The 115343-nt window shown below is 63.3% G+C and carries 100 protein-coding genes and 2 pseudogenes (2 of these 102 cut by a window edge); 65 read left to right on the forward strand and 37 right to left on the reverse strand.

The window, feature by feature from the left end:
• On the forward strand, positions 1–1150 hold the 3' portion of the coding sequence (locus ACW4LP_RS04370) for an Mbeg1-like protein (protein WP_417757961.1). The gene continues 212 nt to the left of window position 1, outside the view; only the last 1150 of its 1362 coding nucleotides appear in the window; its start codon lies off the left edge, out of view; its stop codon occupies positions 1148–1150.
• 96 nt (positions 1151–1246) lie between these two features.
• On the opposite strand, the gene ACW4LP_RS04375 is transcribed toward ACW4LP_RS04370, so the two are convergent.
• Entirely contained in the window at positions 1247–1747 is a 501-nt protein-coding gene (locus ACW4LP_RS04375; RefSeq protein WP_161127717.1) for a nitroreductase family protein, read from the reverse strand.
• 215 nt (positions 1748–1962) lie between these two features.
• On the reverse strand, positions 1963–3318 hold the full coding sequence (gene lysA / locus ACW4LP_RS04380; protein WP_451916993.1) for a diaminopimelate decarboxylase: 1356 nt from the start codon (positions 3316–3318) through the stop codon (positions 1963–1965).
• 241 nt (positions 3319–3559) lie between these two features.
• Here lysA and ACW4LP_RS04385 point away from each other — a divergent pair, with 241 nt between their 5' ends.
• From ACW4LP_RS04385 to ACW4LP_RS04405, 5 genes are all read left to right on the forward strand, one after another.
• The gene (locus ACW4LP_RS04385; RefSeq protein WP_237974203.1) at positions 3560–3955 is read left to right on the forward strand and encodes a molybdenum cofactor biosynthesis protein MoaE; all 396 of its coding nucleotides are present in this window, start codon (positions 3560–3562) and stop codon (positions 3953–3955) included.
• A gap of 283 nt (positions 3956–4238) precedes the next feature.
• A complete protein-coding gene (locus ACW4LP_RS04390; RefSeq protein ID WP_455803492.1) occupies positions 4239–5522 on the forward strand; it encodes a homoserine dehydrogenase in 1284 nt (427 codons plus the stop codon).
• Positions 5523–6185, forward strand: a complete 663-nt coding sequence (locus tag ACW4LP_RS04395) for an HAD family hydrolase (RefSeq protein ID WP_114549180.1) — start codon at positions 5523–5525, stop codon at positions 6183–6185. It begins immediately after the preceding gene.
• Positions 6186–6283: 98 nt separating this feature from the next.
• Positions 6284–6418, forward strand: coding sequence for a hypothetical protein (locus ACW4LP_RS04400; protein WP_269434840.1), 135 nt, complete (start codon positions 6284–6286; stop codon positions 6416–6418).
• A gap of 174 nt (positions 6419–6592) precedes the next feature.
• A complete protein-coding gene (locus tag ACW4LP_RS04405) occupies positions 6593–7339 on the forward strand; it encodes a helix-turn-helix domain-containing protein (protein WP_173114620.1) in 747 nt (248 codons plus the stop codon).
• A gap of 235 nt (positions 7340–7574) precedes the next feature.
• On the opposite strand, the gene ACW4LP_RS04410 is transcribed toward ACW4LP_RS04405, so the two are convergent.
• Positions 7575–7886, reverse strand: coding sequence for a hypothetical protein (locus ACW4LP_RS04410; RefSeq protein WP_173114617.1), 312 nt, complete (start codon positions 7884–7886; stop codon positions 7575–7577).
• 167 nt (positions 7887–8053) lie between these two features.
• Between ACW4LP_RS04410 and ACW4LP_RS04415 the strand changes: the two genes are divergently transcribed.
• On the forward strand, positions 8054–8857 hold the full coding sequence (locus ACW4LP_RS04415; protein WP_455803493.1) for a spermidine synthase: 804 nt from the start codon (positions 8054–8056) through the stop codon (positions 8855–8857).
• Positions 8858–9064: 207 nt separating this feature from the next.
• On the opposite strand, the gene ACW4LP_RS04420 is transcribed toward ACW4LP_RS04415, so the two are convergent.
• Positions 9065–9367: a response regulator transcription factor gene (locus ACW4LP_RS04420; RefSeq protein WP_114540437.1), complete on the reverse strand. Its 303-nt coding sequence runs from the start codon at positions 9365–9367 to the stop codon at positions 9065–9067.
• A gap of 85 nt (positions 9368–9452) precedes the next feature.
• Here ACW4LP_RS04420 and ACW4LP_RS04425 point away from each other — a divergent pair, with 85 nt between their 5' ends.
• The 3 genes from ACW4LP_RS04425 (at position 9453) to ACW4LP_RS04435 (ending at position 11724) form a co-directional block, all read left to right on the forward strand.
• Complete coding sequence (locus ACW4LP_RS04425) at positions 9453–9749, forward strand: hypothetical protein (RefSeq protein WP_114549177.1); 297 nt, start codon at positions 9453–9455, stop codon at positions 9747–9749.
• A 110-nt stretch (positions 9750–9859) separates the two neighbouring features.
• Positions 9860–10018, forward strand: a complete 159-nt coding sequence (locus tag ACW4LP_RS04430) for a hypothetical protein (protein ID WP_022741004.1) — start codon at positions 9860–9862, stop codon at positions 10016–10018.
• Positions 10019–10161: 143 nt separating this feature from the next.
• The gene (locus ACW4LP_RS04435; RefSeq protein ID WP_455803494.1) at positions 10162–11724 is read left to right on the forward strand and encodes a putative ABC transporter permease; all 1563 of its coding nucleotides are present in this window, start codon (positions 10162–10164) and stop codon (positions 11722–11724) included.
• 137 nt (positions 11725–11861) lie between these two features.
• Here the strand turns inward: ACW4LP_RS04435 and ACW4LP_RS04440 are convergent, their stop codons facing one another.
• Positions 11862–13604, reverse strand: coding sequence for an FAD-dependent oxidoreductase (locus ACW4LP_RS04440; protein ID WP_455803495.1), 1743 nt, complete (start codon positions 13602–13604; stop codon positions 11862–11864).
• 220 nt (positions 13605–13824) lie between these two features.
• On the opposite strand from ACW4LP_RS04440, the gene ACW4LP_RS04445 reads away from it, so the two are divergent.
• Positions 13825–15498: a response regulator transcription factor gene (locus ACW4LP_RS04445; protein WP_455803496.1), complete on the forward strand. Its 1674-nt coding sequence runs from the start codon at positions 13825–13827 to the stop codon at positions 15496–15498.
• A 15-nt stretch (positions 15499–15513) separates the two neighbouring features.
• Here the strand turns inward: ACW4LP_RS04445 and ACW4LP_RS04450 are convergent, their stop codons facing one another.
• Both ACW4LP_RS04450 and ACW4LP_RS04455 read right to left on the reverse strand, forming a co-directional pair.
• Complete coding sequence (locus ACW4LP_RS04450; RefSeq protein WP_455803497.1) at positions 15514–15963, reverse strand: type II toxin-antitoxin system HicB family antitoxin; 450 nt, start codon at positions 15961–15963, stop codon at positions 15514–15516.
• A gap of 29 nt (positions 15964–15992) precedes the next feature.
• Positions 15993–16178: a type II toxin-antitoxin system HicA family toxin gene (locus ACW4LP_RS04455; protein WP_041714692.1), complete on the reverse strand. Its 186-nt coding sequence runs from the start codon at positions 16176–16178 to the stop codon at positions 15993–15995.
• Positions 16179–16435: 257 nt separating this feature from the next.
• Here ACW4LP_RS04455 and ACW4LP_RS04460 point away from each other — a divergent pair, with 257 nt between their 5' ends.
• The 3 genes from ACW4LP_RS04460 to ACW4LP_RS04470 all read left to right on the forward strand — a co-directional run bounded on the left by ACW4LP_RS04460 (position 16436) and on the right by ACW4LP_RS04470 (position 19125).
• Entirely contained in the window at positions 16436–17719 is a 1284-nt protein-coding gene (locus tag ACW4LP_RS04460; RefSeq protein ID WP_256156183.1) for an O-acetylhomoserine aminocarboxypropyltransferase/cysteine synthase family protein, read from the forward strand.
• A gap of 8 nt (positions 17720–17727) precedes the next feature.
• The gene (metA, locus tag ACW4LP_RS04465) at positions 17728–18654 is read left to right on the forward strand and encodes a homoserine O-acetyltransferase MetA (protein WP_256156184.1); all 927 of its coding nucleotides are present in this window, start codon (positions 17728–17730) and stop codon (positions 18652–18654) included.
• 243 nt (positions 18655–18897) lie between these two features.
• Complete coding sequence (locus ACW4LP_RS04470) at positions 18898–19125, forward strand: hypothetical protein (RefSeq protein ID WP_256156185.1); 228 nt, start codon at positions 18898–18900, stop codon at positions 19123–19125.
• Positions 19126–19218: 93 nt separating this feature from the next.
• On the opposite strand, the gene ACW4LP_RS04475 is transcribed toward ACW4LP_RS04470, so the two are convergent.
• The 3 genes from ACW4LP_RS04475 to ACW4LP_RS04485 are packed head-to-tail and all read right to left on the reverse strand — an operon-like array spanning position 19219 to position 22741.
• The gene (locus ACW4LP_RS04475; RefSeq protein WP_455803498.1) at positions 19219–19941 is read right to left on the reverse strand and encodes a GltB/FmdC/FwdC-like GXGXG domain-containing protein; all 723 of its coding nucleotides are present in this window, start codon (positions 19939–19941) and stop codon (positions 19219–19221) included.
• A gap of 4 nt (positions 19942–19945) precedes the next feature.
• Complete coding sequence (locus tag ACW4LP_RS04480; RefSeq protein ID WP_455803499.1) at positions 19946–21451, reverse strand: glutamate synthase-related protein; 1506 nt, start codon at positions 21449–21451, stop codon at positions 19946–19948.
• Positions 21452–21454: 3 nt separating this feature from the next.
• Complete coding sequence (locus ACW4LP_RS04485; protein ID WP_288219484.1) at positions 21455–22741, reverse strand: class II glutamine amidotransferase; 1287 nt, start codon at positions 22739–22741, stop codon at positions 21455–21457.
• A gap of 274 nt (positions 22742–23015) precedes the next feature.
• Here ACW4LP_RS04485 and ACW4LP_RS04490 point away from each other — a divergent pair, with 274 nt between their 5' ends.
• On the forward strand, positions 23016–23324 hold the full coding sequence (locus ACW4LP_RS04490; RefSeq protein WP_114540435.1) for a hypothetical protein: 309 nt from the start codon (positions 23016–23018) through the stop codon (positions 23322–23324).
• A gap of 454 nt (positions 23325–23778) precedes the next feature.
• Here the strand turns inward: ACW4LP_RS04490 and ACW4LP_RS04495 are convergent, their stop codons facing one another.
• Positions 23779–24645 (reverse strand): ZIP family metal transporter, encoded by an 867-nt coding sequence (locus ACW4LP_RS04495; RefSeq protein WP_173114591.1) that lies wholly within the window; start codon positions 24643–24645, stop codon positions 23779–23781.
• Positions 24646–24785: 140 nt separating this feature from the next.
• A complete protein-coding gene (locus tag ACW4LP_RS04500) occupies positions 24786–25025 on the reverse strand; it encodes a hypothetical protein (protein WP_147272720.1) in 240 nt (79 codons plus the stop codon).
• A gap of 219 nt (positions 25026–25244) precedes the next feature.
• Between ACW4LP_RS04500 and ACW4LP_RS04505 the strand changes: the two genes are divergently transcribed.
• From ACW4LP_RS04505 to ACW4LP_RS04565, 13 genes are all read left to right on the forward strand, one after another.
• Positions 25245–25730, forward strand: a complete 486-nt coding sequence (locus ACW4LP_RS04505) for an RNA polymerase sigma factor (RefSeq protein WP_198161077.1) — start codon at positions 25245–25247, stop codon at positions 25728–25730.
• Entirely contained in the window at positions 25727–26629 is a 903-nt protein-coding gene (locus ACW4LP_RS04510; RefSeq protein ID WP_114540436.1) for a hypothetical protein, read from the forward strand. The genes ACW4LP_RS04505 and ACW4LP_RS04510 overlap by 4 nt, the downstream gene beginning before the upstream one ends.
• A 638-nt stretch (positions 26630–27267) precedes the next feature.
• Positions 27268–27702, forward strand: a complete 435-nt coding sequence (rplM, locus tag ACW4LP_RS04515) for a 50S ribosomal protein L13 (protein ID WP_022740957.1) — start codon at positions 27268–27270, stop codon at positions 27700–27702.
• A gap of 2 nt (positions 27703–27704) precedes the next feature.
• Entirely contained in the window at positions 27705–28097 is a 393-nt protein-coding gene (gene rpsI / locus ACW4LP_RS04520) for a 30S ribosomal protein S9 (protein ID WP_022740956.1), read from the forward strand.
• A 398-nt stretch (positions 28098–28495) separates the two neighbouring features.
• The gene (locus ACW4LP_RS04525; RefSeq protein ID WP_418385203.1) at positions 28496–29989 is read left to right on the forward strand and encodes a hypothetical protein; all 1494 of its coding nucleotides are present in this window, start codon (positions 28496–28498) and stop codon (positions 29987–29989) included.
• A gap of 121 nt (positions 29990–30110) precedes the next feature.
• The gene (locus ACW4LP_RS04530) at positions 30111–31772 is read left to right on the forward strand and encodes a molybdopterin-dependent oxidoreductase (RefSeq protein WP_418133620.1); all 1662 of its coding nucleotides are present in this window, start codon (positions 30111–30113) and stop codon (positions 31770–31772) included.
• A 9-nt stretch (positions 31773–31781) separates the two neighbouring features.
• Entirely contained in the window at positions 31782–32591 is an 810-nt protein-coding gene (locus ACW4LP_RS04535; RefSeq protein ID WP_117284478.1) for a molybdopterin-dependent oxidoreductase, read from the forward strand.
• 7 nt (positions 32592–32598) lie between these two features.
• Complete coding sequence (locus ACW4LP_RS04540; protein ID WP_278982162.1) at positions 32599–32889, forward strand: molybdopterin-binding protein; 291 nt, start codon at positions 32599–32601, stop codon at positions 32887–32889.
• A 309-nt stretch (positions 32890–33198) separates the two neighbouring features.
• Positions 33199–34713, forward strand: a complete 1515-nt coding sequence (locus tag ACW4LP_RS04545; protein ID WP_418133619.1) for a rhamnulokinase — start codon at positions 33199–33201, stop codon at positions 34711–34713.
• A gap of 68 nt (positions 34714–34781) precedes the next feature.
• Positions 34782–36035: an L-rhamnose isomerase gene (locus ACW4LP_RS04550; protein ID WP_455803500.1), complete on the forward strand. Its 1254-nt coding sequence runs from the start codon at positions 34782–34784 to the stop codon at positions 36033–36035.
• Positions 36036–36044: 9 nt separating this feature from the next.
• Positions 36045–36977 carry a rhamnulose-1-phosphate aldolase gene (rhaD, locus tag ACW4LP_RS04555; protein WP_455803501.1) on the forward strand — a complete coding sequence of 311 codons (933 nt, stop codon included), beginning with the start codon at positions 36045–36047 and terminating at the stop codon, positions 36975–36977.
• Between the two features lie 26 nt (positions 36978–37003).
• Positions 37004–38365, forward strand: a complete 1362-nt coding sequence (locus ACW4LP_RS04560) for an MFS transporter (protein WP_455803502.1) — start codon at positions 37004–37006, stop codon at positions 38363–38365.
• A 269-nt stretch (positions 38366–38634) separates the two neighbouring features.
• A complete protein-coding gene (locus ACW4LP_RS04565) occupies positions 38635–40728 on the forward strand; it encodes a glutamine synthetase III family protein (RefSeq protein ID WP_455803503.1) in 2094 nt (697 codons plus the stop codon).
• A gap of 402 nt (positions 40729–41130) precedes the next feature.
• On the opposite strand, the gene ACW4LP_RS04570 is transcribed toward ACW4LP_RS04565, so the two are convergent.
• Positions 41131–43188, reverse strand: a complete 2058-nt coding sequence (locus tag ACW4LP_RS04570) for a tetratricopeptide repeat protein (RefSeq protein ID WP_455803504.1) — start codon at positions 43186–43188, stop codon at positions 41131–41133.
• 223 nt (positions 43189–43411) lie between these two features.
• Entirely contained in the window at positions 43412–44188 is a 777-nt protein-coding gene (locus ACW4LP_RS04575) for a response regulator transcription factor (RefSeq protein WP_452040362.1), read from the reverse strand.
• 118 nt (positions 44189–44306) lie between these two features.
• Between ACW4LP_RS04575 and ACW4LP_RS04580 the strand changes: the two genes are divergently transcribed.
• The 3 genes from ACW4LP_RS04580 to ACW4LP_RS04590 all read left to right on the forward strand — a co-directional run bounded on the left by ACW4LP_RS04580 (position 44307) and on the right by ACW4LP_RS04590 (position 47409).
• Positions 44307–45251, forward strand: a complete 945-nt coding sequence (locus ACW4LP_RS04580) for an ATP-binding cassette domain-containing protein (protein ID WP_455803505.1) — start codon at positions 44307–44309, stop codon at positions 45249–45251.
• Positions 45244–46383, forward strand: a complete 1140-nt coding sequence (locus ACW4LP_RS04585) for a hypothetical protein (RefSeq protein ID WP_455803506.1) — start codon at positions 45244–45246, stop codon at positions 46381–46383. Before ACW4LP_RS04580 ends, ACW4LP_RS04585 begins: the two co-directional genes overlap by 8 nt.
• 135 nt (positions 46384–46518) lie before the next feature.
• Positions 46519–47409, forward strand: coding sequence for a sensor histidine kinase (locus tag ACW4LP_RS04590; RefSeq protein WP_302683095.1), 891 nt, complete (start codon positions 46519–46521; stop codon positions 47407–47409).
• A gap of 130 nt (positions 47410–47539) precedes the next feature.
• Here ACW4LP_RS04590 and ACW4LP_RS04595 read toward each other — a convergent pair whose 3' ends face one another.
• Positions 47540–48064: a hypothetical protein gene (locus ACW4LP_RS04595; RefSeq protein WP_022740922.1), complete on the reverse strand. Its 525-nt coding sequence runs from the start codon at positions 48062–48064 to the stop codon at positions 47540–47542.
• Positions 48065–48294: 230 nt separating this feature from the next.
• On the opposite strand from ACW4LP_RS04595, the gene ACW4LP_RS04600 reads away from it, so the two are divergent.
• A complete protein-coding gene (locus tag ACW4LP_RS04600; protein WP_455803507.1) occupies positions 48295–49851 on the forward strand; it encodes an RNA-binding domain-containing protein in 1557 nt (518 codons plus the stop codon).
• Positions 49852–50079: 228 nt separating this feature from the next.
• Here ACW4LP_RS04600 and ACW4LP_RS04605 read toward each other — a convergent pair whose 3' ends face one another.
• On the reverse strand, positions 50080–51960 hold the full coding sequence (locus tag ACW4LP_RS04605; RefSeq protein ID WP_455803508.1) for a response regulator transcription factor: 1881 nt from the start codon (positions 51958–51960) through the stop codon (positions 50080–50082).
• A gap of 232 nt (positions 51961–52192) precedes the next feature.
• The gene (locus ACW4LP_RS04610; RefSeq protein WP_114549336.1) at positions 52193–52708 is read right to left on the reverse strand and encodes a hypothetical protein; all 516 of its coding nucleotides are present in this window, start codon (positions 52706–52708) and stop codon (positions 52193–52195) included.
• A gap of 331 nt (positions 52709–53039) precedes the next feature.
• On the opposite strand from ACW4LP_RS04610, the gene ACW4LP_RS04615 reads away from it, so the two are divergent.
• Positions 53040–53876, forward strand: a complete 837-nt coding sequence (locus ACW4LP_RS04615; protein WP_157012893.1) for a PD-(D/E)XK nuclease family protein — start codon at positions 53040–53042, stop codon at positions 53874–53876.
• Positions 53877–53880: 4 nt separating this feature from the next.
• Entirely contained in the window at positions 53881–54591 is a 711-nt protein-coding gene (locus ACW4LP_RS04620) for a TorD/DmsD family molecular chaperone (RefSeq protein WP_302383379.1), read from the forward strand.
• A 343-nt stretch (positions 54592–54934) separates the two neighbouring features.
• Here the strand turns inward: ACW4LP_RS04620 and ACW4LP_RS04625 are convergent, their stop codons facing one another.
• Both ACW4LP_RS04625 and ACW4LP_RS04630 read right to left on the reverse strand, forming a co-directional pair.
• Positions 54935–56887 (reverse strand): UvrD-helicase domain-containing protein, encoded by a 1953-nt coding sequence (locus ACW4LP_RS04625; protein WP_232325776.1) that lies wholly within the window; start codon positions 56885–56887, stop codon positions 54935–54937.
• A gap of 9 nt (positions 56888–56896) precedes the next feature.
• Positions 56897–57850: a hypothetical protein gene (locus ACW4LP_RS04630; RefSeq protein WP_157012894.1), complete on the reverse strand. Its 954-nt coding sequence runs from the start codon at positions 57848–57850 to the stop codon at positions 56897–56899.
• A 295-nt stretch (positions 57851–58145) separates the two neighbouring features.
• Here ACW4LP_RS04630 and ACW4LP_RS04635 point away from each other — a divergent pair, with 295 nt between their 5' ends.
• From ACW4LP_RS04635 to ACW4LP_RS04660, 6 genes are all read left to right on the forward strand, one after another.
• Positions 58146–61790 (forward strand): molybdopterin dinucleotide binding domain-containing protein, encoded by a 3645-nt coding sequence (locus ACW4LP_RS04635; RefSeq protein ID WP_455803509.1) that lies wholly within the window; start codon positions 58146–58148, stop codon positions 61788–61790.
• A 15-nt stretch (positions 61791–61805) separates the two neighbouring features.
• A complete protein-coding gene (locus tag ACW4LP_RS04640) occupies positions 61806–62465 on the forward strand; it encodes a 4Fe-4S dicluster domain-containing protein (protein WP_302383976.1) in 660 nt (219 codons plus the stop codon).
• Between the two features lie 6 nt (positions 62466–62471).
• The gene (locus ACW4LP_RS04645; protein WP_455803510.1) at positions 62472–63386 is read left to right on the forward strand and encodes a dimethyl sulfoxide reductase anchor subunit family protein; all 915 of its coding nucleotides are present in this window, start codon (positions 62472–62474) and stop codon (positions 63384–63386) included.
• A 267-nt stretch (positions 63387–63653) separates the two neighbouring features.
• Positions 63654–64343 carry a 4Fe-4S dicluster domain-containing protein gene (locus ACW4LP_RS04650; protein WP_227069483.1) on the forward strand — a complete coding sequence of 230 codons (690 nt, stop codon included), beginning with the start codon at positions 63654–63656 and terminating at the stop codon, positions 64341–64343.
• 12 nt (positions 64344–64355) lie between these two features.
• Positions 64356–65426, forward strand: coding sequence for a 4Fe-4S binding protein (locus ACW4LP_RS04655; protein WP_455803511.1), 1071 nt, complete (start codon positions 64356–64358; stop codon positions 65424–65426).
• 288 nt (positions 65427–65714) lie between these two features.
• Complete coding sequence (locus ACW4LP_RS04660) at positions 65715–66914, forward strand: 4Fe-4S binding protein (protein ID WP_455803512.1); 1200 nt, start codon at positions 65715–65717, stop codon at positions 66912–66914.
• A 250-nt stretch (positions 66915–67164) separates the two neighbouring features.
• Here the strand turns inward: ACW4LP_RS04660 and ACW4LP_RS04665 are convergent, their stop codons facing one another.
• Entirely contained in the window at positions 67165–68784 is a 1620-nt protein-coding gene (locus ACW4LP_RS04665) for a sensor histidine kinase (protein WP_455803513.1), read from the reverse strand.
• A gap of 6 nt (positions 68785–68790) precedes the next feature.
• The gene (locus ACW4LP_RS04670; protein WP_302222455.1) at positions 68791–69465 is read right to left on the reverse strand and encodes a response regulator transcription factor; all 675 of its coding nucleotides are present in this window, start codon (positions 69463–69465) and stop codon (positions 68791–68793) included.
• Positions 69466–69739: 274 nt separating this feature from the next.
• Between ACW4LP_RS04670 and ACW4LP_RS04675 the strand changes: the two genes are divergently transcribed.
• The 3 genes from ACW4LP_RS04675 (at position 69740) to ACW4LP_RS04685 (ending at position 74200) form a co-directional block, all read left to right on the forward strand.
• Entirely contained in the window at positions 69740–70813 is a 1074-nt protein-coding gene (locus tag ACW4LP_RS04675; protein ID WP_455803514.1) for a VTC domain-containing protein, read from the forward strand.
• Between the two features lie 252 nt (positions 70814–71065).
• Entirely contained in the window at positions 71066–71761 is a 696-nt protein-coding gene (locus ACW4LP_RS04680) for a DUF4956 domain-containing protein (protein ID WP_455803515.1), read from the forward strand.
• 279 nt (positions 71762–72040) lie between these two features.
• Positions 72041–74200, forward strand: coding sequence for a carbohydrate-binding domain-containing protein (locus tag ACW4LP_RS04685; protein ID WP_455803516.1), 2160 nt, complete (start codon positions 72041–72043; stop codon positions 74198–74200).
• A gap of 4 nt (positions 74201–74204) precedes the next feature.
• Here ACW4LP_RS04685 and ACW4LP_RS04690 read toward each other — a convergent pair whose 3' ends face one another.
• Entirely contained in the window at positions 74205–75005 is an 801-nt protein-coding gene (locus ACW4LP_RS04690) for a LuxR C-terminal-related transcriptional regulator (RefSeq protein WP_451918025.1), read from the reverse strand.
• A 165-nt stretch (positions 75006–75170) separates the two neighbouring features.
• Here ACW4LP_RS04690 and ACW4LP_RS04695 point away from each other — a divergent pair, with 165 nt between their 5' ends.
• The 5 genes and pseudogenes from ACW4LP_RS04695 (at position 75171) to ACW4LP_RS04715 (ending at position 77842) form a co-directional block, all read left to right on the forward strand.
• A complete protein-coding gene (locus ACW4LP_RS04695; RefSeq protein WP_173114531.1) occupies positions 75171–75377 on the forward strand; it encodes a hypothetical protein in 207 nt (68 codons plus the stop codon).
• A gap of 86 nt (positions 75378–75463) precedes the next feature.
• Positions 75464–75667, forward strand: a complete 204-nt coding sequence (locus tag ACW4LP_RS04700; protein WP_451918023.1) for a solute carrier family 23 protein — start codon at positions 75464–75466, stop codon at positions 75665–75667.
• Positions 75668–75675: 8 nt separating this feature from the next.
• Complete coding sequence (locus ACW4LP_RS04705; protein WP_417179791.1) at positions 75676–75804, forward strand: solute carrier family 23 protein; 129 nt, start codon at positions 75676–75678, stop codon at positions 75802–75804.
• Positions 75805–75819: 15 nt separating this feature from the next.
• Positions 75820–76740: pseudogene (locus tag ACW4LP_RS04710) on the forward strand (MFS transporter); the annotation flags it as partial.
• 181 nt (positions 76741–76921) lie between these two features.
• Positions 76922–77842 (forward strand): carbon-nitrogen hydrolase family protein, encoded by a 921-nt coding sequence (locus ACW4LP_RS04715; RefSeq protein ID WP_455803517.1) that lies wholly within the window; start codon positions 76922–76924, stop codon positions 77840–77842.
• Between the two features lie 193 nt (positions 77843–78035).
• Here the strand turns inward: ACW4LP_RS04715 and ACW4LP_RS04720 are convergent, their stop codons facing one another.
• The 7 genes from ACW4LP_RS04720 to ACW4LP_RS04750 all read right to left on the reverse strand — a co-directional run bounded on the left by ACW4LP_RS04720 (position 78036) and on the right by ACW4LP_RS04750 (position 85592).
• Positions 78036–78716, reverse strand: a complete 681-nt coding sequence (locus ACW4LP_RS04720) for a TorD/DmsD family molecular chaperone (protein ID WP_455803518.1) — start codon at positions 78714–78716, stop codon at positions 78036–78038.
• A gap of 112 nt (positions 78717–78828) precedes the next feature.
• On the reverse strand, positions 78829–79698 hold the full coding sequence (locus ACW4LP_RS04725; RefSeq protein ID WP_455803519.1) for a DmsC/YnfH family molybdoenzyme membrane anchor subunit: 870 nt from the start codon (positions 79696–79698) through the stop codon (positions 78829–78831).
• Between the two features lie 2 nt (positions 79699–79700).
• Positions 79701–80288: a 4Fe-4S dicluster domain-containing protein gene (locus ACW4LP_RS04730; protein ID WP_451917335.1), complete on the reverse strand. Its 588-nt coding sequence runs from the start codon at positions 80286–80288 to the stop codon at positions 79701–79703.
• Complete coding sequence (locus ACW4LP_RS04735) at positions 80289–83177, reverse strand: molybdopterin-containing oxidoreductase family protein (protein ID WP_455803520.1); 2889 nt, start codon at positions 83175–83177, stop codon at positions 80289–80291.
• A gap of 40 nt (positions 83178–83217) precedes the next feature.
• Entirely contained in the window at positions 83218–83955 is a 738-nt protein-coding gene (locus ACW4LP_RS04740) for a hypothetical protein (protein WP_157012915.1), read from the reverse strand.
• Positions 83942–84934, reverse strand: a complete 993-nt coding sequence (locus ACW4LP_RS04745; protein WP_455803521.1) for a 4Fe-4S binding protein — start codon at positions 84932–84934, stop codon at positions 83942–83944. The genes ACW4LP_RS04740 and ACW4LP_RS04745 overlap by 14 nt, the downstream gene beginning before the upstream one ends.
• Positions 84927–85592, reverse strand: a complete 666-nt coding sequence (locus tag ACW4LP_RS04750; protein ID WP_016309639.1) for a 4Fe-4S dicluster domain-containing protein — start codon at positions 85590–85592, stop codon at positions 84927–84929. Before ACW4LP_RS04750 ends, ACW4LP_RS04745 begins: the two co-directional genes overlap by 8 nt.
• Before the next feature lie 220 nt (positions 85593–85812).
• Here ACW4LP_RS04750 and ACW4LP_RS04755 point away from each other — a divergent pair, with 220 nt between their 5' ends.
• Positions 85813–87375, forward strand: a complete 1563-nt coding sequence (locus ACW4LP_RS04755; RefSeq protein ID WP_455803522.1) for a helix-turn-helix transcriptional regulator — start codon at positions 85813–85815, stop codon at positions 87373–87375.
• A 12-nt stretch (positions 87376–87387) separates the two neighbouring features.
• Here the strand turns inward: ACW4LP_RS04755 and ACW4LP_RS04760 are convergent, their stop codons facing one another.
• A complete protein-coding gene (locus ACW4LP_RS04760; RefSeq protein ID WP_455803523.1) occupies positions 87388–88827 on the reverse strand; it encodes a LuxR C-terminal-related transcriptional regulator in 1440 nt (479 codons plus the stop codon).
• A 234-nt stretch (positions 88828–89061) separates the two neighbouring features.
• On the opposite strand from ACW4LP_RS04760, the gene ACW4LP_RS04765 reads away from it, so the two are divergent.
• The 8 genes from ACW4LP_RS04765 to ACW4LP_RS04800 all read left to right on the forward strand — a co-directional run bounded on the left by ACW4LP_RS04765 (position 89062) and on the right by ACW4LP_RS04800 (position 99180).
• On the forward strand, positions 89062–89742 hold the full coding sequence (locus ACW4LP_RS04765; protein WP_455803524.1) for a hypothetical protein: 681 nt from the start codon (positions 89062–89064) through the stop codon (positions 89740–89742).
• Positions 89742–92600 carry a molybdopterin-containing oxidoreductase family protein gene (locus ACW4LP_RS04770; RefSeq protein ID WP_455803525.1) on the forward strand — a complete coding sequence of 953 codons (2859 nt, stop codon included), beginning with the start codon at positions 89742–89744 and terminating at the stop codon, positions 92598–92600. The genes ACW4LP_RS04765 and ACW4LP_RS04770 overlap by 1 nt, the downstream gene beginning before the upstream one ends.
• The gene (locus ACW4LP_RS04775; protein ID WP_173114490.1) at positions 92593–93183 is read left to right on the forward strand and encodes a 4Fe-4S dicluster domain-containing protein; all 591 of its coding nucleotides are present in this window, start codon (positions 92593–92595) and stop codon (positions 93181–93183) included. The genes ACW4LP_RS04770 and ACW4LP_RS04775 overlap by 8 nt, the downstream gene beginning before the upstream one ends.
• Positions 93184–94044, forward strand: a complete 861-nt coding sequence (locus ACW4LP_RS04780) for a dimethyl sulfoxide reductase anchor subunit family protein (protein WP_455803526.1) — start codon at positions 93184–93186, stop codon at positions 94042–94044.
• 63 nt (positions 94045–94107) lie between these two features.
• Complete coding sequence (locus tag ACW4LP_RS04785) at positions 94108–95031, forward strand: molecular chaperone TorD family protein (protein WP_455803527.1); 924 nt, start codon at positions 94108–94110, stop codon at positions 95029–95031.
• A gap of 128 nt (positions 95032–95159) precedes the next feature.
• Positions 95160–96491: a uracil-xanthine permease family protein gene (locus tag ACW4LP_RS04790; protein WP_288219440.1), complete on the forward strand. Its 1332-nt coding sequence runs from the start codon at positions 95160–95162 to the stop codon at positions 96489–96491.
• A gap of 96 nt (positions 96492–96587) precedes the next feature.
• Positions 96588–97928 carry a uracil-xanthine permease family protein gene (locus ACW4LP_RS04795; RefSeq protein ID WP_455803528.1) on the forward strand — a complete coding sequence of 447 codons (1341 nt, stop codon included), beginning with the start codon at positions 96588–96590 and terminating at the stop codon, positions 97926–97928.
• A 22-nt stretch (positions 97929–97950) separates the two neighbouring features.
• Positions 97951–99180, forward strand: a complete 1230-nt coding sequence (locus tag ACW4LP_RS04800; protein ID WP_302683107.1) for an MFS transporter — start codon at positions 97951–97953, stop codon at positions 99178–99180.
• Positions 99181–99232: 52 nt separating this feature from the next.
• Here ACW4LP_RS04800 and ACW4LP_RS04805 read toward each other — a convergent pair whose 3' ends face one another.
• Together ACW4LP_RS04805 and ACW4LP_RS04810 are read right to left on the reverse strand one after the other, a co-directional pair.
• Positions 99233–99655 (reverse strand): hypothetical protein, encoded by a 423-nt coding sequence (locus ACW4LP_RS04805; RefSeq protein WP_114540358.1) that lies wholly within the window; start codon positions 99653–99655, stop codon positions 99233–99235.
• Positions 99648–100280 carry a DUF3990 domain-containing protein gene (locus ACW4LP_RS04810; RefSeq protein ID WP_455803529.1) on the reverse strand — a complete coding sequence of 211 codons (633 nt, stop codon included), beginning with the start codon at positions 100278–100280 and terminating at the stop codon, positions 99648–99650. Before ACW4LP_RS04810 ends, ACW4LP_RS04805 begins: the two co-directional genes overlap by 8 nt.
• Before the next feature lie 155 nt (positions 100281–100435).
• Here ACW4LP_RS04810 and ACW4LP_RS04815 point away from each other — a divergent pair, with 155 nt between their 5' ends.
• On the forward strand, positions 100436–101215 hold the full coding sequence (locus ACW4LP_RS04815; RefSeq protein ID WP_114540340.1) for an ATP-binding protein: 780 nt from the start codon (positions 100436–100438) through the stop codon (positions 101213–101215).
• A gap of 361 nt (positions 101216–101576) precedes the next feature.
• On the opposite strand, the gene ACW4LP_RS04820 is transcribed toward ACW4LP_RS04815, so the two are convergent.
• Entirely contained in the window at positions 101577–102902 is a 1326-nt protein-coding gene (locus ACW4LP_RS04820; protein ID WP_173114464.1) for an ATP-binding protein, read from the reverse strand.
• A gap of 300 nt (positions 102903–103202) precedes the next feature.
• Between ACW4LP_RS04820 and ACW4LP_RS04825 the strand changes: the two genes are divergently transcribed.
• The 4 genes and pseudogenes from ACW4LP_RS04825 to ACW4LP_RS04840 form a co-directional block, all read left to right on the forward strand.
• Positions 103203–104135, forward strand: a complete 933-nt coding sequence (locus tag ACW4LP_RS04825; protein WP_256156214.1) for a branched-chain amino acid transaminase — start codon at positions 103203–103205, stop codon at positions 104133–104135.
• Entirely contained in the window at positions 104135–104425 is a 291-nt protein-coding gene (locus ACW4LP_RS04830) for a YerC/YecD family TrpR-related protein (RefSeq protein ID WP_114540336.1), read from the forward strand. Before ACW4LP_RS04825 ends, ACW4LP_RS04830 begins: the two co-directional genes overlap by 1 nt.
• Positions 104426–105448: 1023 nt before the next feature.
• Complete coding sequence (locus tag ACW4LP_RS04835) at positions 105449–106276, forward strand: hypothetical protein (protein WP_455803530.1); 828 nt, start codon at positions 105449–105451, stop codon at positions 106274–106276.
• Between the two features lie 167 nt (positions 106277–106443).
• Positions 106444–106716 (forward strand): annotated as a pseudogene (locus ACW4LP_RS04840) (amino acid kinase family protein); the annotation flags it as partial.
• 164 nt (positions 106717–106880) lie between these two features.
• Here the strand turns inward: ACW4LP_RS04840 and ACW4LP_RS04845 are convergent.
• The 3 genes from ACW4LP_RS04845 to ACW4LP_RS04855 all read right to left on the reverse strand — a co-directional run bounded on the left by ACW4LP_RS04845 (position 106881) and on the right by ACW4LP_RS04855 (position 110091).
• Positions 106881–107573 carry an ATP-binding protein gene (locus tag ACW4LP_RS04845; RefSeq protein WP_114540334.1) on the reverse strand — a complete coding sequence of 231 codons (693 nt, stop codon included), beginning with the start codon at positions 107571–107573 and terminating at the stop codon, positions 106881–106883.
• A 90-nt stretch (positions 107574–107663) separates the two neighbouring features.
• On the reverse strand, positions 107664–108080 hold the full coding sequence (locus ACW4LP_RS04850; RefSeq protein WP_114540333.1) for an AAA family ATPase: 417 nt from the start codon (positions 108078–108080) through the stop codon (positions 107664–107666).
• 205 nt (positions 108081–108285) lie between these two features.
• Positions 108286–110091, reverse strand: a complete 1806-nt coding sequence (locus ACW4LP_RS04855; protein WP_114540332.1) for an amidohydrolase — start codon at positions 110089–110091, stop codon at positions 108286–108288.
• A gap of 857 nt (positions 110092–110948) precedes the next feature.
• Here ACW4LP_RS04855 and ACW4LP_RS04860 point away from each other — a divergent pair.
• Positions 110949–111245: a response regulator transcription factor gene (locus tag ACW4LP_RS04860; RefSeq protein ID WP_455803531.1), complete on the forward strand. Its 297-nt coding sequence runs from the start codon at positions 110949–110951 to the stop codon at positions 111243–111245.
• A gap of 88 nt (positions 111246–111333) precedes the next feature.
• Here ACW4LP_RS04860 and ACW4LP_RS04865 read toward each other — a convergent pair whose 3' ends face one another.
• On the reverse strand, positions 111334–112302 hold the full coding sequence (locus ACW4LP_RS04865; protein ID WP_331879645.1) for a helix-turn-helix domain-containing protein: 969 nt from the start codon (positions 112300–112302) through the stop codon (positions 111334–111336).
• A gap of 412 nt (positions 112303–112714) precedes the next feature.
• Here ACW4LP_RS04865 and ptcA point away from each other — a divergent pair, with 412 nt between their 5' ends.
• Both ptcA and ACW4LP_RS04875 read left to right on the forward strand, forming a co-directional pair.
• Positions 112715–113785, forward strand: a complete 1071-nt coding sequence (gene ptcA, locus ACW4LP_RS04870) for a putrescine carbamoyltransferase (RefSeq protein ID WP_114540329.1) — start codon at positions 112715–112717, stop codon at positions 113783–113785.
• Positions 113786–113848: 63 nt separating this feature from the next.
• A protein-coding gene (locus ACW4LP_RS04875) for an APC family permease (RefSeq protein ID WP_455803532.1) crosses the window boundary here: on the forward strand, positions 113849–115343 show its 5' portion. The gene runs 23 nt beyond the window's last position; 1495 of the gene's 1518 nt are visible here — the first part of the coding sequence; its start codon is at positions 113849–113851; the stop codon falls past the right edge of the window.

Genomic DNA, 115343 nt, shown 5'->3' on the forward strand with positions numbered 1-115343 from the left:
CGAGCGTGCTGCGGAGCCTTCTGCGGCAGCCGAGCGCGATCGGGCGGAAGTGGCGCAGGATGCGAAGGCCCCCGTGGCTCCCGTACGGTTCGTCGATCTCATGCGAGCCGAGTTGTTTCCTGCGATGTTTTCCGGTATGCACGCAGCGCAGATGAAGCAGCAGCTGTTCTGGATGGCCGCGAGTCCGCGTTTTCGGGACGTGCTCATCTACGATCATGCGGCCGCATTCGACGAGGTGCGTGATTTGCAGTTCGCCGCCACAACCTACGTGTGCCCCGGGCGCTTCGCTTACGTGGGCTTTCGCGGCACCGACACGACGCTCACCGGGTGGCGCGAGGACTTCAACATGGCCTATCAGGCGCCGGTCGAGGCCCAGGCGCTGGCGGCCCGCTATCTGGCGGCGGTGGCCGCTGATCCGCGACTGCCCGAGGCCCTCATTTTGGGCGGCCATTCCAAGGGCGGCAACCTGGCCGAGTACGCGGCGCTCGCGGCGGCGCCGGAGGTGCAAGGCCGCATTGCTCACCTGTACAACCACGACGGCCCCGGATTCAAGGCCGGTTTGTTCACGGCGACCGACTACGCGCCGCTTGCGGGCCGCATGACCAAGCAGGTGCCGGCCGATTCCATGGTGGGCATCCTCATGGAATCGGCGATGCCGACAAACGTGGTGCAGGCCACGGGCCGCGGCTTCGAGCAGCACTCGGTGTTCCACTGGGTCGTGGAAGGCGCGGATGGGGCGCCGGGGCCACGCGATGCAGAACGTGCGCGCGATGCGGGCGAGGTGCGGGATGCAGACGGGATGCGCGAGGCACCAAGGGCCTTCGCCACGCTCCCCGAGCTTCCCGAGCGCACGCAGCGTCGCGCCGAGGCGCTGGATCGCTGGCTCGCCTCGCTGGATGGCAGCGAGCGCGAGGCCATGGTGAACGCGCTGTTCGCCGCTTTGAAGGCGGCCGGCATCACTGATGCCTCCCAACTCTTCGAGGGCGGCCGCGAGTGGGCGATTTTGCGCGACGGCGTGATGGGAACGCCTGCGGAGGACCGCACGATCATGCTGAATGCCCTGCGCGGGCTCACGCGCGCCTTCAGCGACGTCACCGCCGAGCGCAACAGCGCCCGTCGTGCCGAGCAGCGCCGCGCCAAGGGCGCCTGACCGATGCTCCTGCGGCGCCGTGTCCTGCCGAGTCTGTCAACGCTTCCGTAGGGGCGGACTTTAGTCCGCCCTCATCGGCTGAGATGACGGTGCATTCTAAATCCAATGCACGCGCGTCTCGTCGTAGCGCGTGGGGCCTTTGGGCTCCGGTTTGTGCTCGGGATGGCCCACGGCGATGAGCGCGAAGGGCGTAACGCCGCGCGGGCTTCCCAGAGCCACATCAACGGCGGCCATGCGATCCTTCTCCGGCGCGATGCCGAGCCACACGGCGCCTAGGCCCAGGTTGGCGGCCTCGATGAGGATGTTCTCCACGGAAGCGCTCATGTCGTAGGAGGCGTCTTGCGGCGCGCGCAGGCCCTCGGTGCGCTGGCACGCCACAATGACGCAGGGGGCGAGTTTGGCCGGCGTGCCGTAGGGGCTTGAAGCGGCCAGAGCCAGACGCGTGGTCTCGTCCCGCGCGATGTAGAATTCCCAGGGCTGCTGGTTCACGGCGGAGGGGGCGGCCATGGCGGCACGCATCAGCTTCTCGATATCTCGGATGTCCACCGGCTCGTCGGTGTACTGACGGACGCTGCTGCGCAGGTAAATGGCATTCATAGGGCTTGGCCTCGATCCTGAACGTGCGGCGCAAGGCCTCGCGTCAACGGCGAGCCCCAGAGCCTCAAGGGACGAGCGGAAATGGGCATGAGGGTGGGTGCCGCTTCCCGCGATTGCCTTCACCTTAGCAAGCTGGTTTCGTTGCCAGGGTGTGAACAGTTCCTTATTACGGTTCCGCCAACCCGCCGCAATAAAACCGACAAGAAGCCGGTGCCCTACAGGTCGCGCTGGTAGAGGTCCTCGTAGGTCTCGCGGCGGGTGACCACGCGCGATGCGCCGTCGCGCACGAACACCACGGCCGGGCGGGGCTGTCCGTTGTAGTTGCTGGCCATGGTCATGTTGTAGGCACCGGTGCCGAACATGCACACGATGTCGCCGAGGTCGGCCTTCTGCAGGGGCATGTCGATGACCACGGCGTCGCCGCTCTCGCAGTGCTTGCCGCACAGCGTGACGATTTCCTCGCGGGGTTGCCCGGCTTTGTTGGCGATGGTGGGCTCGTAGTCGGCGTGGTAGAGCGCCGTGCGGATATTGTCGGACATGCCGCCGTCGATGGCCACGTACTTGCGGATGCCCGGCAGCGTCTTCAAGATGCCCACGGTGTACAGCGTGACGCCGGCCGGGGCCACCAGCGAGCGGCCCGGCTCCACCAGAAGGCGCGGCAACGGCAGGTTGTGCAGCGCGCACAAATCGCGCACCGCCGAGCAGGTGACCTCGGCGAAGTCGTCGATGGAAGAGGGCTGATGCTCGGCCAAATACGCGATGCCCAAGCCGCCGCCCAAGTCCAGCTCGGTGATCTCGTGGCCGTAGGTGTCGCGGATGCGGGCCATGAACTCCACCATGACCGCCGCCGCCTCGCGGAAGGAGTGCAGCGCGAAGATCTGCGAGCCGATGTGGCAGTGCAGGCCCACCAGGCGCACGTTCTCGGCGGCCAGCACGTCGCCGACGCACTTGAAGGCGAAGTCCTCGCGCATGGTGAAGCCGAACTTCGAGTCCTCGCAACCGGTGCGGATGTACTCGTGGGTGTCGGCCTCTACGCCGGGGGTGATGCGCATGTACACGTCCTGCACCACGCCGAGGCGCCCGGCGATCTCGTTCACGCGGGCCAGCTCGATGCGGCTGTCCAGCACGATGCGTCCCACACCGGCGGAGATGGCCTCTTCCAGTTCGCGGGGCGTCTTGTTGTTGCCGTGGACGAACACGCGCTCCATGGGGAAGTCCACCGAGCGGGCGCAGGCCAGCTCGCCGCCGCCGGACACATCCAGGCACAGCCCCTCGGCCTCGGCGATGCGCAGCACTTCCTTGTTCAGAAACGCCTTCGACGCGTAGATGATGTCGGAGTTCTCGTAGCGGCTGCGGAAGGCCTCGCGGTAAGTTTCCATGCGGTGGCGCAGGTCGGCCTCGTCGAACACGTAGAGCGCGGTGCCCTCCTTGCGAGCCAGCTCCACCATGTCGACGCCGCCGATGAACAGGTGGTCGTCGCGCACCTCGGCGGTCTCGGGCAGCACGGCGCCCAGCTCCATGGTGGTGCGCATATCGGGCTTCTTCGTCAGGTCTGAGGCGGGCAAGCTCATGGCCGTGTCCTTTCTCGGCGTGTTGCAGCGCCGCGTTGCGGCGGCGCAGGTCTCTCATGGTCTGGCGCCTATGGTAACAAGGCTCTGTTTCAAGCGCTTAAAATCGGCGGCCTTCCGTGTGATAATTGGGAGGGAATGGCGGCGTGCGGCCGAGGTTCCAGCTCCTGTGGTATATTCTCGGCGACAGATAATGTCGAGCGAAATGCTCTACTTTGGAAAGCTCCGAACGAAAGGACGCGAGATGGCTAAGACCGAACCTTCCGTTGATCAGTGGCTGCGCGAGGCTAAGGCTGATCCGGCGGCGGCCCAGTGCGGCATGTTCCTCACCCACAACGGCGTGGTGCGTATCACCCCGAAGGCCCAGGTGCGCGAAGGCGTGGAAGGCTTGGGCGAGGTGGTGGCCGTCGAGTTCTCCTATGATGCGGAGGGTCTGGCCGCCGCCGAGGCCGAGGCGCTCACCTGGCCCGGCGTCTACTATGTGCGCACCTGGCTGAACGAGGGGCGCTGCGAGGTGGGCGATTCGCTCATGTACGTGCTCATCGGCGCCGATATCCGCCCCAACTGCATCGACGCGCTGCAGAAGCTCGTGGGGCATATCAAGAATGACCTGGTGGTTGAGAAAGAGATCTTCGCGTAGAAGCTGATGGTGGAGCGGGGAGAGGGCGGTTTCCCAGCCCGCTGCGCGCTTTATCCCCTTCCGAATGCGGCAAAAGAAACAGCGAAAGGAACGCACATAAGTCGGTATTATCCCGACATCGTTGCTGCTGACGTGGAAGCTGTTTCTTAATGGCCGCGTTCTTCAGGGGGCGCGCAGAGGTCTGGGAAACCGCCCTCTCCCCGCTCTGATGCACGACTTCCTTCGCGGTGCTTGTATAATCGTCCGATCACAGAGAACTTTCGCGCTCGGGAGAGGACGTAACATGGCAGTGAAAATCGGCTTGGTGGGCACCGGCACCGTTGGCGGTGGGTGCATCGACATCATCCAGAAGCACAAGGACGACTTCCTGCGCCACTTCGGCGTGGATATCGAACTGGCGCGCGTGTGCTCGCTGTCGCCGGCCGAGGCCGAGGCCCACGGGGTCGGCCACCTGTTCACCGACAACTTCAACAACATCATCAACGATCCCGAGATCGATATCGTGGTGGAGCTCATCGGTGGCACCACCATCGCCCGCACGGTCGTGCTGAACGCACTCGCTGCCGGCAAGAACGTGGTTACGGCCAACAAGGCACTCATGGCCACCCACGGCAAGGAGGTTATGGAAGCCGCCGAGGCTGCTGGCAAGGAACTGGCCTTCGAAGCGTCCGTGGGCGGCGGCATCCCCATCATTGATCCGCTGAAGCACTCGCTCATCGCCAACGAAATCACCTCGGTCATGGGCATTGTGAACGGCACCACCAACTACATGCTCACCCGCATGGCCGACAACGGCCTGTCCTACGAGGATGCCCTGCATGAGGCGCAGCAGAAGGGCTTCGCCGAGGCCGACCCCACGGCGGACGTGGGCGGGTTCGACGCGGCGGCGAAGATCGCCATCTTGGCTTCCATCGCCTTCAACTCGCGCGTGACCTTGGACGATGTCTTTACCGACGGCATCACGAATATCTCGCCGGTGGATATCGAGGCTGCTCGCGACATGGGCTACGTCATCAAGCTTCTGGCCATCGCCCATCGCCGCGAGGATGGGGTCGATGTACGCGTGCATCCCACCATGATCCCGACGAACCACCAGCTGGCCACCGTGAACGGCGTGTTCAACGCCATTTACGTGGTGGGCGACTTTGTGGGCGAGACCATGTTCTTCGGCGAGGGCGCCGGCGCGGGTGCCGCGGCTAGTGCCGTCATGGGCGACGTGCTGGAAGTTGCGCGCCACATTCAGCAGGGCGTGGCTCCCATTGTGGGCTGCGCCTGCACCGATGACCTGCCCATCCTGCCCATGGACGAGCTGGTCATGCGCTATTACCTGCGTTTCTCGGTGACCGACCGTCCGGGCGTTCTGGAAACCATGGCCGGTGTGTTCGCGCGTCACAACATCTCGGTGAAGTCCATCGTGCAGCGCGGCCGCTCCGGCGCCGAGCGCGTCGACCAGGTAGTGGTCACCCACCGCTGCCGCGAGCGCGACATCCGCGAGGCTCTGGAAGAGGCCCTGGCCCTGGACAACGTGGTGCTGGACACGCCTTCCGTCATCCGCGTGGAGGAATAAGTGATCGGCACCATTTTCGATTGCGATGGGACGCTGGTGGATTCCATGGGAGCGTGGCATGAGGTGGATCGCACCCTGGCGGCCGAGGCCGGCATCACGCTGACCGAGGCCGACGCCGAAGCCATCACCACCATGTCGCTGCCCGAGGCCAGCGCCTATTTACATGAGCAATGCGGTCTCGGCGAGAGCAACGAGGCGGTGCTCGAGATGATCTTCGACCGCATGCGCGCCTTCTACGCCAACGAAGTGGAGGCTCGTCCGGGCGCGCTGGCCTTCGTGCAGGCCCTGCACGAGCGTGGCGTGCCCATGGCGGTAGCCTCGTCCACGCCGGCCGACATGCTGGCCACGTGCGTGGAACGCTGTGGGTTCGCCCCCTACATGAAGACCGTCGTGTCTGTGGACGACCTGCAGACGAGCAAACGCGAACCGGCTGTTTACGACCACGCCCGCAGCTTCCTCGGCACTGATCGCGCCCACACCTGGGCTTTCGAAGATGCCGCCTACGCCCTGGACACCCTGCGCGCGGCCGGCTACCGCACTGGCGCCATCTACGACAACGACATCTCCGGCACCCGCGACCAGCTCTTCGAGCGCGCCGACTTCCTCATCGCCTCATGGGAGGATCTCGACCCCGACATCTTTCTCGCCAAGGCCGGCGCTTAAACGGCAAAACCGTAAGATACGCGCAACGGCAGCGTAAGTGGATGCTGCCATGATGGAACCATCGAAATTGGGGGATGCGGAACCGCCGAAAGGCTCAATTGGGAGCACATCGCCCAGCCCGTGTCCCGCCCGAGCGAAAGGAGCCCATCATGATCACCACGCTCTGCGCCGTCGCCCTGCTCGCCGTCGCCGTCTTCGTCCTCGCCGGCTGCATTGCCACCGCGGCTTTGTAGAACCAGCTTGCTTTCTTGGCTTGCGGCGAACTCCGTGCCGGAGGATGGTTCCTCCGGCACGCCGGTCTATGAAGTACCAGTTCAGCGATCCTTTGTTAAGCATCGTTGCTTGCGCATGCGGAGCTTTCTTGTTACGGTGAAGCGGTGAGAACGTTTCCGAGAAGGGCTGGCGCCATGCTGAAGGACACCATCAAGAAGCTGCGCACTGAGCAGGGATTGAGTCAGGACGAGTTGGCCGAGCGCATCCACGTGGTGCGCCAGACCGTCTCGAAGTGGGAGCGTGGCACCTCGGTTCCCGACGCCGATTCGCTTGTGGCCCTGGCCCGCGCCCTCGGAGTGAGCGCCGCTGAACTGCTGGGGGAGAGTGCGATGGCGGAGAAAAAGCCGGACGACCTTGCGTGGGAGACCTCTCTTCTTGATGAGCGCATTACCAGTGAGTCGCAACGGCTCGATCGCCTCGTGCGCTCCCTCAAATGGGTGTTCGTCGGCGCGGCGGCTATGGCGCTGGCCTTCGGACTTTTCGTCTGGCTGCCAAACCAGCAGTTCTCATACGTGATATGGTGGGACAGCGTGGCCGACGACCCGGATTACTGCAAGATCGTTTATCGCCTCGATGGCGAGGAGAAGTCGATGCGACTTTTCCTGGATCCCGAGGATCATGAGTGTGTTATTGGCTGCGCTGGGGAGCCGGGTATGGCGGAGGCCATGGATGCAGCGGAGCTTCTCAAGAAGCCGGGCGGCCTGGATGCGCTGTCCGAACGCGCGAATCAAGCCATAGAGGCGATGGGCGGCACCGTGCTTCGCCACGAGCTATGGCTCCCCGCCGCCAGTCGCGAAGACGATGATCCTACCAATGACGATGTGCCTTACTCAGTTTGCTTCTACGCCGATTCCGACGACCAAGATATCCCATGGCTATGATCTGGGCTTTTGCAGTTTCCGAAGTTGAAGGTGCATTGCGCTACAGACAACGGCACCCCGCGAAATCGTGACAGGTGCTGACGCCGTCGAATGAGGAATCGTAGCTGCGGGCTGGTGGTACCAGGTGCTGTCGAGGACAATGGGAAGGCTGAGGCTAGGTGCTCTGCTAGATGAGTTTCCAGGGGGCTGGCCGAACGAGTCCCCGAGATTCGCTGATATGCCGTTAATAATCTAGCTAAGACTCCGAGATCGTCTCTACGGAGGTGACGGTGCCGCCGTGGTCTTCTATGTAGGCGCAGACGGCCTCTTCGAATTCGCTGGCGCTGCCTGGGATGTTGTAGAACTGCTGGGCGTTCACGGCGCCGGCTATGGCGGGGGAGCCGGTGCAGCCGATGGCTGTCGTGGGGTCGTAGGCGTCTAGGTCGATGACGAACTGGCTTGCCTGGCCGTTGAGCTCGTAGTCTATGATAGTACGGTTGATCGCCGCTTCTTGGATCGCTATGGAACCCGAGAGCCCTGGTATGGCGTAGAAGGCGACGGCCAGCACAAGGCCCTCCTTGTCGCCGATGATCTCATTCTCCTTTCAACCGTAGCGATTGCCGCCCGATCAGGCAAGCAACTGAAACTAACACGGCGGTTTCTGTGCGATACTGTGGCACAGAGTGCGATAAGGTTCGGCCGTGGTCGCAGTTGCAGGCTCGGAAAGGGGCGATGGTGCTGGCGGATTGGTGGGACAGGGTCGCCGGGCGCGCGGGGAAGCGCGAGGTGTTTCCTTCTCGGTTCGGGGAGGCGGCGGTGTATGCGATGCCGGCGGAGGACGGATCGCTTGTGCGCATGTTGAACGTGGGCGGGGTGCTGCAGTCGGCGACCTATCTGGACGAGCGTTGGGCGACGTGCCCCTTTGCGTACCTGCGATCCTTCGACCACCTCTTCGAGGCGGCGCTTTCCGAGGCGCCGGATCCGCTGGTCGTAAACCGCGTGCTCATGCTCGGCGGCGCTGGGTTCGCCTATCCCAAGCAGCTGCTGCTGGAGCATCCGGGCGTTGCGCTGGACGTGGTGGAAATCGATCCGGCCATGGTGCAAATCGCCCGGGAACGTTTCTTCCTTGATCGTCTGGAGATGCAGCTGGCTGCCGAGGGCCGCGCCGACGATCTGCGCATCTTCGTGGAAGACGGCGAGGCGTTCCTGCGGCGGTCGGACGGCGCCCCCTACGATGCCATCATCAACGACGTTTTCGTCGGGCGCGAGGCGGTGCCGTTCTTCGCCAGCGACGAGGGCATTGCTTGCGCCCGCGCGCACTTGACGCCGGGCGGCCTACTCATGGCTAACTGTGTCGTGGAATACACTGGCGACGCCATGTACCGCCTCTTCTCCCAGGTGGAGCGCCTGCGCGGTCACTTCGCCAACGTGTACGTCATCGACGCCTCTGACGACGAGTTCGGCGGCGCCGACAACTACCTCCTCATAGCCACCGACGGTTCCTACCCCTTCACGGGCGTCATCCCCTACGGGGATTAGGGGGCATTGCGCGATGGCGCTGCGAACTGTCGCAAATTTTGCGATAGTTGATTTCGGCGAGTCTTCCAGCTTTTTCTTAAGTGTGTTGACTATGGGCTACCGACAGTCTTGACGTCGCAGTCGAAAGGAAGGACATCTACGAGCGGTCTCTCTTAAAGTTAGAGCTTGGATAATGTCAGCGCGTGCTATTTCTAGCAAGGATCGCTTTTAGCTTTCGAGGCGGCAGGCGAGGTCGGCGCGGCGGTTGATGCCGAGCTTTCGATAGAGGTTGCGCACGTGGGTTTTCACGGTGTTGGGCGAGACGACGAGCTCCTCGGCGATTTGCGGTGCCGTGCGCCCTTCAACGAGGAGGCGCAGCACATCCTCTTCGCGGCGGGTGAGGTCGTAGGTGCGGGCGGCCTTGGCGCAGAGGGCTTCGATATCAGGCTCTTGCGGCACCTCCGGGTCGGCCAGCTGCGAGTCAGCGTAGCCGCTTTTCGCCAGTTGCAAACGCTCTGCTTCGCGCTTCATGGCGGCTTCGCGCCAGTAACGACTTAGGAAAAAGGAGGCCAGTGCGGTTGCTGCCAGCAGCGCCGCTGAGGCGATCGCGGCCGTTTTGGATGCTCAAGCAGCGCTGTATCCTCTTGGTGGCGATGACTTCATAGTGGGCCTTGCCGGCGGGTATGACACGCTGATGCCGGGTGAGACGCGCGTAATCCGCTACGCCTTCGTCATTTACCGTAACAGCTTCGCCGAGCAGGACGGCATCGATAATGCCGATCTTTCGGCCATGGAAGTTGCGTATCTCGATTGCAGCCCGTGGCGCGTTATCGCCCTGAAGCTGGCGAACGCTCGCGATGCCGCCCAAGTGCACCCGCGCAACGCCTACACCGACGGGATCCTCGGGCGCTAGATTGGCGAGGCGCCTGGTCGACGTTCTTGTCCCGCGCGTTTCTTCGTAGCCCTCTTTCGCGGTCGAGGCGTTCTCTGGTTCGTGCTGCTTTTGTGGAAGGTGGGTGGGGCGTGCAACAAAGCGGGCTTCCCAAACGTCTAGTAGATAGAGAATCAGAGCAGAACGAGCGCGAGGAGGCTGACGTGCACAAGTTGAGCGACATTATGGCCGTTATGGGGCTGGCCGTCGTGTTCGTGGGCATTGCGATGTTCATCGCCTGCTGGGGGTAGGCCGCCGGCCGCTTGTTTCCCGTAACCGCTGCATAACGAGGGCTTATCGGGTTGGCAGACGTTGCGTCAGCTGGTCATGGTTTCACAGAGCGCCCCTTTACACTGGATGCCGAGACATGCGTTCAGGGAAAAGGAGGCCGGCCATGGGAGATGAAAAACGCCATGTAGATCACCTGGAAGAGGCCGCGCACAAGGCCGAGGCCGACCTGCGGGACGACCTTGAGAAGGCCGTGGAATTCGAGAAGGCCGACGTGGCTGAAACTCATCGCGAGTGGCACGACCAGCTACATAACGATCATGCCGAGCTGGTGGCCGACGTTGCTCGCGACAAAGAAGAGATCCGCGAGGCCTTAGACGACGCGCGCCACCCCGAGCGCATCGTGCATGCGGCCGAGGAAAAGCTCGCCCACGCCGCCGACGAGGCCCGCGATGTCGTGCGCGCCGTGGAGCACCCGAGCGTCATTGTCGATGACGCTAAGGAGGCTCTGGCCGAGAAAAAGCACGCCCTTGATGAGACCGCGGCCACTATCGCTGCCGAATTCGCCAGCCCCGCCGACAAGAAGCGTCTGCCAGTGGTGCTGCGCGTGTTCGGCGTGCTGCTCATTATCGGCTCGGGCGTCGCGCTGCCGGTCATCGCGAAGACCATGTATCAAGCTGTGACCATGTTCGACTCTGCGGCTATGCGCGGCGAGGGCATCTCCACCATCGTGGTTACCTTCGTGAATCTGGCCGTGCTGGTGGCCCTCGCCGTCACGCTCATTGTGTTCGGCGTGCGCCTCATCCGCAACCAGCGGCGCTGGGCGGCGCTGCTCTCCTACGGGTTGTACGTGCTTCTTCTGGCCGGGGCTCTGTGCTCCATCATGCTGGCCGGCATTGGCTACGAGCTTATTCCCTACGGCGTCGGTTTCGCAGTCACGGTGGCGCTGCAGAGCTACCTTGACCCCTCGCTGCTCGAAGAACGTCGCGCCCATCGCAAGGCCCGCGAGGCCGAGGAGCACGCGGAGGGGGAGGCCGGGACGCTCGGTCGCGACCCCTCGGGCAAGGGCTACATCACGCTGAACTTCTTCAACCTGTTCTGGATCTTCGTCGTGGCCAGCGTGCTGGGGCTGCTCATGGAGGAGATCGTCCACTTTCTGTTCGTGGTGCCAGGCCAATGGCAAGACCGCGCGGGGCTGCTGTTCGGCCCGTTCTCGCCTATCTATGGCTGCGGCGCGGTACTTATGACCATCTTCCTCAACCGCTTCCACAAAAGCAATTGGCTCGTCATCTTTCTGGTGGCGGCGGTCATCGGTGGTGCCTTCGAGGCGTTCGTGAGCCTGTTCATGCAGTACGCGTTTGGCGCGGTGGCCTGGGATTACTCCAACATGCCCGGATCGTTGTTCGGCGGCCGCACGTGCCTGCCGTTCATGGCCTGCTGGGGGCTGCTCGGCGTGGTGTGGATAAAGCTGCTGTTGCCGTTCATGCTGCGGCTCGTGAATTTCATTCCGTGGAACTGGCGTTATATGCTTACCACTGTGGCCGCCTGCTTCATGTTGGTGGATGCCGTCATGACCCTGCAGGCCCTCGACTGCTGGTATATGCGCCTGTCCCACGACCCGGTGGACACGCCTCTCCAGCAGTTCTACGATCACGAGTTCGGCGACGCCTACATGGCCGATCGCTTCCAATCGATGACTATCGTGCCCTCGGACGCGGTGCGCGGGTAGAAGGGGGACGATGCGGGGCCGGTTGTGCATCGGCCGCGACAACGAAGCGGGCGGCACGCGCTTGGCGGCCGCCCGTTTCGTTTGCAGGGCGCAGGGAGGGAAGGCGCCCTATCGAGATAGGTGAGTGCGAGGGTTCGCTACTGCTTGGCGCCCAGCACCTGGCCGATGGTGTAGCCCATCAGGCAGTTGCGCGTGTGCGAGAGGCAGTTCAGGTGGTGCGGATAGGTGTTGTAGAACATGCCGCCGGACACGATGCCTGCCGCGAACAGGCCCTCGATGGGCTGGCGATCCTTGTCGAGCACGCGGCACTCGGTGTCGACGATGAGACCGCCCGTGGTGCACAGGCCGTCGGCGTACTCCTTGGTGGCGTAGAAGGGCGGCTGGTCGATGGTCATCATCATGGTGCCGGGCATGTCGAAGTCGGTATCGGCGCCGGCGGCGCACATCTCGTTCCAGTGGTTGATGGTCTCCACGAAGGTGTCGGCGGGCACTTCCATGAGCTCGGCCAGCTCTTCCAGGGTGTCGGCCTTGAAGGCGTTCTCGCTCTGGGCAGCAGCTACCCACTGCTCCTTGGGCCCGTAGCAGGAAGAACTTGGCGTCCAAATCTTGTCGATCTTGGTATCCAGGGCGCTGTCGACGATGTAGAAGTCGTAGGTGCCGGGCTGGTACTGGATGGCCATGGCCAGCTGGCCGTAGGGGTCGTACTCGGGAGTGAACCTCTTACCGAGTTTGTTCACTCGCACGAAGGGCATGAGCTGCTCGGGATCGAGCATGATGGACTGCGGGAACTCATCCTCGGCAGCGCCGACGGCCACGCCCATCTGAAGGCCGTCGCCGGTGTTGCCGAAGGCGCCAGTGAGCCAGCGGCCCGGCACGCCACGGGGGCGGCAGCGCTCTTTCAGCATCTGCTGGTTGAACTCGTAGCCGCCGGTGGCCAGCACGACGCCCTTGGCACAGTTGTACTGCTCGTACCCATCGGCGCTCTTCACGATGACGCCGGTCACGGAGCCCGCATCATCGGTCACCAGCTGGCAGGCCGGGGTCTCGTAGCGGATCTCGACGCCGGCCTCGGTGAGAATGCCGGCGAGGGTATCGGCCAGCTCACCGGGAGGATAAGGGAGATTCAGCGAGGTGTTCCACGAGCGGCTGAGCGCCGTGGAGTCGTACTGCTCGCGGAAGTCGGGGAAGTCGCCGGCGGCGAAGGTGAGGGGGTAGTCGTTGAAGTCTTGGTTGTCGAAGTGGCTGATGTACCAGTTCACGGCTTCGCCGTTCTTTTCGAGGTAGTGTTGGTACAGCGTCATGTCCGCCTGGAACGAGCAGCCGATCATGGCGTCGGACATCCACTCGGTGGTGTCGTACTCCATGCCCCAGAACTTGTGCAGCTCGGAGTTGGTGCCGCCGATGGTGGCCGAGTTGTAGTTGCCGCGATTCTGCTTCTCTACGGCCACGGTTTTCAAGCCCTGCTCGGCGCAGGCCAAAGCGGCGGCGTCGCCGGCCGGTCCCAGGCCGCAGACGACGACGTCCACGTCGTGGGTGGCGACGATCTCATCGGTGGCGATGGGCTCCGCCACAAAAGCGACCACTCCCTCGCCAGCCGAGCCCACTTCCACTTCCTCCACCACGGGCCAGACGGCCTTGGCGGGATCGGTGGTCTGCATGGCGCCGCCGGTCGCCGCATCGTCGGCGGCGATGGTCTCGCCCGCGACTTCGGCCTGGGTCTTGGGCGCGCAGCCCGCAAGGCCTGCGAGGGCGGCGGCCCCGGCGGCGATGGCCGCGCCGGAGAGGAAGCCGCGCCGGCTCACGAAAGGCGCCGCGGCGGGGTTCGAGCTGCCCGTGGGGTACGGGGCGGACGGGGTGCTGGGTTGGGTGCATTCGGTCATGATGTTCCCTCCATCGTGTCTCTCGGCGTCGGGTGCCGGCCCTTTGCCGGAGCCTCAACGCGGTGGCCCTATCTTTGCTCGCCAGGTGCGCTAACCCCATCTACCGAAACGGTAGATATTTGAGAAAACGCAGGTCAAAGCCATGTCGTCTCCCGTGGTTGTTCGTGATGGCCGCGCTGATCTGTGCGATACTTACTCCAGTTCAAGAGAGGAGCGTGTGGTGGCTGGGGCTGTGCTAAATGAACGAGAAGGTGCCGAGGCGGTGCGGGGCGCCCGCCGCGTGGGCTGGGGCCGGGCGGTGTTCGGCTCGGCCTGCCTGTGGGCTTGGGGGTTTCTGGCGTATCTGAGCCCTGTGCTCATTCCCGCCGAGCGACCGGTCGGCGGCGTCGGCATCGAAGTCGGTTTCTTCGTCTCCCAAGGTGCGGTGGTGGTTGCCGCTGTGGCCATCGTCCTCGCTTTGCGGAAGCGCTCCGTTGCGGTGGGGCGCGGCGTGCTGCTGGTGTGCGCCTCGCTGCTCGCGCTGGCGAGCGCGCTGCTTCCGCTGACGGTGGCGATCGACGCGCCATGGCCCCTCGTCGGCTGCGGGGCGATATGCGGGGTTGCGGGAACGCTGCTCGGCTGCGCCTGGGGCGCCCGCTACTCCTTGGAGTCAAGGGATGTGTCGGCAGTCGTCATGGTCTCGTTCCTCTTGGCCTATGGGATCTATTTCGCAATTCTCTTGCTTTACGTCGCAACGCCCTTTGTCGTGGCGGCCCAGGTCGTTGTTGTCTTTCTGCCCATAGCTTCCTGGGGCCTCTGGTTCTGGGATGCCTCGGCACGTTCGGGACTTGCTCCCGAGGTGTTCCCCTCCTCTGCTCTCTCCACCGACATAGCGGGTTTGCCGGGTTCCTCGGGGAAGGCTCCCGGCGAGGTGACGGCCGGTTCGCGCGAGCTGCATGCGCTCCCGTGGCGCTCGCTGGGGGTGATTGCCGTGGCGGCCCTTGTGGGCAACGTGATGGCCTCGGTCATCATGGGCACTTCCTACGAGGGGGCCGACAGCCTTTACCCGGGCGGCATCGCTCTTTGCGCCTGCATCGCCACCATGGCGCTCGTGCCCCTGACGGCTGAGCGGGCGGCCTTCTCCGTAGCGCAGCTGTATCGCATCACCGTCACCTTCAGCGTCGTGGGTCTTGTGGCCATTCTGGTGCTCGGCGCGGCGGCGGTGCCGGTCGGAGGGGCGCTCGTTCAGGGCTGCACGCTGTTCTTCCAGCCGCTCGTCTATGTGGTGGTGACGCGCAGCACCCGTCTTCAGGGCCTGTCCCCCTTGGTGGCCTTCGGTGTGGGCCAAGCGCTGATCAGCGCCGTGGTGCTCGCGGGGAACCTCGTCGGCAAGCTGCTGTTTCAGATGGCGGGAGAGACGCCCTTGCTACTGTCTGCCGTATGCGGCGCCGGTGTGCTCGCGCTGTTCTTCATGGTGGTGGCCCGAGCCGCGCAGGTGGGGGAAGAGGGGAACGAGGAGAAAGACGGCGGTACGGAAGAAATGGAAGCCGAAACGAGAGGCGCCGATCGGGTTAATGATGCTGCTGCCGGACGCGGCTCTTCTGGTGTTGCGGCAGGAGAACGGCTCTTTGAGGACGGCGGCACCACCGAGGCTGCAACGCTGCCGAATGGTGATTTTGCCGCTGGCGTCGGAGCGCAGGGAGAAGATTCCGCCGCTGTTTTTGCACGGGCTGCAGGACTAACGGCCCGCGAGACGGAGATCCTGGCACTTCTGGTGCGCGGTCGCACCCTTCCTTACATCGCCAACGAGCTGTTCGTGACCACGGGCACCGTGAAGACCCACGTGCGCCACATCTACGAGAAGGCCCTGGTCAACAACCGACAGGAACTCCTCGACAAGGTGGAGGCCCGCTAGACACATCTCCCGAAATCAGGCGGTCGCGACCTTCTTTGGGCGGCCAGCGGTTCGGGGGCTATTGAAATAGTCTATGACATCGTCGGCTGACACAAGGCGGGCGCTGCCAACTTTCTCGGTTCTCAGAATGCCGTCGCGAATCATGGCGTGTATGCGCGAGGTGCTGACATCGAGGATATCCGCCGCTTCTTTGACGGTCATGGTGGTGAGGGAAGGCGTGTCGGCATCGCATTCCACGGCAACGGCGATGGCCTTGCCGTTTGCGGGGGCGGGATGGTCCATCCGCGGCTCCGGCAAGGGCCGTCCTTCGCGAAGCGCTTGGGAGATCCAGAGGGTCAGCAGATCTTGCGCCATGAAAGCCGCATCGAACAGAGTGTCCCCCTGGGTGCAGATACCCAGGTCGGGAAACTCAGCTTCCCACCCGCCGCTCCACGGGGTGAGGATGGCTTCGTAGAGAAACTTCATAGGTCGCTTCCTCTCTATTGGGTGAAGTATTAGAGAAGCCCTAGCTTTTCTTTGATGGCTCGCTCGACCCCTGGCGAAAGATCTCCGGGATGCCGGGGGATAGGGAACTCTTCGCCAGCCGCGTTCGCGAAAATGTCGTGTCTCGCTCCGTGCCTGACGAAGCGTCCGCCCATTTTCTTGGTAAGTCGTATCGCTTCTCTAGCTGTCATGGGCATGTCTCTCGACCTCCTGCATGGCACAATTTATTGTAACAATTAGTAACAATAAATGCAAGCACTGCCGTCTTCTCAAAGCGAATTATAGCAAACAAATGTTCTTAGAACAATAGTTCATTTCAGGATAATCGAGGGGGTCTCGGCAGAAGGCTCTCGGATTTTCCGATGGCGTTTGCTGGGGACTTCCTATAACGGGGGTGCTCCGGGTGCTTCTATAATAGGCGAGCGAAAAAATGCGAGACCAAAAGGAGCCCTGAATGAGCGAGCGGATTGGAACGACCTGCGTGCAAGGCGGGTGGCGGCCCGGCGACGGCGAGCCGCGCCAAGTGCCCATCTACCAGAACACCACCTGGAAGTACGACACGAGCGAGCATATGGGGCGCCTGTTCGATCTGGAGGAGTCCGGCTACTTCTACACGCGCCTGGCGAACCCCACCAACGATGCGGTGGCGGCGAAGATCGCGGAGTTGGAAGGCGGATGTGCGGCCATGCTCACCTCATCGGGCCAGGCGGCGAACTTCTTCGCGGTGTTCAACATCGCCGGGGCGGGCGATCACGTGGTGGCCTCCTCGGCCATCTACGGGGGCACCTACAACCTGCTCGCCCACACCATGGGCCGCATGGGGCTTGAATGCACGTTCGTCGATCCGCACTGCACCGACGAGGAGCTTAAAGCCGCTTTCCGGCCCAACACGAAGTGCGTCTTCGGCGAGACCATCGCAAACCCGGCGCTGGCCGTGCTCGACATCGAGCGCTTCGCGGCGGCGGCCCACGGCCACGGGGTGCCGCTCATCGTGGACAACACCTTCCCCACGCCGGTGCTGTGCCGGCCCATCGAGTGGGGCGCCGACATTGTGACCCACTCCACTACCAAGTACATGGACGGCCACGGCGCTTCCGTCGGAGGCGTCATCGTGGATGCGGGCCGCTTTAATTGGAACGCCCACGCCGACAAGTTCCCGGGGCTCACGACGCCCGATGAGAGCTACCACGGCGTGGTGTATACCGAGCGCTTCGGCTTGGAGGGCGCCTACATCACCAAGGCGACGGCCCAGCTCATGCGCGATCTGGGCTCCATCCAGTCACCGCAGAACGCCTTCCTCATCAACCTGGGGCTGGAGAGTCTGCATCTGCGCATGGCCCGGCACGCTGAGAACGGGCGCGTGGTGGCCGAGCACTTGGCGGCCCACCCGAAGGTGGCCTGGGTGCGCCATCCCTCGCTTGCGGGCGACTCCGAGGCGGCGCTGGCGGCGAAGTACCTGCCGGACGGATCTTGCGGCGTGGTGAGCTTCGGTGTGGCCGGGGGACGCGCGGCGGCCGAGACGTTCATGAAGAACCTGCGCCTGGCCCAAATTGCCACCCATGTGGCGGACGCCCGCACCTGCGTGCTGCACCCGGCCAACGCCACGCACCGGCAGATGAACGACGCGGAGCTTGAAGCGGCCGGCATCAGCGCCGACCTCATCCGCCTGTCCTGCGGCATTGAAGATGCCGCCGACCTCATCGCCGACATCGACCAGGCCCTGGCTGCCGTGGAATAGGAGGACGCATGCCCATTCGCATTCCCGACGCGCTGCCGGCCACAGCGGCGCTGGAAGAGGAGAACATCTTCGTCATGACGGAACATCGCGCCATGCACCAGGACATCCGTCCTCTGCGCGTGCTGCTCTTGAACCTCATGCCCACGAAGATCACCACGGAGACGCAGATTCTGCGCAAGCTTTCGAACACCCCCATCCAGGTGGAAGTGGAGCTGCTGCAAACGGCGAGCCACGACTCGAAGAACACGGCCGCCGAGCATCTGGAGGCCTTCTACACCACCTTCGACGCGGTGCGCGACGAGCACTTCGACGGCCTTATCATCACTGGGGCGCCGGTGGAGCGGCTGGAATTCGAAGAAGTGGACTACTGGCCGGAACTCTGCGAGATCATGGAGTGGTCGAAGACCCACGTGCACTCCACGCTGCACATCTGCTGGGGCGCCCAAGCCGGCATCTACTATCACTACGGCGTGCCCAAGCACGAGCTGCCCGAGAAGATGTTCGGCGTGTTCCCCCACGAGGTGGTCAAGCGCACCTCGCCTTTGGTGCGCGGGTTCGACGATAGGTTCTTCGCGCCCCATTCGCGCTTCACCGAGGTGCGGGCGGCCGACATCGAGGCGCATCCCGCGCTCGAGCTGATCGCGGTGTCCGACGAGGCTGGGGTGTACGTGGCGAAGTCCACCGACTCGCAGAACTTCTTCGTGTTCGGTCACCCCGAGTACGACCGCGAGACGCTGAAAGCGGAATACGACCGCGACATCGCCAAGGGGATGAGCATCGCCGTGCCGGCCCATTACTTCCCCGATGACGATCCGACGCGCGAGCCGGTTTCCACGTGGTTCTCCTGCGCCCAGTTGCTCTACACCAACTGGCTGAACTACTATGTGTACCAAACGACCCCCTACGACATCACCCGCGCCGGCGATAGGGAATAGGGGAGATGGGCGTTCGGGCAGCTTCCGTCTGCGCGAAATGAGCAAACGAGGGTACTTCTCGTAGTTTTCTGCAGGGCGATTTCTGTTGCTGGTGCTATTTCATCTGGTGGGGGATTAGCTGTAGAGTGATTTCGCTATCGGCGACTACGAGAAGTAGGCCATTTTGCCCATTTCGAAGGACTCGGGCTTTTCGGTTGTCCGAAAAGGTAGGCAGCGAGACGCGTTTTTGAAAGGTGGAAATCTGTGGCAATCGATCCAAAGAACGACCCCCATGCTCGTATCGTGGTGAAGCCGCTGCCGAGTCAGCAGGTGAAAATACGCGACGCGGCTGCTGGATCGGTTCACCTGCGTCCCGCGGCTCCCGACGACCCCTTCGTTCGCGCGGAGAAAGAGGACGACGACGGCTACGACCCTTATTCCGATCGTCCTGCCGAACGAGAGCCCTTGTTCTCGGAAGACCCCTGGAATTAGCGAAGGCGCCCTGGTTTTCGAACCGAGGCGCCCTCTGCATTTGTGCGCTGTCGCATGGTCGCGCTGTGAAACGGTCCGAGCGTCGAACGACCGCTAGCTCGCGTACATGGCCGCGTAAGGCCGGCTGGAAGCGGGGCGCAGCGCGACGAACTCGTCTACGCTCGCCTGCTCGTGGGGCTCGGTGCCGAAGCAGGCGTCGTAGCGGGCGAGCAGCGCGCCGAGAGTCGCCGAGTCATCGTCGGTCAGCCCTCCCACATCCAGCCCGTCGGGCACCACGGCCGGCGCGTTGTTACGGCGCAGATAGATGACCCCGCCGTGCATGCCGGAGGCCAAATGATCGCCGGCGCGGCCCATAAGCACGATGATGCCGCCGGCCATGTACTCGCCGAGGAAGTTGCCCGCGTCCCCGCCGATGACGATGACCGGGCACTTCCCGCCGTACTGCTTCATGTTGATGCCGCCGCGCCAGCCGCAGCCGTCGCGCACGATGAGCTCGCCGCCGCGCATGGCGTAGCCGGCCGCATCGCCCACGCGCCCGTGCACCACTACGGTGCCGGCGTTCATGGTGTTGGCGGTCTGGTCCTGGGCGCTTCCGAACACCTCTACCTCGCCGCCGTCCATATAGCAGGCTAGATCGTTGCCCGGGGTTCCGTGAACTTCCAAGCGCTTGCCCGCGGGCAGGGTGCAGCCCAGGTAGCGCTGGGCGTAGGCCTCCACGATGCAGACGGTGTCGGCCTCGGTGAGCGCCGCGCGTACGGCGGCATTGGCCTCTTGGAAGTGCTTCGTTCCCAATTCCACGATGATGGTTTCAGCCATGCGATCACTCTCCCGCGTACTTTACGCCGAGGATTTCCAGTTCCTTCTCGTTGAGCCCCACGCCGCGCAGCATGAGCCGGTTGCCGCGCAGGGAGTCGATGGCGTTGATGCCCATGCCGCCCATCATCTCCTGAATCTCGTGGTTCCAGCCGGACACGAGGTTCACCACGCGCTCGGCGGCGGCCTCGGGGTTCAGGCGGGCCACCAGGTCGGCCCGCTGGGTGGCGATGCCCCAGTTGCAGCGGCCGCTTGCGCAGTCGCCGCACTGGTGGCAGCCCATGGCGATGAGCGCCGCCGCCCCGATGGAGACGGCGTCGGCGCCGAGGGCCACGGCCCGCACCACGTCGGCGGCGTTGCGCAGGGTGCCCGAGGCCACGAGGCTCACCGTGGAGCGGATGCCCTCCTGGCGCAGCCGCTCGTCCACGGCGGCCAGGGCCAGCTCGATGGGGATGCCCACGTTGTCGCGGATGCGCTTGGGCGCCGCGCCCGTGCCGCCGCGGAAGCCGTCCAGCACGATGATGTCGGCGCCGGCCCGGGCCATGCCGGAGGCGATGGCTGCCACGTTGTGCACGGCGGCCACCTTCACGGCCACGGGCTTGGCGTAGCCGGTGGCCTCCTTCAGCGAGAAGATGAGCTGGCGCAAGTCCTCGATGGAGTAGATGTCGTGGTGCGGCGCCGGCGAGATGGCGTCGGTGCCCTCGGGGATCATGCGGGTGCGCGACACCTCCTCGTCGATCTTCTCGCCGGGCAGGTGCCCTCCAATGCCGGGCTTGGCGCCCTGGCCGATCTTGATCTCGATGGCCGCGCCGGCGTTCAGGTAGTGCGGGTCCACGCCGAAGCGCCCGCTGGCCACCTGCACGATGGCGCGGTCGGCGTAGGGCTCCAGGTCGCGGTGCAGGCCGCCCTCGCCGCAGTTGAAGTAGGTGCCGAGCTCGCGTGCGGCTAGGGCCAGCGCCTTCTGGGTGTTAAGCGACACCGAGCCGAAGCTCATGGCCGAGAACATGACGGGCACGTCGCACGACAGCTGGGGCGGCAGGGGAGAGACGACGGTGCGGGTGCGCTCGTTCACGCGCAGCTTGCTCGGGCGGCTGCCCAGCACCACGCGGGTCTCCATGGGCTCGCGCAGCGGATCGATGGAGGGGTTCGTCACCTGGCTCGCGTTCAGCAGCAGATGCTCCCAGTAGATGTGGTAGCTCTTCGGGTTGCCCATGGAAGCGAGCAAAACGCCGCCGGTCTGGGCCTGGGCGGTGATGTCGTCCATGGCGCTCTCGGTCCACACGGCGCTTCCGGCGTCCACCTGGGGCCACCGGGTGATGGCGAGAGCCCGGGTGGGGCACAGAAGCGTGCAGCGCTGGCAGTTCACGCACTTCATGGAATCGGCGCGAAGGGCGCCAGTTTTCTTGTCGCGGTAGTGCGCCTCGTTGGCGCATTGGCGCACGCACAGGTCGCATTTGATGCACTCCTCGCGGTCGCGCAGCACTTTGTAGCGGGGGTTGCGGAAGTCGCGCATGATTTAAGCCTCCTTCCGGCGGGGCAGCACGCCGACCTCGTGGGCCAACGGCGCGTTGTGCGGATCGTTCTCGGCGTCGGCATCGGCGGCAGCCTTGGCGGCGACCACGGAATCAAGCTGCACCACGAAGGGCTCGCCGCCCCCGATGGCGCGCATGTTCTCCGCGTCGGGGCACACCAGCTCGATGGCCGCCTGCTCGCTGGCCATGTACACCATGGAGCCCTTCTCGGCGGCCATGAGGGCTCGCAGCTTCAGCCGGTCGTTGATGGCGAGCAGCCCCTCGCTCGAGCCCAGAATCACCGAGAAGGGCCCGTTCACGAGAGCGCTCGCGTAGGTGGTGCGCAGGGCAGTTTCGAAGGCGGCGTCGGCCGCATCCATGGCGTCAATCTCATCCCACGCCGGCGCGGTCATGATGTGAGCGGCCAGCTCCGGCGACAGCCCGTGGCGGCGGCTCAGCAAATCGAACAAGTAGGTGATGACCTCGGTGTCGGTCTGCAGCTCGCAGTCGTAGCCGAACTGCTCCACGTAGCGGCGGTTCGCGTCGTAGCTGGAAATCTCACCGTTGTGCACCACCGACCAGTTCAGCAGCGTGAACGGATGCGCGCCGCCCCACCAGCCGGGGGTGTTGGTGGGGAAGCGTCCGTGGGCCGTCCAGGCCCAGGCGTCGTAGTCGCAGATGCGGTAGAACGCGCCGATGTCCTCGGGGTAGCCCACGCCCTTGAAGGCGCCCATGTTCTTGCCCGACGAGGCGACGAAGGCCCCGTCGATCTTCCCGTTGATGTGGAAGACGTGGGCCATGGTGTACTCGGCCTCGTCCAGGCCGCTGGCCGCCAGGCGCATGGGGTGGGGCGCGGCGAAGTAGCGCCAGATGTCCGGCGGGTTCTTGATGGAGGCCACCGGCTCGGTGGGGATGCGCTCCTGCTTCTCGCTCATAAAGTAGGTGTCCAGGTAGGCCTCGGTCTCACGCCGGGCCTCGTCGGACTCGTACATGATGTGGAAGGCGTACAGCTCCTCGTACTCCGGGTAGATGCCGTAGGCCGCAAACCCGCCGCCCAGGCCGTTCCCGCGGTCGTGCATGAGCGCGATGGAGCGCAGGATGTCGCTTCCGTCGTGGCGCGCGCCGCTTCGGTCCATGATAGCCGCGATGGCGCACCCAGCGGGAATGCGCACATCGCCCTCGCGGGGCGCGCGCGGGTGCCGGTCGCAGGGCGCAAGGCGCGCGGAGCCGGCGACGACCCCAGTGCCGGCGGCGTCGGGACGCGCGGTGCGCGGTCGGTCGAAATCGTACATGGCGTTCTCCTTGTGCATTGTGCGGAATGCTGTATCGTCAGCATAGGAGAGCAATGTTTCGCGAAACCGACTCCGGTGTTTCGCCTTTGTTAAGCCTTGGGGTGAAGGTTAGGAGGCGCGCGTTCTTGCGCGATGTCTTTTGGAGGAAGATCTTGAGCATACCCAGTGTGGAGGTGCTATGACGATCCAGTTACGGGAGAGCTGCTGGCAACAGCTATGGTGTTCGGAATAAACTGATTTGGAAAGAATGTCGAGCAATGAGGGTTGGTTGACCATGGGCGATAAGACGCCGGAGCGCAAGGGGCTTCTGTGGTGGATCGAGCACGAAAACACTAACGAGGCTTGGACAATGAAGAACCCCTGGGCCGTCGGTGCGATTGTCCTGACGATCCTCATTGTGCTGTGCATGTTGGCGACGTTTTTCTGGGGGCTGCCCCGTCCGGTGGCCAATGTGATCGTGAATGTCGCCTTCTACGGTTATTGGGGCGTTCTTCTTGCCTTTGAGATTAAAGCCAAGCACCGCGTCGCTGCCGCGGGCACCGCGTTCACGATGGTATTCTTCGCCTTCTTATGGTGGCTATGAGCTATCTCTTCTCGCGCGCTCTCGTAGGTTTATGGCGTTCGGTTGCCGAAGAGGGCGTTTTCTGCACGAGATCTCGAGTTATAAGCCCCTGAGGAATCAGCGGCGGGACGCGTTACTAAGAAGCATTTTCAAAACCCCAGGTCAGATTGTTGTCTGCAAGGATGAGCCATTCGGGGTCGGCAATTAGACACCCCCGAGACGCTTATAACTCAAGATCTCGTGCATTTTTCGACCAGTTCGTTGACGGAACGCTTCTTGACGGACGCCCGCATCGCTGTTCTCAGGTGCGAATGGCGCCTAGAAACGCGTAGGATCATTTTGCCTGCCGATTGGGATGACGAAGAGGACGGACGGGGCCTACGATGCCCTCGCATGATTCGAAGCCCGGGGAGATTTGGCTTGCCTACGCTGAATTCCTCGATCATCCGGGCATCGGCAAGGTTCGCCCAGCTTTCTAGAAGAAGATCATGAACATGCCGAGGGCTAGGCCAACCATGACGGCGAAGGCGGGGAGTTTGCTGCGGTAGATGAGGTAGCTCTCGGGCATGATTTCGCCGAAGACCACGTAGAGCATGGCGCCCGAGGCGAACCCGAGCGACATCGTGAGGCCCAAAGGCCCGATGTCGCCGAGCCAGAAGCCGAGCCACGCGCCGAGCACCGTGGGCAGACCGCATGCGGCCGTGAGCAGCGTCGCTTTCACGCGTCCCGTGCCCCCGGAGATGAGCGGCACGGCCACGGCCATGCCCTCGGGGATGTTGTGCAGGCCGATGAGCACGGCCATGATCATGCCGGTGCCCCACATGAGGTTGTCGGACACGGCGAAGCTCGCGCCGATGGTCATGCCCTCGGGGATATTGTGCAGCGCGATGGCGCAGGCCATGACGACGCCGGCCACGAACAGCGACAGCCTGGAGTCGTTGTGGCGCTTGTGCATGTTCAAGTGGTCGGCGTGCACCAGTTCGTCGATGTCGTCATGGGTCTCGGGATGATGCTCATCGGCGGTGTGCGACACCTCCTTGCGGGTCTTGCGGTCGATGAGGTGGTTCAGCAGGTACACCACGGCCACGCCCAGCGCCACGGCGAAGATGACCAGCACCACGCCGTGCTCGGCAATCTGGCTGGCGGCTTCCTCGGCCTCGGCCAGAAGATCGAAGCACACCATGGCGGTCATGACGCCGCCGGCGAAGGCCAGAAGCAGGCTGATGGTGCGGTTCGACTCGCTTTTGAACAGGGCGCCAATGAAGCCGCCGAGCCCCGTTCCCCCGGCGCCGGAGATGAGCGTGACCAACGTGACGAATGCGAACGGCGACAGAGTTTCCATAACGGACAGGCTTCCTTAGACCCCGGGATTTCACAAAGCATTCCGTATTGTGCTCCATCGCCCGCGCCCCTGCGAGCGCAACCGCCCGCGTGTAAGCCAACGGAAACAATTCCCCTCGCAACGGCGCAGGCGGGGATGGACTACGCGAGCTTTTCCAGCGCTTTTTGATAAGCGGCTTTTTCTTCAGCGCGAGACGCCTTCGGTTTCTTTCCCGCAAGCGCACCTGCGGCCTTCAGTTCGCTTGATGTCGGTTCGGGGATAGGTGCGATCTTGGAGCACGACCGATTTCCTGCAGTGACAACGAATTCGGCTCCTGTTTCATCTACATGTTGTAAGGCGGAGGGAAGATTCGCCTCCGCTAGGGCAATGCTTGTTGCCACGAAAGCTCCCTTCTAAGGCACCCTGAAGATTTTGGCTATGTTACTTTAATCATGATCATCTGGCTAGTCTGTCGTTCGTATTGATGCGTTGCCAATGACTTTTCAGCAACTATCTCATCTGCGATCGCGCGAAGAGTCGAGGGTATGAAATAAAACCTCCTTCTGAAACGTGTTATTGGTTGAAGGTGAAGAACGCACGCGAAGAAAGGTGGCACGACGGTGACGGAGGAGGATCGCATCGAGCGGCTTGTGTGCGAGTATGGTCGCATGCTGGTGCGGCTAGCTGCCTCGCGGCTTGATTCCGTCGCTGACGCTGAGGATGCGGTGCAGGACGTATTCTGCACGCTCGTGTCCAAAAAGCTCGTGTTCGTGGATCCCGAGTATGAGAAGGCGTGGCTTATCCGCGCGACGATTAATCGGGCGAGCGACTTGCGCCGGCGCAAGTCGCGACTCAATGTGCCGCTCGATGAGGCTCGCGCGGTGCCGGACGATGCAGCCGAGACCGAGCGCCGCGGCCGCGAAATGCTCGCTTGTGTGCGAGCCCTTCCCGAGAAATACGCGGTCGTTCTTCATCTCCATTACTATGAAGGCTGCGGCTTGCGTGAGATCGGAGTCATGCTTCGCGTGCCCGCGGCTACCGTGGGCACGCGGCTGGCGCGCGGTCGTGCGCGGCTGAAAGCGCTCCTAGAGGAGGAATCGCTATGAGTTGGAACGATTATCGGGCTGCTATGGACGAGCTGCCGATTTCCGAGAATTTCGAAGACCGCATCTGCGCGGCGGTGCGAGAAGCGCGCCGCGAAGACGCACGAGCGGTGGTCGTGCGGCCTTCGCCTGCCAGAGCCAAACGTCAGAGCCGTGTCCTCTTCCCGCGTGCTACGACGCTGGGGAAAGTGGCCGTTGCGGCTGCTATTTGCTTAGCTATCGGAGGAACAGCTTACGCCACCGCGTCTTTTGAGGATTTGGCGCGTATTGCCGCCGATGCCGACCAAGCGCAGGTAGCTGAAGTATTCGAACAGGGGGCGGGCGAGCGCATCGATGAGACGCAGCGCGTTGGCGATTTCGACATCACGTTGCTCGGTCTTACCTCGGGTCAAGCGTTGGTGCCCCTGACTGAAGGGGTGAATGCGAACCGCACCTATGCCGTGCTCTCGTTAGCACGTGCCGATGGGTCGCCGATCGATCAGGCCTACCTTGACCAATCGGCAGAACGCTGGCTCGCGAACGGCGTAGATCAAGGGGACGGTAGTATGGAGGTTGATGCCTCTCGCCTTCCCAAAGACGAGCACGGCTTCTCGGCTGACGCTCTTGTTCTTGAGAACCTCGACTTCACGCCGGTCGCTGTTGGCTCCGATGGTGCGATAGCTGCCCGAGGAGAGCAGGGGGTGGCAAGCTATATTGAAGACGGTGCGATCTACTTTGTTGTTGATATGCCCGCGGAAGAGAATGGCCTTCCTGTCAACTATCTGGCAATCTGGCTTGGTGCATTTGCCGACAGCGACAGCCCTGGCAATCGGCTGTCGGATCGCCTTGAGGTGAGCGAACGGGGAACGCTGTCCTTCGTCGGCGGCATCGCTGGTGCCCTTTTTGAGCTACCGCAACGATGATTCTGCTAATTTCCTCAGCGGTCGGTTGCTGAAGGGATCGCTTTTTGCACGAGATTGACGGTTATGAGCGTCTGGAGGGGTGCGAGGTTGCCAGCTGTGAAGGTGCTCCTGTACGCGCGATGCTCTGACCTGGGGTTTTTCAAGCGTCTTCCTGGAATGCGCCTCGTTGCTCAACCTTTAGACGCTCATAACCGTCAATCTCGTGCATTTTTCGACTGATTCGTCGACGGAGCGCAACGTGGCGGCCGTCCTTCCCTACTGCAGAGGGATCGTCTTTCTGTGCATGGTTCCCTTCTGCGGTGAAGTGCTCCCAGCCTGCCGCTCGGCAGTGGAGTTTTGGCGATTCTTCGCTTTCTCGGAGCGGTTTCGTTGACATTCGCGCGCGGGCGGGTGAGAATGCAAAAGTTCGCTTTCAAAAGCCCCGTAAACGCATGGGTTCAAGGAAACGCAACCGCCGAGGGTTGTCCAGGCCCGAAGCACCGCGTGTCGGCGTAGGAAACCGGCGTCTGAGAATCGTGCACTTTTGAAAACAAACACTCTGGCGGACGGTTCCGTCCCCGCTATCGCGGCTGCCACGCCGACGCGGGAAAGGAGGCTTCAGCCGCCCGACAGAACCTGCAATCTATTGGAGGAAAACAGTGAAGACGTATCATGCAAAGCCCGGTGAGGTTGAGCGCGAGTGGGTCATCATCGACGCTGAGGACCAGGTTCTCGGTCGTGTGGCCACCAAGGCTGCTCAGATTCTGAAGGGCAAGCACAAGCCGCAGTACACCCCCCATGTGGACACGGGCGACTTTGTCATCATCATCAATGCTGACAAGATCAAGGTCACCGGTACCAAGGCTGCCACCAAGACCTACTATCGTCACAGCGGGTTCCCGGGTGGGCTCAAGCAGGAGACGTTCACCGAGGCCATGACCAAGCACCCCGAGCGCGTCATCGAGCATGCCGTCAAGGGCATGCTGCCGAAGAACACGCTGGGCCGTGCGATGGGCAAGAAACTGAAGGTGTACGTCGGCGCTGAGCATCCCCATGCCGCTCAGCAGCCCCGCAAGATCGATCTGGAGGGTTAATCATGGCAGATGAGGCTTTGTACTACGGCACCGGCCGCCGCAAGAACGCGGTGGCGCGCGTCCGTCTCGTTCCCGGCACTGGCAAGGTGACCATCAACGGTCGCGACGGCCAGGAGTACTTCGGCCGCGAGGCGCTGTTCAACTACGCGATGACCCCCTTCAAGGTGACCGACACCACCGGCCACTTCGACGTGAAGGCTCGCATCGACGGCGGCGGCGTGTCCGGTCAGGCCGGCGCCCTGCGCCACGGCATCTCCCGCGCTCTGCTGGAGGCCGGCGACTACCGCGCCGAGCTGAAGAAGGCCGGCTACCTCACGCGCGACGCCCGTATGGTGGAGCGCAAGAAGTACGGTCTGAAGAAGGCCCGCAAGCGCCCGCAGTTCTCCAAGCGCTAAGTTTGGAGTCGCGCATCGTTTGTCGGTGCCGCGCAATGCTGCAATCGAAAGCCCGCTGTCCGCAGCGGGCTTTTTCGTGTCTCTGTTCGTGGAATTGTGCGAGATCCGGCTCGCTTGCAAAGAAATACAACGGTCGTGCGCAGAAAAGTGCGATTGAGCGAGTTTCGGACTCGCTCAATCGCACTTTTTTCTGCATGTGCTGCCATTTCGGGATGAAAAAGCTCGCTCAGTCGCACTTTTTCTTGCATAGAACCGCTCTTGCGGTAGCGGGATGGCGAGGGGTAAAGGGTGGAAAAAACTTTCTAGCGCGCGCCCAACCTCTTGAAGTGGGGCGCGTCTTTCTGAGAACATAGCTTCGTTCGGAGGAAGAATGGGAGAGCAAAGGGGAGGGGAGAATCGTGGAATCCAAGTCGGCATTTCGCTCGGCGCCGCTGCTCGATCGGGCCCTGCGTATCGCCTCCCAGCGGGCGCAAACCTACGACAGTTTGGCGGAATCGCTCGGTGTAACTCCCGAAGATGCGGCGCTGTATTGGTTTTCCATCAACAGCTTGCGCCGCGGCCTCGGGCATGATCTGCCTCCGCTTTCGGCTTCGGCTCGCTGCTGGTACGACCCCACCTGGCACTTGGAGGCGCTCCTCGAAGAGTTCCAAATCAACGAGGGGCTCGCGTCCCATTACGGACGCATCTTTTACGATCCGGAAGGCGGCCATCTGGAACTGAACATGGCGGCCAACGAGGTGGTGTACGCCATCGGCCTCGAGCACCCCGACATCGACGTTGCGCGGCTGCGGCGGGTGTGTGTGCATGCCTGCGAGCCGGAATGCGGCATCGAGCTTCTGGCGGCCAATGCCGGCAAAGTGCTGCTGTCAATAGAGGAGTACCGCGACGAAGCAGTCACCCCTGCTTTCATTGAGATGCTCTACGCCAGGCTGGTGGCCGGCATCGAGGCGGTTCCCGAGGATACTTCGGCCCGGGTCGAGGGGCTCGAGCTGCTCTGCTCGTTCATCGATGGGGGCACCGGCCCCCTCAAGGGCCAGTGCGGCGACCATCGCCTTATTGTGGCGCTGACGGCGCTGTTCTTCGTGAGCGCATCGGGGATGTTCCCCGTGGGCAATGCGCCGTTCGCCTATCTGCTCTACCTGCTGCTCCTTCATCGTTCGGGCTATCATTTCTCGGCCCACGTTCCCGTTATGCGCCTGCTCTACGGTACCGGCAGCGCCCTGTGCGCCCAAGAGCGCGGGCGCTACGCCGCCGAGGCGGACGCGCCGGCGCTGCCGTTCGAGCCGGGAGATCTGGCCGTGGAATACGACGGCACCTACGATTGGACGCTCGTGTTCGAGCGCGCCGTCGAGCTTATTTTGGACGAGCAGCGCTGGGTGATGACCAAGCTCGAGGGCATGAGCCGCCGGCGCGATCGACTGCGCGCCATCATCGACGCCGACGGCTCGATGAACGCCCGCCAGAAGGAAGTGCTGCTCGAGGCGGTGCTGCACAGCAACGCGGAGTTCACCTACGACATTCACATGAAGCGCTACGCCATCTCCTATCCGAGCGCCCGCAGCGATTTCGGGCGCCTGATGGATCTGGGCTTTCTCCAGCAGAGCGACGACGGCGTGCGGCACTTCTTCTTCGCCAACGACGACTTGCACGAGCGGTGCCGGGCCTATTTGCGCGAGCATTGTGCCGAAGCCTATCTGCATTACTACGACAACGAGGGGCGGCTGCGTCCGGAATTTCGTGCTACCGACGAGGCGTCCGCGCTGTACAACCGCGACATCGGTTTCTACGAGAAGGCGCTGCTGGACAAAATGTACACCGAGCACTACGACTTCCGACGCGCCTCTATCGCCGACAGCGACGGCCTGATACGGCGAAGTCCAACCCGGGATTAAGCGCTGCGGCCGCACGCAGGTGCCGGCGCAGCGCCCATTCCAATTCCATCAAGTTTCGAAAGCCCGGAAAGGAGGCGCGAAGCGTCAGGGGAGCTTATTTTCCAAAACCTAAGGAGGAGATATGAGAGAGCAAGCAACGAGAACGGGGCGGCGCTCGCGCAAGGGGATTGCGTGCGCGGCGGTGCTCGCGTGCGTTTTGGGAGCGGGATGTTTGGCCTGGGGCTGCACTCCGGCTGCCGCGCCGAGCGATGGGGCCGACAAGACGGCCGATTCCACGACAACAACCGAGCCGGCTGCCGCGACAAGTGACGGCTACAGCGATCAGCTGGCCAGCATCAGCGGGTTCCCCACGGAGGGTCGCTTCGTGGACGGCGTGACCGCCCTGCCCGGCTTCTATCAGAACAGCGAGAAGAACGCCGCCAACGCCGAGGCCAACGAGCCGCTTCGCTACACCGACCGCAATGGGTTCACCGTGCAGCCGGTGCCTTCCGACGATCGCGCGTTCAACATCACGTACCTGAACGCCGAGAACCGCGGCTGCACCTCATGCCACACGCTTGAGAGCGCCATCATGAGTCTGCCCACCTACCATCGCCTGATCTTCTTCGGCTATCCCACCGAGCAGGCCTTCGCGAACTGCATTGCGTGCCATTCCAAGACCTATCAGGGAACGAACTATCTGGGCGAGGCCATCCACAACACCCACATGACGAACGCGATGTTCACGAGCCAGGGTGGCACCTGCTTCTCGTGCCACTACAACGACGTGGAGACGCAGACCCTCGGTCGTTGGGACGACTACAAGTACAACCTCTACCACGGCATCACCGACGTGGCCGCCGAAGAGGTCCAGGTGACGACGAGCTACGACCAGACCACGATCACTCCGGCTGAGAACCGCTTCTTCAAGACGGTGAAGGACGAGCCGTCCGAGTGGCTCGTGGATGACACGCAGGTGGATCCGTCCATCTATGAGAACTGGACCGTCTCCATCGACGGCGACTGCGACAATCCGGTGACCATGACCCTTCCCGAGATGGAAGAGCAGTTCGGCACCGTGAAGCAGGTCATGAAGATGGACTGCACCATCAACGGCGTGGGCCAGGCCACCATCATGCAGAGCGAGGTGGAGGGCATTCCGCTGTCGAAGGTTATCGAGTTTGCGAAGCCCAAGGCCAGTGCCAACATCGTGAGTCCCATCGGCTCGGATGGCTACGACTACGCCCAGATGCCCATCGATTGGGTGGTGGACAACAATGCCATCCTCGTCACGAAGATGGACGGCGAAGTGCTGCCGAACACCCAGGGCTACCCTTGCATGGTGTGGGTGTACAACACCTCCGGCGGCAATTTCGTGAAGCGCATCAGCAACCTCACGTTCATGACCCAGCCCGAAGACGCCGCCATGAACCAGGTGTACCTGGGCGAGTTCGCCGACGACTGCACGGGCGAGGTGTACTCCAAGCCCAACAGCGGCGTGCTGAACTACCCCACCAATGTGGTGCTCACGGGTGACGAGGCCAAGCCGGTGCATCTGGAGGGCTTCGCCGATGCGTGGAACGAGCCCATCAAGAAGCTCGAGTTCTCCTTCGACCACGGCGCGACCTGGACAACGCTGGACACGCCGAACAACGATTCCAAGTACTGGACCTACTGGCGTATGGACTTCACGCCGCCCGAGGCCGGGACGTACCTGATGGACATCCGCACGACGAGCATCGCGCCGGACGGCTCCGATCACGTGAGCCAGTACGATACCCAGTTCATGTTCACGGTGGAGTAGGGGGAGACCATGAGAGATTTGAAATCGAAGGGCCGGGCCGCGGCTGGCGCCTTGGCGAGTTTGACGATGATCGCGTCCATGTCGGCAGTGCCGGCCTTGGCGGTGGCGCCGGGCGATGGCGCTGACGGGAATGCTGCCGCCGACCCGCAAGCGGAGGTGGGCGAGAACGCCGCCGTGGCCGGTGCGGTGAAGGTGGCCCGAGCCGAGGGCGTCTTCTCCTACGACCAGGAGGCCGTCACGCCCAACGAGACCATCCGCACGATGTTCCAGAAGGCCGTGCGCGTGGTGTGCGGCGCTGGTATCGCGCTTGCTTCGGAGAACCCGCTCGACTGGCAACTGACGGTGTCGGGTGCGGTGAATGACGCCTACACCGCCTCGGTGGGCGATCTTGCCGGCGACGAGTCGGTGCAGCAGAAGATGACGTGCACCTGCGGCGGCAATCCCGCGGGCGGCCGCGCTATCGTTACCGCGAATGTGAAGGGCATTCCGGTCGAGTCCATCCTGGAGCGCGCCGGCGTGCAGCCCGGGGCCAATGCGGTGACATTCGTGTCGGCCGATGGCACCGAGACCATGCTGCCGCTCGGCTACGTGATCGGGCGCCACGGCGTGCTCAGCTATGAGATCAACGAGGAGGCGCTCACTGCCTCGGTGGGCGGGAGCAATCAGCTGTGGATGACCCGCACGCCCGCGAACTACTTCGTGCGCGATGTGGTGGAGATCGTGGTATCGGCCGAGGACGAGGCGCCGGCGGTGCCCGGCGAGGGCGACGAGCATCCCAACAGCCCGAACGCCGGCGTGCTAGCGGGCGCGCAGGAGTAGGATCGCGATGATTGCGCCGCTCGCGGTGGAAGTAGGGCGCCCGGTGCGCTTCGAGGGTTACGCCGAGGACTACGGCGTGCCCATCGTGACAGTCCAGTTCTCGTTGGACGACGGCGAGAACTGGACCGACTACGACGTCTCTGGTTCCACGGGCGATCGATGGGTGCACTGGACCTTCGAGTACACGCCCGAGGCGCCGGGAACCTATTGCCTGCTCGTGCGTTCGGTCAACGAGCGCGGCGAGGTGGGCCCGGAGCCCGATACCGCCGCATTCACGGCCTTCGCGCCGGAAGGTTAGGGGGCGGATCGCCCGAAGTTGCACGATTGTCGGCGCAGTGAGGGCGCCTGAGCAAATATCCTTCTCTGAGGGGCCCGGTTCGTCCGGGCCCCTTTCAATGGCGACCCATGAAGTCATTGTTGTTGATTTGTTACAGGCCGCCACCTCTTTGGGCGCGCGCCCTTGCAGAGGGCCCCTTTGCTGGTACACTGTGCGCCGCATTAATGGCTTGTGCGTTTTCCCAGGTAAAAGTTGAGAAATACGCTCATGGTCAGCGGGGATCGCCCTCGGCGGTGCCCCCTGCTGGCGTGCGAAGATAGGAATGGCGACATGGCGCATCGTGCGCAGGGGTTGCGGCGCGACTGCTACGCGGCCGTGGACATCGGGGCCTCGTCGGGCCGCGTGGTGGTGGGCTTCGTGGAAGACGGGCTCATTCGTTTGGAAGAGGTGCACCGCTTCGACAACCGCCAGGTGCGTCGGAACGGCCACGACTGCTGGGATGTGGAGCTGCTTTCGAGCGAGCTGGTGCGGGGCCTTGCCCTCTGCAAGGAGGCGGGCTTTGCCCCGAAATCGGTGGGCATCGACACCTGGGGCGTCGACTTCGTGCTGCTGGATGCCGAGGACAACCTGGTGGGCGATGCCGTGGCCTACCGCGACTCCCGTACGGCTGGCATGTACGAGGTGGCCGATGCCATCATGGCCCCCGAGGAGCTGTACCGCCGCTGCGGCCTGCAGCGCCAGCCCTTCAACACCATTTACCAGCTGCTGGCACTTCAGCGCGAGCATCCCGAGCAGCTTGAGGCGGCCGACTCGTTCCTCATGATTCCCGACTACTTGAACTTCCTGCTCACGGGTGAGAAGGCCATCGAGTACACCAATGCCTCCACCACCGGCCTTCTGAATGCGGAGACTGGCGCATGGGACGAGACAGTCATGGAGGCCTTCGACATTCCTCGCCGGCTGTTCCGCAACGTCACCCACGCCGGCGCGTGCTTGGGGCCCGTGCGTCCCGAGATTGCCCGCGCCATCGGCTACGACACGCGCGTGGTGCTGCCGGCCACCCACGACACGGGCAGCGCCTATCTGGCCGTGCCCGCCTGCGATTTGCCGGCGGTGTTCCTCTCCTCGGGCACGTGGAGCCTGCTCGGTGTGGAGAACCGCAGCCCCATCTGCGCCGAGGCGGCCTTCCGCGAGAACTTCACCAACGAGGGCGGCTACCATTTCCGCTACCGTTTCCTGAAGAACATCATGGGGCTGTGGATGATCCAGTCCATTCGCCGCGAGCTGAACGGCATCACCTACGTGGTGGACGAGAAGGCCATCCGCAAGGGGCGCCTGCACCAGTACATGCGCGTCGAGGGCCTGGGGCACGAGGTGGGGTTCGCCGACCTCATCAAGGCGGCCGACGAGGCCGAGGCCGCTGGAGTGACGGCCTCCATTGTGAACGTGAACGACGAGAGGTTCCTCTCGCCCGATTCCATGATCGAGGAGATTTGCGCGGCATGCGAGGAGTCGGGGCAGCCCGTGCCCGAGACCTTGGGCGAGCTGATGCATTGCGTGTACGAGAGCTTGGCGCTGTGCTATCGCGAGGCCGTCGAAGGCCTCTCGCAGCTAGCCGGCCACGAGTACGCGTCCATCAATATCGTGGGCGGCGGCTGCCGCGACGGCCACTTGAACCGCCGCACCGCCGAAGTATGCGGCCTTCCCGTGTACGCCGGCCCCGTGGAAGGCACCGCGCTCGGCAACCTGGCCGTGCAGATGCTCGCCGACGGGGTGTTCCCGCACCTCAAGGCCGTGCGCGCCGCCATCGCGGAGTCCTTCGACGTGCAGAAGGTGGAACCGTGATGGGTGATTCCGACCCCGACGATTTACAGCAAGAGCTTCTAGATACTGGTGAACAGAAAGGAAACCCGATGACTACCATGTACGATTTGGCCCGCGAGGAGTACGCCGCCCTCGGTATCGATACCGAGGCGGTGATGGAGAAACTGGCCGCCAAGCCTATCTCGGTGCACTGCTGGCAGGGCGACGACGTGCTCGGCTTCGACCAGGAAGGGGGTCTCTCCGGCGGCATCCAGACCACGGGCAACTACCCCGGCCGCGCCCGCACCTTCGAGGAGCTGACCGCCGATTTCGAGGCCGCCATGGCCCTCGTGCCCGGTGCCAAGCGCATCAACCTGCACGCCTCCTACGCCGTCTTCACCGACGAGAACCCCTGGGTCGACCGCGATGCCATCGAGTACAAGCACTTCGAGCCCTGGGTCGCGTGGGCGAAGGCGCACGGCTACGGCATCGATTTCAACCCCACCATCTTCGGCCACCCCATGATGAACAACGAGCTGTCGCTGTCCTCGCCCGATAAGGCGACGCGCGATTTCTGGATCCGCCACTGCAAGGCCTGCCGCAAAATTTCCCAGCAGATCGGCGAGGCGCTCGATGACCAGACGCTCTGCAACATCTGGATCCCCGACGGCCTGAAGGACGTGCCCGGCGACCGCTATGGCTTGCGCGAGCGCCTGCGCGACTCGCTCGACGAGATTTACGCCGAGAAGTACGACCGCGTCATCGACTCCTGCGAGTCGAAGGTGTTCGGCATCGGTCTGGAGTCGATGACCGTGGGCTCCAACGAGTTCTACCTGGCCTACGCCGCCACGCACCCCGGCGTGTACGATCTGCTGGATCTGGGTCATTTCCATCCCACCGAGAACGTGGCCGACAAGCTCTCGGCGCTGCTGCTGTTCTTCGACAAGGTGCCGCTGCACGTGACGCGCCCGGTGCGTTGGGACTCCGACCACGTGGTGCTCTTCGACGACCCCACCAAGGAAGTGGCCATGGAAATCGCCCACATCCCCGGCGCCTGGGAGAAGGTCATCATCGGCCTCGACTTCTTCGACGCCTCCATCAACCGCGTGGGCGCCTGGGCCACGGGCACGCGCGCCATGGAAAAGTCGCTGCTCTACGCGCTGCTGCAGCCGGGCGAGCGCCTGAAAGAGCTGCAGGACACCTACCAGTTCACCGAGAAGATGATGCTGGCCGAGCAGGCGAAGTCGATGCCCTTCGGCGCCGTGTGGGACGAGTACTGCCGCCGCGCCGGCTGCCCGCTCGACGGCGAGCTGTACCCGGCCGTGGCCGCCTACGAGGCCAAAATCCTGCCCGAGCGCATGTAAGGAGCAATCATGGCATTTTTCGATCAGGCACAGGAGATGCTCTCCCAAGGCATCGACACGGCGCGCGGGGCGGTGTCCGGCGTGGCCATGGAGCAGCTGGGATTCGTGCGCGGGTTCGTGCGCCTGTGCAACGACGGCTGGGAGCAGGGCTGGCACGAGCGCAACGGCGGCAACCTCAGCTATCGTCTGCGTCCCGAGGATGTGGACACCGCTCGCAAGTTCTTCGACAAGGAGCCGCGCCCTTGGACGCCCCTCGGCGTTGAGGCGCCGACCATGGGTGGTGCATACTTCCTCGTCACCGGCACCGGCAACTACATGCGCAATGTGGCGTCCGATCCCTCTCGCAACATCGGCATTGTGGAGCTGTCCGCGGCTGGCGATGTCTACCGCATCGTGTGGGGTCTCGACGACGGGGGGCGCCCCACGTCCGAGTTCCCGACCCACGTCATGAACCACGCCGTGCGCTCTGCGGCCACCGACGGCACCTGCCGCGTCATCTACCATGCGCACCCCACCAACATCATCGCGCTTTCCTACCTGTTGCCGCTGGACGCGCGCACGTTCACGCGCGTGTTGTGGAAGGCCATGACCGAGTGCGTCGTCGTGTTCCCGGCTGGCGTCGGCGTGGTGCCCTGGATGGTGCCCGGTGGGGCCGACATCGCCCGGGCCACCTCCGAGCAGATGAAGACCTTCGACGCGGTGGTGTGGGCGAGTCACGGCCTGTTCGTCTCCGGCGCCGACTTCGATAGTACCTTCGGGCTTCTGCACACCATCGAGAAGGCCGCCGACATCTACGGGCGCGCCCGCGCCATGAACGGCGGCTCGGGCGAATTCCTGAACACCATCACCGACGAGGGGCTGCGGCAGATCGGCCGCGAGTTCAACGTCAAGATCAACGAGGCCATGCTGGATTTCCCCGCGGCTTCGGCGACCGACAACTAAGCAACTAAGAAAGGGTCTGCAAAACTATGGCTCTGTCCCAAGAGAAAAAAGGCACCATCGCCGTATCACTCACCAACTTCCTCGACTCCGGCTGCATCGTGGCCTCGGGTGTGGCGCTGGCGGCCTGGGCGATTGCTTTCAACTTCGACAACGTGTGGGTGTCCATCTTGGGCGCCGTGGGCGCGAATGCCTTCGGCGCGGCGGTGGGCGCGCTCATCGGCGGCTTTCTGGCCGATCGCTTCGGGCGCAAGTTCATCTACACCTATAACCTGCTCGTGTACGCCACGGGCGTCTTCCTCATTATGTGCGCGGTGAACCTGCCCATGCTCTGCGCCGGCATCGTCATTTCCGGCCTGTCCGTGGGCGCCGGCGTACCGTCGTCGTGGAGCTACATCTCCGAGATGTCCTCCTCCACGAGCCGCGCCGCCAACATCGGCATCAGCCAGTTCGCCTGGTCCTGCGGCCCGGCGGTCATCTTCCTCATCGCGCTTTTGTTCTCGTTCATCTTCCCCACCTTCGGGCCGGATGGCGCGCTTCTGCCGGCGGGCACCTACGGGCCCTTCGACGGCCTGTTCGCCATGCGTCTGTTGTTCCTCATCCTGTTCGTGGTGGCGCTCATCGCGTGGAATCTGCAGCGCAAGCTGGAGGAGTCGAAGGACTGGACGGAAAAGCAGTCCGCGGCTGAGGGCAAGCGCGACACCTTCATCCAGATGATGGGCCGCGCGCTGACCAATTCGGTGAACGTGAAGTCTATCGTGTTCCTGGTGGCGGTGTACCTGACGTGGAACATCGTGGCCGGCACCATGGGCCAGTTCATGCCCTACATGTACGCGGCAGCCGGGCATTTGGACGACACGACCATCTCGCTTCTACAGGCGGTCATGTGGATCCTCACGGCGGTGGGTTCGCTTGCCATCTTCTCGAAGTTCGGCGACAAGGTCCCGCATCGCATCCTGTTCGCGGCCACGGCCGTGATGGCGCTGGCGGCCTGGGTGGTCATGGTGTTCTTCGGCATGCAGCTGGAAGCGGGCACGGCCGATAGCTGGGGCTGGCTTCTGTGGGTGTTCGTGGCGCTGTGGGGCATCTCAGCCGGCTTCTCGGCCCAGTGCTTCTATGCGCTGTGGTCGACGGAGCTGTTCCCGACGCTGTATCGCGGCGGCGTGCAGGGCATCATGTTCTTTTTGGTGCGCGGCGTGCTGGGCATCTGGTCGCTCGTGGCCGTGGCGGGCCTCGGCGTGGAAACCCCGGCGGGCTTCGTGACCGCTGGCATCATCATGTGCGGCTTTCTCTTGGTATCGCTCGTGGTGGGCGTCATCTGGTGCCCCAACACCCAGGGCCGCACCCTCGACGAGATCACCGAGGAGCGCTACGGGAAACATATCGATTAGCTGCACCCTAAGCACACCGTCGTGTTGCGCCGAATACGCGCTGCCATTTGTCGAGCGCGATCTTAATTCCTCAACGACCCTGCCTCGGCGGGGTCGTTTTGCGTGGGGCGTGAAAACGAACCGCCCCTTTCGTAACGTCGGTTTCGCTTACCAGAAAACTCCTCGAAACAATGCGCCATTAACTTGGAACGTGCCGGGTGCAGCCGTTGCGGTGGCTCCGACGTGGTATCTTATTCCGATCATCGACCCGAGTGAGGAGCGAACCCGTTATGTCGAAAGTGACCGATCTGTACGGCTCCATGGTGTTCAACGAGCATGTGATGCGCGAGCGTCTGCCGAAGACCACCTACAAGCAGCTGATGAAGACCATCAAGGAGGGCGCGCCCTTAAACGAGGACGTGGCCAACGTCGTCGCCCATGCCATGAAGGAGTGGGCCATCGAGAAGGGCGCTACCCATTACACTCACTGGTTCCAGCCGCTGACGGGCATCACCTCCGAGAAGCATGACAGCTTCATCGATCCCGCCGATGACGGCTGCGCCATCATGACCTTCTCCGGCAAGGAACTCATCCAGGGCGAGCCCGATGCCTCCAGCTTCCCCTCCGGCGGCCTGCGTGCCACCTTCGAGGCCCGCGGATACACCGCCTGGGATCCCACCTCCTACGCCTTCATCAAGGACGAGGTGCTCTGCATCCCCACGGCCTTCTGCAGCTACACCGGCGAGGCGCTCGACAAGAAGACGCCGCTTCTGCGCTCCATGAAAGCCATCGAGACCCAGGGCCGCCGCGTGCTCGACCTGTTCGGCGACGACTCGTCCGATCGCGTGACCACGACCCTCGGCGCCGAGCAGGAGTACTTTCTCATCTCCGAGAAGGACTACGAGAAGCGCCTCGACATCATGCTCACGGGCCGCACGCTGTTCGGCTATCCGCCGGTAAAGGGCCAGGAGCTGGAGGAGCACTACTTCGGCGCCATTCGCCCCACGGTGAACGAGTTCATGAAGGAGCTCGACGACGAGCTGTGGGCGCTCGGCATTTCCGCGAAGACCAAGCACAACGAGGTGGCCCCGGCCCAGCACGAGCTGGCGCCCATCTTCGCCGAGACGAACCGCGCGGTGGACGAGAACCTGCTCACCATGGAGAAGATGAAGCTTCTGGCCAGCCACTACGGCCTGGTGTGCCTGCAGCACGAGAAGCCCTTCGAGTCCATCAACGGGTCGGGCAAGCACAACAACTGGTCCATCTCCGCCGGCGGCCGCAACCTGCTCGATCCGGGCGAGAACCCCATGGAGAACCTGCGCTTCCTCGTGTTCCTCACCGGCGTTATTGAGGCGGTCGACGAGTATCAGGAGCTTCTGCGCATGTCGGCGGCGAGCGCCGGCAACGACCACCGTCTCGGCGCCAACGAGGCGCCCCCGGCCATCGTGTCCATGTTCCTCGGCGACGAGCTGGGCGCGATTGTGGAGGCGCTCATCGACGATCACGACTACACCTCGGCCGAGCGCGTATCCATGGACCTTGGCGTGGACGTGCTGCCGAACTTCATCAAGGACAACACCGACCGCAACCGCACGAGCCCCTTTGCCTTCACGGGCAACAAGTTCGAGTTCCGCATGCCCGGCAGCGCCCAGAACCTGTCGGACGTGAACATGGTGCTGAACACGGCCATGGCCAAGTCGCTGAAGGAATTCGCCGATCAGATGGAAGGCAAGACCGGCGAGGAGTTCGAGGCGGCCGCCATCGACTACATCAAGCGCACCCTGCGCGACCACGAGCGCATCATCTTCAACGGCGACGGCTATTCCGAGGAATGGGAGAAGGAGGCCGAGCGCCGCGGGCTGGCGAACCATCGCACCACGGCCGACGCGCTGCCGTGCCTGGTCGACCAGAAGTCCATCGACTTGTTCGCCGAGTTCGGCGTGCTCACCGAGGACGAGGTCCGCTCCCGCTACGAGGTGAAGCTGGAGAAGTACAACAAGATCATGAACATCGAGATTCGCGCCATGAAGCGCCTGGTGCGCCGCGATTACCTGCCGGCCATCAACCGCTATGCCGCCAAGCTCGCCAACGGCATCACCTCTATCCGCAACGTGCTGCCCGAGGGTGACACCTCGTTCATGGAGGACAAGCTGAAGAAGCTCGTGGAAGGGGCCGCCGAGATCAACCGTCAGTTGGAGAAGCTGCACAGCTTGCATCGCGCTTCGCTGGAAGTGGCCGATCAGCAGGAGCGTGCGAACATGAACGCGCATGAGATCGTGCCGGTCATGGACGCTCTGCGCGCGGCCGTGGACGCTATGGAGATCATCGTCGAGCGCGAAGCCTGGCCGGTGCCCACCTACAACGAGATTCTGTTCTACGCCTAAGCGCGAAGCGCGTTGAGGCCGAGCGAACAGGATTGGTCGTTCAATCCGATCGAGCTTCGTTTTCGTCAGGTTTTTAAAAGAACCCGCCGTTCTGGCGGGTTCTTTTTTTGCAGCGGGCAGGATGCCGTGTACGTTGGAGGCTGCTCAGATGGCAAGTTTTCCGAGGATTGCGACACGCAAGTTCAATCAGTCTGAATAAAGTAACGCTATACGTATAATGAAAAGCCTTCTAGCGTCGGCAAAGGCCCCTATGCTGGCTAGTAACCGATTTGGACGTCGAAAACCTCGAAAAACTTGCCAGAAAAAGAGCATCAAGCATGCGGGGAAGGTGCGGGACGGGTGGGGGACGGACGGAAGAGTGCGCGGGTGGCTGTGTCCCGCTCACTCTTCCGCCCCGTGCTCCTACACGCCCTGGCGGAGGCTGGCGGCTACGGCGTGGAGGATGTCGTTGCGCTGGGTGCTCGCCACGAGGCTCGCCAAGGGAGCGGCGGCCAGCGGCATGTTGGCGTCGCAGAGCTCGATGAGCGCGCGGCCCACCACTTCCATCACGTCGTCCAGGGGCGCCAAGGGCACGCCGGCCGTGCGCAGGCAGGCCGTGGGATCCCAATCGCTGCCGGGCACGTTGTTGCCCATCTCGCTCACCAAGTCGTTGCGCTCGCGCAGGGCGGCCTCGCCCATGGGGCTCGTCTCCGGCACACGCAGGTAGCAGGCCAGCGCCTCGGGCAAACGTCCCGTCTGCCAGTAGGCGAAGGCCAGCCGGTAGTACACATAGGCGATGTCGTTCCCGGTGACGGCCACGCGCAGGGCATCGCGGGCCACGTCGATGATCCGGTCGTAGTGGTCGCCCTCGGCGAAGCAGGTGATGAGGTCGTTGTAGGCCGGGGCGCTTGTGGGGGCCAGCTCGATGCAGGCTCGGGCCTGGGCCTCGGCGGCGTCCAAGTCGCCCATGTCGCGGTAGATGCGCGAGAGCGATGAACGGGCCGCCTGACCGATGTCCGAGGCGCGCACGTAGCGCACGGCGGGGTCGCTTTCCACGAGGCTCGTCAGATAGCGGGCGAAGACGTTCTCGCAGTACAGAAGGCGGCGCGGCTCGGCGGGCTGGGCGAGGTCGTCCGCTATGACGTCGCTCGTCGCGGCGGCGCTCGTCTCGGCGACGATGTCCTCCAGCTGGGCCACCGCCAGAAGCAGCGAGTCGTCCTTCTCCTCCATGATGGCGCGGTAGCGGGCGGCCAGATCGGCGTTCTGCTCGCTCATAACGTCCAAATCGCTCACGATGTCGGCATGCAGAAGCCCGCGCAGGTTCTCCGGCAAAGGACGGGTGTCCTCGGCCACGGGGGTGAAGGGAACCGACAGCTCCACCGGCAGCGGCTCGACGGGCTGCAAGTTGCCCGCCTCATCGATGTTGATGGCGAACTGGGCCAGATGCAGCATGTCGAACAGCGCAGCCGGGTCGCATTCGGTGGCCGGCGCGGAGAACTCGCCGCTGCGGATTTTCGCCATGGCGCCCATGGTGAAGGGGATGCGGCCGAACTCCAGCGACATCACGGTCGGGCCCGCGATGGAACCCTCGCGGCCGTTCACGACGACGCGCGTCACGCCGACGGAGGTGCCGAAAGCGGCGGCGGCGATGAGGGCCGCCAGGCGCAGGGCGTAGGCGGCCGCGGCGGCAGGACGTTGCGCAGTGCAATCGGCCCACTGGCCCGTGGCGCTGCTCCAGCGCGACTTCGGGAACACGTCGGGGGTAGGCAGCGACACGCTGGCCACGATGGTTCCGGTGGCGCTGTCGCAGGCGAAGCGGTATTCCAGGCGGAAGGGGACCACCATGGCCTCGCAGGCGGCGGCCAGACGCGTGGAGAGATCCCAGTTGCCGCCGCGAGTGCCCGTCGTGCCGTACTGGGTGTCCAGCTTGTTATCGCGTTCGGCGGCGGTCAGGTAATCGTTGGCATCGTTGGCGATGGAGCGCAGCACCTGCCAGTCCAGCTCGCTGCAGGCGCTCTCGGTCGTGGCGCTCACAAAGGCGGTGCCCTCGTCGCCTTCCAAGGCCTTCGAAATGAGGGCCAAACGATCGAGCACGGACTCGATGCGCAGAATGGTGCCCCGGTTGCCGGCTGAAATCGTGCTGTCGTCGAAGATGGACCAGAACAGGCCCGTGGTGTTCAGGCGGCGCAGCTCCACCGGATGCTCCACGGCGATGGCGCGCAGGCTGGGCGCCTCGGCTTCGGAGAGCAGGCGGGCGGCGTAGGCATCGAAGCCCGAAGACGAGGTCGGGTCGGCCGGGTCGGCCATGGACACGCGGAACAGCAGGCCGTCGATGGCGTCGGGCAGCGGGGTGGCGGTGAACTCCGCCAGCGCGTCGCGGGTGGTGCGGCCCGAGGCGGTGGCGCCGGCCGCGTTCTGGGAGCCGCCGTCTTTGGCGGGCTTCTCGGGGTTGTTGCCCTTTTTGCGGAAGAAATCGAACACGGCGGAACCTTTCACCGGAGTAGTTGGATAAGTCTGCCCATTGTCCCACAGTGCGCGGTGTTTCACCGTGTCAACTTGGGAGAAATTGCCAGACCATCACGGTTTTCAGGAGATTTGCGAGCTTAATTGACGGGAAAGGGGGTGAGGTCAACAACATTCATGAGCAAAAGCATCAGGAATGTTAGCGAGCGATGCGCGGCGAAGCCCTCTGCGGCGCCGCCCGTCAGGCATTGTGCAGTTTGTAGCCCATGCCCCACACGGTTTGCAGGTAGCCGTCGGTGCCGGTGGGCTTCAGCTTGCGGCGCAGGTTCGACACGTGCACGTTCACCGTGGAGTCCTCCACCGAGTAGGGCTCGCCCCAAGCCAGCTCGAAGAGCTCCTGCTTGGTGAACACCTTCTGCGGCCGGCCCATGAGCAGCTCTAGGATGTTGAACTCCGTGCGCGTGAGGGCCACCTCCTCGCCGTCGACGCAAAAGACGCGCCCGTCGGGATCCAGCTCCCAGCGGCGGAAGGCGAGCAGCTGCGAGGAGCCGTCCGCCTTCGCGGCGCCCACGGCCGTCCCGGCATGCGCGCGCTCGGCATGGTGGCGTCGCTGCACCTCGATGCGGGCCTGCAGCTCGTCTAAATCGAAGGGCTTGGTCAGGTAGTCGTCGGCGCCGGCTTGCAGAAGGGAAATCTTGTCGGCGGCGGTGATGCGCGCCGAGATGACGATGATGGGCAGCGCGCTATCGGCGCCGCGGATGGCGCGCACGATCTCCTCGCCGGGCACGCCGGGCAGCATGAGATCGGTGATAACGACGTCCGGGCGCTGCTCGCGCAGAAGCAAGAGGCCCTCGGTGCCCGAGAAGGCCTGGCGGCAGCGGTAGCCGCGACGCTCCAGATGCGCGCAGACCACCTCGTTGATAGAGGGGTCGTCCTCGATGATGAGTATGTCGGCGACGGTTTCCATGGCAAGCAGGATAATACGCGCGGATGCGTTGGCGTCGGCATCTTCAAACAATCTTAACGCTTCGCCAGAACTTTCTTTAATTCCCGCGTCCACACTGAAAGTCGCTGGAAATGCGGTATAAGCGAGAAAGGATGGAAGCGATGGGATCTGTGAGAGAAGGGAGACGGCCGTGAACGTCATCGAGGCCCGCGGGCTGACCAAGGTCTACGGCGGCCGCGCGGTGGTGCGCGATTTCACCATGACCATGGCTGCGGGCGACATCTACGGCTTTGTGGGGAAAAACGGCGCTGGCAAATCGACGGTCATGAAGATGATCTGCGGCGACGCCCTTCCGACGGCTGGTGAGGTCGTTCTGTTCGAAAGCGATCGAGCCTCGGCGGGGGCCGCGGGCGCTGCGGGGCCGGATGAGGGCGGCGTGCGGCGCATCGGCGTGCTGATCGAAGAGCCGGGGCTGCTTTTGAACCTGTCGGCCTACCGGAACCTCATGGCGAAGGCACTCGCCTGGGGCATCGTGGACGGTCCGGCCCGCTGCGAGGAGGTGCTCAGGCTCGTGGGGCTCTCCTCGGTTGGCAACAAGAAGGTGCGCGGGTTCTCGCTCGGCATGAAGCAGCGGCTGGGGCTCGCCATGGCGCTGCTCGGCAGCCCCGATGTGCTGCTGTTAGACGAGCCTTTCAACGGGCTCGACCCCGAGGCGACGCGCGCCATGCGCAACCTCATCGTGCGCGTGAACGAAACCTTGGGCATCACGGTGGTCGTCAGCTCGCATGTGCTCGATCAGCTCGATCGCATGGCCACGCGCTACGGGGTCATCGCCGACGGGCGCATGGTGCGCGAGATGACGGCCGAGGAGGTGGCCGCCGAGTGTCGCAGCAGCCTGCGCGTTCGCACCGAGAACCCGGCCCGGGCGCTGGCACTTTTGGAAGAGGCGTATCCCGCGCTCGCCTTCAAGGCGGAGCTGGACGGGGCCATTGTTATCACGGGGGACTACGACGATGGTGCTATCAGCCGTCTGCTTGCCGGCGCCGGCGAGGTGGTGCGCGAGCTGTCCCAAGGCCGCCGCGATCTGGAAGAGTACTTCGTGGAACTGATGGAAGGGGGCGCGCAGTATGTTTAACTTGCTGAAGAGCGATATCTACCGCCTCGTGCATGGCAAGATGCTCTGGGTGGCCGCTATCGTGCTGGTGGCTCTGTCTGTTCTGGCGGCCGGCATGATGCACTGGGTGTCCTCGCCGGAGTTTCTGCGCATGACGGCGACGAGTTTCGAGATGACCGTGAACGTCGGCGACGGGGTGACCGGCGGGGCCGGCGTCCTGGGCGAAGGAGATGCTGCCGCTGCGAATGCATCAGCGGAAGCTGCGGCTGCGGCCGGCGCCTCGGGGCGCGGCCTGTCGCTGGATGAGCTGGACACGCTAGGCGCTGCCGAGGCCGCCGGATCGGCCGAATCCGAAGAGGACAGCGTGCGCGACGATGAGACGGCGAGCGATTCCGCATTCGCCTCGAGCGAGCTGTGGGATCTCGTCGCTGACAATCCCGAGGCGCTCAGCGACGCCGATTTCGAAGGAGTGTCCCGCGACATGCGCACCCTGGCCTCGCCGGCCGATATGCTGGGAGATATGGCGGTGTCGGGAGGGGCGTTGGCCATGGTCGTCTCGCTGGTGACGGCACTCTTTCTTGCCCAGGACTTCTCCATGCGCTTCGCGCGCAACTTGGTGATGGATCGCCGGGGGCGCGTGCGCTACTACGGCGAGAAGCTGGTGCTCGTCGGTCTTCTCGCGGCCTTCTATCTGGCCGTGGTCGCCCTGGCCGGAGCCGCGTCCTTCGCGGCGGCAGGCTTCACCTATGCGGCGGCAAGCCCGTTGGGCGACCTGGCGCTCTTCCTCGGGCTGGCCTGGCTTTTGGCCTTCGCCTACGGGTGCACGACGGCGGTCATCGTGTGGGCGAGCCGCAGCGCCGGGGCCGGGGTGGCCTGGGCGCTCGTGGTCAGCTCCGGCATCGCCGGCTCGCTTCTCGGCCAGGTGCTGCTTCTGCTGGGCCGGGGCGTGCCCTGGATCGGCGCGTTGGAGCCGTGGATGCTCGCCTCCTGCATGCAGAATGTGGGCAATCACGCCTCGACGCTGCTCGCGACGCCTGCTGCCGCCCCGCTGACCATGGCGCCCCTCGCTGTGCAGGTGCTCATCGTGGCCACCGCCGCGGTTGCCCTCTGCGCCGTGCTGACGTTCGGCCCGCTGTGGAAGCGCGATTTGTAGGAGACATCCGGTGGAGGGGCGTGGCAACGTCTCACTGCATGCTAGTCTCCGTAGGGGGCGACCTCGGTCGCCCCTTGCCACAACTAGAGCCATGCGACAGGTGCTCTGCAACAAACGAAACGAGAAAGGACAGTTGTGACGCTTGCCATATGCTTCGGGGGCCTGGCGCTCTGCGGGTTCGCGCTGGTGCTGCTGTACGGCCACGAACTTCGCCGCATGGCCCGCTTCCTGCGGAATCGCGACGGACGCTCCAATAGCCGCTTGACCACCGAAATGCCCGGACCCGGGTTCGCCGATCTGGCTCGTGCGGTGAACGGCACGCTGGATGCCGCCGACCGGCGCGAGCGCGAGCGCGCCGCCGAGCAGCGCCAGTTCCAGCGCGATCTGGCGAGCCTGTCCCACGACATTCGCACGCCGCTCATGGGTGCGAAGGGCTATGTCTCCCTGGCCGCCGAGGAGCCGGACGATGCTCGCCGCGCCCATTACCTGCAGGCAGCCGAAGCGCGCCTGGCCGACATGGAGGGCCTGCTGGACGCGCTGTTCGCCTACGCCCGCGCCACCGATGCCGCGTCCGATCTGGATAGGCGCCCCCTTGTCGTTCTGCCCGTGCTCGCCGATGTGCTCACTGGTCAGTTTCCCGCTTTCGAAGAGCGCGGCTGGGAGCCGGCGGTGGACTTTCCCGACGAGTCCCTGGTGGTCGAGGCTGACAGCGAGGCGCTGGCTCGTATGTTCGAGAACCTGGTGAGCAACGCCCTGCGCTATGGGACGTCCGCGCCGTCTATCATTCAGCGGGGTCGCACTTTGACCTTTTCCAACAAGGTTCCCGACCCGGCGGCTATCGACGTCAACCGTCTCTTCGAGCGCTTCTACCGCGCCGATGTCGCTCGCGCCCAAGGAGGCGCAGGCCTGGGCCTTGCCGTGGTGGCCAGCCTCGCTACCGCCCAGAACATAGAGGTTGAGGCCTCTTTGGAAGGCGACGAGCTTTCCCTGGCCCTTATCTTTCCTCCTGTTTCCGGAGAAGTGTGAGAGGGGAGGGCGGAGTCGGCTGCCGGGGTCGCGCTCTTCCGCAATGAAAACGGTCCCGCAGCCCTTTTGCGGCTGCGGGCCCGTGGCGTTCGGGCGTGGCCTTGCTTGGCGTTGCTCGGTCTTGCAGGTGCTAGAGTGCGGCGATTTCGCGGTAGGCGTTCATGGCCGTTTTGCGGCTCATCTTCGACGTGTCCCCTTTGAGGAAGGCGTAGAAGTTACCCTTGTTCAGACGGGTGACGCGGCAGGCCTCGGCGCGGGTCATGTTCTTGTCGGCCAGAAGATCGCCGAAGGCGGTCGAGACGTACTTCAGGATTTTGCGGTCGACCTCGATGCGCGAGGAATCAGTGCGCCATTCGACGAGGATGGTTTTGAACGGGTCGCCGTCGGGCAACATGCCCAGGTACACCTCCAACGGACGCCCCGACGCATGCCAGTGTTCGACGAACTCGTCGAACATCTCGGCCGCTTTCGTGCCCTCCGCGCGCCGGAGCAGGTATTCCTCGCGTCCGTCGCAGATCGCAAGCAGAAGAAGCGGCGCGAATGCCTCGGGATGCGCATCCTCGGCGGCGGCGAAGAACTTCTTCGTGCTTGTAGTGTTTAAACCGGTCAAACCTTGGCAGCGTTTAAGTAGGAAATAGCGGAATGAACAGGCCATACTTCTCCTTTCTCTCTGAGAGCCGAAATTATTAATAGAATCAAATAATACTTTTCATGACCAAATTAATCAAGAACAAGTTCGCGATCGCCACAAATGCCCCACGAGCGGCGATGGCCTATCGCTATCATTTTCAGTATCATCACTCTCGTTTATACTATCATTTACTCTATCATCACTATCATTTATACTATCATCCTGCAACAATATGATAGTGATGAGGAGATGCCATGGGACTTCCGACAAGTATAGAAACCCTGATCGAAGGGACTATTGTGGAAAGTGCGCGCATCGAATTCAAGGAGACGTGGGATCCGCAGGCATCTCTCAAGACTATTTGCGCGTTCGCCAATGATATTGACAACTGGGGTGGAGGGTATCTCGTCATTGGCGTTCGCGAGGATACCGCAGGCTATCGAACGGTAGTGGGGGTGCCGACGGATAAAGTTGATCTGTGGCTCAAGGATATGGTCAACAAGTGCAAGCTTATCCAGCCCGACTACATGCCCATTGTGGACGTTGCTGAGTACGAGGGCAAAGCCCTCATCGTCGTTTGGGCGCCCGGCGGAAGCGTGCGCCCCTACTCCTCCCCTAAAAGCATGGGGAAAAAGAGCGAGCGGATTTATTGGATACGCAAAATGGCGAGCACTCTGTCGCCATCCGAGGCTGAGAGACGCGACCTGTACAACCTCGCCAATAATGTCCCTTTCGATGATCGCGTGCACCATGGAGCGGAAGTTGACGACCTGAACATCACGCTCATCAAGGGATATCTTCGCGAGGTGGGAAGCTCGCTGTACGCGGAAGCCGATACGATGGACTTCGTAGAACTCTGTCAGCGCATGGATATCGTGCAGGGTCCCAAGGAATACCTGAAGCCGAAAAACGTCGGGCTCTTGTTCTTCGCGTCGGAGCCGGAACGCTTTTTCCCCTATGCGCGCATCGATATCGTTGAACTGCCCGAAGGGGAGGGAGGCAGTCGACTTGAGGAGCATATTTTTGCAGGCCCCCTTCACCATCAGATGCAAGATGCCTTGCGCTACCTGAGGAACAATGTCATCGAGGAGCGTGTTCGGAAGTATCCCGACAGAGCCGAGTCCGATCGCTACTTCAACTATCCTTACGATGCGATCGAGGAAGCGCTTGCGAACGCTGTTTATCATAAGGGTTACGATGTGCGCGAGCCCATAGAGGTGCGCGTTCTGCCCGACCGCATTGAATTACTCAGCTTTCCCGGAGCCGACCGCTCGATCAGCGCCGAGGGCCTAAGGCAATTTCGGGCGGTGAGCCGACGGTACCGAAACCGACGGGTGGGCGAGTACCTGAAGGAGCTGGGTCTCACTGAGGGCCGCAACACTGGCATAAGGAAGATGCTCGCCGCGCTGAGGAACAACGGCTCTCCCGATCCCATCTTCGAGACCGATGAGGAGCGCCTCTATTTTCTTGTGACCATTTTCGCCCGTCAAGACGAGAAAGAGCAATTCGGAAACGCCTCGGGGGATTTTGCGCACGAAGGCAGCGTGGCCTCTCGGGGCTATGGGAGCGAGGGTAGTTTGTCGACGGAGAAGGATAGGGATGCTCCCACCTGCAGAAGGGTAGGCGCCGGCGAGAGGCGTGAGCTGCTGCTGCGCATGTTCGAGGAAGAGCCGTCTAGCTCCATTCTCCAGGCAAGCAAGCGTCTCGGTGTGAGCGTCGCCACCGTCAACCGCGATGTCGAAGTGCTCAAGCAAGAAGGAAGATTGATGCGAGAAGGATCCAGCAAGTCGGGGTGTTGGCGCGTGTTGTGAGGGCGTCCGAATGGGGAGGGATGACACGTTGCTTGCCTTATGACCTCCGCTTCCGCTATGGTTAAATTGCAGAAGCGAAAGCGTGGGAAGAAGGATGGCGTGACGGTGTGTCCCGCAATCGGCAGTGAAGAAGTTCCCTGGGTTCGGAACGATGAAGAGCTCATGCTCGCCACAAGTCGGCGGCATCCGCCGACTTGTGGCGAGCGACGGACGATAGCTGTTTTGCCTCTACAGCTCCACTTCGTCGATGAGGTGGATGAGGTCTTGCTGGCTGTGGATGTTCAGCTTGCGGTAGATGTGGCGGATGTGGGTCTTCGCCGTGCCCTCGGAGATGTAGAGCTGCTGCTGGATGTGAGATGACTTGTAGCCGCGGGCCAGGTAGTACATGACCTCGCTCTCGCGGCGCGACAGCAGGTAGGTGTTGGCGATGACTTCGCAGCGTTGACGGAAGCGACCTCGGGCAGCGGGGGTGTCCTCGGCTGGCGGGGTGGCGTCGGAACCCTCAGTGAAGATGGAGCGCGAGAAGTCCATGGCCTGGCGGGCCGGGGAGGGGGCGGGGGTCGCAGCGCCAGTCGCGGCGGCTTCGACTCCTCCTTCGGCCTCGTCTTCGATTCCCTCTGCGTCGACACCTTGCTCCTGCGGGGCGTTTCCGCGGTTTGCGGTGGTTGCCGCGGCGGAGAGCGCCTCGAGCACCTCCTCGGGGTCGCCCAAATCGGCGAGGGCGGAGGCCACGGCCCGCTCCCACGAGGTCGCATCGGTGATCTCGGCCGCCTCTTCGCCTGTGTGGGCGGCTGCTGGCGCGTCCCCCTCGTTCACCACGATGAGTGGGGTGCGGGGAAGGTTCTGCGCGGCGGCGGCCCTCTTCGGCGTCACGGCAACGATAGCGGCCATCTCGTGCTCGTCGGGCAGAAGGGCGTAGGCAAGCATCATGGCCACAAGTACGATGAGCACGGTGCCCATTTCGCCGAGGCCGGTGGGCGTCCCGAGGGCCCCGGTGAACAGTAGCGAGGTAGAGCCGCCGAGGGCCGCCAGCGCCATAACACCGCGGCCGAGGCCGAATACGAAGATGGGGGAGAGGCGGAAGCGCTGGGAGAGCTCCGAGAAGAAGATCCACATAAGCGCCTCGAAGGACATGTATCCGACAAGCACCACCGAGGTCCCCCAAAACGACGTGCCCCCGGTCGTGAAGGGGATGAAAATGGCCGTTACGGCGATGAACGGGATGAGCGGCCGGAAGAAGATATGCCAGCGCTCGTCGCCGCCGAGGGCGAGAAACGTCACCATAATGAGCACCGTGGCGACGCAGGCGGTGACGAACAGCAACGCCTGATCTTCGAAGGCGCTGCCGGGCAGGATGGTCTCAATGGAGGTTTGGCGCATGATGCCCAGGGCCACGCCGAGGAAGAACACCGGCAATCCGAAGCGCATCACGAAACGCGCGTGATTGATGGGCAGCGGCTGGAAAAAGAGCTGGCGATTGTCGAAATCGAGGCTCACGTGGCGACGCAGCACAAGCAGGAGGGCGATTTCCGCAAAGGGAATGAGCGCGCTTGCCGCGCCGCCCCACGGGAAGGGGATCTGGTGCAGCACGAGGCCGTAGATGCCGAATCCGATGGCGATGGAGAGCGCTCCGTTAATGATGATGGAGGCTGAGTCGCGCCGCGAGAAGGCGATGCCCCAAGCAAGCAGCAAGATGGAAGAGCCCGTTCCCGTCAAGATGCCCGAAATGATTTGCAGCGTGCTGCCGTCGAAGGGCGATTCCGCGCCCGACCCGAGCAAGAGAAGCGTTCCCGTTGCGCCGAGCAGTGCGGCTGCAATGAGGGTGGGGGTGGCGTGCAGCGCCCGGATGAGCTTGGTGTCGAGGATGCTTGCGATAAGCAACAGCAGGCCGTAGATGAGGATCGAGACGAAATAGGCCAGGGACAGTTGATCGTTGAAGGGCCCGGCCTGAAGGCCTCCGGTTCCGAAAATGCCGCCTTTGTCGAACATGGAGCTGTAGATCCACGCTTGATGCAGGCCGTAGCCGAACGAAATGAGACTTAATTCGCCGAAGGATGCGCCTTCCTTGAAGTCGATTTTGATCGTAACGCGAGGAACCTGAAACCCCATAATCCCCCTCCTGTGCGCCCGGCCGTCTCACCAGGCAAGATGGTGCTTAATAGTTGAGTCAGGGGATTATAGATAGCGGATGATGCTTCGTCAACCCCGCCTTCCCAAGCCCCTTTCCCGTGGCCCGCGCTGCGTGCGAGTTCCGGCTCGTGCCTGCGACCTCGCGTGCGCGCCCTGCGCAGGATGCGCAGGGCCACCGCTGGTCGACGATGGCCCTGCAACGGTCGGCGACCTACTTGGTCACCGTGATCACCACGTTGTCGTAGCGATCGAGAACGGTCGAGCCATCGCCCTTCGCGGGGGCGGTGTAAGCCTCGCTCACGTTCTGGGACGTGGCGGCGTAGGCGCCTTCCGCGTCCTTGTAGGCCTGCTGCTCGCCGGTGGCATACACGCTGATCTCAGCGTTGTAGCCGTTGGCGGCGAGGTAGTCGGCCACCGACTGAACGTCATAGTTGTGAATGGCGTCCAGCCCGTTTTGGTTCTCGCTGGAGATGATGCCCTCGGTAAGGACGACATCGGCCGTGCTGCCCGCCGGAACGAACATCAGGTCGGAGTGCACGTCGCCTCCCACGGCGGTCTCGTCGACCACCATGAAGACCTCGTAGCTACCCAGACCGTCAGAGGAATCCGACACGCTGTCGTCGTGCACGTAGTAGAAGCCGTACGCCGGGACAGCGATCAGGGCTGCGCACAGGCAGGCCAGAACCGCGATGGCAAGAACCTTCTTGCCGAATGCTGCGTTGGTCATAAGTGCTCCCTCAATCGTGGTCGCCCCGCAGTTTCGCAACGCAGCCCCATTATGGCGCGCGCACGGAAAAGGTCAAGGGCAAAACCCCAGGTGCAGCGCACAATCATCCTCGTGGAAGGGCGAAATCATCACGAGAGGATGATGCCGCTTTTCGCAAAGATGGGCCTGGTCGTATGAGCTGGGCGCCGCGATGCTTCCTAGAATGTAGGACGAAGAGGATAGGAAGCGGCGTCTGCTATCGGATTGCTCGAGCGAACGAAGGGCGAAAAGAGCCTTCCGCGCATCGGGGTTCGCGATGACGACCGCACGCGAAACGAGAGAGGAAACCTGTATGGCCTATCAGCATCAGGGTTCTTGCGCGAGTGCCGGGGACACCCTCGAGCTGCTCGCCTTCGACGACGAGTTCGACCCTTTGGCGGTGGACGATTCGGAGATCGACCAGGAATGGATGGACGACGAGAACCCCTACGACACCATCGACTACCCCACCATGCGCAACATGCCCGAGACGGTGCACCACGATCCGGTGTACTCGCCGGCACGCCAAGGCAGCGCCACCGAGGCGCTTCAGGCGCTCATTGTCCGCAACCCCAACCGTCGGCCCGTGCTGCTGAACATCATCGGCCTGTGCGAGGGCGGCTGCCCCTCGAGCGTCATTTCCGAGCGCGTGGATGAGTGGCAGCGCGACAACTGGTCGGTATACGCTCCCATGACGCTTTGCCGCATGTTGGAGCGCGCCGGAGCGCTTACGTTGGAGATGCCCGACGTGTCCGAGGAGCACGAGAGCGCCGAGGAGGGTGTGGCGTACCTGGAGATTCGCGAGACCGTGGATCCGGTGTGGCGCGCGACTCCCGAGGCGTTGGCCTTGCGCGCGGAGTACCTCGCCGGCAAGAGCTTCCGCGCGGTTGTGCTGGGATCCGACGAGGCGCGCTACGCCGAGGTGTACGCGGCGGTTATGGAAGCCCTTGAAGAGGCGCCGCGAAAGCTGGACGCCATTGAGAGCCTGACCGACGCCATGGAGATCACCAAGTCGCCGCGCCGCTTCGGTCAGCACTTCATCGATGTGCTGGAAACCTGCGACTGCGTCATCTGGGGCGATGGCGCCTGGAACTTGACCGATTTGGGGCGGGCTATGCTCGCCGAGCTGAAGAGCGCGAAGGAGGCTTAACGCTATGGTCGTTATGGAAGAAGCCGTCGTTGAGGAAGCTGCCGCTTCCGAGGATGTGAACCTCGTTGAGCTGATGAACGCCCGCGCCCGATCCTACGGCATGCTGGCGCGTCTGTTCCGCGAAGAGGTGGATCTGCCGACGCTGCGCGAGCTGCAGAAGATGCGCTTTCCCCAGGCCACGGGCAATGCGGCCGCCGATGAGGGCTACCACCAGCTGTACGACTACCTGAAGCGCGCCTGGGACGACTCGGTGACCGAGCTCGCCATCGATTACGTGAGCACGTTCATCGGCCACGGCGTGAACGGGTATTCCGCCGCCTATCCGTACGAGTCGGTGTACACGTCCGAGCGCCGTCTGCTCATGCAGGAGGCCCGCGCCGAGGTGCTCGCCACGCTGCGCGAAAACGAGTTGAAACGCGGCAACTGGAACGAGGCCGAGGACCACATCGCGCTGGAGCTCGAGTTCATGCAGCGCATGGCCCTGCGCGCCGCCGAGGCGCTGTCCGACAACGCCGAGGACGAGGCGATCGCCTACCTGCGCACGTCCTACGACTTTTTGGAGAATCACCTGCTGAACTGGGTTCCCATGCTGGTCGCCGATATGCGCATGCACGCCCGCACCTTGTTCTACCAGGGTCTGGGGCAGCTGACGCTCGGCTCCCTGCAGGAGGACGAAGCCGTCCTGCGCGAGCTTTTGGATTCCGTGGAAGCTTAAGCGGCCTTTTGCGGCCCAAACCTTACCAACCCCTTCCTTCTTTCCCCTCCCTTCGTCGGCCCCGCCCCTCCTCGGCGGGGCCGACCCGTTTTCGCGTGCTGCCCCGCGGTGTGCGAGAGGAAGCTACTTGGAAAACAACGGGTAGCGTACCCAGAAACTACGCTACCCGTTGTTTTCCAAGCAGAATGAAGAGCGAGGAAAGAGAAAAACTACGCTAACCGTCATTTCTCAAGCAATTGAGGGATACCGTCCGGCGGTGAGGGGGGAAATGGCGAAACAAGAAAAGCCCCGGTTGCGGGGCTTTTCTTGAGAGGGTTTGTCGGCGGTTGATGGGTTGCCGGCTCTAGTCGATCCCTGCGTCGGCGAGGAGGGCCTGGCCGCCTAAGGTGATGGGGGCTGCGGCGCCGGCTTCTTCCAGGAAGCAGGTGGGGCGCAGGGTGGCGATGCGCTCGCCGTCTTCCATGCGCACGCGGGCCACCTGCATCTTCGTGCGCTCGGCCAACTCGAGCGGGGCACGGCTGAACGTGGAGAACATCAACGCGTCGGTGGCTTTGGCGACGCCAGCGGCAAACGTGCGGCGATCGGCCTCGCGCACGCGGTCGCGGTCGGCGTCGGTGGAGACCACCTCGAAGGCGTCGCGGGCGGGCATGAAGCCGTCCACGCAGCCGGTGACGTACAGGGCGCGGTAGCCGCAGCCGCACAGCTGCTCGTAGGAGCTGACGCGCACGGCGCGGACGTTGGCCTCGTGGGTGGGGAAGAACTGGGTCTCGCGGATCATGGCATACAAGGTCGGCGCGTCCTCGTCGCCGGCCAGTGTCGCGGAAAGCGTCGCGAAATCGCGCAGCTTGTCGGCGCCGAGGGCCGCCAGCAGGTTGTGCCCGCGGCGCCCCGCATGGGCGGCGATCATTGTGCGGCCGGCCTCGTAGCGCTCGGCCAGGCGCTCGGCTCGGGGGAAGGGCTCCGCTTCGCCGGCGGTGCGGGCGGCCACGGCCGCCTCCAGGGCATCCAGGATGCCGGCGTCGTGCTCGTCGCACCACTCCATCAGGAAGTGCCAGCCGTCGGAATAGGTGAGGTAGTTTCCGAAGCCCACCCACGCGCGCCAGGCGAACAGGTCATCCGGGTCGGCCAGCAGGTTCAGCGATGTGTAGGCCACAAGCGCCCGGGCGCGGTTCATGTCGCGCGGATCGCCGCCAAGGCGCTCGAAGCCCAGCGATGACACCATAAAGCCGCGGCGGACGAGCATTTGCTCGAAGGCGTGCGCCCACTGCTTGTTGGGGGCGACGACGCAGAGGTCGGATTGGGCCGCCTCAGGATTTTCGGCGTTCACGGCGAACAGGTAGCGCGTCAGCCCGTTGAATTCCTCGTCCGGCGTGTTCCACTTCACGGTGGCGATGTCGCGTATGGTTCCCTCGCGCTGGTCGGCCGCAAGCGCCTCCTCGTTGCCCGCGCGGACAACGGCATTGCAGAACGCGGTGACGTTGGGATTGCCGAAAGCGGTGTTCAGGGCGAACACGGTCACGTTCCGACGCAGGGTGTCGAAGGTGGCGAAACCCTCGGGGGCCGGGAAGCTCGTGGCGACGCGCACGGTCTCGTCCGGATTGCCGGCGACGATGAGCTGGTCGCGGGCGAGCAGGCACAGGCAGGTCTGCTGTGCGACGGAAAGGTTCTGGAAGTCGTCGGCGAGCACGAGAGAGAACCGCTGTCGCGCGCCGGCGCCTGCATCACTTTGCAGGTAGCGCCCGCAGAGGTAGGCCACCTCGTCTTCCAGCATGGCGTTCGTGGCACCGAGCAGGCGATGGGCCAGCTCCAGCGCGTCTTTCTCCTCGCCCACGGCCCAGTCGTCCTCGGGGGCGAGCGCGCACCACTGCTTCTTGATGTGGCCGAGCTCCGAGCGCAAGCGGCGGGCGGGAGTCCCCAGGGTCTTCATGTCCTCCAGGAAGAAGTTGTACTCGAAGGGCGCGAGCACGCGGGGGGTGCGGCCGGTGGCGGCGCGAGCCTCGGGCGTTTCCAGCACGGCAAGGCACACCTGCTGGGCGCAGGCCACGGTGATGCGGCCGGCGATGTCTTCCACGTCCTGCACCCCGGCGGCGGCCAGGGCGTCCACCAGGCGGCGACGCGCCACGCGGGCCGCCTCGGCCGTGGAGGTCTCGATGAGGATGTCTTCGGGGGCGCATCCGGCGGCCACGGCGGCAGCGGCCCGGCGCAGCAGCGCCTCGGTCTTGCCGGAGCGCGCGGGGCCGACGATTTTGGCCGTGCGACCGTCGAAAGCGGCGATTTCTGCCATCATGTCAGTCATGAGTGCCTCCTAATCGGCCAAGATGCCGCTGGTCGAGTCGAAATCGCGCGTGGAGCCATCGGCGTAGACGACCGTCCACTGGTCGAAGGCGAGGGCGAAATCGGCATCGGGCAGGGCGTACTTCTTCTGGATGTCCTCGCCCAGATGCGCCTCCTCGGCGATGCGCTCGGCCACGATTTCCTCGGCGGTCTTGTCAAGCTCGCCGCGTTCGACCTCTTCCAGGTCGTGGGCGATGCGGGCGCGCACGACGATATCGGCCGCTTCCTCGGCCTCAAGTGCCGCTTCGGCGGCCTCGGCTACCAAGGCGGGGGAGGCCATGAACGACTCCTCGGCGGCCTTCTCGGCGGCCTCGGCCTCGGCTGCGGCCGCCTCTTCGGCGGCGCGGGCCGCGGCGGCCTCGGCCTCTTTGCGGGTCTCAAGCGCTTCCATGCCGGCGGCGTACTGCTTCTCGTAGGAGGCCGCGGAAGGCAGCGTCACGGCGACGACGTCCTTGCCAAGCGCGCCGGCGTTCAGGGCCTCGCGCACGCGGCTCACCCACTTGCTCTCCTCGGGGTCGATGCCGCAGGTGGAATCCAGCCGCAGGCGCACCACGAGCCGGCCGCCCTGCAGCTCGATTTCCAGCCACGTGAACACAAGCTCGGGCTTGCCCTCCTCGCGCTGGCGGCGGTTGAAGATCTTCATCTGGTTGTCCACGGCGTGCACCTGGTTCAGCAGCCAGTGCTCAATGGAGTCGCTCCACAGCGCGTCGGCGCCTTCCACGGAGGAATCCAGGTACTCGCGGGCCCCCACGCGCACGGTCATGCGGAGGGTGTTCACCGGCTCGCCGTCGGCCGCCGGGTGGGTGCGCACCACGGGCGTTCCCAGGTAAGAGTAGCAGCGATCGATCTCCAATCGCAGCTCGTGATCGACGATCGACTCGTCCAAATCAAGCGTGAGGGCCATGGAAGGATGGGGCTTGCTCATCGTTGTCTCCTTTCGTCCTATCCTCTTCGTTATCCAGTATAGAGAGGCCTCGAGCAGGGAAATCATCCCATCGAGATGAGCGCGCGGGATGATTGCCGTCCCTTAAATCGGCCTGCTCTTATGATTGCGCGGCCTGCGCGGCCCATACCATTTTCAACCGTTGGGCAACAAAACATCGGTGGCCGCTCGACAGCGGAGGCGGATCTTCACCCCTCCACTCGCGAAGGCCGCCGACGCCGCCGAGGGCCGCCGGTGTTTTGTTGGAAAGCATCGAACGAAAGAGAGAGGAGGACCCATGGCTAAACTTTCACTGACTCGTCGCAGCTTCCTGAAGGCGGCCGCCGTCACGGGCGCTGCGAGCACTCTGAGCTTTGCCGTAGCACCGTCTGCGGCTTTGGCCGAGGGCGTCGACGAATCAGCTGGTGAGGTCAAGCGCATCCGTTCCTGCTGCCGCGCGTGCGGCAAATGCGAATGCGGTGTGTGGGTCACCGTGCAGGACAACAAGGTCATCAAGGTAGAAGGTGACGAGTCCAACGCACACAGCCGCGGCCACTGCTGCGCGAAGTCCCAGGCGTCCATGCTGGCGCTGTACCACCCCGATCGTTTGCGCTACACCATGAAGCGCACCAACCCCAAGGGCGAGGACGATCCCGGCTGGGTGCGCGTCAACTTTGCCGAGGCCATGGACGAGATCGGCGCCAAGTACAACGAGCTCATCGACAAGTACGGCGGAAAGTCGATCTTCTCCATGGGCGGTACCTCGCGCGTGTGGGCTCAGCCGCCCTACGGCACCCTGAAGTCCGTCTTCGGAACCCACAACTTCCATTCCGCCTACGAGATCTGCAAGGGCCCGCGCCACTTCGGCGGCGTGCTCACCGACGAGAAGGGCTCGCCGTGGATGGAGGTGGAGCAGGGCCCCATCGTGTACGTGCAGTGGGGTACCGCTTCCGAGTATTCCAACTACGACTCCACCAACCGTACCGTCGTGGACTGCTCGCAGCGCGCCTACAAGCACATTCTGGTTGACCCGCGCATGAGCCCGCTGGGCAAGGAGGCCGATCTGTGGCTGCCCATCCGCGTCGGCACCGATTTGGCCATGTCGCTCGGCTGGCTGAAGTGGATCGTCGACAACGACGCCTACGACAAGAACTTCGTGAAGCGCTGGTCCAACGGCCCGTTCCTCTACAACCCCGAGGCCGACGGCAAGACCTACAAGGGCTACTTCCTGGAAATGAACGGCGGCATCCACATGACGAGCCGCCTGCTCACCGAGGCCGACCTCGACCGCGAGTGGGTCTCCCAGTTCTGGGAGCCGGCGCCGGAGCAGTACTCCTACCGCCGCTTCATCTGCTGGGACGCCGCCAACGAGAAGCCGACCTACTGGGACGCCGAGGAATGCCAGTGGGAGGGCGAGAAGCACAAGATCCCGACCACCGGTACCTGGATCGAGCACCCCTACAAGCCCATCATCGCCGATGCGTGGCTGCCCGACCCCTCGAAGTTCGCCGACCCGGCCGACCCGGCCTACGACGCCTACTGGACCGGCGAGGGCAACGAGAAGGGCGCCAAGTCGAACCCGAAGGGCCTGCCGAAGGATCCGGAGCTGTGGCCCGACGGCGTGCAGGTGAAGCTCGCCAATGGCAAGATGATCGAGGCCAAGTCGGTCTGGCAGGAGTGGGAGCACAACCTGGAGGAGTACACGCTCGAGCGTGTCTCCGAGATCACCGAGGTTCCCGCCGACAAGATCGAAGAGGCGGTGCGCACCTACACCACGCGCCTGAACCCGCTTCACGGCAACGGCGGCATCCACTACCAGCTGGCCCCCGACCAGACCGGTCACGCCGTGCAGAACACCCGCGCCCTGCAGCTCATCGCCTGTCTCACCGGCAACTCCGACGAGCCCGCCGGCAACCGCGGCTCCTCGAAGGCCCAGGTGGATGGCTGCTGCGGCCGCGCCAACATGATCGTGACCGACCACGAGCCGGTCGACTGGGGCATCCGCGAGGGCATCGGCACCATGGAGCTCGGCAACACGCCGCGCGATCTTTCCGTGGAGGACCAGATTCCGCTGATCCAGAACTTCGTGAAGTATCTGCAGGACGAGAACTCTCCGCTCATGGAGCGCTACGGCAACCACATCCCCACCGATGAAGAGGCCCGCATCATCGCCATGCGCAAGGGCGGCGACTACAAGGGATCGCGTTCCTTCCCGGGTCTGAAGACCCCGTTCGAGAACAACGCGGACCAGATCTCTGCCGAGCGCTTCCCGCTTCTGCGCTTCTGGAACTCCTGGACCGACGCCTCCTCCATCTGGGACGCCATCCGCGAGATCGATTCCCCCTACAAGCTCTACGGCGGCATCTGCATGTCCGGCGACTTCATGAACCAGTCGAATTTGCTGGAGGCGTGGGACGCGCTGACGCAGCTGGACTTCTGGGTCGACATCAACCTGTGGTCGTGCCCGAACAACGGCACCGCCGACTACGTGTTCCCCTGCACCCACTGGTTGGAGACCAACACCGGCCGCGTGTCCCAGGGCGCCGGCGGCATCTTCGGCGCCGGCCAGCGCTGCGTCGAGCCCATCGGAGACGTGGTCTTCGACCCGACCTTCGTCGTGTGCCTGCACAAGTCCATGGGCGTGCCGTTCAACGATCGCGACCCCGAATACGACGAGTGGCTGAACCTCGACTACCATGACTTCATTCAGGCCGGCGGTTCGGTGGGCTATGAGGAGCAGGAGTACCGCGTGCTCAAGGACGCCACCGACTGGTGGAAGACCGAGGAGTACCCCGACGGCCCCGACTTCCCGCAGTACGCGGCGAAGTTCCAGGAAGAGGGCTGGTTCGACTGCCGCAAGTGGCATCCCGAGCGCTGGGGCACCTACCGTCGCTGGGAGATGGGCTACCGTCGCCAGCAGGCCGGCTACAACCTGTACGCCGCCGTGGACGAGAAGTGCGCCTTCGGCACCCCCACCGGCAAGGTGGAGATCTGGTCGACCATCTGCGAGTCCTACATCGGCGACACGGTAAGCGAGTCCTACGTGCTTGAGACGCCAGGCACTGCTGCCAAGGTGGGCGAGAAGACCCCGTACTTCGCCCAGGTGTGCTCCCCGGATCGCGACGCCTACGCCGGCGACATTCCGGACATCGACAAGTTCCCGCACTGGTTCGAGCCGAAGAACTCCCGCGTTCAGGCGCCCGAGTGGTACGACGCCAACCTGGTGGACGGCGCGTCCTACAACAGCGACAACTACCTGAACAAGCCCTACCACGGCATCGCCGGCGTGGGCAACGGTCAGGCGACCGACAACGGCACCACCGACAACCTCGAGGCCTACAAGCAGGCCGTGAAGGAGAACCCGGAGGCGACCTTCATCTGCACCTCCGGCGCCCGCCAGCCCGTCTACTTCCACTCCGAGCACCGTCAGCTGCCCTGGTGCCGCGAGCTGTGGCCGTCCCCGCGCTTCGAGATGAATCCGAACGACGCGGCGCGCCTCGGCATCGAGCAGGGCGACTGGATCTGGGTGCGCACCCCGTGGGGCGCTATCCGCGAGGTGGCCGATCTGTACTACGGCATCAAGGAAGGCACCACTAACGCCAACCATGCCTGGTGGTACCCCGAGATGGATCACGCCGCCCACGGCTTCGAGCTCGTCGGCATCAACTGCACCATGGACAAGTACGCCCAGTGCTGGATCTGCGGCGCCTCCCAGCTGCGCGGCAACCCGATGGTCGTCTACAAGGCCACCGAGGAGAACTCGCCGTTTGGCAACCCCGTGCCGTGCGATCCGTGGGGCAACGAGGCGATCACCAACGCCAACGACCCGCGTCTGAAGGAATGGCTGGCCAACGACCCGCGTCTGGACGACTCGAAGGTGGAGCTCACCTACGCGAGCGCGGATGCCAAGGGCCTGCAGACCTTAAGCCTCATCAAGGAATAGAAAGGAGGAAGATCAATGGCGAATTACGCGATCATCACCGATTTGAACCGTTGCACGGGCTGCCTTGCCTGCACCGTGGCGTGCAAGGCCATCAACGGCGTGGACGTGGGCAACTTCTGGATTAAGACGCTGCGCGTCGGTCCGCATCCCATTGAGGGCGGTTCCGGCACCTTCCCGGACGTGGAGATGTACTTCCTCCCCGTTCAGTGCCAGCACTGCGAGAACCCCGAGTGCGTGAAGGTGTGCCCGACCGAGGCGTCTCATGTCGCCGAGGACGGCACCATCCAGATCGACAAGGACAAGTGCATCGGCTGCCAGTTCTGCGCCATGGCCTGCCCCTATGGTGTGCGCTACCTGAACCAGACCGAGCGCGTTGTGGAGAAGTGCACGCTGTGCGAGCAGCGCACGAGCCAGGGCGAGCTGCCCCAGTGCGTGGCCCAGTGCGGCGCCCGCGCCCGCTTCTTCGGCGACCTCGATCAGGGCGTCGAGAACTTCGAGGCCCCGGCGCATCCGGACACCCCCGGCTGCCAGTACGACGACATGACGAAGACCCGCGTGAAGCTCAAGGACTACGTGGAGGCCTTTACCGAGAACGACATTCATCACCTCACCAACAAGGGCAACAACCCCAAGCTCATGTACTTGTTGCGCGAGGGCCGGAAGTGGAGGGAGTAACAACCCATGGAAATTCAGTGGCCCCTTATTCTCTTCACCTTCTTTAATTGCCTCGCCGGCGGCATCTTCCTGATGCAGGGCATCCTCACCCTGTCCGGCAAGGGCAAGGCCATGCAGCTCGCCTCCTGCATAAGCGCGATTGTGGCGCTCGCCATCGGCGGTCTGTCGGTGTTCTTCCACCTGCAGCATCCGCTGCGCATGCTGAACGGCTTCGGGCACATCACCTCCGGCATTACCATCGAGCTGATCTTCGTGATCGTGTTCGCCATCGCCGTGGTGCTGTACTTCCTCATGATGCGCCGTTCCGAGGAGGGCGTGGCCCCCAAATGGTGCGCCGTTCTGGCCATCGTCGTGTCGCTGGCGCTGCCGTTCGCGACGGGCGACTCCTACCTGATGAGCGCCATTCCCGTGTGGGACACCATGCTGCTGCCTCTGTACTACGTGGTGGCCACGGTGATGCTGGGCGGTCTGGCCGCCATGATCATCGCCGGCGCCACGAAGGCCGACGACGCGGTGAAGCTGTCTGCTACGGTGGCTTTCATTGGCGCGGTGGTGTGCGCCGTGGTGAGCGTCATCTATGCGGTGGCCATCTCCGGTATGGGCGCGAACTACACTGAGATGCAGTACTACTTCGATCCGACGCTGCCTGACGTGGCCATGCGCCAGTCCGAACAGATCACCGGCGCTATTCTGGCCGGCGAGCATGCCGTGGCCTTCTGGCTGGGCAATGTGGCTATCGGCTGCGCGGTGCCTGCCGTGCTGGCGGCCCTGGTGATGACGGGCAAGATTCCCGCCGAGAAGGCTCTGGCTGTGGCGGTGGTTGCCCTGGTGTGCGCCGTGATCGGCACCATCGTGTGGCGCGTGCTGCTCTACGAAGTGGCCGTGAACGCCCTCATCCAGTTCCAGTGGGCGCTTCAGTAAGAGGTTGAACGTGAGAAGGGCCATCTCTGGTCGGTTGGCCCTTCTCTGAAGACGAGTGTTGGACAGGGCGGCTTGATGTAACGGCTTAAGCCCCGCAGGCGACGCAAGTAAACCGCCCTGTCTGTTTCGAAATGGCTTGCAAATAACGATTTTACGGTTGGAGAACGCGGCAACCGTTATTTGAAAGCCATTTAAGCAAAGAGTGAAGGAGAACGCGGCAACCGTTATTTGAAAGCCATTTAAGCAAAGAGTGAAGAGGAGACTGCTATGGCTCAAGAGGAAAAGAAGGACGAAGCCGAAGTCAAGCGTGCGCCGCGTGGCGGCATCACGCGGCGCGGGCTGTTCATCGGCGTGGGATCGACGGCGGCGCTGCTGGGTCTGGGCGCTTTGCGCTACGCGGGCCACAACCCGCTGAACCGACCGCCGGGAGGCACCGACGAGGCCCATCTGGTAAGCGGCTGCATCCGCTGCGAGCGCTGCTACGAGGCGTGCCCCCGTGAGGCCATCGTGCCGGCGAAAATCGAGGACGGGCTGCTGGGCATGCGCAGCCCCATGCTCGACTTCAACACGGGAAACTACTGTGATTTCTGCTACGAGGAGAACGGCGGCAACCCCTTGTGCGCGGCCGTGTGCCCCACGGCGGCCCTGGAGCTGCCCGCCAGCTACACGGTGGGCAACCCGGAGACCGGCGAGACGGGCGACATCATCATCGGCACGGCGGAGATCGATCCGCGCACGTGCTTGGCCTATCGCATGACCGGCTGCCGCGACTGCTACGACGCCTGCAACTACAGCGCCATCGAGCTTAAGGACGAGGGCGGCGCGAACCCCATTCCCTACGTCGTGGAAGACAAGTGCAACGGCTGCGGCGCCTGCCAGGCCGCCTGCCTGTCGCTGTCGTCCGGTTCCATCAAGTCCACCGAGCGCGCCATCGTCGTGCGCCCCATCGAGGCCTAAAGGGGGTAAGTTATGGCTCAGAAGAAGGAAACTACGGAAGCGTCCGTTTCATCTCAGGCTGCGGGCGTGAAGGGGAAGGGCTCTGCGAACGCGCTGGCCGCGAAGCTGAAGACGCGTCGGCTGCGCACGGCTGTGGGAGCCGTGGTGTTCGTCGGCATGGCCGCCGGGCTTGTCGCCGGCGTGAGCATGGGCACGATGTCCGGCTTCGGTTGGGACACGTTCTCGATGTTGTGCCCTTTGGGCGCGCTGGGCACCATGATCGCCACGAAGACTATGATTCCCCGCGCGGTGGTGTCGCTCGTGCTTATCGCCGCGCTGGTGCTCGTGTTCGGCCGCGCGTTTTGCTCGTGGCTGTGCCCGACCATGCTCATCGACCGCATCCGCGACTTCTTTCGCTCGCCCAAGAAACGCCGCGAGCTAGCGGAGAAGAAGAACTCCGAGATCAAGGCCATCTCGCAGCAGGAGCTGACGAGTTTGAAAGCTGCGAAGGACGGCCACGCCTGCGGCGCCTGCGGTAAGTGCCAGCCGGTTCATCACGGCAAGGTGGACTCGCGCCACGCAGTGCTCGGCGGCGCGCTGCTTTCCACGGCCGTGTTCGGGTTCCCGGTGTTCTGCCTCGTGTGTCCGGTGGGCCTCACGTTTGCCACGGTGCTCGTCATCTGGCGCGCCTTCGCCCACGGCGACGCGACCATCGGGCTCATTCTCATTCCGGCCATGCTCGTCATCGAACTGGTGGTGCTGCGCAAGTGGTGCTCCAACTTCTGCCCGCTTTCGGCCCTCATGAACCTGGTCGGGCGCTTCTCGCGCACGTTTGTGCCTACTATTAATGATGAGAAGTGCCTGGAGACGGCCCGCGCCACCTCCTGCAGCCGTTGCGCCGAGGTGTGCGACGCCGACATCAACATCCGTCATCCCGAATTCGGGCTGCGCACCATGGCCGACTGCACGCGCTGCCGCAATTGCGTGGACGTGTGTCCCACGAAGGCCATCACTATGCCGGTGTTCGTCGGCAAGAAGGCGGCCAAGACCGTCGTGGAAATTCCCGATCCGGTCATGGACGACTTGGAACCAAAGTTGGACTAGCGACTCGTTGGGGGGGGGCGGCCCGCGGAGCCCGTGCTCGCCGCCCGCTGATCGCTGTTTCCCGCTGCGAACGCGGCCAAGGAATCAGCGAAGATGACGCACATGAGTCGGTACTATCCCGGCATCGTTGCTGCTGAAGTGGAAGCTGATTCTTAAGAGCCGCGTTCTCCGCGGGGCGATCAGAGGTCGTCGATCACGGGCTCCGCGGGCCGCCTCGCGAGGTGATATTAAGCTGCAAGAGCGGGAGGGCTTTGGGAGAGGCCCGACCGTCTTGGAAGAGGAGTGATAATGGTTGAGACGATTGATGCGGGGGCCCATCGCTATGTGGGGGCCGCGTTTACGGTCGTGGACAGCGGGGCCATTCGGGTGCATCGGGAGCGGTGCGCGAAGGTGCGCAACCGCAATGTGGACTGCCTGAAGTGCGCGGCGGCGTGCACTTCAGGGTGCATTTCTTTGGATGATGGCGAGTTGGTGATCGATGCCTCGAAATGCGTCGGCTGCGGCACCTGCGCCACGGTGTGCCCCACGTGCGCTTTGGAATCTTTGAATCCGTCGGACGCCGAGTTGAAGGTCGCCTGCCTGCGCGCCGCGCGCGGTGACGAGGTGGTCATTGTCTGCAGCCAGATGGAGGCGGCCTTGGGCGATTTGCTGGTGCCTGGTGTTGCGGCGTCCGTGATTTGCGCAGGGCGCGTAGATGAGTCGCTTCTGGCGGGGCTCGCCGCCGAGGGCGTGGGCTGTGTGACGGTGCTCTGCGGCGACTGCGAGGGTTGCGCCCAGCGCCACGGTCGCGACACGGCGGAGCTCGTGGCCGAAACGGCGCGTCAGGTGCTCGGCGCTTGGGGCAACGAGCTGGAAATCGTCGTGACCGACGTGCCTCCGGTGGGCGTTCTTGCTGATGGCGTCGATACCGGAGCCGTCGAAGCTGCCCGCGACGCCCACTTTGCCCAAGAGCCGGCTTGTCCGCCTGTTCGCGAAGCTGAAGAATTTCTCACCGGTTCATCTGTAGAGGCGGATGCCCTGCGCCGTCCCGCCCATTCCCTCCATGTCATGAAGGACGGCACGCTGCCGCACTTTATTCCCGATCGGCGCGAGCGATTGCTGGACGCATTGGCGCAGCTAGGGGAGCCTGCGAGCGGCAAGCTGGAGACCCGCCTGTGGGGTGCGGTGGTCATCGACGGCACGAAGTGCGTTTCTTGCCGCATGTGCGCGACATTCTGCCCTACCGGCGCCATCGCGAAGTTCGACGACGCCGACGGCACCCTAGGCGTTGCCCACACCCCGGGCGACTGCGTGAAGTGCGGCAGCTGTGGGGACGTGTGCCCGGCCGGCGCCATCACGCTGCTCGATGCCGTGCCTGTAAGCTGGCTCACCGACGGCAGCCGCCACCGTTACGTCATGACGCCGCGCCCCGTGAGCCTTACCGACAACCCACACCAGATCCTCGACACCTTCCGCCTCGACTTCAACGGAGACATCTTCGAACGGTAGGGGAGCCGCACCGATCGCCGGGGCCCTCCGCGCAGGGAGTCGGCGAGCCGTTAGCGAGCCGTCCTTCCACGGCGTCTCGCCGAAGCCCGCACGGCGGCGACGGGATCGTCGTGCGGCGAACTTCAGACTTCTCCGCAAAGCAGGAGAGGTCGCATCTCCCGACTGCCCCGGCATCCGCCCCGGCAGCCACGCGACCTCGATCTGCCCCAGCCCCCGGCGCCCCTATCCTCTTCACGGCGCCGGGGGCGTTTTATGCCAAGGGCAAACGCAGAGTGAAGGTGGTGCCTTCTTGTGCGGTGCTGGTGACGGCGATGGTGCCCTTGTGGGCTTGGGCGATGTCGCGGGCGATGGCCAGCCCCAGCCCGTAGCCGCCGGCGCCGTCGTTTTCGCTGTCGACGGCGTTGTGGGTGCGGGCTTTGTCGGCGCGATAGAAGCGGTCGAACAGGTGGGGCAGGTCGGCCGCATCGATGGGCTCGCCGCTGTTGCGCACGGAAAGGACGGCATCTCCCGTCGCAGCCCGCAGCGTCACGGCCACGGTGCCCCCGGGGTCGGTGTACTTGCAGGCGTTGTCCAAAAGCACGGCCACGGCCCGTTGGAGGCGCGCGGCGTTGCCCCGTACGGCAATGCCCGGCGCGACCGTGCATTGCCAGGTAAGATCCCGTTCGAAGGCCACGGCCTCGAAGGTGAGGGCCTCGCCCTCCACAAGGCGGCTGAGGTCGACGACGGCCGCGGGGCCTTCCGAGGTTTGGGCGCCTTGCGGGGTCGGTCGGGCCAGATCGAGCATATCGGTCACGAGGCTCTGCAGGCGCTCCGCCTCCATCTGGGTGCTCTCAATCCACTGGCGCTGGCTGGCGATGGTGTCACTGCCGCGCTGCCGCAGGATGGCGTTGTTGGCGAGGATGACCGTGAGCGGGGTCTTCAGTTCGTGGGACGCGTCGGCTGTGAACTGCTGCTGCTGGGCCCAGGCCTGCTGAACCGGGCGCAGCGCCCAGCGGGAGAAGACGAGATTCAAAAGGAACAGCAGCCCCAGCGCCCCTAGGCCCACGGCGGTGAGCACGAGGGCCAGCGAGCGCCAGCCGTCGGCGGCGCTTCCGTCGGCGAAGGCCACCATGAGGTCGGGGCCTGCCTCATGCTTGGCGAAGTACAGTCCGACGTCGGGCAGATACCCCCAGGGCGCTTCAGCGCTGACGACTTCAGGAATGGCGTGCACGAGCAGCGCCTCGGGCACGGTGGCTCCCGAGCGGTCGGTCAGTTGCATGACCGTGCGGTCGGCAATGTAGTAGACCGCCACGGGCAGCGAGGCCTCCTCGGCGGTGCCGGGGCCTCCGATGCGGGGCGGCGCGAAATCGGGATCGCTGGTGCCGGCGCCGATATCCTGGGTGGGAGCGGGGGCCGAGCCGTCCTCTGCGGGTGTTTCCGCGCCTTCAACGCTTTTGCCCGGGTTTGCGTTGCCGCTCGTGGTGCCTTCCGCGTCGTTGTCCGCGTCGGTGCCACCGGCCGCCTCGTTTCCAGCGCGATTGTCGTCATCGTCCGCGCCATCGGCGCCTGCGGCGTTCTCGCCGTCTTCCCGGGGGGCCTCGCCCCGATGGAAAGGCTCGGCGTCGGGGATGAGCTGCGGTTCGTGCAGGGAGCGGCTCGTGGCGGCCATGAGCCGGTTGCGCACGTCGTCGATGTCGGCGCGGTAGTCGGCGTAGCAGATAGTGGCGAACGAGGCGGCCAGCACGAGGGCGGCCAGCGTCATGTTCAGGGCTATGAACTTCGTTCTCAGCTGGCGCAGCATGGGGGCGGCTTCGTCGGCTGCGCGCTTCGGAGTCCTGACGCCCTTCGGGTTCAGCCAGGAGGCGAGGCGCGGTTTCGGAGGGAGGCCCATGGGCGCTTAGCCCTCCTCGGCGAGCCGGTAGCCCACCGAGCGGATAGTCTCGATCTTCGCCTTCGACCCCACGTGGGCCATCTTCTTCCGCAGAAACGAGATGTATGCCTCTACGTTGTTGTCGCTGGCGCTGGATGAGGGCCCCCAGGCGCGGCTGATAAGCTGCTCTTTCGAAAGCACTGCTCCCGGCGAGCCGAGCAGGATGCGGGCGATGGCGAACTCCTTCTGCGACAGGCGGATGGATTCGTCGCCGCAGGTGAGATCCATGGATTCAAGATTCAGCGTGAGATCGCCCACGGTGAGCGTCTCGAAGACGACATCGCCCTGGCGCCGCGTGAGGGCGCGCAAGTGGGCCAGCAGCTCGGCGGGGGAGAAGGGCTTGGTCATGTAGTCGTCGGCGCCGGAGTCGTAGCCGCAGATTTTGTCGCTTATGGCATCGCGGGCGGTGAGCAGCAGAATGGGCGTGCCCACATGCGCTCGGCGCAGGCGCTGGGCCACGGTGAAGCCGTCGGCCTTCGGTAGCATGACGTCCAGGATGATGACGTCGTAGGTGCCGGTCTCGCCGTAGCGCACGCCGGCCTCCCCGTCGTGCACGACGTCGGTAGTATAGCCGTTGTCCTCAAGGATGCGGGCCAGCGCCTCGGCGAGGCGAGCGTCGTCTTCCACGACCAGAACGTGCATGGTGATCCTTTCCGTAAGGGGCTGCCGCCGAGAACCGTCGCGCGCCGACATCTCGGGCCTCGTTGCGGTATTTCGCGGTGCGCGCCGGGACCGTTGCGGCCCCATGGAGCGCCCAGGTTCATTGTAACGGCCCAGCTGAAGGCAACCTGAAAGGAATTGGCTGCTTCAGGCGGTTTTCAGGAAGTCCCCTTATTGTTGGGGCCGGCTCGCGAGGGATCCAGGTTTCGCGGACCGGCGAGAATCAGGATCCGCGGCCAGCGAGGAAGGAGTATCCGTGACCGCCTACAACAGCGTGTTCAAGCGCGTGGAGAAGAAATACCGCATCGATGTGGCCGAGCGTGCGGCTGTGGAAGCGGCGGCGGAGCGCCTCATGGCTGTTGATGATTACGGTCGCACCCGCATCACAAGTTTGTATCTGGACACGCCCGAGCGCGCCATGATCGCCCGTTCGGTGGAAAAGCCGCTCTATAAGGAGAAGCTGCGTCTGCGCGCCTACGGGGATGCGGCTGGGGTGGCCCTCATGGGAGCTTTCGGTGCCGGGCCGATTGTGCGTGAGCCAGGCGGCCTGCCGCTTTCCGATGGGGAAGTGGAAACGCGGGTGGCTGCGGGGCTACGAGTGGCGAGGACGGCCGCAGGGCTGCAAGTGGCGCCTGCTGCCGCCGGGCTGCAGACGATGGGCGATGCTGATGGGGATGCCGTGGGAAGTGTCGAGGCGTGCAGGCCGTGCGCTGGAGAGGCGCTTCGGGGCAACGGTTTGTCAGCGGGCTTCCCTGTGTTTTTTGGCATCAAGAAGAAGTTCAAGGGCATCGTGTACAAGCGGCGGCTCGCCCTGACGCTGCCGGCGGCGCTGGCCTTCGTGAGCGGCTTGCCCTACGAGCAGGCCTGTGCCCGTTGGCCGCTGCCGGATGCGGGGCTTGCGGCCGTGGCGCTCGCGCCGGCCACGCGCCAGATCGCCCGCGAGCTAGAGGCGGCCATGAACCGTTGGCTGCCCCTGGCGCCCTCCATGGGCATCGCCTGCGATCGTGTGGCCTGGGCCTATCGGCCCGAGGTACGCGAGGCGCGTGGGCGCGACGAGCTATTCGACGCCGATCTGCGCATCACCTTCGACGACCGCTTGGCGTATTTCGACTGTCATCGCTTCCGTTCGCCATGGCGGCCCATCATCGAGTCGAGCGAGTCCGTCATGGAGATAAAGAGCGCCGGGCCCTACCCGCCGTGGCTGGTGGACGTGCTGTCGGCCGAGCGCATCTACTCGGCTTCATTTACCAAGTATGGCAACGCTTATCAGATGGCAACGGCTGTGCCGCGCGCTCGAAATCATCGAAGGGCCATGCGTGGTGGTGCGTGAACCGTTCGGGAAATGCGAGTCCTGGAAATAGGCGAAAAAACGGAGTTGTTAGACATGGGCTAAGCTTCAAGGTCCTTCAACGGAGGAAAAGCGATTCGATCTGAGGCGAAAAACCCACTCGCAGACCCTCTTTTCGGCGAAGCTCAGAACAAAGAAGTCTAACAAGTCGGAATTCCTGCCCAAAACGAGGGAGCGCATTGTCTGGAAGGTTGCTCGCAAGAGTAGGCAGAGAATGAACAAGAAAGGAAACTCATGCTTGAATCAACGTTCTCGTCAGTGTTCGGAACAGCGGAATCGCTGGTAGGGGCCGTCTCGGCGGCGGACTTCTTGCTCTGCTGCGTGTTCTCGGTGGTGCTGGGCGCGGTCTGCGCCGGTGTGTACATGTTCCGGCACAGCTACTCGAAGAACTTCGTGGTGACGCTGGCGCTCTTGCCGCTCATCGTGCAGATGGTCATCACGCTGGTGAATGGGAATTTGGGAGCGGGCATCGCGGTCATGGGCGTGTTCAACCTTGTGCGGTTCCGCTCGATTCCCGGCTCGGCGAAAGATATCGGCAGCGTGTTTCTGGCCATGGCCATCGGCTTGGCCACGGGCATGGGTTTTCTGGGGCTTGCCGTCGTGTTCACCGTGGTGGTGGCTGTGGTGAACCTGCTGTTCGTGCTGACGCCCTTCGGCCGCCCGCGTGAGCCGGGCAAGACGCTGCGCATCACCATTCCCGAAGACTTGGAATATGACGGCGTGTTCGACGCGGTGCTCGGGCGTTATGCGGCCGAGTCGGAGCTGACCGAGGTGACGACTACCAACATGGGCAGCCTCTTCCAGCTGACCTACCAGCTCCGCCTGCGCGAGCGGGGGCTTGAGAAAGCGATGATCGATGAGCTGCGGTGTCTGAACGGGAATCTGAAGATATCTCTGGGGATGACGCCGCAGGGGCGCGAGACGCTTTAGGTCCTCGGGGCACTCCGCGAGGTGCTTTCCGGCATCGGTGCTCGCCGCCCGCTGATCGCTTTATCCCGCTGCGAACGCGGCAAAAGAAATAGCGGAAGGAACGCACATGAGTCGGTACCATCCCAGCATCGCTGCTGCTGACGTAGAAGCTATTTCTTAACGGCCGCGTTCTTCGCGGGGCGATCAGAGGTCGGCGAGCACCGATGCCGGAAAGCACCTAGGGAGATAGACCCAATAGTAGTGCAAGACCATAAGGACGAACGATCAAAGGGAGAATTGATGTTGAAGACAAACGAAATGATGGGCGCTTGCGTGGCGCGACGACGGGCTTGGGGTCGTGGAGCCTTGGCTGTGGCGCTGGCGGGATCGCTGGCGCTGGCCGGGTGCACGGGCGGCACCTTCGAAGAAGCCGCCGGGGACGCCGGCGAGAAAACCGAGCAGGGGCAGGGGAACCAGGCCCAAGGCGACAACGGCGCGACTGACGGGGTGGACTGGGCGTCGCTCATCGACATCCCCGGCATGGATTTCGCGTACTCCGACCGCGACAAGGACGCTTCCTACGATGAGGCCGCGGCAACGAAGATTGCGCTGGCGGGCCAGGGCGCGACGGTGTCTGGTGAAGGCGCTGCGGTGGAAGGCACTGCGGTGACCATTACCGCCGCAGGCACCTACGTGGTGACTGGAGAGCTAATGGCTGGGTCGCTGGTGGTGAACGCCGGTGACCAGGACAAGGTGCAGATCGTGCTCGACGGTGCCTCCATTCGTAACGAGGCGGGGCCGGCACTGAACATTCAGCAGGCCGATAAGGTGTTCGTGACCTTGGCCGCGGGTTCGCAGAACACGCTGGCCGACGGCGCGAGCTACGAGCTGGCGGAAGGGGAGGACGAGCCCAACGCCGCGCTGTACTCGAAGGCCGACCTGACCATCAACGGCACGGGCGCGCTGACCGTCGAGGGCAACTATCGCCACGGCGTGAACTCCAAGGACGACCTCGTCGTGACGGGCGGCGCAATTACCGTGACCGCCAAAGAGGACGGTCTGCGCGGCAAGGACTGCGTGAAGATCGCCGACGGCTCCTTCGCCATCACGGCTGGAGGCGACGGCGTGAAGTCGAACAACGACGAGGATCCGACGCGCGGTTTTGTGTCCATCGATGGGGGCACGTTCGCCGTGGAGGCGGGCGACGAGGGCTTCCAGGCGGCCACGTACCTGCGCCTGGCCGGCGGCGATGCGCAGATCAAGGCGGCCGATCACGCCCTGCGCTCCGATGTGGAGGCGGCCATGAGCGGCGGCACCTACGTCGTGGAGGCCGGCGGCAAGGGCATGAATCCCGAGACGAAGTTCACCATGGATGGCGGCACGTTCACGGTGGTGGGCTGCGAAGAGGGCATCGAGGCCCAGGAAGTGATCGTCAACGACGGCGAGCTGAACATCACTGCGTCCGATGACGGCATCAATGCCGCGGTGGCCGAGCGCGACTCCAACGACGCGACGACGGACGGGATGACCGACGGTTCTGATGGCGCGGCGGCCGCGGGGCAGGATCCCAATGCTGCCGGTAAGAGCGGCGACGCCGATGGCCTGAACGGTGCCGATGGGTCGGGTGCGCCGGGCGGCCAGAGCGAGAGGCCGGAGTTGCCCGAGGGCGCGGAGCCCGGTCAGATGCCCGAGGCCTCCGAGGGGTTCGATCCCCAAAGCGGCGAGCGTCCCGAGTTGCCCGAAGGCGTCGAGGAAGGCCAGATGCCCCAGCGTCCCGAGGGGGCAGACGGCGAGCGGCCCGAGCGCGGTCAAGGTGGCAAGTGGGCCGATGGCGAGCGTCCCGAACTTCCCGAAGGCGCCGAGCCCGGGCAGATGCCCGACGACGGCCAGATGCCCCAGGACGGCGACTTCGGCGGTCGCGGCGGCCGCGGCGGCGCGGGCAGCGGCCCCCTGGCGGCCAACGCCAGCGAGGACTGCCTCATCCAGATCAACGGCGGCAAAGTGACCATCAACGCTGGTGGCGACGCGGTGGATTCCAACGGCTATGTGGAAGTTACGGGTGGCGAGCTTGTCGGCGCCAGCTCCGGTGCCGGTGACAGCGCGCTGGACTACGAGTACGGCGCCACGGTGACGGGCGGCACGGTCATCTTGGCTGGAGGCGCTGGCATGGCTGAGACCTTCTCGGAGGGGAGCACCCAGCCCTTCGCCTTGGTGATGGTTGCGGGCAACGAGGGCGATGCCCTCGTCGTGACTGGGAGCGCCGGTGCGGAGCTGGTCGCCTGGAGGGCCAGCGAGTCGTTCCAGTGCGTGCTCGTGTCGGTCCCGGGCATGCAGGAGGGCGAAACCTGCACGCTCACGGTGAACGACGCGGCCACCGAGTTCACGGCCTCCACCACGCCGAGCAACACCATGGGCGGGGCCCGCGGCGCCGAGCGCGGAGGGCGTCCCGACAATTTGTAAGGTTTTACCGACGGCGGCCGCTTGTGCGGCTGCCGTCTTGTTCCGCGCAGAACTGCTCGAAGCAATCGAGCAGTTCCATGCGGCCCTGAGATTCGGTCTTCTGATAAATTTTGTGCACATGGGTACGGGCAGTCGACTCGGCAATGAAGAGCTTCTCTGCTGTGTATTGCATGGTGCGGCCCTGAATGAGACAAGTGAGCACTTCCGTTTCTCGCTTCGAGAGGCCATGGGCATTGGCAAAAGGAGCTATAAATGCCATTTTGTCCGGCCGCGCTTCCGCTGCCTCCTGCTGGGCCCGCTGATTGGCTATGGTGCTTAGCGCGTCGGCGGCCTTGTCGGTGAACACCAGAGAAGAGGCGGTAATGATGGCGAACAATCCGAGGCCTGTCGTGAGTGTTGCCGAGAAGCCGTCGCATAACTCGAGGAGAAACCCGCCTCCGAATAGTAAGGGAACGCTGCGGTAGAGCGCGTACGGCCCCCGGTTCTCGTTGAGCAAATGTACGGCGGCCACCATAACGAGCGCCAGCACGATGCTTGCGATGGCCTGAACTTGCGGTCCGCTGGTGAAGGGGTGTTCGGAGGTGGCGGTGCGACAGGAATAGAGGGCGAACGCAAACGCGTAGAGGGACAGACCCGCTGTGAGCCGGTGGAGAGAGGACGGCAATTTGACCGGCACCGCCTTGCGGTCGAACGGGTCGTCGATTTCCTGGAACAGTCCCGTAGTCGCCTGCAGGGACGAAGCACGTACGAAGCGGACAAAGAAGAATGCCGATACGACGGGGGCCGCAGCAGCGCATATTGCCATAACTGTAGGGCCGCAGGTGACAATGCCTAAGTACAATGCGGACCCGCAGGCATAGGAGCAGGCAGCATGAGAGCCAGTGCACCCACCTTCGAGTATCCGAAGTAGCACAGCCACATGAGCAACATGGCCACGTCCACCAAGGCAATGGGCGCGGCGCAAAGGGTAATGGCTACGGGCGTATTGGCCGCGATGAGGGCCGTATCTATTCCGCTGGGTTCGTTCAACGTGCCCGGTCTGCTTCTGTCCGCCGTATTGGCGGTGATGCTGAACCTGGTTCTGCCTAAGGAGGCTGCCGAGGCGGTTGTTGAGACGCCTTCGACCGGGAAGGGCTCGGGAACGGTCGAGGTGTACGACGGTTTGGTGGAGCCCTAAGGATCCATCTCATTAGGTGAAATATGGCGCCGGGCACTTTCGCGCTTTTTGCCCGGCGTGCAACAAAGCAACGAGGGGAGTGCCCTATGGGTGGAAAAGCGGTTGATATCGAAGAGAAGCTTCCCTGGTATCGGGCATTTCCCTTGGGGTTGCAGCATTTCCTCTCGATGTTCGGGGCGACGGTGCTAGTGCCCACGCTCATGGGGTTCTCCCCCTCGGTATCGGTGATGTGCTCCGGCATCGGCACGGCCTTGCTCTGCTTTGGCGCTCGCTATTGGGGGACGGCTTAGCCACCACGGTGGCAGGTTTTTTGGGCGCCCCGCCGGCGACCACGTTTGCGGAGAACATCGGCGTTCTCAACGTGACTCGGGTTTACGCCACTCAGGTATTTTGGTATGCCGCGGCGGGGTCGCTTGCGGGGTGGTGAGCGCCCGTCTTCGGTTGGCTTGTGACGGCCCGCCTCGTTCAAGCGGTGGGCACGGGTATTTTTATTCCGCTCATGATGAATGCTATCTTGGAGATGGTGCCCTCGCATCGACTGGGAACGTTTCTCGCTATCGGTAATGGGATGATCGCCTTGGGGCCGGCATCTGCTCCGATGGTGACGGGCGTGATGGTGGATGCGTGGGGGTGGCGCAGCGTGTTTATCGTACCACTTGTCGTCTCGGTGCTCATTGGCTGCTGGGGCGCGACAGTTCCAAGTAGGATGCCGATGCCTCATGGGCCGGATGCGCGGTTCAGCCCGAGGAGGATGGTGGAGAGCCGCGGGTTTGCGGGAGCGGCGGTGCTGGTGGTAACGACCATGAGCGTGTACTTCTCGCTGAATGTGATGGTGCCATTGTTCCTCGGAGAGCAGGTTCATTGGGAGTCGACGGTAGCGGGGTTTTGCATGGGGCCGCTTGTGGTCGCCTATGCCCTGGCATCGTTGGCGGGCGGCCGTATGCTCGACCGGAAAGACCCTCGTCCTTTGCTACCGGGAGGGCTGGGGGTGGCAGTTGCCGGTTCGCTGCTTATGATGGCCGCCGGCCTTACGGCCAGCGTGCCGCTGGTGCTGGCTGGTGCGCTCGTCGTGTTTGTTGGATGTGGCATGACGGGCGCCTCGTTCCAAACGGTCGGTCTGCGACGCCTGCCTGCTTCTCAACATGCTATAGGTGTTACGATAATGACCATGGCTGTTCAATTGGCGGCATCCCTCGGGTCGCTGGTCTCCGTAGGAGTCATGACAGCCGCCCAGGGGGAAATGGGAGTTGGAGGTGCGAGCTATGCCGCTGCATGGCTCCTTAACGCTGCGGTGTGTGTCGGTGGCGCGGTGGCCGCTTGGAAGTTATCGAACCTAAGGGGAGGCTCGGCCGTTGTCGACTGATAAAATCGAGGAGCTCCTGCAGGATGTCCGAGAGGCGGGGCGAACCTCTGGGAAGCTGCTCGTAAATTCCGGTCTGCGGTTTTGCTCCGCGTCGGGAATGTTGCTGTTTCGGGACAGTCCTACGAGTGCGGTAAGTTTTATAATTGACCGATACATTGATGCGAGTGAAGGAGCTATTGGTATGCGAGACATCGATCCTGTCTGCAAAATTGCGTTGGTGCAAGCGGAGCCTGTTCTATTCGATAAGGAGGCGTCCCTGGCAAAAGCTCTTGACTGCATCGAGGAAAGTGCGTCCCAAAACCCCGACGTGATCGTATTCCCGGAGCTTTTCATCCCCGGCTATCCCATCGGTATGGACTTCGGTTTTAGCATGGGCAAGCGGACAGAAGCCGGCCGGTCCGATTGGAAACGCTATTACGACGCTTCCGTGGTAGCGGGCGATGCGGAGTTTCAGGCCCTTGCCGATGCGGCCAGAAAGACGGATGCCTATATCAGTCTCGGCTTCTCAGAGCGCGATGCGGTCAGTGGGACGCTGTACAACAGCAATGTCATTTTCGAGCCCGACGGCACCTACCGGGTGCATCGCAAGCTCAAGCCGACGGGTTCTGAGCGGGTGGTTTGGGGCGATGCCGATAAGGGCTATTTCCCTGTTACTCAAACGCCCTGGGGGCCTATCGGTGCCCTGATCTGCTGGGAGAGCTATATGCCGCTTGCACGGGTGGCGCTCTACCAAAAGGGGGTCACCATCTATATTTCGCCGAACACGAACGATAATCCCGAATGGCAGGCAACAATTCAGCACATCGCCATTGAGGGTAAGTGCTATTTTGTCAATGCGGATATGATTGTGGGAAAAAGCTCCTACCCCTCTGACCTTCATGAAATGGAGGCGATTTCCCAGCTACCGGAAATGGTGTGCCGCGGTGGAAGCTGCATCGTGGATCCCTATGGCCATTACATAACGGAGCCCGTCTGGGATCGGGAAACGATCATTTTCGCAGAACTCGATATGAATCTTCCGGCTGCTTGCAAAATGGAGCACGATGTGGTGGGGCACTATGCGAGACCCGACGTGCTGGAGCTGAAGGTCAGCGATCGATAGCCAGACGCTGTGGCGACAGATCGTTCGATAAAGGCACGATAAAGAGAATGCTTCCGATAAGGGTGAGAGGGGAGGCTCTACAGAAGCGTTCGGCTCGCCCCCGTGACGATTTCGTGACAGGTGAGTTTCTTGACTGCCCTGGTGCGCAGGGCAGTCAGCAGCCCGGCGGCATTCGGCGAACCGAGGCGGTTGCCTAGGCGATCGCCTCCTCGGTTTCGCCCATGGCGGCCGGCTCCTCGTCCAGGAAGGCGCCCGTGAGTTTGAGTACGCCGCGGTAGAAGCGAGTTTCCACCATGGTCTCGGCTTGAGCGAGGAAGGCGGACGTCCAGGAGGCTACGTGGGCGTCGAAGAAGGCGCGTTGGCGCTTCAGGAGTTCCCGGGCTCCTGTTCTGTCGCCTTCGCGCAGCGCTTGGGCCGTCTTATCGCAGAGATGGGCGAGGTAGGCGAAGATGAACGACAGGTGGTCCTCGGGCAGATCGACGCCCTCGGGAACGCGCAGTTGGTGCGCGCGCAGCTCCCGGTATACCTCGCTGCGAGCCTCGCCCATGAGCTGACCTGGCCCCTGGGTGCGAAACAGCGATTCGAAGGGCTGGGCCGTACGGCCCTCGCGGGTGCGGATGCCGTAGAAGGCGCCGGTGAAGTCGGCGGCTAGCTCCTCTTTGGTGCCCGTGTGCCGCAGGCGCAGCGCTCCGTGCAAGTCGAGATAGGCCGGCGCGAAGGGCGATTCGCTGTCGCCGGCCAGCCCGGCGAGGTCGCTGGCGGCCAGGGCATCGATCTGCTCCTCGGGCAGCGGCTGATAGTACAGCGAGGCGAGCAGGCGGTACAGGGAGGCGCGATCTTCGAGAAGGTCGATGGCGCAGGCGAGGTCGGTCATGGCGGTCTCCTTAGGTGACGAGTGGGCGGGCTGGGACGATTCGCTTGACGGACCGTCCCGCAGGGGCCGGGGGAAGTACCGGGAAGGGGCTTTCCCCGGCCGGGGAACAGCGCTACAGGTTCAGCATCACGCTGGGGATGCCGTGGGAGAACAGGTTGAGGTAACCGATGGCGCAGGCCCACATGAGCATGCGCAGGGCCACGCCCCCGATGGCGGCGCAGGCCACGCCGGCCACGGCCAGGGCGGCGGGCGCCTTCGCGGCCAGCGCGGTCATGCCGGCAATGGCGCAGGCTAGCACGCCGACGACGCCGCACGCCACGGCCCCGCCCCAGAACAGGACCCCTTGGGCCGCGACCGCGTCAAGGCCGAGGAACAGCCCGTAGGCGAGAATGCCCACGGCGTCCACGACGGCGCAGACGAGCACGGCCGGCCACAGCTTGCCTCCCAGCTCCTCGGCGCTGGCCGCTTTGTCGGCCGGCGTCTTGGTCGTGGCCGCCACCAGGGCGTAGGCGAAGGCGCCGAGGGCCAAAGACGTGCCCAGGTAGGCCAGGGGCAGCGTTTCGGTGCTCCAGGTGGGCTGGGCGTCGATCACGTAGCCGTGGCCGCAGAAGAACCCGATGGCCACGCCGAAGATCACCGCCAGCACCGCCACGACCCGCACGGCGCCGTCGCGGCCCTCCTCGCGGGTGAGCACCAGGTAGGCGGCGCCTGCGATGAAGCTCGCGCCCAAAAGCATCAGCTCGATGGAGATGCCCGAGAACGACAGCAGGTTCGTCACGGCGCTGATGGCGTTCAGCGGAGAGGCCAGGTGGGCCACCGAGCACAAACCGCCGATCACGAACAGGGCCAGTGCGCACCAGACGGCGCGGCGGCGCACCGTGCGCGAGCCGCCGAGCAGCTGGGAGAGCCCGGCGAAGGCGAGCATGGCGCCGCCGGCTCCGGCCAGCAGCGAGAACAGGACGAGGGGCCATTGAATCGCCATGGTTACACCAGCTCCTTCCAGGAAGCGAACTTGGGGGACAGAATGTAGCGCGTGAGCGGCTTGGCGTCATTGGGATCGGGCAGCGTGTGGATGGCCTCCTCCGGGTACTTCGCCAGCTCGCGGCTCACATCGGATTCCGGGTCGTCGTAATCGCCGAAGAAGCGCGCGCCGCAGTTGCAGTTGTGGACGCAGGCCGGCACGCCGTCGCCGTCAGCAGTGATCTGGGCGCACAGCGTGCACTTCTGCGCCACGCCGGCGTCCTCGTTGAACTGGCGCACGCCGTAGGGGCAGGCGTAGATGCAGTACTGGCAGCCGATGCACTTCTCCTTGTCGATGAGCACCATGCCGGTTTTGGGGTCGCGGTAGCTGGCGGCCGTGGGGCATACGTGCACGCAGGCCGGGTTCTCGCACTGCTGGCACTGGGAGGGCAGCCAGTACTTCTCCACGTTGGGGAAGGTGCCCGTGGGGCCCACGGCGATCACCTTGTTGTAGAAATGGCCCAGGGGCAGGTCGTTTTCCAGCTTGCACGCCACGATGCAGCTGTCGCAGCCGGAGCAGCGATCCAGGTTGATCAGCAGACCCTTGCGCATTTAGAACACCTCCTCGGTGACAGGTTCGCCCGAAAGCGTGGGCATGAACGGTTGGAACTGCTCGCTCTCGATCCAGATGCGCTCGGGGCGCTCGGTCTTCTCGATCTTCACCGTGAAGGCACGGTAGCTGTTCGTGGCGAAGCAGGGGTTTTGGAACTCGTCGGCGGACATGATGTTGTAGCCGCACTCCTCGATGCCGGGGGTGATGGTCTCCTGGGTCTCATCAAAGCACTCGGGGTTCCAGAAGCGCTCGGTGATGAGCACACCGGGGGCAATGCCCTGGGTGAGGTAGGCTCGCGCGTTGGACGATCCGCGGCGCGAGGTAATCTTCACCCAGTCCAGATGCTCGATGCCGTATTCCGCCGCCGTCTCGGGGTTGATCTTCAGCTCGGGGGCGGGCATGACCTCGCGGATGAAGGGCGCGTGGCGCATGGTGCCGTGATGGAAGTGGGGCAAGCGTCCCGTGGTGATGACGAGCGGGTACTCCGGATCGTAGCCCGGCTGGCCCTCGACGGGGCTTTCCGTCGGTTCCTTGAAGGTGCAGATGGGGTCGTAGTCGTCGCAGGCCGGCTGGTCGAAGGGATACATGTAGGGGAAGCCGGTGCGGGCCAGGCGCAGCATGGCCTCGGAGTACACGTCCACCTTGCGCGACATCGTGGCGAACCCGCGGGGCAGCCCGTCGCTCACCGGCTCCTTGTACTGGTAGTAGGCCATGTAGTCGTCTATGGGCTCCTCGGTGAAGCGGTGGTCGATGTCGTCGAGCATCTCCTGCCAGCTTCCCTTGCCCATCTGCTCGGCCCAGGCGGCCCGGGCCGCCTCCAGGCTCTCGAAGAACGGTACCTTGTAGGCGTCGGGGTCGAACACGTTCTCGGCGCCGAGCTTCTCCACGGCGGACGCGGCCACCTGGTAGGGCGATACGAAGGGGTTCACGGTCTCGCCGAGGTGCGTCACCTGGCAGCGGGCGTAGTGGCGGTTGAAGTGGGTGCCCGGCGCCTCGTAGGAGTCGTATTCCAGCCACTCGGTGGTGGGCAGGAACAAGTCGACGGTCTGCACGGTGAACGAGGTCATGTTGGGGTACTGCTGGATGACGAAGTCCTGCTCGTCGTAGGCCTTCTTCCACTCGAGGGAGGGCCCCATAACGGCGTACTTGTTGCCCGACATCTCATACATCACGCGCGGACGGTAGGGCTCGCCGGTGGTGATGGCCTGCCGCAGCTCCTTCGGCGCACAGGTCTGCCACTGGTGGATGCCCTTGTGCTCGTTGGCGCCCATGGTGTCGCAGCGGGACTGGAAGAAGTAGCGCTGCATCTCCTTGCCGTCGCGGCCCTTGGCGTCCCAGTCGGCCACGATGGCATCCAGCAGGCGGTCGTTCTCGGCCTTGGTGAGACCGGTGGTCCAGCCCAGGCCGTAGCGCTCGAAGGTGGAGGAGAACACGCCCAGGCGCTGAGTCGGGCGATCGGCGGTGCGGCTGGCGGCGCCGTGATTCTGGAAGGCGGAGCAGGGGGACTCCACGTGGCCGAGCAGCGCGTCGATGGCGAGCGCCCCCAAAGGCGCGGTGGAGGAGTTCTCCTGGTGGTCGGAGAACACGCCGTTGGACAAGCCGCCGAAGTCGGCGTTCGCGTACAGCTCGATGGCCTCGCGGATGCGTTCCGGATCGAGCCAGCAGGTCTCGCCGGCCGCCTCCAAGGTCCAGGGCTCGGCCTCTTCCTTGTAAATCTGGCCCGCCGTCTTGGCCTCCTTGCCGTTCACGGTGGCGGTGGCAAAGATAACGGGGTCGACCGCGCAGTCCTCGGGGGCGGTGAAGGGGAAGGGCTGGACGGAGTTGGTTTTCGCGTCGAAGCACACGTAGGCCGGGGTATCGTAGACGCCGGCGGGGTCGGCGGCCGGGTTCACGTAGTCGGGCCACACCTCCTCGGCGCGGTAGGCCAGGCGCGTGTCGGGGTTGATGAGGAAGGGCAGGTTCGTCCAGTGCTTCACGAACTGCTCGTCGTACAGGTCGTTCTCGATGATGTGGTGAATCCACGACAGCATGAGCGCGCAGTCGGAGCCGGGGCGCACGGGAAGCCACACGTCGGCCTTGGCGGCCTCGGCGGTCATGTAGGGGTCCACGACGATGGTCTTCACGCCGAGGTTCGACCGGGCGTCGGTCAGCCCGTGGCCGCCGTGGGCCGCCTTGGAGGAGTGCGGCTGGCTGCCCCACAGCACGAAGACGCGCTCCGTGTCGTCGCGGCGGGTGCCGTCCAGCTCGGCGTTGTCGGTGATGCCCACCCAGCGATCCACGTTGTCCATGTCAACGCAGCAGTTGAAGCCCACCGAGGTGGTGGAGACGAAGTCGCGCGGCATGGCGCACTGGCAGGCGCCGGAGGCCAGGGAGTTGCAGCCGCCGAAGGTGTAGTCGAGGCCCGAGGTCTCCCATTCGATGTAGGCGCCACCGCCCCCGCGGGCGCTCCAGTAGGCGTAGGGGCCGTACTTCTTCACGGCCGTGGCGATCTGCTCGCCGGCCAGGTCAACGGCCTCGTCCCAGCTGATGGCCTCCCACTTGTTCTCACCGCGCTCGCCGACGCGCTTCATGGGGTGCAGCACGTGGCGGGGGCTGTAGACGGTCTGAATCTGGGACAGGCACTTCAGGCACACGCCGCCCTTGTTCAGGGGGCCGTCCGGGTCTCCTTCGATCTTCACGACGCGGCCGTCCTCGGTGTACACGCGCACCGGGCAGCAGTTGGTGCAGCCATGGCAGGCGGTCTTGTGCATCACGCGCTCCACGGATCCGGCGGCGAAGGCCTGATCGGTCGTTTCGAGCAGCGGGATCGAGCCGGCGGCCGTAAGGGCCGCGCCCGTGGCCGCTGCGGCCTTCATGAAGCCGCGTCGGCTGATGGTTCCCTTGGTCATGGGGGTCCTCTCTTTCCTCTCTACGGTCAAAATGGCGTTCCTAGCGAAGTTGCTGCAATACTTTCATTCCCCTCTCTGTGATCTTCCATCCATCGTTCCAGGCAAGGCCGCCCGAGCGTTCCAGTGCGTCCACGAAGAAGCTCGGCTGCAGGGGTTGGCTTGAGGTGGTGCTCGCGAAGGCAGCGGCGGGTCGGGTGCGCAACAGCGCCTCGATCTCCTTGAAGGTGCGCTGCTCGCGGCAGAAGTCCATAAGGTCCAGGTAGGTGGTAAGCCGCTGGGGTACGAGATCGAAGAGGCGTTGCAGCCGCTTCTCGGGCGCGAGGTCCTCGGCCACCTGCTCGCCGACCGGCGTGGTTACCACAGCGTAGGCGAAGGTGGCGTCCTCGATCTCGTCGGGAGTGAGCCCCGCCTTGGCCTGGGGCGTCAGGGGCCGGCCCGTCTCGTCCAGCTCCAGCCAGTACAGGCCGCCGGCGTGCACGAGGGTGCGGATGAGCCGATAGGGGCTTTGGGCCACCGAGGAGAACTCGGGGCAGGCCCGAGCCGCCTCCTCGGCTTCGGCGAGCGTGCGCTGGGTGGTGCAGAAGGCGAGCAGCTTGAGGAAGATCTCGCGGTGCAGGGGCGCCCGGTTCACCGTCTCGGTAAGGGCGGCCACGGCTTCCTCGAAGGTGGCCTCGGCGCTGGCGTCGGCTTCGGGTGTCGATGCGGGCTCGGCGGCCTTGGGCGCGAGGTCGCCGTCAGCAGCGGCGACGTAGGGCGCGGGTGTGCTAGCGGTTTCCACGGGTCAGTCCTTTCTTCGTGAAGCGGATGGCGTCTGCGGGGCAGGCGGCGGCGCACTGGCCGCAGCGGGTGCACTCGGCCAGGGCCCGGTCGCCCAGATCTCCCGCCGGATCGATGAACTCGGGGCAGGCAGCGGCGCATACGGTGCAGGGCGTGCCGTCCTTGCGCAGGCAGAGGTCAGGGTCGATCTTGGGACGCGTGGCCTTGTTGAAGTTGGCCACGAGCCCCATAAGGGCGCTGATGGGGCAGAAGCGGTGGCACCATTTCCGCAGCAGGGTGAGCTCGGCTACGATGATGAGGGGGAACACGATGAGGTCCAAGGTGGGCTCGTTGAACCCGACGAGGCGGTAGAGGGCGATGGCCGTGGCGAAGGTGAGGCCCACCGGGCAGATGAGGCAGAACACGGGAAACCCGCAGATCGCCGCCGACACAAGCGAGCCGCCGAGCACCACGTGGCGCCCGTCCATCTTCGCGAACCGTCGCTTGTCGGTGCCATCGGCGGGGGCAAGGGGCGTCTCGCCGGGTTTCTTCTCGCCGCAGCCCGCACAACCGGCGCACGCGGCCAGGCGCCCGCTCACGTGATGGGCCGCCTCGATGCGCGCCGCCTTGTCGGCCTCGCGGCGCTTCTTGCCCGACAGGAACCGGTCGAGCGGCGGAATGGGGCACACCCAGCTGCAGAAGGCCTTGCCCACGAGCAGCACTGCCGCGGCGGCCACGGCCAGGATGATTACGGCCCGCGCCACGAAGGCCCCGGCGCCGAAGAGTGATTCCAACGCGCCGAGGGGGCATACTGCCGCAATGGACTCGTAGCCCACCGAGCACAGGGTGCCCGAGCCGATGCCGGTTACCAGGCCGATGACGAGAAGGGCGAACACGATGCCCGGGGCGTATCGGCGCACGCGGCTCACCTTCGAGCGGCTGCCCTCCTCCGGCTGCGCGGAAACCTCGGCGCCCTTTTCGGGGGTTGTCGACTTAGCCATGCCACACCTCCACATTGATGCCGCGCTTGTTGCTGGCGTCGTAATTGCGATAGGCGCTCGTGGGGCAAACGTACTCGCAGGCGCCGCAGCCGTTGCAGCGCTTTTCGTCCACCACCAGGCGCCCGTTCTCGTCCAGGGACAGGGCGTCCCACTCGCAGGCATCGATGCAGGGCGCGTTGCACGTGCCCGAGATGCCGTACAGCTGGCACTCGGCCTCGTCTACCACGGCCATGCCGATCTTGTCCACGTAGGGGTCGAAGGCCGTAAGCGCCCCGGTGGGGCAGGCGGCGATGCAGCGGAAGGCGCCGTCGCACATGTCGCAGTAGCCCTCGCGAAAATCCATGATCGGCAGCCGCGCCCCGATAATGCCGGGGGTGAGCCCCTCCACGCCGATGGCGGCAAGCGGGCAGGCCGCCCGGCAACGGTCGCAGCGGATGCACGCGCCCCAGAACCGGTCGGCGTCCTGGCCTCCTGGCGGTCGCAGGCGATCGGTCTCGCCGCCGAAGGCCGCCGTGGCGCCCCCGAAGGCCAGAAGCCCTGCGGCCATCGCGGCACCGCCGATGAGCGACCGGCGGCTGAGGCCCGGCTTTTGGGGGCGTGTCGCCCCGCCGTCCTCTTGGAGGCTCGCGGCGGAATCCGTTTTCTCCCTCGTCTTCACGCTCTCCCCTCTCCTCGTCTCTTCCCGCGCCCTTATCGGCGCGGGGAATCTGCTACACTTCCGGGAGGCTCATCCACTCGTCAAAGCCGAGCCTCCCGTTGGCATCTAGGTTAGGGGCTGGCATCTGCGCTGAACATTCTCCGAAGCGCTGTAAATTGCCATAAGCGGGCCTCCACCAAAACGCTTAGGGGTTGTGTTTCCGCAGGTGAAAAGAGGGATAATGGTTGGAGAGGGAAAAGATGCATCAAATGAGGGGCGCGTGGGCGGCCCAGCGGGCCAGGTGGCGGAGAGCCTCTTTCCCGTGCGCTTTCTGGGGTTCGGGTTCTATTGGGCATGGCTCTTTCTGGCGGGGGTGACGCCCTCGCCGCTCATCGGGGCACCGCTGTGTTTTGCGGGTGCCCCCTTCGAGATGGTCGAACTGTCGGTGCGAGCGCTGGTGCTTGTGGTCGTGCTCATCGCCTCGCGGCAGCTGGCTTCCGTCGCTGGGCAGCGCGGGCTGCTCGTGCTCGGGGTTGCGGCAAGTGCGGCGGCGGCTCCGCTTGCCCTCGGCCTCGGAGGCGCCGAGGCGGCTTCGGCCTCGGCGGTGGCGGCCGCCATCGGCGAAGTGTGCATGTTCCTGCTGTGGCTCTGCTTTTTCGGGTACATGAAGGTGGGCGAGACCTTCGTTCTGCTCGTGGGATCCTATGCTATCGGCTCGGTGCTCTTCCTTCTAACGGCGGCATTGGGCTTCAACGCCATGGCGGCCGCCTCGGTGCTGTTCCCCGTGCTGTCGGGAACGGCCTTCGTGCTCTCCCAGCGTCTTATGAAAGCGCGGACGGGAGAGGAGCTGTTTGTTGAGGAGCCGGTTTCGGGTGACGGTGCTCGAGAGACGGGCGGGGGCGTGCTGCCGGCCGCTGCCGTTGCGGCCTCTCACCATGGGGCAGCGGGCGGCGCGGAGAGTCCCGTGCGCCAGAAAGTGCGCATAGGCGTGGCCCTTGCCCTGTACTCGTTCTCCTTCTCCCTCTCGTGCGGCATCGCCCTGTTCAGTGGGGAGGGAGTGATCGGGGCCTTCACGGTGGAGCCGGCGGCCATGATTGTGCTGGGGGTTATCTGCGCGGCCTTCTTCAAGTTCGACCGTCAGCCCGATCGACCCTACAAGCTCTATCGGGCCGTTGCCCCGCTTATCGGGGCTGGGTTCTTGCTGATGGCCGTCTCGCCCCTTCCCGACGAGGTGGGCGGTTTCTGCGTTGCCTTGGGCTACGTGCTCTTCGAGCTGCTGGTCCTCAACGACTGCTGCAATATCGTGAAGGCCAACGACGCGTCGCTCCTGCGCGTGATGGCGGCGGCCCGGCTGGCCATTACGCTGGGAATGTTCTTGGGCTGGCTGGCGGCGTTTGCCGCGGCCTCCTTGGCGGGTGCGGCGGAAAGCGTGTCGAGCTTGGTGGCCCTCGGGCTGTTCGCGGCTCTGGTTTCCGTCTCGCTGGTGTTCACCGAGCGTGATATGATCTCCTTCGCCGCCGTTGCCGACGATCGGGCCCTATCCGAGGGTGCTTTGGAGGGTCCCACCCGCGAGGAGGCCTTCGCCGCCTTCGCCGAGCAGCAGGGGCTTTCCCGGCGCGAAGCCGAGGTGGCGTCCTATCTGCTCGCGGGGCGCACGACGAGCTTCGCCGCAGAGAAGCTGTTCATCGCCGAGTCCACGGTGCGGGCCCATGTGCACAGCATCTACCGGAAGTGCGGCGTGCACTCCCGCATGGAACTGATGGATGCCTTCGACGAATGCTGGATGGAAGGTGTCGATACGTAGCCCCTCGCCCGGTTAAGCTTTCGGATGCTCGGAGCAGAACTGCTCGAAGCGGTCGATAAGCTCCATGCGACCCCGGGTCTCGGTTTTCTGGTATATCTTGTGAACGTGGGAGCGGGCGGTGGACTCGGCGATGAACAGTTTCTCGGCAGTGTACTGCATGGTGCGGCCTTGCAGCAGGTACTCTAGCACCTCGGCCTCGCGTTTCGAGAGGTCGTGCTCGGTGGCGAACAGCGGAATAAACCGCGTCTTGTCGAGACGCGCCTCGGCGGCCTCCTGACGGGCTCGCATGCCGGCGATGGTGCCGAGCTTCCCCATGGCCTTATCCGTGAAGACGAGCGACGCGGCAACGATGACGACAACAAAGCACAGAGCGATTATCAGACGGCTCGATTGATCGGGATCCAGCGCGGCGCTGAGAGGAGCGCCCAGCACCCAGCCGAGGAAAATGCCGAGGGAGCCGGCGATGCGCACGATGAGCATCGAGCGCAAGAGCGAGCCGTCGTTGGTTTTGGTGGCATTGCAGAAATCGTTGAAGGAAAGCGCCTCGAAGAGAAGATAGCCGAACATGACGAAGAAGCCCGCGCACAGGGAGAGTCCGGCGGGCAATACGAGGAAGAGGGCGGCGCCCCCGCCGAATACCAACGGCACGCTGCGGTAGAGCGCGTAAAGGCCGATGCTCGCATCGCTGAGGCGTATGGCCGCGATGACGACAGCGGCAAGCACGATGCTGGCGAGGGCTTGTACGAGCGGTCCGCTGGAGAACGTATATTCGGAGACGGCGGTACGGCTCGAGAAGAGAGCGAACACGAAGGCGTACAGGGTAAGACCGATGGCCAGCCGCCTGAGGGCCGCCGGTAGCTTCGGGCGGCGGTCTGCGGCGGGGGAGGCTTGAAACAGCCCTTCGGAAGCGAGGGACGGAGGGTTCTTCACGAAATAGGCGAACAGCGCTCCCGACAAGATAGGACTTGTGATGGCGGCGACGAGCATCGCCGCCTCGCCCGCAGCAACGACGGCCAGGTACAGTATCGAGCCCAGGGCGTAGGAGCAGGCAAGCATGAAGGCGATATCGCCGATTTTCGCATAGCCGAAATAGCAGAGCCACATAATGAGCATGGCCACATCGACGACGGCCGTGATGAAGGCCGCCAAGGTCACGGCCTCAGGGGTGGTGGCAGAGGAAAGGGCGAGGGCGGCGACGGGACCGCCGACAAGGCAGCAGACGGGGTAGACCCAGCGTCCTCGGCTGGTGGTGAGTAGGCGGGTGGCCGCAAGGGAGAGCGAGAGAAGTAAGAGGCGCGCACCCACTTCCCATACCTCAAAGGGGAGGCTCCCCAATCCCTTAAGCGCTCCGAACAGCGGAGAGGGCGATACGGCCACCAAAAAGAGCCATATCCAGAAAAGGGCGAAGCCGAATGTTCGCATGAAGAACAGTGATCTCGATTCATCCGACATGGTTCCCCTTTCGCTTCGCTCGTCCCATTATAGAAAACGCTATTTTGGGCCGCAACAATTTAGCTTTCGAATTACAAAGCCTTGAACTGGCATTTCTTAAAAATCAACGTTTTGATGGATGGGCCGTTGCGCTCAAAATCAACCACTTCAACGATGGTTTCCCCCTTGGCCGCGCTGGTAGGCTCGGGCCATCAATTATGTGCGGGAAACTCAACAAGGAAGGAGAGACGCATCATGGCAGACTCGATTTGCCCGAGCACCGCCGCCCCTGAGGGCCAGCCCGACGGGGCCGCCGTGGCGCGCGTCGAGAAGGCGTTGCATCGCCGCGGCGCCTTCACGGAGATTATGGGCAAAGTCCTGGACTTCTGCCGCCAGCGCCGGCTTCTGGCAGAGGTGGAGGACGAAATCGCAAGTTACCCGGAATTCAAGTATGTCGATCAGAGCCAAGCCGCTATCGCCTTCATGCTCGTCGAGGCCGGCGGCCTTGCGCGCATCGATTTGGATCGGGATGGCAACCCCGTGGATCCGGCTCGTCTGGCCTCTCTGGATGAGGACGCAGCAGACGAGCTCGTGCAGTTCTGCGCTCTGGAGACGACGCCGGCCGGGGTCCAGGTTGCCCAAGCCCATCGTCCTGAGGTGCGCTTGGAAGAGCTGTTCGCCCGCACGCCGGAGCGCAACGACGCCTACCGTGCCATTCTGCGCGCGGCCAGCGAGCCCAAAAGCTTTGCGGAAATAGAGGCGCTGCTCGGCAAGCAGCTCTCCCTGCCCTCGCTTAACGGGAAGTCCGGGCTGCCTCTGTATCCCAGCGCGTTGGTGGCGCACCTGGAAAAGGCCGGCGGCTTGGTGTGGGACGAGGCCTGGAGCACCACCCCGGCCGGAGCGAGCTTCGCGACCTCAAACGAAAGGAGCAAGTAATGGCGGCACGGAAGTCGAGCTACGGAAAGCTCGCCCACATGGCGCAGAAGGTGCAGGGCATCGACTGGGCCTCGGACGCCTCTCTCGTGGAGGCTGACGAGCAGTTTGCCCGCTCGGTCCCGCTGCGCGAGCGCCATCACAGCTGCTGCCATGGCTGCTACAACTGCTGTCCTTTGTGGGTGTACACCGAAGACGGCGTGGTGGTGAAGATCGAGGGCGACTACGACGGCACCCTGACCCAGGGCTGCCTGTGCACCAAGGCCCTCAACCAGCAGCATCTGGTGTACAGCCCGCGCCATGTACTGCATCCCATGAGGCGCGTAGGATCCCGCGGCGGCAACGACTGGGAAATCGTGTCGTGGGATGAGGCCTACGATATCGTGGGCGAGCAGATGGCCTTGGCTACGAGGAAGTACGGCCCCTATTCCATCATGGTGGGCGCTGGCGGTGGCGGCACCTACGGTAACGTGTTCCAGCGCGTCACCCAAGATGCCATTGGCGCTCCGGTGTGCATTTCCGGCGGTGGCTGCCAGTGCTATCTGCCCGCCGACTGCGCGGGCCAGTGGATGCGCGGTGGCTCCAACAACCGCCACGAGGGCAACAACGCCCGCGAGATGTGGAACGCCTGGCAGCCGGCCATGGAGTGCGTGGTGCTGTGGGGCGCCCAAACGAGCGCTTCCGGCGCAGCCTATGCCGCTCGCGCCAACGCCGAAATGCGAGAGCGCGGCATAAAGACCATTGTTATCGACCCCTACTATACCGAAGAGGCGGCCAAGGCCGACATCTGGTTGCCTATTCGTCCCATGGGCGATATCGCCATGCTTTTGGGCTGGTTCAACTACATTATCGCGAACAAGCTCTACGATGAGCAGTTCTGCAAGTACTGGACCAACTACCCCTTCCTCGTGGATCCTGACACGCGCCTGCCTTTGAAGGCCGAAGAGGTGTGGCCCGACTACGTGAACCCCTCGGCCGACCCCAACGACGTGTACGACACGCCGGCCTACGTGTGCTTCGATGCTCGCACCAACAGCGTGCAGCCCTTCCCCTACACCGCCCCGGAGGACTCTCCGGTCGACCCGGTGGTATTCTGCGAAGCCGAGGTGAACGGGCGTCTGTGCAAGAGCGCCGGCCAAATCCAGTGGGAGGCCTGCGAGGACTTCACCTTGGAGAAAACCGCTGAGCTCACCTGGGTCGATGCCGACACTATCGAGCGTGCGATCAAGCTGTACGCCACCACGCTCTCGGGTATCGGCACTGGTCAGTTCGCCGATATGAGCGAGCTGTCCTCGAACTTCATCTTCGGTACTATGGCCCTGGACATGCTGTGCGGCAAGGTGAACAAGCCGGGCGTGGTGCTCACCGAGCAGAAGCCCGAATCGCGCCACACCGCGCGTCCCACCCATTTCTGGTGCAACCGTCCCTATCAGGAGACCTTCGGCATCGGTTGGACGGTGGGCCTGACCGAGGGCGAGAACCTTCGCCGTTCCCAAGCAGCTGTGGAGCGCTGGAATGCGAAGGGTGTCGATGGCAAGGCCAAGCAGCAGGCTTTTGTGGACTACCAGCTGGCTCGCTTGGGGTCGCTGGAGCACAAGGCCGTGCACCAGTGGCAGCTGAACGCCTTGGCGCCGGTGCGCGAGGCGTTGCTGACCGGCGAGCCCTACAAGATCTCGGTGCGTTGGGAGCAGTCCGGCAACAAGTACTGCGTCATGAGCAACGGCGAGCAGTGGAACGAGGCTTACGCCAACATCGACTTCTGTGTGCATCAGCAGCCCCACATGACTTCCACTACCATTGAGGACGCCGACCTGTTCCTGCCCATGCAGGAGTGGTTGGAATTCGAGCACGCCACCGAGACGACCACCCAGTTCAACCAGACTTTCATGCGCAAGCAAATCGTGCATATGGGCGAAACGGAGGATCCGTTCATCTGCGTGACGCGTATCGTCGACAGCTTGTGCGAAAAGCTCGGCGGCGATGATGCGGTGCTCTGCCGCGACTTCCAATTCAACGGTACCTATCGCACCAAGGAGGACATCTATCCGGCTTGGGCCGAGATGTTCGGCGTGGAAAGCTGGCCCGAGGCCGTGAAGCACTCCGAGGATCACACGCTCACGGTGCCTATTGACGAGCTGTACCAGTTCTATCAGCACTTGGATATCGTGGACGATGGGCTGCCTGCCGGATTCGCCACGCTGTCTCGCAAATGCGAGCCCTATGTGACCATGGCGGTGCTGAACGGCCGCACCGGTTTTCCCTATCACTTCCCCTACACCCAGGTGGCCGCCGACGGCACGTGGCCGGAGTACGATGCCGTGTGCACCTACAAGGAGCAGAGCGAGAACATGCTCCAGGACGATCCGGATTTCCCCTTCTACCTCACGACGGGGCGCGTGGCCCACTACCACCACACGACGCTGCGCACCGCTCCCTACAGCCGCGAGCTCATTCCCGTCCCCGATATGCGCATCAACCCCCGCGATGCCGCGGCCCTCGGTGTGGCCCACGGCGATTGGGTGGAGCTGTCGAGCCGTCGCGGTGCCACGCGCGGCCGCGCCTACCTCACCGAGGGCGTGCGTCCCGGCGTGGTGATGATGGAGCGTTTCTACTTCCCCGAAAGCTACGACCATTCCACCAAGACCATGAGCGGCGGCTGGCGCCAGTGCAACGTGAACCTCATGGCCCGCGATGATGTGGTCAACGACAACTTCGCCTCCGCTTCCTGGCGCGGTTACCGCGTCAACGTGAGGAAAGCCGAGGCTCCCGAGGGCCTGTGGACCGAGCCGGAGCAGTTCCAGCCCCTCATGCCCAGCCGCACCTTCGAGTCCCGTACCGAGGAAGGGGCCTGCCATGCCTAGGAAGTGCCTTGTCATCAACATCGACCGGTGCACCGGTTGCGACAGCTGCATCGTGAGCTGCAAATTCGAGAATCACCTGCCCTTGGGCACCTTCTACAACCGTGTCATGCAGGTAGGACCTACGGGCACCTACCCGAACATCGAACGTTACAACCTGCCCGTGCAGTGCCAGCAGTGCACCCATGCGCGCTGCGTGGAGGTGTGCCCCACGGGCGCTTCTTATCGCGACAGCGAATCGGGCATTGTGCTGGTGAACGAGGCGAAGTGCATCGGCTGCCAGTACTGCCTGTACGCTTGTCCCTACGGTGTGCGCAGCTTCAGCGAGGAGGACGGCGTGGCCCGCAAGTGCACGCTGTGCCAGCATCTGACCGCCGATGGCAAGGCCGATCCGGCCTGCGTGCACAATTGCCCCGGCGGCGCCCGGTTCTACGGCGATCTGGACGACCCGGATTCGGCTGTTTCCCGGGAACTGGCCAAGTACGACGACGCGTGCATTCACACGCTGGGCGCTCCCGAAGGCGAAGAGCCCCTGACCCGCTATATCCTCTCGCCTTCGACGGCTCATTGGAAGGAGCTGGTGTAAATGGCACCGAAAATTCAGTGGCCCCTCGTTCTGTTCTCAATGCTCGCGGGGTGCGGCGGATGCTGCTTCGCTTTCGCGGGTGTGGCCGGCGCTCTCGGCGAGTCGACGACGGTCACGCTCTGGGCGACGGGCATCTCGTTGGTGCTCGTTGTGGTGGGCGCCGTCTGCTCCATGATGCATCTGGCCACGCCGCGTCACGCTTTTGCGGCTGTGACCCATCTGCTGTCCTTCTCGGGCATTTCCGTGGAGCTGATCATGCTCGGTGTGGTATCGGCGCTCATGGCGGCCTATGGCGCTGCGTGCCTGTGGTTCGACAACGAGCTGGTGCGCCTCGTGCTCGGCATGGCTGGCGCGCTGGCCGGCGTCGTGCTGGCCTTTGTAACGGGCCATGGCTACCTCATCTCATCAAAGCCCACCTGGAATACGAAGAAGCTGCCTTTGGCCTATACGGGCACGGCGCTTGTGGCCGGCGGGTTTCTCTACGCGGTGGTGTCGGTGGCGACGGGGGGCGTCTGGGCTATGGAGTTGCCCGTGAAGCTGCTGTTGGCCGTCTGCGCTGTCTTCTCGGCAGTGACGGTGGCCGCGTACCTGGGGCATTTGGGGATGCAGACGGCGAAGAAGAACCCGACGCTGTTCTGGGTCGGCATCGTGGTCTGCGGCCTGGTGGTGCCTCTGGCCTGCGCGGCGATCCTGCTCGCTCCTCTGCCTTCGATGGCTTTCGTCGCGGTGGCGGCCGTCGGTTTCGTTGCCGCCATGGCGGGGGGTCTCAGCCTGCGCATGCTCATGTGGATCGTCGGTGCGGGATTCCTCTTCTTTTTCGAGGACGCCCAAGCAAATCGCAGCGCCATTCTCAACTGCTAGCTATTTTCGGCGGGCCTGTCCGCAAGGATCGCGCCCGCCCTGTCAAAGAAAGGTGGGGAAACCATGATGACCCCCGACGAGTTCTCCCTAGTGCAGGCGAACCGTGCGAAGTTGTACCGCCTTTTCGGCCGTCTTTTCAGGGCGCCGCTCTCCCAGGATGACATTGAGGCGCTTGCAGCGGCCCGGATCGGCTCCCTGAAGAGCGAGGACGCTGCGTTCGACCACGGCATGCACGTCATGGAGCGTTATCTGGAGAAGCGCCACACGGGCACGCGCGCCTTCTTGGGACGCGATTTCACGGCGGCGTTTCTAGGTATGCGCGATGAAGCCGGCCGTTACGCTTTGCCCTACGAGAGCGCCTTTGTGGACGCAACGCAGCATTACATGGGCACAGCGCGGGGCAAGGTGCACAACATCTACAAGAAGCAGGCGCTCAAGCTGGCGGAAGGCATCGATCTTCCCGAGGATCACCTGGCCTTTATGTGCGAGTTTATGGCGACGTTGGCCGATCGCGCCGTTGAGGCGCGCGCCGCGTCCGATATGACGGCCCTGCGTGAGAATCTCCTGCTTTCCCAGGCGTTCCTCAAGCACCATATCCTGAATTGGTACCCGGAGTTCTCCGCTCTGGCGGCGCGCTTGGTAGACGAGCGGTTCTACCGCGGGCTTCTGGAGGCGGCCGGTGCCTTCTTCGCCCTGGATGCCAAGGTGCTTCGCGATCTGGTGAAAGATGAGAAGGCAAAGGACCGCTCGTTCGATCTTGCCCGCTGGGAACTGGCCAATGCCGTCCCTGTCGACAAAGAGGGCGTCTATCCGCAGCTTAATCGTCATCGTTGCCTGCGCGCGAAGGGCATGACCTGCGACCGGTGCACGGCTGTGTGCCCCGAAGCGGTAGATCCGGTGGCGAATAGGAAGCATGAGCCCCAGAACGCTTGCACCGCCTGCGGTGCCTGCGTGGCGGTGTGCCCCGAGAAGGCGCTGTCTCTTTAGGATCCTGGTGTCTTTGCCGGGGCGTCCGTGAATCGATCCGCGCCGGCACCATCGTTGGCATTCGGGTTCGTCAAATGGTTGAAGCGCCGTGCAGGAAAGCACGGCGGGAAAGAAAAGGAGGTTTCGTTATGAGACAAGACGGAGGTTACGCCATTGGGGATAAGGTCCCCATGGGGAAGGCCATTGTGTACTCGTTGCAGCACCTGATGGCCTTCGTGGGCGGCGGCGCTATTGTGCCCGCCATGATCATGGGACTCAATCCGGCGCTGGCGGTGTTCTGCACCGGCCTTGGCACCATCATCTATCTTATTTGCACGCGCAACAAGGTGCCGAGCTACTTCGGCGTGTCGTTCAGCTTCATCACGCCCATGGCCGTGGTGACGGCCGTCGATGGCATTTCGGGTGCGCTCTGCGGTATTGTGGCCGTCGGTGTGGCGCTCTGCGTGGTGGCGGGCATTGTGAAGCTTACCGGCACCGGCTGGATTGACAAGGTGCTGCCGCCGGTAGTGACCGGCTGCATCATCGTGGTCATCGGCGTGGGTCTGTCGGCCACGGCGGTCAACTCCGTGATGTTCGACGGCGGTGCTTCGGAGACCTTCGACACGATGGGCTGCATTGTCGGGTTCATCACGTTCCTCGCGGCCGTGGTGGCATCTTCCTGGGGTCGCGGCTTCCTTAAGATGGTGCCCGTGCTCATCGGCATCGTGGTGGGTTATATCGTGGCCATTCCCCTGGGTATGGTGGACTTCACCGCTATCAACGAGGCGGCTTGGATCGGCCTTCCCGAAGTGACGCTGCCCACGTTTAGCGTGAATGCCCTGCTCGTTATCGCTCCCATTGCGTTGGTGCTCGTAGTCGAGCATATCGGCCACCTGATGACGGTGACCAATCTTTCCGGCGAGGACTGCAACAAGTACCTCTCCTCTTCGCTGCTCGGCAACGGCCTTGGCACGGTGGCTTCCGGCTTCCTGGGCGGCCCGGCTTTGACCTCCATCGCCGAGAACATCGGCGTTATGGGTCTGTCGAAGTGCTATTCCACCCGTATCTTCTGGTGGACGGCCGCTTTCGCCATGATCATCGGCGGTTTTTGCCCGAAGCTGGCCATGCTGTTCTACTCCATTCCCAACTGCGTGCTGGGCGGCGTGTCGTTCCTGCTGTTCGGACTCATCTCCGGCAACGGTCTGTCGCTGCTTGTGGATGCCAAAGTGGATTTCAATGAGAATCGCAATCTCATGATCGCTGCCGCCTCGCTCATCGTGGGCATCGGCATGATGACCACCGGCGTGTCCATCCCCCTGGGTTCCTTCAATGTTCCCGGCCTGCTGCTGGCTGCGGTGCTGGCTGTGATCCTGAACCTCGTCTTGCCCAAGGAGTCTCAGGGCGAGAAGCCGGTGACGGCGACGACGGCGGCCGAGGGCGCCGGTAAGGTCCAGGTCTACGACGAGTTGGTCGAGCCCTAAGGCGCTGTGGTTTCCCATCCGTTCAAGCAAGGGGTCGCGGTGCCGAGAGAGTTGTGCGCTCGCTCGGCACCGCGCCGTTGACAAGGGGTGTCCATCATGGGCAAGAGAGTAGTAGATGTCGAGGAAAGGCTTCCCTGGTACCAGGCGCTGCCTCTGGGCCTACAGCATTTCCTCTCAATGTTCGGAGCAACGGTGCTCGTGCCCATGCTCATGGGATTTTCGCCGTCGGTATCTGTGATGTGCTCGGGTATCGGAACGGCGTTGTACCTCGTGGCAACGAAGGGGAAAATTCCGAGCTACCTGGGACCTTCCTTCAGTTTCGTGGGGCCAGTGGTTATTGCGAGCGCTACGGCGGGAGTGGCCGGGGTCGGCTCGGCCATTGTGGGGGCCGGCCTGGTGTTCGTCGTGTGCGCTCTGGTGGTACGCAAGACGGGGACGCGCTGGATCGATCGGCTCATTCCCACGGTGGTCATGGCCGAGATCATCTTCGTTATTGGCTGCGGCCTGGCTACTACGGCGGTTTCGGAGGCGCTCACCGTGCCCGAGGGCGAGACGCTGTGGCAGGCGCTCGTTGTGGCGGGGGTGGCCTTCTTCGTGGTCGTGCTGTGCACGTGCTTCGGGAAGCGGGTGCTGAATACCATCCCCGTGTTAGTCGGGGCCGCAGTGGCCTATGGCCTTTCATGTGCTTTCGGTATGGTGGACTTCGCCCCTGTGGCTGAGGCGGCTTGGATCGGCCTGCCCGAGTTCACGTTGCCCGTCGTCGATGTGACGGCCATTGTGCTGGTGAGCCCTATCGCGATTATCGTGGTGATCGAGCATATCGGGCATCTGTTTGTCATCGGCGAGATGACCCACAGGAATTACAACCCTATTTTGTGGCGCTCGCTTTTGGGGGACGGCCTGGCCACCACTGTCGCTGGCCTTCTGGGGGCACCCCCGGCGACGACCTTCGCTGAGAACATCGGCGTGCTCAACGTGACGCGCGTCTATTCGACCCAAGTGTTCTGGTACGCCGCCGTCACGGCGTTCATCGTCGGCGGATTCTGCCCCAAGTTGGGAGCGTTGGTGGGCACTATTCCCGATCCGGTTATCGGCGGGGTGTCCATCGTGATATTCGGGCTGATTGCCTGCAATGCCCTGAAGATGCTTGTAGAGCACGCCGTCGACATGACCGACTCCCGCAATCTCATCATTTTCGGCGGTCCGGCTATCGCGGCTATCGGCATGCAGTCGATGGGCGTGAGCATTCCCGTCGGTGAGTACTCCGTGCCAGGGCTGGCCGTGGCGGCGCTGCTGGGCATTGTGCTGAACCTCGTGCTACCGGGCCGTTCCGCCGATGCGGGGGCCGAAAAGGTTCCCCCTGTACCGCGGGAAAGCTATGATGATCTGGCCCGCGATTTCGAGCGGGCCGAGAACGGATCGAACGAGAAGGGGTAGGCGTGAGGCGGTTGGTTCTTTCATGAGCGCGCGGAATGCCGCGGGTCGTCTCATAGGGTTTTTTGCGGGCGGTTTTATCGCCGGTTTTAACGAGAACCTGGTGAACATGGCGCTTGTTGCCATCATGGGCGAGTTTTCCGTGGATGCCATGACGGCGCAGTGGCTTGTGACGGGGTTCATGGTAGTCACGGTGTTCGTTGTGGCGGCCATGGCGGCCCTGTATCGACGGCTCGGCCCGCGGACGTTACTGTTCGTCGCTCTGGCGTGCAACGCGCTCGGATCGATGGGCGGTCTGGTGGCCCCTACCTTTGCGGTGCTGTTTGCGTCGCGGCTCGTGCAGGCCGTGGGCACGGGCATTTTCATCCCCCTTATGATGAACGCCATATTGGAAACGGTGGCATCGGAGAAATTGGGCACCTATCTCGCCGTGGGCAACGGCATGATCGCCTTGGGCCCCGCCGTGGCGCCTGTGGCCACCGGTGCCCTCGTCGGCGCCTTTGGCTGGCATAGCGTGTTCGTGGTTCCCCTGGTGGTTTCGGCGCTTATAGGTCTGTGGGGCCTTGTCGCCGTCAGGCCCTCGAGACGCGGCGACGTCCAAGGGAGCTTCGTCTCTCTTCGCGGGGTGCTGCTCAACCGCGGTTTTGTCGCCGCGGCCCTGCTCGTGGTGCTCACCATGAGCATTTACTTTTCCCTTAACGTCATGGGCCCGCTGTATCTGGAAGAATGCGCCCACCTCGGCCCGGCCCTCTCGGGGCTGTGCCTGGGCCCGCTCGTGGTGGCCTATGCTGTCGCGTCGCTTGCCGGCGGTCGCCGTCTCGACCGCCGAGGTCCCGCCCCCTTGCTTTCTCGAGGCTTGGCCGTGGCGGCTGCTGGATCGGTGCTGATGGCCGTAGCCGCCTGGATGGCAAGCGAGATCACACTGCTGGCGGGGATGTTGGTGGTGTTTGTCGGCTGCGGCACGGTGTGCGCCAATTTCCAGACTACAGGGCTGCGGTGCCTGGCGCTGAACCAGCACTCCCTGGGCGTCACCATAATGACGATGGCCGTCCAAATTGCTGCTTCTATCGGACCGTTTGTCTCGGTGGGCACAATGTCGGGCATCCAAGGTGCGGTAGGGGAGGCCCAAAGCGCCCTTGGCTATGAAGGCGCCTGGCTACTCGCGGCCCTCGTTTGTGCGATGGGCTCGCTTCTCGCCTGCTGGGCCTGTCGACAGCTGTGGAAATGGAGGCGCAACAATGCTGATGCGGGGTAAGGCTAACGTCGGCGTTCGTCGGAAGCCGGCATGACGGACTCTCTCAAAGCCGTTACGGGCGCTGCGCCGCCAGCTCTTTCAGGTTCTCGATGGCCAGTTCGGGATCGAGCACGTGCATGCCGAGGTAGGCGCCGCCCATGGTGTCGGCATCGGCGGTGGCGTAGATGGCGCGACTCGTCTCGCCGGTGAGATAGTGCCACAAACGGTACAGGTAGCCGGTCCAGTACATGGGTTCCCGGCCCCAGGAAGCTCCGGCACGGGGCAGGCCGCCCACTTCGTCGTCAAGCTCTTCCAACAGGTATTCCTCCCCGGCCCACTGCAGGAAGTCGAAGACCCCATCCATACGTCGCGCCACGTCGCTGTTCATGAAGGCCTCGATGAAGGTGGGGCAATCGTAGCCGCGCGCGCGGGCCAGTTCGAAGAGACGTCCCTGGATGTCGCACAGTTGTCGTTGGTCTAATCGCAGGTCAGCCAAGGGGAACACCGGCTTCCAGTATCTCGTCGAAGAAGTGTCCCTCGCGGCGGTGCTCGCGACAGATGCGCTCAGCCAAAGCCACTCCCTCGGCCCGGTTCGCCTCGCTCGTGGCAATCAGCTCGGTCCGCTCGTCCTCGCTGAGGCTACGCTCATCCACGATGCGAACGGCATCGCATGCGGCTTGGGTGAGCGCCACTACTTGGTTGCCCAGCTGCAGCGCGGAAAGACTTTTTATAAGGGCGACATCAGTGATGTCCCCGTTGAAGAAGCGGTCGAGGACGACGAACATGCGGTCGTTGGCAATGGGCCCAATGGCAACATCTGCACCCTCAAGCACGGCGGCTGTCTCTGCATAGAGGGCGGTGCCGCGGGCCTGCTCCATCTTGCCGCGATGATAGGCGACGACGAGGGCCCAGGTTGCGTCAGCGGAAAGCTCGCGCACATCGAGGCCGTCGAGATCAAGTTCCACGGTGTAAAAGCGCGCATCGGGGAAGTCGCAGATAAGGGTGAGCGGCTGCAGGGGTTCGGTGCCCAGGTAGAAACCCCGTCCGAAATCACATCGATCCCGGCTAAGAGGCGCAACGGGGCCGTCAATACCGTGGCGTGAGCCATGATAGAGAAGCATGGGGCCTCCTTTGTGACGAATGACCGTGCAGCTCGTACCGATAGTATAGCGGAACAGAGGGCGGGCGGGTTGCCCACAGCTGCCGCGTTGCACCCTCCCGCAATAAAAGGACAATATTTTCCCCGCCCGTTTTTGCGGTATCCTGAAAGCTGAACATGACGTGGGCGCATAAGGCCCGCGGCAGCGAGGGCGGCGAACCGGACGAGACCGGCTTCCCCCGCGAGGGCTACCAGCTGGGCGATTTGGCCGGCGCTGTGAGCCTGGCCATTCCCATGGAGGTGTACGAGGCGGAGGCCCGCGAGCGCACGATGGCCAACGTCAGCCTGTTCGGGGCGCTTGCGGCGGTCATCGTGGCGGTGGCCGTGGCGGTGAACGGAGCGCTCCGACGGCAGGGGCGCCAGATGGACACCCTGGACGCGGCGAGCCTCGAGGCCGACCGCTATCGGGTTGAAATTCTCCCCTCGATGTGCTCGACGTGGAGAATGCGGTGGAGGCGACCGTTGCGCCTGACCGTGGCGCTCACGGCCGCCCGCGATGGCCTGCTCATCGAGGTGGCCGACACCGGTATTGGCATTCCCGAGGACGAGCTCGCCACCATTTTCGAACGCTTCCGCCAGGCGGACTCGTCCATCTCGCGGCGCTACGGCGGCAGCGGCTTGGGACTTGCGCTCGTGAAGGAGATGGCCGAACTGCTCGGCGGCCGCGCCACCGTGCAGAGCGAAGTGGGCGTCGGCAGCGTGTTCCGCGCGAGCCATTCCGGCGCCGTCATGGGCAAAGACGAGCTCATCGAGGAGCTATGGGGCGAGGAGTACCTGGACGGCGCCATCTCCATCGCCGTCTACGTGCGGAAAATTCGCGAGAAGATAGAAGAGAACCCCGCCAAGCCCGCCTACCTGAAGACCGTCTGGGGCGTGGGATACTCCTTCGAGGCGTGAGGGCACCCCGCAATACTTTCGCAATAAAACGGCAAAGCGCTCTTTATGGCATCGCCGGCGCCCTCTTTCATCGAGTGGGGCGCGCAATCGTTCATCACTACGTTTGCCAATAAGAACCTTACCACGAATCCGCTTGCGGGCTCTGATGGACAAGGACGTACAGCGGCTCACAATTTCGATGGATCGATGGATTATCTGGCCCGAGCCGAGGCCATGATCGATGACGCGTTGGAATCGCTCAGCGCACAGCAAGCCTAAGCAAGTTTCTCACTTTGTGATAGTACTGACGTTGGGAAGGCGGACTCGATTGGGGCCCGCCTTCCCCTTATTGCGAGAGCCTGTATAGGTGTGCGGATTGATTCTAGATCGCACCCTTCCGCATCTGTGCGAACCACTCGGGCAGCAGCCCTGCTGCGTATAGGGGCAGGTTCACTACCCAGTCCTGCTCTTTGAAGGGCGACAGCGACAGGCGCAGGCCCCGGCCGAGGTGGTTACGCTCCACGAACAAGCGAAGGCTCTTCGCCTTCAGGTTCGTGGTGGCCTTCGCCTCGACGGCCACGATGGAGCGGCCGTAATCGTACACGAAATCGACCTCGCCGGAGGAGTTCTCGGCCGACCAGTAGTAAGGAACCACCTTGCCTGTGGCAACGAGCTCCTGGCACACGTAGTTTTCCGTGAGGGCCCCCTTGAACTCGGAAAACAGCTCATGGCCGTCAACGAGAACCGAGGCATCGAGACGGCTTGCCGCGCCGAGGAGTCCCACGTCGAGCAGGTATATCTTGAAAGCGTCTCGATCCTCGTAGGCGGAGAGGGGCAGTCCCGGCTTCGTGATGCGGTTGACGCGCAGAAGCAGTCCTGCGTCCACGAGCCACTGGATGGCCTCTTCGTAGCCGCGTGCGCGGGCGCCCGTGCGCACAGCTGAGTAGACGAACTTCTTGTTCTCGCGGGCGAGCTGTCCGGGAGCCGAGTTCCACACGAGCCGTATTTTCTCGGCGAGGGCAGCGTCGGCGTATTTGGAAAAGTCGTGCTCGTAGTCGAAGAGCAGCCGATTCTGCTGCTTTCGCGTTTCGCTGAAGCTGCCCGTATCCAAAAACGTTTGAACCACTTCTGGCATGCCGCCGACGAAGTAGTAATTGCGCAGCTGCTCTATGTAACGCTCCGAAAGGGAATCGGCCAACGCGAGATCTCCTCGTCGCAGGGTATCCAGCATGAGATTGTTGCCGGTTGCGAGGAGAAATTCGTCAAAGGACAAGGGGTAGATGAGCAGGTGGTCGACTTTCCCGACAGGGAAGGAGACGCCCCGGTGAAGGGCGACGCCCAAAAGCGACCCGGCAGCGACGAGGGCGGTTTCAGGGCTGCGCTCGGCGAACGATTTGAGGGAGGTAAGGGCCCGAGGGCATTCTTGAATCTCGTCGAACACTACGAGAGTGTTCGGGTCTTTGGCGTTAACGCCGGTGTACAAGGTGACGGCGTCGAGCAGCCTCGCCGGAGCTAACTCGCCTTCGAACTGACGCGCCATGGCCTCATCTTCGAGGAAGTTCACGTAAGCCACTGCGGCGAAGTGGGTCTGCCCGAACTCCCTGATGAGCCACGTCTTGCCCACCTGTCGTGCTCCCTGCACGAGCAGCGGTCGTCGGCGAGGGGAGTTCTTCCAGGCAATGAGGTCTTTTATGGCGAATCGCTCCACGGCAAGCTCCTTTCTGCCAACGCCAGTCATCGGTTCGAATGCCATGATAATATGTTTCAGAGCAATATTCCATCTGAAAAGTGGCACGGATACCAATTATTCCGACGTAAAAGTGGCACGGATGCCAATTATTCCGACGTAAAAGTGGCATGCTGCGGCTTCGAACTCGCTTTGGCCCTGAGGGGACGACTCTGGTTTTGCCGCCTTCGTGGAACTGCTCTTTCGCTTTAGCGTGTTGGAGTACAATGGCCCTTGCTCGCGTTGCGCACGCGACGAGGGCTTTTCTAGTCTGAGAAAGGGATGGTTCCATTGTCCGACATCACCGAGGTCGATTACATCTGGAAGAACGGCGAGCTGGTGCCGTGGGCGGAGGCGACGACCCATGTGCTGTCGCATTCGCTGCACTACGGCTCCGGCGTGTTCGAGGGCATTCGCTGCTACAAGGTGCCCGACGAGGACAAATCCTACGTGTTCCGCCTGCGCGACCATATGGAACGGCTGCATCGCAGCTGCAAGATTGCCCAGATCGAGTTGCCCTACAGCGTCGACGAGCTGATGGACGCCACGTTGGAAGTCATCCGTGCCAACAGGCTTCCGGCCTGCTATATCCGTCCATTGGTATACCGCGGCTACGGCGTCATGGGGGTAGACCCGACCGGGGCGCCCGTGGACGTCGTCATCGCCGTGTGGCCCTGGGACGCCTACCTGGGCGCCGACGCGCTGGAAAACGGCGTGGCCGTGGGCATCTCCTCGTGGCGCCAGCGCTCGAACAACGCCATTCCGCCGGCGGTGAAGGCCACGGCCTCTTACATGAACTCCATCCTCGCGAAGATGGAGGCGAAGGCCCACGGCTATGCCGAGGCCATCATGTTGAACGAGGCGGGGCTTGTCTGCGAGGGCACGGGCGAGAACTTGTTCATCGTGCGCAACGGCGTGCTTTCCACGCCGCCGCTTTCCGACGGACTTCTCGAGGGCATCACCCGCGACACGGTGCTGTGTCTGGCCGACGACCTGGAGATCCCTGCTGTGGAGGAAAGCCTCACCCGCAGCGACCTGTACATCGCCGATGAGGTGTTCATGACCGGCTCGGCCGCCGAGCTGACGCCCGTGGGTTCCGTGGACGGTCGCGTCATCGGCAAGCCCGGCGAAATCACGCGCGCGCTGCAGGATCGGTTCTTCGATTTGGCCTACGGTCGCATCGGCGAGTACGCCGACTGGCTCACGGAGGTCTAATGGCTGAGATTCGCACCCCCGATGTGGACGACCTGCTGAGCGTTCTGGCCGCCCTCGACGATCCCGATGCTATTTTCGCGCTTCTGGAAGACCTGTTCACCGTGCGCGAGATTCGCGAGACGTCCCAGCGCCTGGGCGTGGCGCGTCTTTTGGCGGCGGGGAAGTCCTATGCGGCCATCGAGGCGGAAACGGGCGCCTCGGCCACGACTATCGCCCGGGTTTCCAAGTGCCTCAGCTACGGCGCCGGCGGCTACGAGCAAGCGCTCAAAATTCTGGATGCGCGCCCGTAGCGGCTGTGCGGAGACGGGCGCTCGGTAAGGGTGATCCGACGCGCGCCGTTCGGCGACGATAGCGAAAGGGGTGTCATCTGGGCACCCCTTTTCTCACGCGCATGAATTCGGGAGAGGCTTTGCGTGCCAAAAAGAAGAGGCGGCTTGGGGGAGCCGCCTCATTGCAGGGGTTCGAGAACGGGTCGGGGAAATCTCGTTCTCGGGAAGCAGGCTTGTTGAGGGGTACCCGCTTCCAAAAGAGAGAAGAAGGAAAGGAAAGGGGAAAGGAGAAGACTTATCAGCTCTTTTCCGTTTCGCTGGTTTGCAGTATAGGGGAGGGACGGCTTTTGGGGGAGCCCTTTGGTGCTGCAGTTACCATCGCGTAAATAAGCGTGCACGGTTCCGTTAAACAGGGGCGGGGCGACCGGGCTGCTTGATACCGACGAAGGCGCGGGCTGGGTGCGCGAGAGTTGTGGAGAAAGTGTAAACCCAGGTTAACTCCCTTGTGCGAACGAATCAGTTAACCTATTATAACTTTTGTCAGCAGGGCCGAGGGAACGAAGCCCTGCAACACCTCCTCTCTTCTTGTTTTACTGGGTGGCGAAGCTTCTCCTCGTCTCGCTATCGCCACAACACGAAGCCCGCGGATCCCCCCTCCCGCGGGCCTTCGTGTTTTTCGGGCCGGATCTCCTGTTTCGCCATGGAACTGACACGAGGCGTTTGAGGGGAGGATACTTTGGTTGACTGTGTGCGAACTATGACCTTCTTCCTTTTGATTTCCTGGCGTTGACATGGGGATTTCGACTGAAACAAAGCAGTGGCATAGGGGCTACGAAGGGCTGCTGCACCCCTAATTAGTGCATGCGAGGGGTCATCATTTACTTGCAGACTCAAGAGATGGCAAAGCCGGAGCGGACGCGTTCCGGCAGAGTATCTGAGGGTCATGCTGCGCGGGTCGCCCGGCTGTCTGCCTGAAAAGCGGCCGGTCTGAGGACTGCGGCACTGAAAGAATTTTCGCAAACAAGAGCCTTCAAGGGAATGGTGATGACAATGAAATTCAGGGCTATAGGTTGGGTGGCGCTCTCCGGTCTGTTCGCGGTAAGCCTTGTGGGGTGCGCGGCCCAAAGTAGTCAGACGGCACCGGCCGGATCGGAGCAGGCGGTGGTGCAGACTGAAGAGACCCAGGGCCCAGCAGCGGGTCAGGCTGCCGTCGATGAGCAGGCCGATGCCGCCACGGCCGAGCAGGAGGCCGCGAACCCCGCCGAGTTGCAAATCGTCGATTCCGGCTGGTTCGCTGCCGACAACGGCATGGTCGATTTTGCCGTGAAGGTGCAGAACCCCAACAAAACCGTAGAGGCCATCGATCCAGTCATCGAGGTCGTGGGCAAGGACGATAGCGGCAACGTCATCTTCGACGAGACGATTGAAACTCCGGGTGTGTTGCCCGATTCCACTTACTATTATTCCTACGTGGCGGGATCGACCGCTGATTCCTCGGCAAACTCGACCGAGGTGGTGAAGCCGGCGACCGTCGAGTTCTCCATTACGACGCCCGAGGGTTCGTGGGAGGCCACGGACCAGAAGCTGGCTCATGTGTACGCTGTGCAGGACGGGGGCGCGACCGATACTCAGTTCGGCGCCAAGGAGTTCACAGGCACGGTGACGGCGTCCGAGTCGCTGGATGGCGCCACGCAGTCGCGCGTCGACGTGGTGCTGCTTGATCAAGACGGGAAGATTGAGGGCGGTTACTTCAAGATTGTCGACACCGAGCCTGGTCAGGCGGCCGACTACGACATCTACGCCGTGGGCGCTCCTCAGTACGCGAGCTATGCCGTGTACGCCAGCCCGTGGCCCGAGGAGGACGCGGCATAGAAGCTGAGTGGTTTACTTTGGATTAGACAGAGGGCAGAAAGAAAATAAACCGAGTTCGGACTTTTCAATTTCTCGAGTCACATTAGAGTGAGCGCCAAGGACGGCCCATTGTGCCAGGCTGTCCTTGGCGTATCAGGTTGAATTCCCAAAAGAGGAGGAGAACGCTTATGCCATACGAAAAGGGCAACGGCAAGACCGTCGTCATCGCCCTGGGCGGCAACGCCCTGGGCAACACCCCGCAGGAGCAGCTTACGCTCGTGCGGAACACCGCCAAGCACATCGTGGACATGATCGAGGAGGGCACCAACGTCGTCGTCTCCCACGGCAACGGCCCCCAGGTCGGCATGATCAACAACGCCTTCGCCTACGCGGCGGCCAACGACGACAAGACCCCGGACATGCCCTTCCCCGAGGCCGGCGCCATGTCCCAGGGCTACATCACAAGCGCAGGCGGGGAGTCCGCTTCCTGGTAGGGGAGGGCTTTAGGCCCTCCCTTCTTGTTCCCTACGATGGGCGTCCTCCTTCTGCAGGGCGGCTGAAGCCCCCCTACGACGGGCCCTCACAATGGCCCCTCCGTGTGGCCCTGTCGAGCGGGCCGTTCGGTTCAAGCGTTGACCATGTCGCTGAAGGAGACGAGCCGCACATTCCTCGATCTATTCGCCTCTGCTCGGCATGCTTGCGAGAATCCGGTTTTCGAAAACGCGTAAAGCTGCGCCTCGTCCGCATTGCCAATAAGGTTCGTGCGATGGCGAAGCTTCTCCAGGGCCGAGGCGGGAAAGTCCTCGTTTCGCCACTTGCATTCTCCGGCGAGCACCACGTGTGTGCCCTCTATGCCGACGATGTCAATTTCGGCTTCCTGCTTACGTTGCGGATCATTGCCCCACCAGCGTCCAAGGTCATCGAATTCTATGGCCGACTCGTCTCTTGCCATCTGGCGCCAAAGCCACTGGTTGCAGATATCTTCGAAAACCGGTCCCATGTATTCGGAAAGTGCCTTTTCGATAGAGCGCCAAGCACGTCCTGGCATCCCACGTTGGATCGAGGAAGTATGCGGTGCGATGAATCGAAACCAGAAACGGAAGAGATTGTCGCTGAGTCTGTAGATCGGCCTCTTGCCCTTTCCCCCAAGGGGCTGCTCGCGGGTAACCAGGCCAATGCGCTCAAGCTCTTTGAGGTAGTACGAGGTTTCCGCTGTGGTGGAGCCAATTGCGGTTGCTATCTCCCCGCTCTGGGTTCGTCCATTTGCGATGGCGTCGATGACCGCGTTGTATCGCGATGCCTTCGACACCTCTTGCATGAGCAAGATGCTCGGTTCCTCGTAGAGGATTGAGTTCGGGTCGAGCAGCGCTGCCTCGGTGAGCTCGCGTAATGTTCCACCATTCTGAAATTACATAAGATAAAGGGGTACGCCGCCCACCATGCCGTATATTTCGGCTGTCTCGATGGGGTTGCGTTGGGGGAAGAGCTCCATGGCTGTGAAAAAATCAAAGGGCTTAAGCTCTATCTGGGCTGTTCTCCGCCCGTACAAAGGGCTCTTCTCTCCAAGTACCTGCTCTTTCATGAACGACAACGAAGACCCGCACAGCAAGAGAAGCAGCTTCGAATCTGCAGAGGCGCGATCGATGAGAGCTTGCAGGATTGAAGAGACGCTCGGGTCGGCCTTTGCCAAATAGGGGAATTCGTCAATGACGAAGATGACTCGCTGGCTACGAGCGCGTTCGAATATGGCCTCGAAGGCTTGCTGGAGGCTGGCATAGAGCGGCGCAAATTGGAAAGCGAGGTGCTCTTCGGGCTTCTCATCCATCCTGGGGTAGGAAGGGTGAGTCCAGGAGGCTGAAACGCCTTTTCGGGATACAGCGTGTTTGCGTGTGGCCGCAGTGCCGGCAAGGGCTGCATGGGCGCATAGGTCTGGCCCCGCGGCTCTGCGGGACTAATGACCGCAGAGCCGCGGGGCCTGTGTTCAAGGGTTTGCGCGCCGTTCCGTATAGCTGGCGTCTTCTAGCTCGGTCCTACCCCTCGTAGACGATGCGGCCGTCGGAGATGGTGTAGACGACCTTCGCCGAGGAGATCTCCTTTGGATCCACTTCCAGGATATTGGTGTCCAGCACGACGAGATCGGCGAACTTGCCCACTTCAACGGTGCCGATAATATCGTCCATGAAGTTCTGGTAGGCGTCGTTCTTGGTGTAGGCCTCGAGCAGCTGGTAGGCTGTGAGCCCCTGTTCGGGCCAGCGGGTCATGTCGGTGTCCTCTTCCTCGGGATAGGGCGAGTTACGGGTAACGCCGGCCTCGATCGCATCGAGCGGGACAAATGGAATGACGGGGGCGTCTGAGGAGCCGCTGATGCAGATGCCTGCCTCGGCCATGTGCTTTGTTCGGTACATCGCCATGGCGCGCTCGTCGCCGACATAGGCGCGCTCCAGGTCCATGAGATCATCGTGGTACATCATCAGGAATTGGAGATTCGCCACTACATCCAAATCGGCCATGCGCTGGATATCCTCATCGGTAATGGCGCATACGTGGGTGATCGTGTGCCGCGCGTCGCGCTCCCCATTGGTCGCCCGAGCCTCCTCGAAGGCATCAAGGGTGCCGTGAACGGCGCCGTCGCCCATGGCGTGCACGTGCACCTGAACGCCTTCTGCATCAAAGTCGTGTACAAGACGGGTAAAGTCTTCCTGAGACCAGATGGGTTCGCCGCACCAATGATCACCGAGTCCCGTTGATTCCAGGTAGGGTTCCAGGAAGACGGCGGTGCCTCTTTCGGTCACTCCGTCGTAGAAAATCTTCACAGTATTCGAAGAAATCATGTCTGTGGCGGAGTCGTTGTAGGACTTGATGGTGGAAAGCACTTCGTCATAGGTGCGACCTTCTTTCATAGTGGGGACGACGCGCATGCGCAGGGTCAAATTGCCCTCGCGCTCCACCTTGTGGTACATATCGATAATATCAAGACCGCCTTGGGTGATATTTGTAATGCCGGTTATGCCATAGGAGTTTGCTTCCTCCATGAATTTGTACAGGGCCTTTTCCAGATTATCGTTGGTCATGGTGTCGGGCATGATGGCGAATACTATTCCCTTGGCGGCATCGCTGACGCATCCCGAAGGCTCGCCCTTTTCGTTGCGATAGAACAGGCCGCCTTCTGGGTCGGGGGTGTCGGCGGTTACGCCAGCCATTTCGAAGGCCTTGGAATTGACCCAAGCGGCGTGGTAGGAGACGTCATGGATGAGAATGGGCTTATCGGGGCAGATGGCATCTAGATCCTCTTTCGAGGGCCCGGGATTCGAGCCGTCGGGAAGCTGGTAGGCATTGAGCATGAAGGGCGATCCGATGTAGCCTTCTTCGTCGGGATGGGCTTCCACGAAGGAGCGGATTGCCTCGAGGTATTCCTCATTGGTGCTAAGTCCCGTTAGATCGATTTGGAAGAGTTTGGTGAACCAGTTGCCAGGGGCGTGGATGTGGCCGTCAATGAAGCCGGGGGAGACGAACTTGCCATCGAGGTCGATGACTTGGGTGGTGTCTCCTACGAAAGCGTCGATGCCTGAATCATCGCCCACATAGACGATTTTGTTGCCCGCGATGGCTATGGCCGAGGCAACCTCGCTTTCCGATACCATCGTCTGCACATGGCCGTTGTACAGCACGAGATCGGCGGCGTTCTCTTCGGGGGAATCAGATGGGCCGGTTGATCCGAGCGGCTCATCTGATGCGCATCCCCAAAGACCGCCCGAAAGCGTGGCGGCCGCAAGCGCACTTGATCCAATGACGAAATGGCGGCGGCTGAGAAGCTGATCGAGACGGGACATGCTCATAAAACCCTCCTTAGTTCGGTCGCAGCGCTCTCTTCTCGGTGCTGCGATGACCTAACTTTAAGAGCGGGGAAATCTCTTGTTAAGGAAATCAGGGAGGGCTTCTAGATTATTTAGGGGATGATTTTTTGTCATCCCCTCTTCTGAACTGGGATAACGAAGAAGCTGAATCGAGTGTCAGGCAAGTCGGTAGCCTTGGCAGCCAAACCGTCTATAATGTTTGCTATCCGATGAAGGAGGAGTCGTGTCCCTCGCCTTTCTCTACAATGTGGCAAGCTGCATCGCCTATGCGTTGGCCATCGCCGCCTATGGGAGCCTGTACTACGTCGAGCGCAAACCGGGATACATCTTCACGGCGCTCATCTTCTTCGCGTACACGATAGATATCGTTTTATTGTTCATGTACGAGTTTGTTCCAGAATTCGCGTTGCAATTCGAAGACGCGCGAAACGCCTACCCCATGCTCTACACCACATTCAACATGGCTATAATCCTCTTGTACCGGCTTGTGCTGGGCAGTTTGCTCTCGCGCAGCTTTTCCCCTGTCGAAGGATTTTTTTGGGCGGTTTGCATAATGGCGGCCTGGGCGAGCGGCGCTTCATCAGTCGAATCGGTTGCGTCGTGGCGCGGGTTCCTCTTTACCAGGCTGCTGGCATTGTGGGTGATAGGGTACGGTATCTGCTGCTTGGTGGCGGAATTTCGATGCATGAACCGCTGGCGATGGGTTTTCTCGCTTCTGCTCGTGCTCGTGTATGCCCTGGGAGAAGCGGCAACGTATGTGAGTTTCGGGCAGGAGAGCAGCGGGGGACTTTGCTTCTCCTCGCAAGGTGCCCGTCGAGGTTATGGCGCTCTGCTTCACCGTGGCCGCCTACGTCTTCCTCGCCCATCATCGGCGGATGCGCAACGAGCAGCTGGCAGAATCCCTTGTGCCCTGGATCGCCCGCGAATACGGGCTGACCAAGCGTGAAGAGGTGCTGCTGTCGCTGCTCGAGAAGGGTGCATCGAACAAGGAGATCGCCGAGCAGGAGTACATTTCCGTCAACACGGTGAAAACCCATATATCGAATGTTTACGCCAAGCTTGGCGTGAGCGGCCGGGACGAACTTACGCAAATGCTCAAAGAAGAGCTAGAGCGCCGCAAAAGGGCTCGATTCTAGGGCGCTGCGGGAATAAGGGCGGCTGCGGCCTTCCGACGCCTGCACCTCCCACGGCGCCAGCCGCTGTTGCGCGTCTGCCAGCTATCCCCTATCCCTTCCAGAACAGCTGGGCGAGCTCTTGGCGGGTAGTGGTGCCGGTTTTCTTCAGGATGTTGTGCACGTGAGCTTTCACGGTGCCGAGGGCCAATTGCAGCGAACTGGCGATGTTCTGATTGTCCTTGCCTTGCAGCACTTCTTCCAAGATGACGCGCTCGCGCGCGGTCAGGTGATAGCGCTCGCAGAAGGCGGGAAGCAGCTCGTCCACGTATTCCTGGGTGTCGGGCGCATCGGCACTCGGCGGCTCCTTGAAGCGCAGGCGCAGGGTGTCGGCAGCGACGCGCAGGGTGAAAAAGGACAGGGTCAGAAGCAGGATGTTCTCAGAGAAGTTCCGCTCGCTGATATACAGGGGCAGCATATCGGCGTTCGCGAAGAAGCTGGAATCGAAGACGAGGATCATGACGATATCCTCGATGAGAATGCACAGGCACAGAACTAAAGTGATGAGGAACAGCGGCTCCTGACGGCGCAAGCGGGCCTTCTCCACTTCGTTGCGGGCCGTGCAGTAGCGATAGACCCCGAAAGCCAAGCACCACAGGAGAAACGCCTGTCGCAGCGTGTAGAAGAGCCATTGGCGAAACTCGTCCACGGGCAGGCACAGCACGACGATTTCGCTTGCCGCGATGAAGGCCAAGGCTGGGGCGAGGCGCAAAACGCGGCGGCGCTCGTTCACGAAATCGCACAGTATGAGCCACATGGGCTCGAGAGTGCCCAAGGCGAGCAGTATCTTCAGCTGCGGATGGTCGATGGTATAGAACTGGTTGATGGAATACTCGACGTTCTGGCCCAGGTACTCGTATTGAAAGATAAGCGCGAGGTCGAGGAAGTAGAACAGCAGCATGGCTGCAGCGTAGAGAAACGAGTGGCGCCGGGAAACGAAATAGGCCGAGAGCGATACGGAACCCGACGCCACGCACACGAGCATCACGACGATGGTGTAGAGGTAGAACGCTGTCTCCAAAGCAAGCCTCCTCGGTGACGCATAGGGCCCGATGATGAGCCGCGACGGTCTAGAGCGGTTTAGGTCGTGCCTCAACTTGAAAGATCAGCAAAAGAGGCGATGGATCTTTTCTACCATAGAGGCCAGTTCAATAGGTCTAAGTAGCGGGATTATTTGGGATTAGACGCACGGTGAGCTTTTACCATCTGGAAATAATCTTGATTATTTCTTCTCAAAACTTCTAGCGCGTTCCATGCTGAGCCTCGAGAGATGCGGAAGACGCTCAACAATTCCGGAGACGGCCTCGAGTCGAGAAAAGGCCGCGAACGGGAATCCGGCCCGAATAGCGCCGACATGAAGGGTCCTCCGCATGAAACCGCATCGCGATCATCTTGCGCAGAGGTCGCGAACGAGATCCTAAAGGAGGATTTCTATGGTCAAGGACTACATCGACACCAACGACTTCACCAAGGAGGAGCTGCTCGGCATGGTGGACCTCGCCATCGCCATGAAGGGGCTCATCAAGGAGGGCGGCGAGTACCCGCTCTTGCTGAAGCACAAGACGCTGGGCATGATCTTCCAGCAGGTGTCCACCCGCACGCGCATCTCCTTCGAGACGGCCATGACCGACCTGGGCGGCCACGCGCAGTTCTTCGGCCCCGGCTCCATCCAGCTGGGCGGCCACGAGTCCATCGAGGACTCCGGCCGCGTCATGGGAAGCCTCGTCGACATCCTCATGGCCCGCGTCGACCGCCACAAGGACGTGGTGGCCCTGGCGAAGTACTCCGCGGCCCCCGTGATCAACGGCATGAGCGAGTACAACCACCCCACCCAGGAGCTCGGAGACCTCATGACCATGATCGAGAATTTGCCCGAGGGCAAGAAGATCGAGGACTGCAAGTTCGCCTTCATCGGCGATGCCACCCAGACCTGCGTATCGCTCATGTTCATCTGCTCGAAGATGGGCATGGACTTCGTGCAGTTCGGGCCCAAGGGCCATCAGATCCCCGACGGCGCCCTGCTCATAGGCACCGATGAGGAGCGCGCTGTGTTCGGTAAGGAGCTCATGGCCATCGGCGAGGAGAACTGCAAGATCTCCGGCGGCACCATTACCGTCTCCGACGACATCTCCTGCATCGAGGGCGCCGACTTCGTGTACACCGACGTGTGGTACGGCCTCTACGACGAGGAAGTCTCCAGCACCAGCTACATGGACGTGTTCTATCCCAAGTACCAGGTGACCTGGGACCTGATGAACGCGGCCGGCCCCGACTCCAAGTTCATGCACTGCCTGCCGGCCAACCGCGGCGAGGAGGTCGTGGACGAGGTGATGGACGACCCGGAGCGCTCCCTGTGCTGGGACGAGGCCGAGAACCGCAAGCACTCCATCCGCGCCATCCTCGCCACTCTGTGCCCCCAGAGCGAGCCGAACCCGGAGAAGGCGACCAACTACCGCGCCACCATCGACGAGTGCATGGCGAAGCTCGGCAAGCAGGGTCTGTAAACCATGTGCGATCGGGGAAGGCGCAACTTCCCCGATCGCTCTTTCCCATTAAGGAGTTACCCTATGAGCGGTAAGAAGAAATTCTCCTTCGTATCCGTTATTCTGTCGGTGATCTGCGTGGTGTTCGTGTGTGAGGCGGCGGCACCGGCTGCTGCCATCGGCAACCAGCAGTTCTTCTGGTGGATCTTCCTTATCATCACCTTCCTTTTGCCCTACGGCATGGTAGCGGCCGAGCTCGGCACCGCCTACGACTCCGAGGGCGGTATCTACGACTGGGTGCGCGACGCGCTCGGCGACAAGTGGGGCGCCCGCATCAGCTGGTACTATTGGATCAACTTCCCGTTGTGGATCGCCAGCTTGGCCACGCTGTTCCCGCCCATCTTAAGCATGGTGTTCGGGGCCGATATCGAGTCGAATCTGCTGCTGACCTTAGGCATCGAGATCGCGTTTGTGTGGATCGTCGTGTTCATGAGCTTCTCGAAGGTGTCCGATTCCGAGTGGATTCTGAACGGCGGTGCCGTCTTGAAGGTGCTCGTGGCCGTGTCCGTGGGCGTGCTCGGCATCTGGTATGCCTGCGCCAACGGATTCGCCGGATCCATGGCCCCCGAGACGTTCCTGCCCGACTTGACCAACACCGCTGCGCTCGGCTACCTGTCCATCATCATCTTCAACTTCACGGGCTTCGAGGTGATCTGCACCTTCGCCAAGGACATGCAGAACCCGGCCCGCGACATTCCCAAGGCCATCATCCTGGGCGGCCTGGCCATTGGCGCCATCTACCTGTTCTGCGGCTTCGGCATCGGCGCCGCCATCCCGGCCGACCAGATCGACCCCGACTTCGGCATGCTCTACGCCGTAATAACCATGGTGGGCGAGACCTCCCCCATCTTCATCATCATCGCCGTAGTATTCCTCATCACCCTGTTCGCGAACATGGCCTCCTGGTCCTTCGGCGTGAACGCCGTGGCCCAGTACGCCGCGAAGAACCAGAACATGCCGAAGGTCTTCGCCCACGAGAACCCGAAGACCGGCATGCCCACCGGCGCCGCCATTGTGAACGGCGTGGTGGCCACCGCCGTCCTGCTCATCCAGCTCATCCCCAACGAGGCCATCTCCAACGGGCTGTTCTGGACGCTGTTCGCCACCTCCGTGGTGTTCCTACTGCTCACCTACATCCCCATGTTCCCGGCCTTCATCAAGCTGCGCAAGGTCGATGCGAACCGTCCCCGCGTGTACCGCTTCCCCTTCCAGGGCACAGCCATGAAGGTTATTCTGGCCATCCCGGTCATCGAGCTGGTACTGGCCATCGTGGCCACGCTCGTGCCGTTCTCGGCCGAGGAAGTGGCGGACAAGGTGCCGATGATCGCCATCTTCATCATCTTCCTCCTTTTGGGCGAGGTGGTGCGCATTGTGAGCGCCCGCGGCCGCAAGGAGGAGTTCAAGGGCCTCACTCCCGCGATGGCCGCCGAGCGTTTGGCTGAAGAGGCCGCAGGCGAGCCCGATTCGCTCGAGCCCGTTGATCCGGCCCAAGTCGAGCAGATTCTTGCCGCCGACGACG

This window comes from Adlercreutzia sp. CNCM I-6215, from assembly GCF_977072315.1.

Bases quoted from the DNA above. Each gene is read 5' to 3' on its own strand.
- ACW4LP_RS04760 (WP_455803523.1), bottom strand. From the start codon at position 88,827: ATGTCGGATGAATCGAGATCACTGTTCTTCATGCGAACATTCGGCTTC.
- ACW4LP_RS04780 (WP_455803526.1), top strand. From the start codon at position 93,184: ATGGCACCGAAAATTCAGTGGCCCCTCGTTCTGTTCTCAATGCTCGCG.
- ACW4LP_RS04375 (WP_161127717.1), bottom strand. From the start codon at position 1,747: ATGAATGCCATTTACCTGCGCAGCAGCGTCCGTCAGTACACCGACGAG.
- ACW4LP_RS04810 (WP_455803529.1), bottom strand. From the start codon at position 100,280: ATGCTTCTCTATCATGGCTCACGCCACGGTATTGACGGCCCCGTTGCG.
- ACW4LP_RS04650 (WP_227069483.1), top strand. From the start codon at position 63,654: ATGGCTCAAGAGGAAAAGAAGGACGAAGCCGAAGTCAAGCGTGCGCCG.
- ACW4LP_RS04775 (WP_173114490.1), top strand. From the start codon at position 92,593: ATGCCTAGGAAGTGCCTTGTCATCAACATCGACCGGTGCACCGGTTGC.
- ACW4LP_RS04770 (WP_455803525.1), top strand. From the start codon at position 89,742: ATGGCGGCACGGAAGTCGAGCTACGGAAAGCTCGCCCACATGGCGCAG.
- rpsI (WP_022740956.1), top strand. From the start codon at position 27,705: ATGGCAGATGAGGCTTTGTACTACGGCACCGGCCGCCGCAAGAACGCG.
- ACW4LP_RS04510 (WP_114540436.1), top strand. From the start codon at position 25,727: ATGAGTTGGAACGATTATCGGGCTGCTATGGACGAGCTGCCGATTTCC.
- ACW4LP_RS04755 (WP_455803522.1), top strand. From the start codon at position 85,813: ATGGTTGGAGAGGGAAAAGATGCATCAAATGAGGGGCGCGTGGGCGGC.
- ACW4LP_RS04600 (WP_455803507.1), top strand. From the start codon at position 48,295: ATGGGACTTCCGACAAGTATAGAAACCCTGATCGAAGGGACTATTGTG.
- ACW4LP_RS04790 (WP_288219440.1), top strand. From the start codon at position 95,160: ATGAGACAAGACGGAGGTTACGCCATTGGGGATAAGGTCCCCATGGGG.
- ACW4LP_RS04435 (WP_455803494.1), top strand. From the start codon at position 10,162: ATGGGAGATGAAAAACGCCATGTAGATCACCTGGAAGAGGCCGCGCAC.
- ACW4LP_RS04785 (WP_455803527.1), top strand. From the start codon at position 94,108: ATGATGACCCCCGACGAGTTCTCCCTAGTGCAGGCGAACCGTGCGAAG.
- ACW4LP_RS04745 (WP_455803521.1), bottom strand. From the start codon at position 84,934: ATGGCTAAGTCGACAACCCCCGAAAAGGGCGCCGAGGTTTCCGCGCAG.
- ACW4LP_RS04690 (WP_451918025.1), bottom strand. From the start codon at position 75,005: ATGGCAATATGCGCTGCTGCGGCCCCCGTCGTATCGGCATTCTTCTTT.
- ACW4LP_RS04595 (WP_022740922.1), bottom strand. From the start codon at position 48,064: ATGGCCTGTTCATTCCGCTATTTCCTACTTAAACGCTGCCAAGGTTTG.
- ACW4LP_RS04605 (WP_455803508.1), bottom strand. From the start codon at position 51,960: ATGGGGTTTCAGGTTCCTCGCGTTACGATCAAAATCGACTTCAAGGAA.
- ACW4LP_RS04725 (WP_455803519.1), bottom strand. From the start codon at position 79,698: ATGGCGATTCAATGGCCCCTCGTCCTGTTCTCGCTGCTGGCCGGAGCC.
- ACW4LP_RS04665 (WP_455803513.1), bottom strand. From the start codon at position 68,784: ATGGGCCTCCCTCCGAAACCGCGCCTCGCCTCCTGGCTGAACCCGAAG.
- ACW4LP_RS04620 (WP_302383379.1), top strand. From the start codon at position 53,881: ATGGTCGTTATGGAAGAAGCCGTCGTTGAGGAAGCTGCCGCTTCCGAG.
- ACW4LP_RS04615 (WP_157012893.1), top strand. From the start codon at position 53,040: ATGGCCTATCAGCATCAGGGTTCTTGCGCGAGTGCCGGGGACACCCTC.
- ACW4LP_RS04635 (WP_455803509.1), top strand. From the start codon at position 58,146: ATGGCTAAACTTTCACTGACTCGTCGCAGCTTCCTGAAGGCGGCCGCC.
- ACW4LP_RS04480 (WP_455803499.1), bottom strand. From the start codon at position 21,451: ATGCGCGACTTCCGCAACCCCCGCTACAAAGTGCTGCGCGACCGCGAG.
- ACW4LP_RS04660 (WP_455803512.1), top strand. From the start codon at position 65,715: ATGGTTGAGACGATTGATGCGGGGGCCCATCGCTATGTGGGGGCCGCG.
- ACW4LP_RS04670 (WP_302222455.1), bottom strand. From the start codon at position 69,465: ATGCACGTTCTGGTCGTGGAAGACGACGCTCGCCTCGCCGAGGCGCTG.
- ACW4LP_RS04565 (WP_455803503.1), top strand. From the start codon at position 38,635: ATGTCGAAAGTGACCGATCTGTACGGCTCCATGGTGTTCAACGAGCAT.
- ACW4LP_RS04540 (WP_278982162.1), top strand. From the start codon at position 32,599: ATGATTGCGCCGCTCGCGGTGGAAGTAGGGCGCCCGGTGCGCTTCGAG.
- ACW4LP_RS04490 (WP_114540435.1), top strand. From the start codon at position 23,016: ATGGGCGATAAGACGCCGGAGCGCAAGGGGCTTCTGTGGTGGATCGAG.
- ACW4LP_RS04455 (WP_041714692.1), bottom strand. From the start codon at position 16,178: ATGCCCATGACAGCTAGAGAAGCGATACGACTTACCAAGAAAATGGGC.
- ACW4LP_RS04825 (WP_256156214.1), top strand. From the start codon at position 103,203: ATGGTTCCATTGTCCGACATCACCGAGGTCGATTACATCTGGAAGAAC.
- ACW4LP_RS04385 (WP_237974203.1), top strand. From the start codon at position 3,560: ATGGCTAAGACCGAACCTTCCGTTGATCAGTGGCTGCGCGAGGCTAAG.
- ACW4LP_RS04795 (WP_455803528.1), top strand. From the start codon at position 96,588: ATGGGCAAGAGAGTAGTAGATGTCGAGGAAAGGCTTCCCTGGTACCAG.
- ACW4LP_RS04680 (WP_455803515.1), top strand. From the start codon at position 71,066: ATGCTTGAATCAACGTTCTCGTCAGTGTTCGGAACAGCGGAATCGCTG.
- ACW4LP_RS04655 (WP_455803511.1), top strand. From the start codon at position 64,356: ATGGCTCAGAAGAAGGAAACTACGGAAGCGTCCGTTTCATCTCAGGCT.
- ACW4LP_RS04720 (WP_455803518.1), bottom strand. From the start codon at position 78,716: ATGACCGACCTCGCCTGCGCCATCGACCTTCTCGAAGATCGCGCCTCC.
- ACW4LP_RS04390 (WP_455803492.1), top strand. From the start codon at position 4,239: ATGGCAGTGAAAATCGGCTTGGTGGGCACCGGCACCGTTGGCGGTGGG.
- rhaD (WP_455803501.1), top strand. From the start codon at position 36,045: ATGGCATTTTTCGATCAGGCACAGGAGATGCTCTCCCAAGGCATCGAC.
- ACW4LP_RS04420 (WP_114540437.1), bottom strand. From the start codon at position 9,367: ATGAAGCGCGAAGCAGAGCGTTTGCAACTGGCGAAAAGCGGCTACGCT.
- ACW4LP_RS04645 (WP_455803510.1), top strand. From the start codon at position 62,472: ATGGAAATTCAGTGGCCCCTTATTCTCTTCACCTTCTTTAATTGCCTC.
- lysA (WP_451916993.1), bottom strand. From the start codon at position 3,318: ATGAGCTTGCCCGCCTCAGACCTGACGAAGAAGCCCGATATGCGCACC.
- ACW4LP_RS04695 (WP_173114531.1), top strand. From the start codon at position 75,171: ATGGCTACGGGCGTATTGGCCGCGATGAGGGCCGTATCTATTCCGCTG.
- ACW4LP_RS04475 (WP_455803498.1), bottom strand. From the start codon at position 19,941: ATGGCTGAAACCATCATCGTGGAATTGGGAACGAAGCACTTCCAAGAG.
- ACW4LP_RS04715 (WP_455803517.1), top strand. From the start codon at position 76,922: ATGCGAGACATCGATCCTGTCTGCAAAATTGCGTTGGTGCAAGCGGAG.
- ACW4LP_RS04835 (WP_455803530.1), top strand. From the start codon at position 105,449: ATGACAATGAAATTCAGGGCTATAGGTTGGGTGGCGCTCTCCGGTCTG.
- ACW4LP_RS04850 (WP_114540333.1), bottom strand. From the start codon at position 108,080: ATGGATGAGAAGCCCGAAGAGCACCTCGCTTTCCAATTTGCGCCGCTC.
- ACW4LP_RS04550 (WP_455803500.1), top strand. From the start codon at position 34,782: ATGACTACCATGTACGATTTGGCCCGCGAGGAGTACGCCGCCCTCGGT.
- ptcA (WP_114540329.1), top strand. From the start codon at position 112,715: ATGGTCAAGGACTACATCGACACCAACGACTTCACCAAGGAGGAGCTG.
- ACW4LP_RS04405 (WP_173114620.1), top strand. From the start codon at position 6,593: ATGCTGAAGGACACCATCAAGAAGCTGCGCACTGAGCAGGGATTGAGT.
- ACW4LP_RS04815 (WP_114540340.1), top strand. From the start codon at position 100,436: ATGACGTGGGCGCATAAGGCCCGCGGCAGCGAGGGCGGCGAACCGGAC.
- ACW4LP_RS04495 (WP_173114591.1), bottom strand. From the start codon at position 24,645: ATGGAAACTCTGTCGCCGTTCGCATTCGTCACGTTGGTCACGCTCATC.
- ACW4LP_RS04685 (WP_455803516.1), top strand. From the start codon at position 72,041: ATGTTGAAGACAAACGAAATGATGGGCGCTTGCGTGGCGCGACGACGG.
- ACW4LP_RS04630 (WP_157012894.1), bottom strand. From the start codon at position 57,850: ATGAGCAAGCCCCATCCTTCCATGGCCCTCACGCTTGATTTGGACGAG.
- ACW4LP_RS04460 (WP_256156183.1), top strand. From the start codon at position 16,436: ATGAGCGAGCGGATTGGAACGACCTGCGTGCAAGGCGGGTGGCGGCCC.
- ACW4LP_RS04560 (WP_455803502.1), top strand. From the start codon at position 37,004: ATGGCTCTGTCCCAAGAGAAAAAAGGCACCATCGCCGTATCACTCACC.
- ACW4LP_RS04585 (WP_455803506.1), top strand. From the start codon at position 45,244: ATGTTTAACTTGCTGAAGAGCGATATCTACCGCCTCGTGCATGGCAAG.
- ACW4LP_RS04855 (WP_114540332.1), bottom strand. From the start codon at position 110,091: ATGAGCATGTCCCGTCTCGATCAGCTTCTCAGCCGCCGCCATTTCGTC.
- ACW4LP_RS04625 (WP_232325776.1), bottom strand. From the start codon at position 56,887: ATGACTGACATGATGGCAGAAATCGCCGCTTTCGACGGTCGCACGGCC.
- ACW4LP_RS04485 (WP_288219484.1), bottom strand. From the start codon at position 22,741: ATGTACGATTTCGACCGACCGCGCACCGCGCGTCCCGACGCCGCCGGC.
- ACW4LP_RS04800 (WP_302683107.1), top strand. From the start codon at position 97,951: ATGAGCGCGCGGAATGCCGCGGGTCGTCTCATAGGGTTTTTTGCGGGC.
- ACW4LP_RS04765 (WP_455803524.1), top strand. From the start codon at position 89,062: ATGGCAGACTCGATTTGCCCGAGCACCGCCGCCCCTGAGGGCCAGCCC.
- ACW4LP_RS04440 (WP_455803495.1), bottom strand. From the start codon at position 13,604: ATGACCGAATGCACCCAACCCAGCACCCCGTCCGCCCCGTACCCCACG.
- ACW4LP_RS04700 (WP_451918023.1), top strand. From the start codon at position 75,464: ATGGGTGGAAAAGCGGTTGATATCGAAGAGAAGCTTCCCTGGTATCGG.
- ACW4LP_RS04735 (WP_455803520.1), bottom strand. From the start codon at position 83,177: ATGACCAAGGGAACCATCAGCCGACGCGGCTTCATGAAGGCCGCAGCG.
- ACW4LP_RS04730 (WP_451917335.1), bottom strand. From the start codon at position 80,288: ATGCGCAAGGGTCTGCTGATCAACCTGGATCGCTGCTCCGGCTGCGAC.
- ACW4LP_RS04640 (WP_302383976.1), top strand. From the start codon at position 61,806: ATGGCGAATTACGCGATCATCACCGATTTGAACCGTTGCACGGGCTGC.
- ACW4LP_RS04610 (WP_114549336.1), bottom strand. From the start codon at position 52,708: ATGACCAACGCAGCATTCGGCAAGAAGGTTCTTGCCATCGCGGTTCTG.
- ACW4LP_RS04530 (WP_418133620.1), top strand. From the start codon at position 30,111: ATGAGAGAGCAAGCAACGAGAACGGGGCGGCGCTCGCGCAAGGGGATT.
- metA (WP_256156184.1), top strand. From the start codon at position 17,728: ATGCCCATTCGCATTCCCGACGCGCTGCCGGCCACAGCGGCGCTGGAA.
- ACW4LP_RS04545 (WP_418133619.1), top strand. From the start codon at position 33,199: ATGGCGCATCGTGCGCAGGGGTTGCGGCGCGACTGCTACGCGGCCGTG.
- ACW4LP_RS04535 (WP_117284478.1), top strand. From the start codon at position 31,782: ATGAGAGATTTGAAATCGAAGGGCCGGGCCGCGGCTGGCGCCTTGGCG.
- ACW4LP_RS04450 (WP_455803497.1), bottom strand. From the start codon at position 15,963: ATGAAGTTTCTCTACGAAGCCATCCTCACCCCGTGGAGCGGCGGGTGG.
- ACW4LP_RS04830 (WP_114540336.1), top strand. From the start codon at position 104,135: ATGGCTGAGATTCGCACCCCCGATGTGGACGACCTGCTGAGCGTTCTG.
- ACW4LP_RS04845 (WP_114540334.1), bottom strand. From the start codon at position 107,573: ATGCAAGAGGTGTCGAAGGCATCGCGATACAACGCGGTCATCGACGCC.